This window comes from Acidovorax sp. SUPP1855 (assembly GCF_030158955.1).
Classification (GTDB): Bacteria; Pseudomonadota; Gammaproteobacteria; order Burkholderiales; family Burkholderiaceae_C; genus Paracidovorax.
The window spans coordinates 55,747-150,951 of sequence record NZ_BQXI01000012.1 but is presented as its reverse complement, the minus strand read 5'-3'; the positions used below and the strand labels follow the sequence as shown (position 1 = coordinate 150,951).

80 protein-coding genes and 1 pseudogene (1 of these 81 only partly in view) are annotated in these 95,205 nt (G+C 65.1%); 23 read left to right on the top strand and 58 right to left on the bottom strand.

Going from position 1 to position 95,205, the window contains the following annotated elements:
* Positions 1-140: 140 nt before the first annotated feature.
* Positions 141-920, top strand: a pseudogene (locus AVMA1855_RS12980) (zinc dependent phospholipase C family protein); the annotation flags it as partial.
* A 2-nt stretch (positions 921-922) separates the two neighbouring features.
* Positions 923-1,324, top strand: coding sequence for a hypothetical protein (locus AVMA1855_RS12975; protein ID WP_284410990.1), 402 nt, complete (start codon positions 923-925; stop codon positions 1,322-1,324).
* Positions 1,325-1,506: 182 nt separating this feature from the next.
* Here the strand turns inward: AVMA1855_RS12975 and hisD are convergent, their stop codons facing one another.
* The 16 genes from hisD to AVMA1855_RS12895 form a co-directional block, all read right to left on the bottom strand.
* Positions 1,507-2,820, bottom strand: a complete 1,314-nt coding sequence (gene hisD / locus AVMA1855_RS12970; protein ID WP_284426011.1) for a histidinol dehydrogenase — start codon at positions 2,818-2,820, stop codon at positions 1,507-1,509.
* A gap of 45 nt (positions 2,821-2,865) precedes the next feature.
* Entirely contained in the window at positions 2,866-3,219 is a 354-nt protein-coding gene (locus AVMA1855_RS12965) for a hypothetical protein (protein WP_284426010.1), read from the bottom strand.
* Between the two features lie 116 nt (positions 3,220-3,335).
* Positions 3,336-3,980, bottom strand: a complete 645-nt coding sequence (gene hisG / locus AVMA1855_RS12960; protein WP_442867359.1) for an ATP phosphoribosyltransferase — start codon at positions 3,978-3,980, stop codon at positions 3,336-3,338.
* A 70-nt stretch (positions 3,981-4,050) separates the two neighbouring features.
* Positions 4,051-5,334 carry a UDP-N-acetylglucosamine 1-carboxyvinyltransferase gene (gene murA / locus AVMA1855_RS12955; RefSeq protein ID WP_284426009.1) on the bottom strand — a complete coding sequence of 428 codons (1,284 nt, stop codon included), beginning with the start codon at positions 5,332-5,334 and terminating at the stop codon, positions 4,051-4,053.
* A 94-nt stretch (positions 5,335-5,428) separates the two neighbouring features.
* Positions 5,429-5,671 (bottom strand): BolA family protein, encoded by a 243-nt coding sequence (locus AVMA1855_RS12950; protein WP_272567594.1) that lies wholly within the window; start codon positions 5,669-5,671, stop codon positions 5,429-5,431.
* Positions 5,672-5,708: 37 nt separating this feature from the next.
* The gene (locus AVMA1855_RS12945; protein WP_272567593.1) at positions 5,709-6,464 is read right to left on the bottom strand and encodes an ABC transporter permease; all 756 of its coding nucleotides are present in this window, start codon (positions 6,462-6,464) and stop codon (positions 5,709-5,711) included.
* On the bottom strand, positions 6,461-7,438 hold the full coding sequence (locus tag AVMA1855_RS12940; protein ID WP_284426008.1) for an ABC transporter ATP-binding protein: 978 nt from the start codon (positions 7,436-7,438) through the stop codon (positions 6,461-6,463). The genes AVMA1855_RS12945 and AVMA1855_RS12940 overlap by 4 nt, the downstream gene beginning before the upstream one ends.
* A gap of 174 nt (positions 7,439-7,612) precedes the next feature.
* Positions 7,613-7,882, bottom strand: coding sequence for an STAS domain-containing protein (locus AVMA1855_RS12935; RefSeq protein WP_284426007.1), 270 nt, complete (start codon positions 7,880-7,882; stop codon positions 7,613-7,615).
* Positions 7,883-7,904: 22 nt separating this feature from the next.
* Positions 7,905-8,549, bottom strand: a complete 645-nt coding sequence (locus AVMA1855_RS12930; RefSeq protein ID WP_284396725.1) for an MlaC/ttg2D family ABC transporter substrate-binding protein — start codon at positions 8,547-8,549, stop codon at positions 7,905-7,907.
* A gap of 140 nt (positions 8,550-8,689) precedes the next feature.
* A complete protein-coding gene (locus AVMA1855_RS12925; RefSeq protein ID WP_272567588.1) occupies positions 8,690-9,454 on the bottom strand; it encodes an MlaA family lipoprotein in 765 nt (254 codons plus the stop codon).
* Positions 9,451-9,954 (bottom strand): outer membrane lipid asymmetry maintenance protein MlaD, encoded by a 504-nt coding sequence (mlaD, locus tag AVMA1855_RS12920; protein WP_284396724.1) that lies wholly within the window; start codon positions 9,952-9,954, stop codon positions 9,451-9,453. Before mlaD ends, AVMA1855_RS12925 begins: the two co-directional genes overlap by 4 nt.
* Before the next feature lie 37 nt (positions 9,955-9,991).
* On the bottom strand, positions 9,992-10,774 hold the full coding sequence (gene mlaE, locus AVMA1855_RS12915) for a lipid asymmetry maintenance ABC transporter permease subunit MlaE (RefSeq protein WP_284426006.1): 783 nt from the start codon (positions 10,772-10,774) through the stop codon (positions 9,992-9,994).
* Positions 10,771-11,589: an ABC transporter ATP-binding protein gene (locus AVMA1855_RS12910; RefSeq protein WP_284426005.1), complete on the bottom strand. Its 819-nt coding sequence runs from the start codon at positions 11,587-11,589 to the stop codon at positions 10,771-10,773. Before AVMA1855_RS12910 ends, mlaE begins: the two co-directional genes overlap by 4 nt.
* A 207-nt stretch (positions 11,590-11,796) precedes the next feature.
* Positions 11,797-12,588: an amino acid ABC transporter ATP-binding protein gene (locus AVMA1855_RS12905; protein WP_284426004.1), complete on the bottom strand. Its 792-nt coding sequence runs from the start codon at positions 12,586-12,588 to the stop codon at positions 11,797-11,799.
* On the bottom strand, positions 12,569-13,222 hold the full coding sequence (locus tag AVMA1855_RS12900) for an amino acid ABC transporter permease (protein ID WP_284426003.1): 654 nt from the start codon (positions 13,220-13,222) through the stop codon (positions 12,569-12,571). The genes AVMA1855_RS12905 and AVMA1855_RS12900 overlap by 20 nt, the downstream gene beginning before the upstream one ends.
* 191 nt (positions 13,223-13,413) lie before the next feature.
* Positions 13,414-14,214 carry an amino acid ABC transporter substrate-binding protein gene (locus tag AVMA1855_RS12895; protein ID WP_284426002.1) on the bottom strand — a complete coding sequence of 267 codons (801 nt, stop codon included), beginning with the start codon at positions 14,212-14,214 and terminating at the stop codon, positions 13,414-13,416.
* A 361-nt stretch (positions 14,215-14,575) separates the two neighbouring features.
* On the opposite strand from AVMA1855_RS12895, the gene AVMA1855_RS12890 reads away from it, so the two are divergent.
* From AVMA1855_RS12890 to AVMA1855_RS12880, 3 genes are read left to right on the top strand one after another with little or no spacing between them, the layout of a single operon-like run.
* Positions 14,576-15,133, top strand: a complete 558-nt coding sequence (locus tag AVMA1855_RS12890) for a sigma-70 family RNA polymerase sigma factor (protein ID WP_284405120.1) — start codon at positions 14,576-14,578, stop codon at positions 15,131-15,133.
* On the top strand, positions 15,130-16,116 hold the full coding sequence (locus tag AVMA1855_RS12885) for a FecR domain-containing protein (RefSeq protein WP_284426001.1): 987 nt from the start codon (positions 15,130-15,132) through the stop codon (positions 16,114-16,116). Before AVMA1855_RS12890 ends, AVMA1855_RS12885 begins: the two co-directional genes overlap by 4 nt.
* Positions 16,116-18,569 carry a TonB-dependent siderophore receptor gene (locus AVMA1855_RS12880; RefSeq protein WP_284426000.1) on the top strand — a complete coding sequence of 818 codons (2,454 nt, stop codon included), beginning with the start codon at positions 16,116-16,118 and terminating at the stop codon, positions 18,567-18,569. Before AVMA1855_RS12885 ends, AVMA1855_RS12880 begins: the two co-directional genes overlap by 1 nt.
* A 7-nt stretch (positions 18,570-18,576) precedes the next feature.
* Here the strand turns inward: AVMA1855_RS12880 and AVMA1855_RS12875 are convergent, their stop codons facing one another.
* Entirely contained in the window at positions 18,577-20,505 is a 1,929-nt protein-coding gene (locus AVMA1855_RS12875; protein ID WP_284425999.1) for a DUF3592 domain-containing protein, read from the bottom strand.
* 206 nt (positions 20,506-20,711) lie between these two features.
* Between AVMA1855_RS12875 and AVMA1855_RS12870 the strand changes: the two genes are divergently transcribed.
* Both AVMA1855_RS12870 and AVMA1855_RS12865 read left to right on the top strand, forming a co-directional pair.
* Complete coding sequence (locus tag AVMA1855_RS12870; protein WP_284425998.1) at positions 20,712-22,904, top strand: TonB-dependent siderophore receptor; 2,193 nt, start codon at positions 20,712-20,714, stop codon at positions 22,902-22,904.
* 356 nt (positions 22,905-23,260) lie between these two features.
* Positions 23,261-23,539, top strand: coding sequence for a hypothetical protein (locus AVMA1855_RS12865; protein WP_284425997.1), 279 nt, complete (start codon positions 23,261-23,263; stop codon positions 23,537-23,539).
* 203 nt (positions 23,540-23,742) lie between these two features.
* Here the strand turns inward: AVMA1855_RS12865 and AVMA1855_RS12860 are convergent, their stop codons facing one another.
* The 14 genes from AVMA1855_RS12860 to AVMA1855_RS12795 form a co-directional block, all read right to left on the bottom strand.
* On the bottom strand, positions 23,743-25,221 hold the full coding sequence (locus AVMA1855_RS12860) for a glutamate synthase subunit beta (RefSeq protein ID WP_284425996.1): 1,479 nt from the start codon (positions 25,219-25,221) through the stop codon (positions 23,743-23,745).
* Positions 25,222-25,271: 50 nt separating this feature from the next.
* Complete coding sequence (locus AVMA1855_RS12855; protein ID WP_284425995.1) at positions 25,272-30,026, bottom strand: glutamate synthase-related protein; 4,755 nt, start codon at positions 30,024-30,026, stop codon at positions 25,272-25,274.
* Positions 30,027-30,206: 180 nt separating this feature from the next.
* Positions 30,207-30,911, bottom strand: a complete 705-nt coding sequence (locus AVMA1855_RS12850) for a transposase (RefSeq protein ID WP_284425994.1) — start codon at positions 30,909-30,911, stop codon at positions 30,207-30,209.
* A 138-nt stretch (positions 30,912-31,049) separates the two neighbouring features.
* On the bottom strand, positions 31,050-32,003 hold the full coding sequence (locus AVMA1855_RS12845) for a class I SAM-dependent methyltransferase (protein WP_284425993.1): 954 nt from the start codon (positions 32,001-32,003) through the stop codon (positions 31,050-31,052).
* Complete coding sequence (locus AVMA1855_RS12840) at positions 32,000-32,635, bottom strand: DUF1415 domain-containing protein (RefSeq protein ID WP_284425992.1); 636 nt, start codon at positions 32,633-32,635, stop codon at positions 32,000-32,002. Before AVMA1855_RS12840 ends, AVMA1855_RS12845 begins: the two co-directional genes overlap by 4 nt.
* Positions 32,636-32,744: 109 nt before the next feature.
* Positions 32,745-33,914 (bottom strand): deoxyguanosinetriphosphate triphosphohydrolase, encoded by a 1,170-nt coding sequence (locus AVMA1855_RS12835; RefSeq protein ID WP_284425991.1) that lies wholly within the window; start codon positions 33,912-33,914, stop codon positions 32,745-32,747.
* A gap of 57 nt (positions 33,915-33,971) precedes the next feature.
* The gene (aroB, locus tag AVMA1855_RS12830) at positions 33,972-35,135 is read right to left on the bottom strand and encodes a 3-dehydroquinate synthase (protein ID WP_284425990.1); all 1,164 of its coding nucleotides are present in this window, start codon (positions 35,133-35,135) and stop codon (positions 33,972-33,974) included.
* A 242-nt stretch (positions 35,136-35,377) separates the two neighbouring features.
* Positions 35,378-35,923 (bottom strand): shikimate kinase, encoded by a 546-nt coding sequence (locus AVMA1855_RS12825; protein ID WP_284405108.1) that lies wholly within the window; start codon positions 35,921-35,923, stop codon positions 35,378-35,380.
* Entirely contained in the window at positions 35,905-37,743 is a 1,839-nt protein-coding gene (locus tag AVMA1855_RS12820) for an Ig-like domain-containing protein (protein ID WP_284425989.1), read from the bottom strand. Before AVMA1855_RS12820 ends, AVMA1855_RS12825 begins: the two co-directional genes overlap by 19 nt.
* Before the next feature lie 13 nt (positions 37,744-37,756).
* Complete coding sequence (locus AVMA1855_RS12815) at positions 37,757-39,898, bottom strand: type IV pilus secretin PilQ (protein ID WP_284425988.1); 2,142 nt, start codon at positions 39,896-39,898, stop codon at positions 37,757-37,759.
* Positions 39,895-40,434 carry a pilus assembly protein PilP gene (locus AVMA1855_RS12810; RefSeq protein ID WP_284425987.1) on the bottom strand — a complete coding sequence of 180 codons (540 nt, stop codon included), beginning with the start codon at positions 40,432-40,434 and terminating at the stop codon, positions 39,895-39,897. The genes AVMA1855_RS12815 and AVMA1855_RS12810 overlap by 4 nt, the downstream gene beginning before the upstream one ends.
* Positions 40,431-41,105, bottom strand: a complete 675-nt coding sequence (locus AVMA1855_RS12805; protein WP_272567555.1) for a type IV pilus inner membrane component PilO — start codon at positions 41,103-41,105, stop codon at positions 40,431-40,433. The genes AVMA1855_RS12810 and AVMA1855_RS12805 overlap by 4 nt, the downstream gene beginning before the upstream one ends.
* 2 nt (positions 41,106-41,107) lie before the next feature.
* Entirely contained in the window at positions 41,108-41,734 is a 627-nt protein-coding gene (locus AVMA1855_RS12800) for a PilN domain-containing protein (RefSeq protein ID WP_284425986.1), read from the bottom strand.
* A complete protein-coding gene (locus AVMA1855_RS12795) occupies positions 41,731-42,810 on the bottom strand; it encodes a pilus assembly protein PilM (RefSeq protein ID WP_284425985.1) in 1,080 nt (359 codons plus the stop codon). The genes AVMA1855_RS12800 and AVMA1855_RS12795 overlap by 4 nt, the downstream gene beginning before the upstream one ends.
* Positions 42,811-43,071: 261 nt before the next feature.
* Between AVMA1855_RS12795 and AVMA1855_RS12790 the strand changes: the two genes are divergently transcribed.
* Positions 43,072-45,459, top strand: a complete 2,388-nt coding sequence (locus AVMA1855_RS12790) for a penicillin-binding protein 1A (RefSeq protein WP_272567552.1) — start codon at positions 43,072-43,074, stop codon at positions 45,457-45,459.
* 89 nt (positions 45,460-45,548) lie between these two features.
* Here the strand turns inward: AVMA1855_RS12790 and cyaY are convergent, their stop codons facing one another.
* Positions 45,549-45,878: an iron donor protein CyaY gene (gene cyaY / locus AVMA1855_RS12785; protein ID WP_284425984.1), complete on the bottom strand. Its 330-nt coding sequence runs from the start codon at positions 45,876-45,878 to the stop codon at positions 45,549-45,551.
* A gap of 12 nt (positions 45,879-45,890) precedes the next feature.
* Between cyaY and lptM the strand changes: the two genes are divergently transcribed.
* From lptM to AVMA1855_RS12770, 3 genes are all read left to right on the top strand, one after another.
* Positions 45,891-46,115 (top strand): LPS translocon maturation chaperone LptM, encoded by a 225-nt coding sequence (gene lptM / locus AVMA1855_RS12780; protein WP_284425983.1) that lies wholly within the window; start codon positions 45,891-45,893, stop codon positions 46,113-46,115.
* Positions 46,112-47,395, top strand: coding sequence for a diaminopimelate decarboxylase (lysA, locus tag AVMA1855_RS12775; RefSeq protein WP_284425982.1), 1,284 nt, complete (start codon positions 46,112-46,114; stop codon positions 47,393-47,395). The genes lptM and lysA overlap by 4 nt, the downstream gene beginning before the upstream one ends.
* A 79-nt stretch (positions 47,396-47,474) precedes the next feature.
* Positions 47,475-48,317, top strand: coding sequence for an oxygen-binding di-iron domain-containing protein (locus AVMA1855_RS12770; RefSeq protein ID WP_284396651.1), 843 nt, complete (start codon positions 47,475-47,477; stop codon positions 48,315-48,317).
* Between the two features lie 57 nt (positions 48,318-48,374).
* On the opposite strand, the gene msrQ is transcribed toward AVMA1855_RS12770, so the two are convergent.
* The 5 genes from msrQ to AVMA1855_RS12745 form a co-directional block, all read right to left on the bottom strand.
* Positions 48,375-48,995, bottom strand: a complete 621-nt coding sequence (gene msrQ / locus AVMA1855_RS12765) for a protein-methionine-sulfoxide reductase heme-binding subunit MsrQ (protein ID WP_284425981.1) — start codon at positions 48,993-48,995, stop codon at positions 48,375-48,377.
* Between the two features lie 50 nt (positions 48,996-49,045).
* A complete protein-coding gene (msrP, locus tag AVMA1855_RS12760; protein WP_272567544.1) occupies positions 49,046-50,041 on the bottom strand; it encodes a protein-methionine-sulfoxide reductase catalytic subunit MsrP in 996 nt (331 codons plus the stop codon).
* 71 nt (positions 50,042-50,112) lie between these two features.
* Positions 50,113-51,483: a c-type cytochrome biogenesis protein CcsB gene (gene ccsB, locus AVMA1855_RS12755; RefSeq protein WP_284425980.1), complete on the bottom strand. Its 1,371-nt coding sequence runs from the start codon at positions 51,481-51,483 to the stop codon at positions 50,113-50,115.
* On the bottom strand, positions 51,480-53,654 hold the full coding sequence (locus tag AVMA1855_RS12750; RefSeq protein ID WP_284425979.1) for a cytochrome c biogenesis protein ResB: 2,175 nt from the start codon (positions 53,652-53,654) through the stop codon (positions 51,480-51,482). Before AVMA1855_RS12750 ends, ccsB begins: the two co-directional genes overlap by 4 nt.
* 117 nt (positions 53,655-53,771) lie before the next feature.
* Positions 53,772-54,419: a c-type cytochrome gene (locus AVMA1855_RS12745; protein ID WP_284425978.1), complete on the bottom strand. Its 648-nt coding sequence runs from the start codon at positions 54,417-54,419 to the stop codon at positions 53,772-53,774.
* Positions 54,420-54,503: 84 nt separating this feature from the next.
* Here AVMA1855_RS12745 and yihA point away from each other — a divergent pair, with 84 nt between their 5' ends.
* Both yihA and AVMA1855_RS12735 read left to right on the top strand, forming a co-directional pair.
* Complete coding sequence (yihA, locus tag AVMA1855_RS12740) at positions 54,504-55,244, top strand: ribosome biogenesis GTP-binding protein YihA/YsxC (RefSeq protein ID WP_284425977.1); 741 nt, start codon at positions 54,504-54,506, stop codon at positions 55,242-55,244.
* Positions 55,245-55,294: 50 nt separating this feature from the next.
* Positions 55,295-56,218 carry an alpha/beta fold hydrolase gene (locus AVMA1855_RS12735; RefSeq protein ID WP_284425976.1) on the top strand — a complete coding sequence of 308 codons (924 nt, stop codon included), beginning with the start codon at positions 55,295-55,297 and terminating at the stop codon, positions 56,216-56,218.
* Between the two features lie 53 nt (positions 56,219-56,271).
* On the opposite strand, the gene AVMA1855_RS12730 is transcribed toward AVMA1855_RS12735, so the two are convergent.
* Entirely contained in the window at positions 56,272-57,144 is an 873-nt protein-coding gene (locus AVMA1855_RS12730) for a lysophospholipid acyltransferase family protein (RefSeq protein WP_284405100.1), read from the bottom strand.
* Complete coding sequence (locus AVMA1855_RS12725) at positions 57,141-57,992, bottom strand: lysophospholipid acyltransferase family protein (RefSeq protein WP_284425975.1); 852 nt, start codon at positions 57,990-57,992, stop codon at positions 57,141-57,143. Before AVMA1855_RS12725 ends, AVMA1855_RS12730 begins: the two co-directional genes overlap by 4 nt.
* Positions 57,993-58,123: 131 nt before the next feature.
* On the opposite strand from AVMA1855_RS12725, the gene metK reads away from it, so the two are divergent.
* The 3 genes from metK (at position 58,124) to AVMA1855_RS12710 (ending at position 60,277) form a co-directional block, all read left to right on the top strand.
* Positions 58,124-59,305, top strand: coding sequence for a methionine adenosyltransferase (gene metK, locus AVMA1855_RS12720; RefSeq protein WP_272567533.1), 1,182 nt, complete (start codon positions 58,124-58,126; stop codon positions 59,303-59,305).
* A 327-nt stretch (positions 59,306-59,632) separates the two neighbouring features.
* Positions 59,633-59,818: a DUF1328 family protein gene (locus AVMA1855_RS12715; RefSeq protein ID WP_272567532.1), complete on the top strand. Its 186-nt coding sequence runs from the start codon at positions 59,633-59,635 to the stop codon at positions 59,816-59,818.
* 12 nt (positions 59,819-59,830) lie between these two features.
* Positions 59,831-60,277, top strand: coding sequence for a hemerythrin domain-containing protein (locus tag AVMA1855_RS12710; RefSeq protein ID WP_272567531.1), 447 nt, complete (start codon positions 59,831-59,833; stop codon positions 60,275-60,277).
* A 50-nt stretch (positions 60,278-60,327) separates the two neighbouring features.
* On the opposite strand, the gene AVMA1855_RS12705 is transcribed toward AVMA1855_RS12710, so the two are convergent.
* Positions 60,328-61,008, bottom strand: coding sequence for an NUDIX hydrolase (locus tag AVMA1855_RS12705; protein ID WP_284425974.1), 681 nt, complete (start codon positions 61,006-61,008; stop codon positions 60,328-60,330).
* Positions 61,009-61,187: 179 nt separating this feature from the next.
* Here AVMA1855_RS12705 and AVMA1855_RS12700 point away from each other — a divergent pair, with 179 nt between their 5' ends.
* The 4 genes from AVMA1855_RS12700 to AVMA1855_RS12685 all read left to right on the top strand — a co-directional run bounded on the left by AVMA1855_RS12700 (position 61,188) and on the right by AVMA1855_RS12685 (position 66,357).
* Entirely contained in the window at positions 61,188-62,063 is an 876-nt protein-coding gene (locus AVMA1855_RS12700) for a cysteine hydrolase family protein (protein ID WP_284425973.1), read from the top strand.
* Positions 62,064-62,109: 46 nt separating this feature from the next.
* Complete coding sequence (pncB, locus tag AVMA1855_RS12695) at positions 62,110-63,300, top strand: nicotinate phosphoribosyltransferase (protein WP_284425972.1); 1,191 nt, start codon at positions 62,110-62,112, stop codon at positions 63,298-63,300.
* Between the two features lie 74 nt (positions 63,301-63,374).
* A complete protein-coding gene (locus AVMA1855_RS12690) occupies positions 63,375-65,078 on the top strand; it encodes an NAD+ synthase (protein WP_284425971.1) in 1,704 nt (567 codons plus the stop codon).
* Positions 65,079-65,310: 232 nt separating this feature from the next.
* Entirely contained in the window at positions 65,311-66,357 is a 1,047-nt protein-coding gene (locus AVMA1855_RS12685; RefSeq protein ID WP_284425970.1) for a bifunctional nicotinamide-nucleotide adenylyltransferase/Nudix hydroxylase, read from the top strand.
* A gap of 66 nt (positions 66,358-66,423) precedes the next feature.
* On the opposite strand, the gene AVMA1855_RS12680 is transcribed toward AVMA1855_RS12685, so the two are convergent.
* The 6 genes from AVMA1855_RS12680 to AVMA1855_RS12655 all read right to left on the bottom strand — a co-directional run bounded on the left by AVMA1855_RS12680 (position 66,424) and on the right by AVMA1855_RS12655 (position 74,752).
* A complete protein-coding gene (locus tag AVMA1855_RS12680) occupies positions 66,424-67,545 on the bottom strand; it encodes a peptidoglycan-binding domain-containing protein (protein ID WP_284425969.1) in 1,122 nt (373 codons plus the stop codon).
* Positions 67,546-67,663: 118 nt separating this feature from the next.
* Positions 67,664-68,920: a Zn-dependent hydrolase gene (locus tag AVMA1855_RS12675; RefSeq protein ID WP_284410928.1), complete on the bottom strand. Its 1,257-nt coding sequence runs from the start codon at positions 68,918-68,920 to the stop codon at positions 67,664-67,666.
* A gap of 27 nt (positions 68,921-68,947) precedes the next feature.
* Positions 68,948-70,411: a dihydropyrimidinase gene (gene hydA, locus AVMA1855_RS12670; RefSeq protein WP_284425968.1), complete on the bottom strand. Its 1,464-nt coding sequence runs from the start codon at positions 70,409-70,411 to the stop codon at positions 68,948-68,950.
* 38 nt (positions 70,412-70,449) lie between these two features.
* Positions 70,450-71,940, bottom strand: coding sequence for an NCS1 family nucleobase:cation symporter-1 (locus tag AVMA1855_RS12665; protein WP_284425967.1), 1,491 nt, complete (start codon positions 71,938-71,940; stop codon positions 70,450-70,452).
* Between the two features lie 94 nt (positions 71,941-72,034).
* Positions 72,035-73,342: an NAD-dependent dihydropyrimidine dehydrogenase subunit PreA gene (gene preA / locus AVMA1855_RS12660; protein WP_284425966.1), complete on the bottom strand. Its 1,308-nt coding sequence runs from the start codon at positions 73,340-73,342 to the stop codon at positions 72,035-72,037.
* Between the two features lie 60 nt (positions 73,343-73,402).
* Complete coding sequence (locus tag AVMA1855_RS12655) at positions 73,403-74,752, bottom strand: NAD(P)-dependent oxidoreductase (protein ID WP_284425965.1); 1,350 nt, start codon at positions 74,750-74,752, stop codon at positions 73,403-73,405.
* A gap of 316 nt (positions 74,753-75,068) precedes the next feature.
* Between AVMA1855_RS12655 and AVMA1855_RS12650 the strand changes: the two genes are divergently transcribed.
* The 3 genes from AVMA1855_RS12650 (at position 75,069) to AVMA1855_RS12640 (ending at position 79,813) form a co-directional block, all read left to right on the top strand.
* On the top strand, positions 75,069-75,797 hold the full coding sequence (locus AVMA1855_RS12650; RefSeq protein WP_487088013.1) for a TetR/AcrR family transcriptional regulator: 729 nt from the start codon (positions 75,069-75,071) through the stop codon (positions 75,795-75,797).
* Between the two features lie 156 nt (positions 75,798-75,953).
* Positions 75,954-77,951: a tetratricopeptide repeat protein gene (locus AVMA1855_RS12645; protein WP_284425963.1), complete on the top strand. Its 1,998-nt coding sequence runs from the start codon at positions 75,954-75,956 to the stop codon at positions 77,949-77,951.
* Positions 77,952-78,025: 74 nt separating this feature from the next.
* Positions 78,026-79,813, top strand: coding sequence for a glycosyltransferase (locus AVMA1855_RS12640; protein WP_284426013.1), 1,788 nt, complete (start codon positions 78,026-78,028; stop codon positions 79,811-79,813).
* Positions 79,814-79,825: 12 nt separating this feature from the next.
* Here AVMA1855_RS12640 and AVMA1855_RS12635 read toward each other — a convergent pair whose 3' ends face one another.
* The 12 genes in view from AVMA1855_RS12635 to wecB are tightly spaced (at most 39 nt apart) and all read right to left on the bottom strand, a layout consistent with a single transcriptional unit that may run on beyond the window.
* Entirely contained in the window at positions 79,826-80,905 is a 1,080-nt protein-coding gene (locus tag AVMA1855_RS12635) for a glycosyltransferase (protein ID WP_284425962.1), read from the bottom strand.
* Entirely contained in the window at positions 80,902-82,044 is a 1,143-nt protein-coding gene (locus AVMA1855_RS12630; protein WP_284425961.1) for a glycosyltransferase, read from the bottom strand. Before AVMA1855_RS12630 ends, AVMA1855_RS12635 begins: the two co-directional genes overlap by 4 nt.
* A gap of 4 nt (positions 82,045-82,048) precedes the next feature.
* A complete protein-coding gene (locus AVMA1855_RS12625; RefSeq protein WP_284425960.1) occupies positions 82,049-83,203 on the bottom strand; it encodes a glycosyltransferase in 1,155 nt (384 codons plus the stop codon).
* A gap of 6 nt (positions 83,204-83,209) precedes the next feature.
* Positions 83,210-85,096, bottom strand: a complete 1,887-nt coding sequence (asnB, locus tag AVMA1855_RS12620; RefSeq protein WP_284425959.1) for an asparagine synthase (glutamine-hydrolyzing) — start codon at positions 85,094-85,096, stop codon at positions 83,210-83,212.
* Between the two features lie 5 nt (positions 85,097-85,101).
* Positions 85,102-86,358, bottom strand: a complete 1,257-nt coding sequence (locus tag AVMA1855_RS12615; RefSeq protein ID WP_284425958.1) for a hypothetical protein — start codon at positions 86,356-86,358, stop codon at positions 85,102-85,104.
* Positions 86,355-88,247 (bottom strand): asparagine synthase (glutamine-hydrolyzing), encoded by a 1,893-nt coding sequence (gene asnB / locus AVMA1855_RS12610; protein ID WP_284425957.1) that lies wholly within the window; start codon positions 88,245-88,247, stop codon positions 86,355-86,357. The genes AVMA1855_RS12615 and asnB (AVMA1855_RS12610) overlap by 4 nt, the downstream gene beginning before the upstream one ends.
* Before the next feature lie 2 nt (positions 88,248-88,249).
* Positions 88,250-90,964 carry a glycosyltransferase gene (locus AVMA1855_RS12605; protein WP_284425956.1) on the bottom strand — a complete coding sequence of 905 codons (2,715 nt, stop codon included), beginning with the start codon at positions 90,962-90,964 and terminating at the stop codon, positions 88,250-88,252.
* Between the two features lie 39 nt (positions 90,965-91,003).
* The gene (locus AVMA1855_RS12600) at positions 91,004-91,966 is read right to left on the bottom strand and encodes an NAD-dependent epimerase/dehydratase family protein (RefSeq protein ID WP_284396561.1); all 963 of its coding nucleotides are present in this window, start codon (positions 91,964-91,966) and stop codon (positions 91,004-91,006) included.
* A 1-nt stretch (position 91,967) separates the two neighbouring features.
* On the bottom strand, positions 91,968-93,026 hold the full coding sequence (locus AVMA1855_RS12595) for an NAD-dependent epimerase/dehydratase family protein (RefSeq protein ID WP_284425955.1): 1,059 nt from the start codon (positions 93,024-93,026) through the stop codon (positions 91,968-91,970).
* Between the two features lie 3 nt (positions 93,027-93,029).
* Complete coding sequence (locus AVMA1855_RS12590) at positions 93,030-93,962, bottom strand: NAD-dependent epimerase/dehydratase family protein (RefSeq protein WP_284425954.1); 933 nt, start codon at positions 93,960-93,962, stop codon at positions 93,030-93,032.
* A gap of 11 nt (positions 93,963-93,973) precedes the next feature.
* Positions 93,974-94,912, bottom strand: a complete 939-nt coding sequence (locus tag AVMA1855_RS12585) for an NAD-dependent epimerase/dehydratase family protein (protein ID WP_284425953.1) — start codon at positions 94,910-94,912, stop codon at positions 93,974-93,976.
* Between the two features lie 18 nt (positions 94,913-94,930).
* On the bottom strand, positions 94,931-95,205 hold the end of the coding sequence (wecB, locus tag AVMA1855_RS12580) for a non-hydrolyzing UDP-N-acetylglucosamine 2-epimerase (RefSeq protein WP_284425952.1). The gene runs 820 nt beyond the window's last position; only the last 275 of its 1,095 coding nucleotides appear in the window; its start codon lies off the right edge, out of view; its stop codon occupies positions 94,931-94,933.

Genomic DNA, 95,205 nt, shown 5'->3' with positions numbered 1-95,205 from the left:
TATCGAGCGGTTCTACAACCCGTTCAGAAAACACTCCAAATTGGACTACCTCAGCCCGGTTCAATTCGAAGAGCGGCAGCGCTTAATGGGCTAGGCAAACCGTCCGGGAAACCGGGGGAAGCCCACTCAGCCCAGATTACCCATATCTCGGGCTTGGCCAAGAGTTCTGGGCTGACCAGATGCATTACAAAAATACTGCGGCGTTTCTCCGCTCAGGTGTCGCTGGAGTGCAAAAGCTGGCAGGAGCAGAGCGAGAGAAGGCGCTTGCTTGGTTTCTCGGCGTCGCTTGCCACATGACGGCCGACATGACGATTCATCCAATCGTTGAGAAGATTGTTGGACCGTATGAGCAGAATAAGGCAGCCCACCGCAAGTGTGAGATGCATCAGGACGCCTTCATCTTCCCTAAATTGAATGTGGGCGATGTCGGCCTTACGCAGCATCTAAACACCGGGATTGCGAGTTGCGGAGAAAAGGGAAGTGCACTGGAGCTTGACAAGACCATCAAGGCTCTTTGGCTACAGATGTTGAGCGAGAGCTATCCCTCAACGGGTAACAAGGGTGCTCCAGAGCCCAAACCTGACCACTGGCATGCAGGTTTTTGCACGGTACTAAAAGCGGTCAAAGGTGCAACAGAGCTATTCCCGTTTGCTCGGCACGTCGCGGCCAATAGTGGTCTTGTTTATCCGAAGCTCGACCAAGTGTCGACCATGTACGTCAAGGACATCATGACTCCCGAAGGAGCGATGGATTACTACGTCCTGTTTGATAAAGCCATCTCCAACATCCTTAAGGTCTGGCTGGGGCTAGAGAGCGCTTTGAGCAGGAACGACACCGCGTCTCTTGCGGCGCTTGAAGACTGGAATCTGGACACCGGCCGGTCGGTAACGACTGGCAAGTACGTCTTCTGGAGTAACTGAGCATGGTGCCCGAAAAACTGGGGATTGTTCTTCTGTGCTGCGCTCTAATGGCGTGCTCGAACAACCAAGAGCCGAAGATGAACAGTGCGGCCTCTGCACTGACTAAGCTCACAGCCAATGTAGAAGCGGAGATTTTGTACGGTACTGGGGCAAAGGATGTCAGTGACCGCGCGGTCATTGACAAGGCTTTTGAGGAAAATCCAATGCTCAAGCCTGAGTTGGGAGCCAACGACATCCTTTTGCGGCGAGGTGACAAAGGCGTTGTGGTGCTGATGTGCACCCACGACCGAGGCACGAGTCTGCTTGAAGACCTGTCATGCACGCCTCAGATGGACCAACATCACTGGCGTGATGCACCGGGCAGGGCGTGCATGTTCTCTATGAGTCCTGATGCCTGTCCATGAGCCACTGTCCATTCCAGACGTCCTTCAAAAAGCTCTGGGCTTCTTCCAGTTTCCCGGACACATCATCTGTTCTCGCTTTGTGGACCAGTCGTGTTCACCAGTCTAAGAGCCCTGGACCTGCCCGGTCCCGCCACGCTGCGGGTGAGCGACGAAGGCGCGCAGGCCGCGCGGGATGAGCATCGTCAGGGCTTGATGCGCATTTCGGCCGCCCGCGCGTGGGCCTGCAGGCCCTCACCATAGGCCAGCTCGGCGGCGATCTTGCCCAGCGTCTGCGCACCGGCCTCGCTCACCTCGATGAGGCTGCTGCGCTTTTGGAAGTCGTACACGCCCAGCGGCGACGAGAAGCGGGCCGTGCCGCTGGTGGGCAGCACGTGGTTGGGGCCGGCGCAGTAGTCGCCCAGCGATTCGCTGGTGTAGGCCCCGAGAAAGATCGCCCCGGCGTGCCGCAGCAGCGGCTCCCAGCGGTGGGGCTCGCGGCTCGAGACCTCCAGGTGCTCGGGCGCGATGCGGTTGCTGATGGCGCAGGCCTCTTCCATGTCGCGGGTGAGGATCAGCGCGCCGCGGCCGGTGAGGCTCTTGGCGATGATTTCGGCGCGGGGCATGGTGGGCAGCAGCCGGTCGATGGCGGCCTGCACCGCGTCGATGTAGGCGGCGTCGGGGCTCAGCAGGATGGACTGCGCGAGTTCATCGTGCTCGGCCTGGCTGAACAGGTCCATGGCCACCCAGTCGGGCGGCGTGGAGCCGTCGGCCAGCACCAGGATTTCGCTCGGGCCGGCGATCATGTCGATGCCCACGGTGCCGAACACGCGCTTCTTGGCGCTCGCCACATAGGCATTGCCGGGGCCGGTGATCTTGTCCACCTTCGGAACCGTGGCCGTGCCGTAGGCCAGTGCGGCCACGGCCTGCGCGCCCCCCAAGGTGAAGGCACGCGTCACGCCGGCCACGTGGGCGGCGGCCAGCACCAGCGGATTGCGCGCGCCCTGCGGGGTGGGCACCACCATGATGATCTCGCCCACGCCCGCCACGTGCGCGGGAATGGCGTTCATCAGCACGCTCGAGGGGTATGCGGCCTTGCCACCGGGCACGTAGATGCCCACGCGGTCGAGCGGCGTGACCTTCTGGCCCAGCAGCGTGCCGTCCTCGTCGCGGTAGCTCCAGCTTTCGCCGCTGGCCTTGCGCTGCGCCTCGTGGTAGCGGCGAACGCGGGCAGCGGCGGCCTCCAGGGCCTCGCGCTGCGCGGTGGGAATGGCCTCGAAGGCGGCCTTCAGCTCGTCCTGCGACAGCTCCAGCCCGGCCATGGAATCGGCCTGCAGGCCGTCGAAGCGGCGCGTGTATTCCAGCACGGCCGCGTCGCCGCGGGCCTGCACGTCTGCCAGGATGTCGGCCACGCGCTGCTCGATGGCGGCATCGGTCTCGGCGGACCAATGCAGGCGGTCCCGGAACGCGGCCTCGAAATCGGCGCTATCGGTACGCAAACGAACAGGCGTGGCTTTCATGGCTTTTCTATCTCTATCGCAAAGGGGAAGAAGGGGCCGCCGGGCTCATTCGGTCTCTGCCGACACGTCGCCCGTCTTGCGGTTGTACTTGAGCGTGATCTTGTCGAGTTCGCAGAGGTTGAGCCCCTCCCACTCGACTTCCGAGGCGTCGTCGGTGAACACGACCTTGATGTCCTGGATGCAGTGCTTGGTGTCGCCGAACTTGAACTTGCGCGAGGCGCCGTTCACCAGCTGGTTGCGGCCCAGACGGTCACTGCCCCATTTGTCCATCTTGGTGGGCGAAATATAGACCTCGTTGAGCGCATAGCCGGTGCGATTGACCAGCGTGAAGTCGGCATCGGCGGCGAAGGAGGTGCCGCTCAGCGCCAGACAGCCCAGCACCAGGATTTTCTTGAACATGGAACACCTCAGATTTTTGCAACACAAGATGCATCGAGAAACAATTTTCCCGACACAGCCCGGATTCTGCCGTGTCCTGGCCGGCGTGGGCTGCGATCTGAGGCGCCCGCGCAACGTCAGCCGCCAGCGGGGATGACCGACGCGAACGCGTCGATGATGCGGCGCAGTGGCGCCTGCTTGAGCTTGAGCGCCGCCTGGTTCACCACCAGGTGCGAGCTGATGTCCATGATCCGCTCCACCTCCACCAGGTGATTGGCCCGCAGCGTGTTGCCCGTGGACACCAGATCGACGATGGCATCGGCCAGCCCCGTGAGCGGCGCCAGTTCCATGCTGCCGTAGAGCTTGATCATGTCCACGTGCACGCCCTTGGTCGCGAAGAAATCGCGCGCGATGGCGGTGTACTTGGTCGCCACCCGCAGGCGCGAGCCCTGCTGCACCGCGCGGACGTAGTCGAAGTCGTCCCGCACCGCCACGCTCACCCGGCACTTGGCGATCTGCAGATCCAGCGGCTGGTACAGCCCCTGGCCGCCGTGCTCGATGAGCGTGTCCTTGCCCGTTACGCCCAGGTCGGCGCCGCCGTACTGCACGTAGGTCGGCACATCGGAGGCGCGCACCAGCACCACGCGCACGTCGGGCTGGTTGGTGGTCAGGATGAGCTTGCGCGACTTCTCGGGGTCGTCCAGCACCGCGATGCCGGCGGCGGCCAGCATGGGCAGGGCTTCGTCGAAGATGCGGCCCTTGGACAGGGCAAGAGTGATCATGGTCATAGGGGTGAAGAAAAAAGGAACCCGGCCGCCGCGCGCCAGGGAACCGGGGGGCGGCGAAGGCGGCTCACACCGCCCTTTCGATGTCGGCCCCGAGGCCGCGCAGCTTGGCTTCCATGCAGTCGTAGCCGCGGTCCAGGTGGTAGATGCGGTCCACCACGGTCGCGCCGTCCGCCACCAGGCCGGCGATGACGAGGCTGGCCGAGGCGCGCAGGTCGGTGGCCATCACCGTGGCGCCGGACAGGCGCGCGGCCGTGCTGCCCAGGCCCTCGATCACCGCGACCTTGCCGTCGGTCTGGATCCTGGCACCCAGGCGCGCGAGTTCGTCCACGTGCATGAAGCGGTTTTCGAAGATGGTCTCGGTGACCGTGGACGTGCCCTGCGCCACCACGTTCAGCGCCATGAACTGCGCCTGCATGTCGGTGGGAAAGCCGGGGTACTCGGTGGTGCGAAAGCCCTGCGCGCGCAATTGCGCGGCGCCCGGGCTCTTGACGCGGATGCCGTCCGGCTCGGCCTGCACCTGCACGCCGGCTTCGCGCAGCTTCTCGATCACGGCGTCCAGGTGGTCGGCGCGGCCGTGGCGCAGCAAGGCCTCGCCGCCCGTGGCCGCCACGGCGCACAGGAAGGTGCCGGCCTCGATGCGGTCGGCCACCACGCGGTGCGTGGCGCCGTGCAGGCGCTCCACGCCCTGGATGCGGATGCGGCTGGTGCCGTGGCCTTCGATCCGGGCGCCCATGGCGATCAGCATCTCGGCCAGGTCGGAAATCTCGGGCTCCTGCGCGGCGTTCTCCAGCACCGTCTCGCCCTCGGCCAGCGTGGCGGCCATGAGGAAGTTCTCGGTGCCGGTGACGGTGACCATGTCGGTGGTGATGCGCGCGCCCTTCAGGCGCGTGGCGCCCGCCGGCAGCCTGGCGATCATGTAGCCGTGCTCCACCAGGATCTCCGCGCCCATGGCGGTCAGGCCCTTGATGTGCTGGTCCACCGGGCGCGAGCCGATGGCGCAGCCGCCCGGCAGCGACACGGTCGCCTCGCCGAAGCGCGCCAGCAGCGGCCCCAGGGCCAGCACCGAGGCGCGCATGGTCTTGACCAGCTCGTAGGGCGCCTCGGGCGTGGAGAGCGCGCCCGCATCGATGCGCACCGTGCCGTCCGGCGAGCGCTCGGCCGCCACGCCCATGTTGCGGATGAGCTTGAGCATGGTCGCCACGTCCTGCAGCTGGGGCACGTTCAGCAGCGTGACGGGCTCGGCCGTGAGCAGCGCCGCGCACAGCTCGGGCAGGGCGGCGTTCTTGGCGCCGGAAACCAGCACCTCGCCATGCAGCGCGCGGCCGCCGCGAATCAGGAGTTTGTCCATGGCATCGAGCCCGGTGTATCAGTCAAAAGTGCCGCCAGCGCAATCAAAACTAGGGCATATAGCTATCAAAAAGTGAGCATCCGCCCGCAGGCCGTCAGGCGCCCTGCGCGGCCCACTCGGCGGGCGTGAAGGTCTTCATGGACAGCGCATGCACCTCGTCGGTCTGCATGCGGGTGCCCAGCGTGGCATAGACGCGCTGGTGGCGCTGGATGGCACGCTTGCCCTCGAACTCGGCCGAGACGATGGTGGCGTACCAGTGCCGTCCGTCGCCTTCCAGCGCGAGGTGCTCGCAAGGCAGGCCGGCGGCGATGAGGTCTTTGAGTTGGTCGGCGGTCATGGATGGGCTCGGGGGTCGTGGGTGCGTCGTCGCGTCGTCAATTGCGAATCTTGTAGCCGGTGCGCAGCAGGTGCACCGCCAGCGCGCTGACCAGCAGCCAGGCGATGCCCACGATGCCCAGGCTCAGCCACGGCGACGTGTCGCTCTGGCCGAAGAAGCCGTAGCGAAAGCCGTCGATCATGTAGAAGAACGGGTTCAGGTGGCTCACCGTCTGCCAGAACGGCGGCAGCGACTGGATGGAATAGAACACGCCCGACAGGAACGTCATGGGCACGATCACGAAGTTCTGGAACGCCGCCATCTGGTCGAACTTGTCGGCCCACAGCCCGGCGATCAGCCCCAGCGTGGACAGCAGCGCCGCGCCCAGCAGGGCGAACGCCAGGATCCACAGCGGCGCGGCGAAATCGGGCCGTGCGAACGCGAGCGTTACCACGAACACGCCCAGCCCCACGACCAGCCCACGCACGATGGACGAGCCCACGTAGGCCACGAACCAGGCCCAGTGCGACAGCGGCGTGAGCAGCACGAACACCAGGCTGCCCATGATCTTGCTCTGCACCAGGCTGGAGGAGCTGTTGGCGAAGGCGTTCTGCAGGATGCTCATCATCACCAGGCCGGGAATCAGGAAGGCGGTGTAGCTGATGCGGTCGTACACCTTCACGTGGTCTTCCAGCACGTGGCCGAAGATCAGCAGGTACAGCACGGCCGTGAGCACGGGCGCGGCCACGGTCTGGAAGCTCACCTTCCAGAAACGCAGCACCTCTTTGTAGAACAGGGTCTGCCAGCCGGTCATAGGCGCACCCCGCCTTCGGCCGTGGCCTCGGGTCCTTCGGGCGGCGCGGGCTCGCGCGCCGGGTCGGGGTAGCTGCTTTGCGCCATCACGTTGAGGAACACGTCCTCCAGATCGGCCTTGCGGATCTCCACGTCGTGCACCGCCACGCCCGCGGCGCGCAGCACGGCCAGGTGGCGCTCGATGTCCTGCGCGTCCTGCGCGGGCAGCTGCACCACGCGGCCGGTCACCCGGGCGACGGCCGCCAGGGCGGGCGGCAGCGCGTCATCGGTCTTGAAGCGCATCACGTTGGTCGAGGCCCCGTGCAGCAGGTCGGAGGTGGTGGACAGTGCCACCATGCGGCCGCGCTTGAGCATGGCGATGCGGTTGCACAGCGCCTCGGCCTCTTCCAGGTAATGGGTGGTGAGCAGCACCGTGTGGCCTTCCTTGTTCAGGCGGGCGACGAAGTGCCACAGCGTCTGGCGCAGCTCGACGTCCACGCCCGCCGTGGGCTCGTCGAGCACGATGATCGGCGGCTTGTGCACCAGGGCCTGGGCCACCAGCACGCGGCGCTTCATGCCGCCCGAGAGCTGGCGCATGTTGGAGCCGGCCTTGTCGGCCAGGCCCAGGTTTTCCAGCAGCTCGTCGATCCAGGCCTCGTTGTTCTTCACGCCGAAGTAGCCGGACTGGATGCGCAGCGCCTCGCGCACGTTGAAGAACGGGTCGAACACCAGCTCCTGCGGCACCACGCCCAGCTTGCGGCGGGCGGCGGCGAAATCGGCCTGCACATCGCTGCCCTGCACGCGCACGTGGCCGCTGGTGGCACGGGCGAGGCCGGCAAGGATGCTGATGAGGGTGGTCTTGCCCGCGCCGTTCGGCCCGAGCAGGCCGAAGAACTCGCCCTCCTCGATGTCCAGGCTGACGTTGTCGAGCGCCTGGAAAGGGCCTTTGGGCGTGGAATAGGTTTTGGAGACGGACTGGAAGGAGACTGCGGGCATGGGAGCCGGTGATTTTACGGCGTGCCGGCAACCGGTGCCCGCGCAAGGCGATGGGAAAGAAAAACAGCGATGGATGGCGACTCGCGCCCGCACGGGGCAGCGCGAGAACCAGGCAGTGCGGCAGCCAAGCAACGGACGGGCCGGCGCCCCGTGCAGGCGCCGCACCCGAAGGGCTCAGGCGGCCGGCAGCAGCTCGCCCACGCCGTACAGGCCGGCGAGCTTTTGCAGCCCGTCCGGCAGCGACTTCACCTCGAACCGCTTGCCGTCCAGCAGCGCGGCGCGGCGGCAGCCCAGCAGCACCGCCAGCGCCGACGAGTCGAACGTGGTCAGCGCGCTGGCATCCACCACCAGCAGCTCGTCGCGGTGGGCCTTGAGCCCCTGCAGCAGCATGCGCAAGCTCGCATTGGCCTGCGCATGGGTCAGTTCCGAAGGAAGCACCAGCATCGCGATCGGCTCCGGCGAACGGTCAGCCGCCCTTGGCCGCGTTGGCCTTGTTGCGGGCCACCAGCGACTCGATCAGGCCGTCCACGCCCTTGGCGTTGATCTCCTGCGCGAACTGGCCGCGGTAGGTTTCCACCAGCCACACGCCGAGCACGTTCAGGTTGTAGATCTTCCAGCCGGCACCGTCGCCGGGCGTCTTCTCCAGGCGGTAGTCGAGCTGGATCGGGTCGCCGCGGCCCTGGATCTCGGTGCGCACCAGCACGTCCTTGTCGTCGGCGGCCATGCGCAGGGGCTTGACGGTGATGGTCTGGTCGTTCACCTGGCTCAATGCGCCGGAATAGGTGCGCACCAGCAGCGTCTTGAACTCGTCCTGCAGCCGCTTTTGCTGCTCGGGCGTGGCCTGGCGCCAGCCCGGGCCCACGGCCGCGGCGGTCATGCGGCGGAAATTGACGTGCGGCAGGATGGTCTTGTCGACCAGCGCCATGATCTTGTTCACGTCGCCGGCCTTGATGCTCTTGTCGTTGCGGACGGTTTCCAGCACATCGGCCGACAGGCGCTTGACCAGCGCATCGGGGGCTTCTTCGGCGGCCAGCGCGGCCAGCGGAGCGCCGAGCCAAAGCACGGCGGCGGTGCAAAGGGCGGCGTGGCCCAGGGTGCGTCGATTCATCATCAGTGTCGTTCCTTCCTCGGGCACGCCCGGACGGCGTCCCTTCGATTCGTTCATTCTCGGGTCGGGCGGGCGCCCAGATGCGTCGGCCCGGTGCACGGATGCAAGCAACTGCAACCGCGCCGCGCAAAGGCCGAGGCCCCTCAGCGCGCCGGCTCTTCGGGCAGCTTGCCGCCGCCGTCGTCGTATTCTTGCTCGCCGCTGGTGGCCGGCGCGCCGCCTTCCTGGCTGCGAACCTGTAGGAACACATCGCGCGTGAAGCTGTACTTGTCGAGCGCCGCGGTGTCCAGCACCGAGCTGGCGCGCAGCAGGTTGGAGCGGATGTTCACCACGCGCAGGGCATACAGCGAATTGCGCGCCGACACCGGGTCCACGTACGAGACGAGGTCACCCTTGGCATCGACCGGCAGCGCCAGCGTGTCGCGCACGGTGGACGGGCCCAGCAGCGGCAGCACGAGGTACGGGCCGGTGGGGATGCCCCAGTGGCCGAGCGTGAGACCGAAGTCCTGCTTGGCGCGGTCCACGCCCATTTCGCTGGCCACGTCGAACACGCCGCCTAAGCCGAACACCGTGTTCACGTTGAAGCGCACCAGGCTGTTGAGCGCGCCCTCGCCACGCAGTTGCAGCAGGTTATTCACGAACGACCAGGCATCGCCCAGGTTGGAGAAGAAGTTGCTCACGCCGGTGCGCACGGGCGCGGGCGTGATGTCGCGGTAGGCCGTGGCGACCGGCCGCAGGATGATCGAATCGACGTTGTCGTTGAAGTTCGTCATGCTGCGGTTGTAGGGCTCCAGCGGGTCACGCGGGTTGGCCCCGGGGCCGCTGGCGCAGCCCGTCAGGAAGAGCGCGCCCAATGCCAGTGCGCTGCCGTGGGCCAGGGCCCGTTTCATGGTCGTTGTTGTCGTCATTTTTTGCCACCTGTGCTGGAGGAAGGCGCGCTGCTGCTGTTGCCGCCGCCCTCTGCCTTGCCATAGAGAAATTGTCCGATCAGGTTTTCCAGCACCACGGCCGACTGGGTGGAGGAGATCTTGTCGCCTTCCGCCAGGTTGGCTTCGTCGGCACCGGCCTGGATGCCGATGTACTGGTCGCCCAGCAGGCCGCTCGTGAGGATCTTGAGCGAGCTGTCCTTGGGGAACGCATAGCGCTTTTGCAGCTCCAGCGTCACCTTGGCCTGGAAGCTCTTGTCGTCGAAGGTGATGGACTGCACGCGGCCGACCACCACGCCGGCGCTGCGCACCGCCGCCTGGGGCTTCAAGCCGCCGATGTTGTCGAACAGCGCGGTGACCTGGTAGCCGGTCTGGAAGTTCAACTTGAGCAGGTTGGCGGACTGCAAGGCCAGAAAGACCAGCGCCGCGCCGCCCAGCAGGACGAACAGGCCGACCCAGATATCGTTCTTGGAATGCTGCATGTGTGTGTTTCCTAGGGGTTGCGGGCGTGCGGCCCCGTCAAATACTGAACATCAGGGCGGTGAGGACGAAGTCCAGCCCCAGCACGGCGAGCGACGCCATCACCACCGTGCGCGTGGTGGCCCGCGACACGCCTTCGGGCGTGGGCTTGGCCAGGTAGCCCTGCAGCAGCGCGATGAACGTGACGGTGACGCCGAACACGAGGCTCTTGAGCACCCCGTTGCCCACGTCCTTCCACACGTCCACGCCGCCCTGCATCTGGCCCCAGAAGGCGCCGCCGTCCACGCCGATCATGAGCACGCCCACGATCCAGCCGCCGATCACGCCCACCGCGCTGAACACCGCGGCCAGCAGCGGCATGGTGAACACGCCGGCCCAGAAACGCGGCGCGAGGATGCGGCGCACCGGATCGACGGCCATCATCTCCATGGCCGAGAGCTGCTCGCCCGCGCGCATGAGGCCGATCTCGGCCGTGAGCGAGGTGCCCGCGCGGCCGGCGAACAGCAGCGCCGTGACCACCGGGCCCAGCTCGCGCACCAGCGACAGCGCCACCAGAAGGCCCAGCGATTCGGCCGAGCCGTAGCGCTGCAACGTGTAGTAGCCCTGCAGGCCGAGCACGAAGCCCACGAACAGGCCCGACACGGCGATGATGGACAGCGAATAGTTGCCCAGGAAATGGATCTGGTCGCGCACCAGCCCCGGGCGCTGCAGCGTGGGGCCGATCAGGGCCACCAGCCGGCCGAACAGGCGCGCCGCGCGGCCCATGCCGGCCAGGTGGCTGCGCACCGCGAAGCCCACATCGGAAGGACGCCACCAGCTCATCGCGCACCTCCGGGGGTCGGGCCGAAATCCTGCGCCACGTCGGGGCCGGGGTAATGGAACGGCACGGGGCCGGTGGGCAGCGCGTGCACGAACTGGTGCACCAGCGGGTCGCGGCTGGCGCGCACCTCGTCGGGCGTGCCCTGCGCGGCCACGGTGCCGGGGCCGAGCACGATCACGTGGTCGGCCACGCGGAAGGTCTCTTCCACGTCGTGCGAGACGATGAGGGTCGTCAGGCCCATGGCGTCGTTCAGCTGCCGGATGAGCTGGGCCGCCGTGCCGAGGGAAATGGGATCGAGCCCGGCGAAGGGCTCGTCGTACATGATGAGTTCGGGGTCCAGGGCGATCGCCCGGGCCAGCGCCACGCGCCGGGCCATGCCGCCCGAGACCTGGCTGGGCATGAGGTCGCGCGCGCCGCGCAGGCCCACGGCATTGAGCTTCATCAGCACGATGTCGCGGATCAGTTCCTCGGGCAGGTCGGTGTGCTCGCGCAGCGGAAAGGCCACGTTCTCGAACACGCTCATGTCGGTGAACAGCGCCCCGAACTGGAACAGCATGCCCATGCGGCGCCGCGCGGCGTAGAGCGTGGCGGCATCCATGCGGCCCACGTCCTGGCCGCCGACCAGCACCTCGCCCTGCTGCGCCCGCTGCTGGCCGCCGATGAGGCGCAGCACCGTGGTCTTGCCGCCGCCGGAGGCGCCCATGAGCGCCGTGACCTTGCCGCGCGGCACGGACAGCGAAACGTCGCGCAGGATGTCACGCTCGCCGTACGAGAACGTCACGTTGCGCAGTTCGACCAGAAATGGGTGCTCAGGCATTCAGAGGGGATGAAGAAGGGGACCAACCGGTGATTGTCGCGGGTCAGGGCAAACCCCGGGCATGCGATGGTAACGCAAACATACATGCATGGATGTTTGCAAAAATCCAGGGGGCGCGAATGCTCATTTTTCGATAGCGCCATGCCCTAGTGATAACTGCCTTGGAAGCCGATTTGGCTTGGATTTTTACCGACCACCGAATGCCGGTCAAAGCATGCTGCGAAGAAATGCCTGGGTGCGCGCATGTTGCGGATTTGCGAAAAACGCCGCCGCCGGGGCCGATTCGATCAGCTCGCCCCGGTCCATGAACACCACGCGGTGGGCCACCTCGCGCGCAAAGCCCATCTCGTGGGTGACGACCAGCATGGTCATGCGGTCGCTGGCCAGCTCGCGCATGGTGCGCAGCACCTCGCCGGTCAGCTCGGGGTCAAGGGCGGAAGTGGGCTCGTCGAACAGCAGGATGTCGGGCTCCATGGCCAGTGCGCGGGCGATGGCCACGCGCTGCTTTTGCCCGCCCGACAGCCGGCCGGGAAAGTGGTCGCGCTTGTCCGACAGGCCCACCTTGGCCAGCAGCGCCTCGGCGCGGGCCACCGCGGCCTCGCGCGGCATGCCGCGCACCACCATGGGCGCCTCGATCAGGTTCTGCAGCACGGTCAGGTGCGGGAACAGGTTGAACGACTGGAACACCATGCCCATCTTGCGGCAGATGCCGCGCACGCGGGCCTCGGGCACGTAGGTGCAGCGGCCCGCCGCGTCGGTGGTCGCCAGCGCCTCGCCTTCGATGGCGATGTGGCCGCTGTCGATGGTCTCCAGGTGGTTCAGGCAGCGCAGGAAGGTGCTCTTGCCCGAGCCCGAGGGCCCGATCACCGCCACCACCTCGCCCCGCCCGAGGGTGAGCGACACGTCGCGCAGCACCGGCGTGGCGCCGAAGGCCTTGTGCAGGCCGCGCGCCTCGATCATGGGCACCGCGCCCGCCGCGTCAAGCGTCGTGTCTGGCATAGCGTTTCTCCAGGCGCTGGAAGCCCCAGGTGAGCACCAGGGTCATGGTCAGATAAAAAGCCGCCGCCACGATGAACGGCGTGGTGGTGAAGTCGCGCTGCACGATGCCGCGCGCGGCGCGCAGCAGGTCGTTCAGGGCCAGCACGTAGATGAGGGAGGTGTCCTTGACCAGGGTGATGGTCTCGTTGCTCATGGGCGGCAGGATGCGGCGCACCATCTGCGGCAGCACGATGCGGCGCATGGTCTGGCCGTAGGTCATGCCCAGCACGCGGACGGCCTCGTACTGGCCCCGGTCCACCGACTGGATGCCGGAGCGGAAGATCTCCGCGAAATACGCCGCGTAGTTGAGCGCGAAGGCCACCACGGCGGCGGGAAAGTCCGGCAGCCGCACGCCGATGACCGGCACGAACGGCAGCGCGAAATAGATGAACAGCATCTGCAGCATGAGCGGCGTGCCGCGCATGAGCCAGATGTAGCCGTTGACCAGCGCCGACAGCGGCGCCAGGCGCGACACGCGCGCCAGCGCCAGTGCGAGCCCGAGCGGCACGGCCAGCACCAGCGTGATGGCGAAGAGCTTCAGCGTGACCGCAGCGCCCTGCGCCATCGGCCCCAGAAGGGAGAGAACGTAATCCATCTATGAGCTACGAGAGTCCATGGCTAAACGACTGCGGCCGGCAAGGCCTGCAGCCTGGGCAACTGGCGCGGCCCAAAGCCAGCGGCAGCCGCGCAAGGGCCGCCCCGCCGCGCCGGCTGCGTCCCCCTTCCCGCATCACGCAGTGATGCGAGAGAAGGGGGAAGGCGCGCAGCGCCTCAGGGGGTTGTTCTTTATTTAAGGATGTTCTTGCCGAACCACTGCGTGGCGATCTTTCCGGCCGTGCCGTCCTGCTTCATGTCGGCCAGGGCCTTGTCCAGGCGGCCCTGCAGCGCGGTGTCGTCCTTGCGCACGCCCACGCCGTAGTCTTCGGTGCCGAAGTGCTCGTCCAGCACGGCGTAGGCGCCGGGCTTCTTGGCCACGTAGTAGCGGCCCACCACTTCATCGACCACCACGGCCTCCAGGCGGCCGGTGGACAGGTCCATCAGCGCCGTCACGTTGTCGCCGAAGGTCTTGAACTCCTTGAACGACTTGAACACGGCGTCTTCCTTCTTGACCGCATCGACCGCGCTGCTGCCCTCCTGCGCGCCCACCACCTTGCCGGCCAGATCGGCCTTGGCCTTGATGGGGGACTGGGCCGACACCACGACGATCTGGTGGTTCTCCATGTACGGCGCGGTGAAGGCGATGTTCTGCTTGCGCTCGGGCGTGATGGTCAGCCCGTTCCACAGCGCATCCACGCGCTGGCCGGACAGTTCGGCCTCCTTGGCGCTCCAGTCGATCGGCTTGAACTCCACCGCCACGCCCATGCGCTTGGCGGCTTCGCGCGCCATGTCGATGTCGAAGCCCACCAGTTCGTTCTTTTCGTCGCGAAAGCCCATGGGCGGGAAGTTGTCGTCCAGGCCCACCACGATCTTGGTGGCGGCGGCCGGTGCGGGGGTTGCGGCCGCAGCGGGCTGCGCGCTGTCGTTCTTGCCGCAACCGGCCAGCAGGGCGCCCAGGGACATCAATAAAACGGCTGCAATCTTTTTCATGGCGTATCGGGTGTTCCAGAGAGACGAAAAGCAATGCGCGCGGCGGCCCGGGACAGCGGGCGGCCACGCGCGAAGGGGGTGGGACCAGGCCGGTATTGTCTCCGACCGCGCGAAACGCGCCCCAATGCGGTGCAGCGCGCGCCGGCAGATGAGAACCAAAATGGCCTGCAGCGCAATCATCACTAGGGCATACCGCTATCAATTAAATAGCAAACCAAAAGCCCGAAGGGTGCACCAGAAAGCATCCCGGCCCGGGCAACGGGCCCGTGGACGGACCACCGCCCACGGATGAGATAATGCGATGCATTCTCATTGACCGCCCACCGGGCGTTTACCCATCGGATTCCCGCCCGTGGCTCCCGTGTCCGCCGCCCACCACGCCGCCGCGCCCGCCCCCGGGCCGGCTGAAGAGATCGGCCGCCTGTACGGCGCGCACCACCGCTGGCTGCTGGGCTGGCTGCGCGCGCGGCTGGGCTGCCCCGACCAGGCGGCGGACCTGGCGCAGGACACCTTCGTGCGGCTGCTCGCCCACCGGCTGGGCGCCGAAGCCGGCACCGAGGCCGACGCACACGCCGCCACGCCGCGCGAGCCCCGGGCCTACCTGGTCACCGTGGCGGGCCGGCTCGTGGCCAACCACTTTCGCCGGCTGTCGCTGGAGCGCGCCTGGCTCGACGCGCTGGCCACGCTGCCCGAAGCGCAGTGGCCCTCGGCCGAGCAGCACGCCATGGCCCGCCAGGCGCTGCACCGGCTGGATGCGGCCCTGGCCGGCCTGCCCGAGCGCGCGCGGCGCGCCTTCCTGCTGTCGCAGATCGAGGGGCAGGACTACGCCCGCATCGCCGCCACGCTGGGCGTGACCGAGCGCAGCGTCAAGCGCTACATGGCCCAAGCCTTCGAAGCCTGCATCCTGGCGGTGGATTGAACCCCGCCGCCGCACCCCTGCCCCCGGACCGCGCCGCCGTGCGCGCAGCGGCGCAATGGCTGGCCCGGCTGCATGCCGGCGACGCCACGGCGCAGGACCACGCGGCCTGCGAGCGCTGGCGCACCGAACACCCCGAGCACGAACGCGCCTGGCAGCGCGCGCAGCGCATGCAGGCGCAGCTGGGCCTCATCAGCCCGCCGCTCGCGCAGGCCGTGCTGGGCCGGGCACGCGGCAACGGGCGGCGCCGTGCGCTGCGCGCGCTCGGCGGCCTGGCCGTGGCGCTGCCCGCCGCGCACCTGGCCTGGCGCCAATGGGGCGAGGCCTTCACGGCCGACCACCACACGGCGCGGGGCGAGCGCCGCGACCTCGTGTTGCCCGACGGCACGCGCCTGTGGCTCAACACCGCCACGGCCATCGACGTGGCCTATTCGCCCGCGCAGCGCACTGTGCGGCTGCTGCACGGCGAGGTGCTGGTGCAGACCGGCGCGGACGCCGGTGCGCCCGGCCACCGCCCGTTCGTGCTCGTCACGCGCGAAGGCGAGCTGCGCCCGCTGGGCACGCGCTTCGTGGCGTGCGACGCGCCGGACGGCTGCCGGCTCACGGTGCACGAAGGCGCCGTGGCCGTGCGCACCGCACAGGGGCTGGTGCAGACCGTGCCGGCCGGGCAGGCGCTGCGCTTCACCGCCGGCCAGATGGCGCCCATCGCGCCCATCGCGCCCGCCGACCCGTTCGCCGGGCGCTGGGCCGAAGGCCTTCTGGTGGCGCGCAACCAGCCGCTGGGCGAGTTCCTCGAAGACCTCGCCCGCTACCGTGCCGGCGTGGTGCAGTGCGACCCGGCCGTGGCCGCGCTGCGCATCACCGGCGCCTTCCAGATCGACCGCAGCGACGCCGTGCTCGACGCCCTGCCCCGCACCCTGCCGGTGCGCGTGGCCTGGCGCACGCGCTACTGGGCGCGGGTGCTGCCGGCCACCGTGCAGGACTGATGGCAGGGCGGAGGGCCAGGCTGCGCACGCGGGCGGGCTGCCTGGCGCTGTGCCTGCTGGCGGGCGCGGCCGCGGCGCAATCACCCGCCCCCGCGCCGCGGGCGGTCGAACTGCCCCCGGGCCCGCTGGCCGACCGGCTGCCGGCCCTGGCGGCGCAGACCGGGGCCTCGGTGCAGGCCGATGGGGCGCTGCTGCGCGGACTGCAGGCGCCCGGCGTGGCGGGCCGGTTCACATCCGCCGAGGCACTGGCGCGGCTGCTGGCGGGCACGGGGCTCGCGGCAGCCGAGGAGGCGCCCGGCGTCTTCGTGCTGCGGCCGGCAGGCGCCATGGCCACCGCGCCCGCCGCACCCGCGTCGGCCCTGCCCGGGCCGGACGCCGCCGTGCTGCCCGTGGTGCGCGTGACCGCCCTGCGCGAGGCCGGGGGCACCACCGACGCCGCCCTCGGGAGCGGCAACGGCCGCGGGGCCGGCGCCGCCACGCGCACGGCCACGCCCGCGCTCGCGGTGCCGCAGGCCCTGTCCACCCTGCCGCGCCCGACCTTGGACGCCCTGGGCGCCACGCGCCTGGACGACGCGCTCGACTACGTGCCCGGCGTATCGCGCCAGAACGACTTCGGCGGCACCTGGGACAACATCGCCCTGCGCGGCTTCGCCGGCCACGAGGACACCGGCATGAGCCTGCTGCGCAACGGCATGGCCGGCAACCGGGGCTACAACGCGCCGCGCGACACGGCCAACGTGGAGCGCTTCGAGTTCCTGCGCGGGCCCGTGGCGGCGCTGTACGGCGTGTCCGAGCCCGGCGGCACGCTCAACGTGGTGACGCAGCCCGCGCCGTGGGAGCCGCTGCGCACGATCGAGGCGAGCCTGGGCCGCTGGAACACAAGGCGCGCCGTGCTCACGCTGGGCGGCCCGCTGGATGCGTCGGCAGGCACCGCGCCGGAGTCGGGCGAACCCGCGCGCATCGCCTACCGCCTCACCGCCGTGGCCGAGGACAAGGGCAGCTTTCGCGAGCACGTGCGCACGCGCCGCGACATGCTGGCGCCGGCGTTCACCTGGCGCCTCGCCGAGGCCACCACGCTGCGCTACGACGGCGAATGGCTGCGCCAGCGCGCGCCGCTGGACCGGGGCGTGGTGGCGCTCGGCGGGCAGGTGGGCACCGTGCCGGTCACGCACTTCTATGGCGATCCCGGCGACGGCGACCTGGCCATGGTCAACCAGACGCACCAGTGGCTGCTGGACCACGCCCTGGCCCCCGGCTGGCGCGTGCATGCGGGGCTGATGGCGCGGCGCGGCACCATGGTGGGCTTCACCACCTACGGCCACGGCTACGGCGAGGCGCTGGCCGACCTGGAGGCACGCGGCTGGCTGTGGCGCCAGCGGCGCTGGCGCGATTTCGCCTCCAGCGACCGCTCGGGCCAGCTCGATCTGCAGGGGCAGTGGGAGGCGGGCGGACTGCGGCACACGCTGCTGGCGGGGATGGAGGTGTTTCGCTTCCGGCTCTCACAGGTCATGCAGCAGTCGCCGGCCGGCACCTGGCAGGCCGATGGCATCGACGTGCGCCAGCCCGTGTATGGCGACGAGCGGCCGGCGACGCAGGATTTCCTGTCCACCGACGAGCACCAGCGCGGCCTGGGCCTGTACCTGCAGGACCAGATCGAACTGGCGCCGCGGTGGCAGGCGCTGCTGGGCCTGCGCCACGACCGCTTCCGGCAGGCCGTGGACGACCGGCTGGCCGGCGGCACGCGGCGCCAGTCGCAGGGCGCCCTGTCGCCGCGCGCGGGCCTGACCTGGCTGCCCGTGCCGGGCTGGGCGGTGTATGCCAGCGTCGGCGCCTCGTTCCGCCCGAACGTGGGCGTGGACGTGCAGGGCGGCGCCTTCGCGCCCGAGAAAGGGCTGGCGCGCGAGATCGGCGTGAAGTGGCAGCCGCCCGAGGGCCCGCTGTCGGCGTCGCTCGCGCTCTACGACATCGCCAAGCGCAATGTGCTCGTCACCGACCCGCAGCACCCGGACCACAGCGTGGCCGCCGCCCGCGTGCGCAGCCGGGGCGCGGAGTTCGAGCTGGCGGGCCGGTCCGCGGCCGGCTGGAGCGTGGTGGCCGGCGGCGCCTGGCTGCAGCGGTCGCTGCCGCAGTTTCCGCGCGCGAGCGGCAGCCTGCTGGTGGTGCGCGAATGGGCGCTGGACGGCAGCATCGGCGGAGCGGGCGGGCACACCGTCGGCCTCGGGGGCGGGCTCACGCACGTGGGCGAGCGCACGGGCGATGCCGGATCGCCCCGGCTGCCCGCCTACACCACCATGCGGCTGCTGGCGCACTGGCAGGCAGGGCCCGCGCTGCGCCTGTCGCTGCAGGTGGACAACGCGTTCGACAAGCGCTATTACGCCAGCGCCTACAACCGCGTGTGGGTGGTGCCCGGCGCGCCGCGCCACGTCACGCTCACGGCCAGGCACACGTTCTGACCGCGGACTAACCGCCCCACAGGCACCACGCCAGCACAGCCAGCGCGGCCAGGGCGCCCCAGGTCGGGCGCGAGTGGCCCGTCAACGCGGGCCGCTGCGATCCGGGGGTGAAATGGCCCTGCCGGACCCGCCAGGCCTGGGCGATCGCCTGGCCCACGGCCGTGGCGGCCTCGGTGCCGGCGATGCCGGGCGTGAGGCGCACGCGGCCCCCTTCGGGCACCGGCGCATACAGCGCGAAGTAGGCCTCTTCGCTGGGGCCGCTGCCCGTGACCCGTTGCAGCGCGCGGACCAGCGCCTGGGTGGCCTCGCCCGGCACCGCCCGCGCGTGCGACCACAGCCAGGAGCGGCGCTGCACGACCAGGCCGGCGTCCTGCACCGCCAGCGTCCAGCGCCGGGATGCGGCATGCAGCAACGCCACCGCCAGGGCCCACCCGGCGCCCGCGGCCGCCGGGGTGCGCCACCCGGCGGCCAGGGACACGCCCAGCCCGTCCAGGGCCACCGCGACGAGCGCCAGGTTCACCAGCACGATGCCGGCCGCCCAGGTCCAGCCGCCCGGGCGAAAGACGAAGTGCCAGGCGTGCTGGGTTTCCTGCAGCGTGACAGCGGGCGGCAGGAACATGGGGGCCTCGTCATCCTGCTCCGCGCCCGGCCCCGCCGGGCGGGCACTGACGGGAACGGGCGTGCCCTTCCAGGCCACCCGGCGGTCGAAGCGGTCCGGCGGCTCCCCTGACAGGGGCTGCGCTGCCGCCTGGACGGGCACGTCGCACGTCCACTCCGGCTCGCCTTGCGGCGTGCGCAGCAGGTCCAGCCGCCATTCCACGCGCTCGCCCGAGCGGCGGGCGCCGCTGGTCGGCGCATCGGGCGGCACCAGGAAACGCGCCACCAGCCGCAGCCGGCCGCCGCTGGCCGGCTGCATCGCCACGGGCTCGGCGAAAGACTCCACGCGCCGTTCGGGTGAGCCCGAACTCGCTTCGTCCACCCGGTACTGGGCCAGTCGCAATTGCAGGCTGTGCCCCTGCATGCGGGGCGCGGCACGGGCCGGCACCACCAGCGCCACCTCGACCGGATGCCCTGCGAGTGGCCGCGCGGGCTGCAAGGCGAGCCCGGTGCCCGCGTATCGCCAGGCCAGGTAGGTGACATGCCCCGAGTACCACAGCAGCCCGATGCCCACCAGAGCGCACAGGCCCATGACCCCCTTGGCGAGCCACGGAATATGGGGATCGGGCCACAGCAAGGCGGCCATCGGGACACTGAAGCCGCACCAAAACAACGCGATGAGCCACAGGATGCCGAGGGATCGGCGTGCCGGGTTCCCAGGCGGGGGCAACGGCCCGTCCGACAGGGACGCGGCATCGGCCTCTTCGCGAGCCATCTTGCGCCAGCGCAGCAGGACGACGACGAACACCCAGGCCGCCACCAGGCCCACGCCGGTGAACACCAGGGCAAAGGGCAGACGAAACAGCTGCAGGCGCCAGCGGATGGCGGGGTCGATCAGCGATTGCGACGGGTTGGCCGGGTGCACCCACGCGGTGACGGTGTGCCCGCTGGCCCGGGCGCCTTGCAGTTGCGCGAGCCACCGGCGCTGCCAACCGTCGAAGTCCATCGATTCGCCATGGCCTGCCGGGTCCAGGCCCACGCGGGTGCCTTCATGGGGCTTGCCGTCCACGGCGTAGCGGTAGCGGGCCTGCACTTCGAACGCGGGCCCCGTACCGCTGCCCGAACGGCGCGCCTCCCTCCGAAGCTCCGCGGAGAGGACCTCGGCCTGCACCGGCTGCCAGCGGTGGTGCACCTCCCACGCCAGGCGCAGGGTGCTGGCCAGGGGCCGCAGTCCGTAGGTGTAGCCGAAGACGCCAAATACCACGGCGAAGACGGCGCTGAACGCCAGCAGTGCCAGCCGGGTGCCGATGCTGCCTGCCCTCGTCCGCTCTCTGGCCACGGGTTCTCCTCGTCGATGTCGTTTCTTGTGGCTCGAAGAATATCAAGCCCCGCGCCACCAGGGGCCGCGTGGCGGGGCGCGAAACGCCCCGGCGCGGCGCGCGCGCAACACTTCGCACACATCGATCGAAACAAAGCAAAAGGGCTGTCCCCTTTCCGGGGGGCTGCGTGTCTTCTTCTCGACAACCACCAACGAGAGAAGCACCGATGCACCGCCACCCGACCCCTGACCGACGATTTCCGCCTCCCCCCTGCGCCGCCGCGGCCCGCGGCCCGCGCCGCTCTCTGCTGGCCGCGGCCAGCCTCGCGGCCCTGGTGCAGGGCACCGCCCTGCCCGCCTGGGCCCAGGCGCCCGCGGCCGCCGAGCCGCAATTGCCCGCCACCGAGGTCGTCGGCCGCCAGCAGTCCGGCCAGTACCACGCCCAGGAATCCGAGGGCGCGACCAGGACCGACACGCCGCTGCGCGAAGTGCCCCAGGCTGTGCGCGTGGTCACGCGCCAGCTGGTCGACGACCTGGGCGCCCAGCGCCTCGATGACGTGCTGGACTACGTGGCCGGCGTTTCGCGGCAGAACAACTTCGGCGGCATCTGGGACAACGTAGCCATGCGCGGCTTCGTGGGCCACGAGGACATGGGCATGGGCCTGCTGCGCAACGGCATGCCGGCCAACCGCGGCTTCAACGCGCCGCGCGACACCGCCAACGTGGAGCGCTTCGAATTCCTCAAGGGCACCATGGGCGCGCTGTACGGCAACAGCGAGCCGGGCGGCACGGTGAACGTCGTGACCAAGCCGCCCCTGTTCAAGGCCGCGCATTCGGTCGAGGCCTACTACGGCACGCACGACGCCAAGCGCATGGCGCTGGACAGCACCGGCCCGCTGAACGGCAGCGCCACCGAGCCCGCCACGCTGGCCTACCGCCTCAACGTGTCGGTGGAGGACAAGGACAGCTTCCGCGACTTCGTGCACAGCCGCCGCGAGCTGATCGCCCCGGCCATCACCTGGAAGCTCGGCCCCAACACCGTGCTGCGCTACGACGGCGAGTGGCTGCGCCAGCGCGCGCCGCTCGACCGGGGCGTGGTCTCGGTCAACGGCCAATTGGGCGCGGTGCCCACCTCGCGCTTTTACGGCGAACCCGGCGACGGCGACATCACCGTGGACAACCAGACGCACCAGTTCTTCCTGGAGCAGGCACTGTCGGCCGACTGGAGCCTGCGCGCCGGCCTGCAGTACAAGCGCAACACGCTGGCCGGCCTGGCCAGCGAATCCCACCAGTACGGCCCGTCGCCCTGCCAGACCTCGGTCGAGGCCAGCGGCTGGCTGTGCCGCCGGCTCATCCGCCGCGACTTCCGGTCCGAGGACACCACGGTGCAGCTCGACCTGAACGGGCGCCTCACGACCGGTGCCTTCCAGCACGAGCTGCTGGTCGGCGCCGAGGTGTCGCGCTTCGACATGGACCAGACCATGCTCACCCAGGCGGGCGGCGGTCGCTTCGGCTACGGCATCAGCGTGGCCAACCCGGTGTACGGCGCCGCCGCGCGGCCCGCGCTCACGGCCCGGGCCATCGACCGCACGGTGGACGACCGCACCACCGCCTTCTACGTGCAGGACCAGATCAGCCTCACGCCCCAGTGGAAGCTCCTGGCCGGCGTGCGCCACGACCGCTACCGCGGCGAGATCGACGAGCGCAGCACGGGCCGCGTCACCACCCAGGACCCGAGCGCCACCTCGCCGCGCCTGGGCCTGACCTGGCTGGCCACGCCCGAAGTGTCGGTGTACGCCAGCGCCGGGCGATCGTTCCGCGCGCAGGCCCAGACCACCGCGTCCGGCCAGCAGATCCAGCCCGAGATCGGCACCGCGCGCGAGTTGGGCATGAAGTGGCAGAGCGCCGATGCACGCCTGGGCGGCAGCGTGGCGCTGTTCGACATCAGCAAGCACAACACGGCCACCTGGGACGACGACGGCGTGTACCTGGTGCCGGTGCCCGGCAAGGTCCGCAACCGGGGCCTGGAGGCCGAACTGGCCGGCTGGGTCGCGCCCGGCTGGCGCGTGGCGCTGAGCTACACCTACCTGGACGCCGACCCGCTCATCACCCAGTTCGCACGCCAGAGCGCCAGCGCCTTCGTGACGCACGAAAGGGCGCTGGCCGGCGGCGGCCTGTTGGGCGTGGGCGGCGGCTTCACCCACGTGGGCGAGCGCCGCGGCGACACGGGCGAGCCGCGCCTGCCCGCCTACACCGTGGCCAAGCTGACCACTTACTGGAACCTGGACAAGCGCCTGCGCGTATCGCTGGACGTGGACAACCTGTTCGACAAGACCTACTACCACAGCGCCTACAACCGCGTCTGGGTCATGCCGGGCAGCCCGCGGCAGGTGACGGTGGGCGTGCAGTACAAGTTCTGAGGAATCGGAGCCAAAACAGCTTCCAGCGCAATGAATGCGCCGGCATATTGCTCATATTTTCATAGCAATCCAAAACGGTGCCGCAAGGTGCCGTTTTGCTTCCAAGGCGAAAAAACGCACCGCGCACCGATCGCAGGGCTTCGAGAAATTTCAGAACGTTTCAGGACCTCTCAGCCCTGGTTAAGGGCAGAAAGAAGGCCTGTCGCCAGAATCCGTGGCTGGAAACGAAGCGATCGAAGAATCACCAAGAATTCAAAAAAAGCGCTCTCCGGTGACGAATGGACAGCCAGAAACGGAGGCTCGCACGTTTTTGGCTTCACTCAAGCAGCGACCAAACTCTAGAGAGGATGAGCGACATGTCGAACAATCTTGCAGGCGGCTGGACCGGCTTCAATTTCGAACTCACTGCAGAGGCCAATAAGGTCTTCGCAGAAGCCGTGACCCTGGTGGGCACCAAGTACATCCCGTTCGCCTTTGCAACCCAAGTGGTCGCCGGCACCAATTATTCGTTCTTGGCCAAGGCCCAGAACGTCGTGCCCAACGCCCCTGTGCGCGTGGTGAAGCTCCACATCTACCAACCGCTGCCAGGCCAAGGCCAGCCCCACATCACCCAGATCATCGAAATCACCCCCTGATTTCGGTAGGAGAGGGAGGTCAGAGAAAAAAAGAGAAAGGAAAGGGCGACCGGCGCTGCGCCGCAAACGCTGGCCTTTCCACGAAAGCCCCTGCCGTTCGGCAGGGGCTTTTTTTTGGGTCGTTCGGGCCATCGCATCGGCGCAAAGAAAACGGCGCTCCGAAGAGCGCCGTTGTGCTTCAAAGCCTGCGCTTTTGACGGGACTCAGCGCGGCAAGTCGGAGTACCCCATCAGGAACTCGTCCACCGCGCGCGCGGCCTGGCGGCCTTCGCGGATGGCCCACACCACCAGGGACTGGCCCCGGCGCATGTCGCCCGCGGCGAACACCTTGGGCACGTTGGTGGCGTAGCCGCCGTCAAAGTCGGTGGTGGCCTTCGCGTTGCCGCGGGCGTCCTTGTCCACGCCGAAGGCGTCCAACACCTGCGCGACGGGGCTCACGAAGCCCATGGCCAGCAGCACGAGGTCGGCCTTGAGGACCTGCTCGCTGCCAGCCACCTCGACCATCTTGCCTTCCTTCCATTCGACGCGGACGGTCTTGAGGCCGGTGACCTTGCCCTTCTCGCCCAGCAGTTCCTTGGTGGAGATGGCGAACTCGCGCTCGCAGCCCTCCTCGTGGCTGGAGCTGGTGCGCAGCTTGATCGGCCAGTAGGGCCAGGTCATGGGGCGGTTCTCGACCTCGGGCGGCTGGGGCATCAGCTCGAACTGCGTGACGCTCACGGCGCCGTGGCGGTTGCTGGTGCCCACGCAGTCGCTGCCGGTGTCGCCACCGCCGATCACGATGACGTGCTTGCCATCGGCGCGCAACTGGCCCTTGAGCTTGTCGCCCGCGTTGACCTTGTTCTGCTGGGGAAGGAACTCCATTGCGAAGTGCACGCCGTCCAGGTCGCGACCCGGCACGGGCAGGTCGCGCGACTGCTCGGCGCCGCCGGTCAGCAGCACGGCGTCGAAGTCGTTTTGCAGTTGCTCGGGCGTGATGGTTTCCTTGGCCCAGTTGGTGACCTTGGAGCCCTTGCCCAGGCCGTCCTTGGCGGCGCCGATGAAGACGCCGGTGCGGATGGTGACGCCCTCGGCGGCCATCTGCTCGGCACGGCGGTCGATGTGCGACTTCTCCATCTTGAAGTCGGGAATGCCGTAGCGCAGCAGGCCGCCGATGCGGTCGTTCTTCTCGAACAGGGTCACGTCGTGGCCCGCGCGCGCCAGTTGCTGGGCCGCCGCCATGCCGGCCGGGCCGGAGCCGACCACGGCGACCTTTTTGCCGGTCTTGTGCTTCGGGGGCAGGGGTTTGACCCAGCCCTCGGCCCAGGCGCGGTCGATGATGGCGTGCTCGATGGACTTGATGCCCACCGGGTCGTCGTTCACGTTGAGCACGCAGGCGGCTTCGCAGGGCGCGGGGCAGATGCGGCCGGTGAACTCGGGGAAGTTGTTGGTGCTGTGCAGCACCGCGATGGCGCTCTTCCAGTCCTGCTGGTACACCAGGTCGTTGAAGTCCGGAATGATGTTGTTGACCGGGCAGCCGTTGTTGCAGAACGGCGTGCCGCAGTCCATGCAGCGCGCGCCCTGGATCTTGGCCTGCGCGTCATCCAGGCCGATGACGAATTCCTTGTAGTGCTTCAGGCGCTCGCCGACGGGCTTGTAGCCCTCTTCGATGCGCTCGTATTCCATGAAGCCGGTGGTCTTTCCCATGATGTCTGTCCTTGAATCGTTGAATGCGGTGCGGGTGGATCGGGCGGGCCTTACTTGGCGGGCACCGCTTCCTTCGCAGGATGGGCGACCGCGGGGGTCGCGGGCTCCTCCAGCACCTTGCGTTCATGGATTTCGGACAGCGCGCGCTTGTATTCGGTCGGGAACACCTTCACGAACTTGGCGCGCGAGGCCGCCCAGTTGTCCAGCAGTTCGCGCGCACGCTTGCTGCCGGTCCAGCGGTTGTGGTCTTCCAGCATCTTCTTGAGCTGGGCTTCGTCGGTCTGGTCTCGGTGCCAGATGCCGCGCGAGATGCTGGCGGTCTGCTCGTCGCCGGGCAGGATGCGCTCCAGCGTCACCATGGACAGGTTGCAGCGGGTGTCGAACAGGCCGTCCTCGTCGTACACGTAGGCCACACCGCCGCTCATACCGGCCGCGAAGTTGCGGCCCGTCTTGCCGAGCACCACCACGGTGCCGCCCGTCATGTATTCGCAGCCATGGTCGCCGGTGCCTTCCACCACGGTGGAGGCCCCGGACAGGCGCACCGCGAAGCGTTCGCCCGCCACGCCGCCGAAGAACGATTCGCCGCTGGTGGCGCCGTACATCACCGTGTTGCCCACGATGGTGTTGCGCGTGGTGTCGCCGCGGAAGTCGATGCTGGGGCGCACGATGACGCGGCCGCCCGACAGGCCCTTGCCGGTGTAGTCGTTGGCATCGCCGATCAGGTACAGCGTGATGCCGCGCGTGAGGAACGCGCCGAACGACTGCCCGCCCGTGCCTTCCAGCTGGATGCGGATGGTGTCGTCCGGCAGGCCTTCAGGGTGGGCGCGCGTGACGGCGCCCGAGAGCATGGCGCCCACCGAGCGGTTCACGTTGCGCGCCACTTCGATGAACTGCACGCGCTCGCCCTTTTCGATGGCGGGCTGGCTGCGCTCGATGAGCTTGCGGTCCAGGGTCTTCTCGATGTTGTGGTCCTGCACGTCGACATGAAAGCGCGGCACGTCGGCCGGCACGTTCGGCTGGGCGAACAGGCGGCCGAAATCCAGGCCGCGCGCCTTCCAGTGGGCGATGCCGGCCCGCATGTCGAGCAGGTCGGTGCGGCCGATGAGGTCGTCGAACTTGCGGATGCCCAACTGGGCCATGATCTGGCGCACTTCTTCTGCGATGAAGAAGAAGTAGTTCACCACGTGCTCGGGCTTGCCCGAGAACTTCTTGCGCAGCTCGGGGTCCTGCGTGGCCACGCCCACGGGGCAGGTGTTCAGGTGGCACTTGCGCATCATGATGCAGCCCTCGACCACCAGCGGCGCGGTGGCGAAGCCGAACTCGTCGGCACCCAGCAGCGCGCCGATGGCGACGTCGCGGCCGGTCTTCATCTGGCCGTCGGCCTGCACGCGAACGCGGCCGCGCAGGCGGTTGAGCACCAGGGTCTGCTGGGTTTCGGCCAGGCCGATCTCCCACGGGCCGCCCGCGTGCTTGATGGACGACCAGGGCGATGCGCCCGTGCCGCCGTCGTGGCCGGCGATCACCAGGTGGTCGCTCTTGCACTTGGTCACGCCCGCGGCGATGGTGCCCACGCCCACTTCGGACACCAGCTTGGTGCTGATGCTGGCGTGCGGCGCCACGTTCTTCAGGTCGTGGATGAGCTGGGCCAGGTCCTCGATCGAATAGATGTCATGGTGCGGCGGGGGCGAGATCAGGCCCACGCCGGGCACGCTGTGGCGCAGCTTGCCGATGTAATTGGTGACCTTGCCGCCGGGCAGCTGGCCGCCCTCGCCGGGCTTGGCGCCCTGGGCCATCTTGATCTGGATCTGGTCGGCCGACGACAGGTATTCGGCCGTGACGCCGAAGCGGCCCGACGCCACCTGCTTGATGCGGCTGCGCAGCGAGTCGCCGTCCTGCAGCGTCAGGTCGACCTCGACGTTCTCGGCGCCGATCACGCTCTTGAGCGTGTCGCCCTGCTTGATCGGAATGCCCTTCAGTTCCTGGCGGTAGCGCGCGGCATCCTCGCCGCCCTCGCCCGTGTTGCTCTTGCCGCCGATGCGGTTCATGGCCACGGCCAGCGTGGCGTGCGCCTCGGTGGAGATCGATCCGAGCGACATGGCGCCGGTGGCGAAGCGCTTGACGATCTCCTTGGCCGATTCGACCTCGTCCACGGCAATGGCCTTGGTCGGGTCGAACTTGAACTCGAACAGGCCGCGCAGGGTCATGTGGCGGCGGCTCTGGTCGTTGATGAGCTGGGCGTATTCCTTGTAGGTGTTCCAGTTGTTGGCGCGCGTGGAATGCTGCAGCTTGGCAATGGCGTCGGGGCTCCACATGTGCTCTTCGCCGCGCGCGCGCCAGGCGTATTCGCCGCCGGCGTCCAGCATGGTTTCCAGCACCGGGTCGTCGCCGAACGCGGCCTTGTGCATGCGGATGGCTTCTTCGGCGATCTCGAACACGCCGATGCCTTCCACGCGGCTGGCGGTGCCGGTGAAGTACTTGACGATGGTGTCGGTGTTCAGGCCGATGGCCTCGAACAGCTGCGCGCCGCAGTAGCTCATGTACGTGGACACGCCCATCTTGGACATGATCTTCGACAGGCCCTTGCCAATGGCCTTCACGTAGTTGTAGATGGCTTTATCGGGCGACAGGTCACCCGGCATGCCCGCGTGCATCTCGGCCAGGGTTTCCATGGCGAGGTAGGGATGCACGGCCTCGGCGCCGTAGCCGGCCAGCACGGCGAAGTGGTGCACCTCGCGCGCCGTGCCGGTCTCCACCACCAGGCCGGCCGTGGTGCGCAGCCCTTCGCGCACCAGATGCTGGTGGATGGCCGACAGCGCCAGCAGCGCGGGGATGGCCACCTGCGTGGCGTTCACGGCGCGGTCGCTGATGATGAGGATGTTGGCGCCGCCCTTGATGGCATCGACCGCCTGCGCGCACAGCGAGGCCAGCTTGGCCTCCACGCCTTCGCGGCCCCAGTCCAGCGGGTAGGTGATGTCGATGGTCGCGCTCTTGAACTTGCCCTGCGTGTGCTTTTCGATGGCATGCAGCTTGGCCATGCCGGCGAAGTCCAGGATGGGCTGGCTCACTTCGAGCCGCATCGGCGGGTTGACCTGGTTGATGTCCAGCAGGTTGGGCTTGGGGCCGATGAAGCTGTTGAGCGACATCACGATGGCCTCGCGGATCGGGTCGATCGGCGGGTTCGTCACCTGGGCGAAGAGCTGCTTGAAGTAGTTGTACAGCGGCTTGTTCTTGCCCGACAGCACGGCCAGCGGGCTGTCGTTGCCCATGGAGCCGATGCCCTCTTCGCCGTTCTTGGCCATGGGCGCCATCAGGAACTTGATGTCTTCCTGCGTGTAGCCGAAGGCCTGCTGGCGGTCGAGCAGCGGCAGTTCGGCCGGCAGCGGACCGGCCGGCGCCTCGCCGCCCACGCTGTCGAGCTTGATGCGCAGGTTCTCGATCCACTGCTTGTAGGGCTTGGTGTTGACGACGTTGGCCTTGAGCTCCTCGTCGTCGATCATGCGGCCCTGCTCCAGATCGATCAGGAACATCTTGCCGGGCTGCAGGCGCCACTTGCGCACGATCTTGTTCTCGGGGATCGGCAGCACGCCGGACTCGGAGGCCATCACGACCAGGTCGTCGTCGGTGATGCAGTAGCGCGAGGGGCGCAGGCCGTTGCGGTCCAGCGTGGCGCCGATCTGGCGGCCGTCCGTGAACACGATGGAGGCCGGGCCGTCCCAGGGCTCCATCATCGCGGCGTGGTATTCGTAGAACGCGCGGCGGCGCTCGTCCATGGTGGTGTGCTGCTCCCACGGCTCGGGAATCATCATCATCACGGCCTGGCTGATGGGGTAGCCGGCCATGGTCAGCAGTTCGAGGCAGTTGTCGAACGTGGCGGTGTCGGACTGGTCGGCGAAGCTGATGGGGTAGAGCTTCTTGAGGTCGGCCGCGAGCACGGGCGAGGCCATCACGCCCTCGCGCGCCTTCATCCAGTTGTAGTTGCCCTTGACGGTGTTGATCTCGCCGTTGTGCGCCACATAGCGGTACGGGTGGGCCAGCGGCCATTCGGGGAAGGTGTTGGTGGAAAAGCGCTGGTGCACCAGGCCCACGGCCGAGACGCAGCGCTCGTCCTGCAGGTCCAGGTAATAGGTGCCCACCTGGTCGGCCAGCAGCAGGCCCTTGTAGACCACCGTGCGGCTGGACATGCTGGGCACGTAATACTCTTTGCTGTGCTTGAGCTTGAGGTTCTGGATGGCGGCGCTGGCCGTCTTGCGGATCACGTACAGCTTGCGCTCCAGCGCGTCCTGCACGATCACGTCGTTGCCACGGCCGATGAAGACCTGGCGCAGGATGGGCTCCTTCTTGCGCACGGTGGGCGACATCGGCATGTCGCGGTTGACCGGCACGTCGCGCCAGCCCAGCAGCACCTGGCCCTCGGCCTTGATGGCGCGCTCCATCTCCTGCTCGCAGGCCAGGCGCGAGGCGTGCTCCTTGGGCAGGAAGATCATGCCGACGCCGTATTCGCCGGAGGGCGGCAGCACCACGCCGGTGGAGCCGTCGGGGGCCGTGCCGGCCCGGGCCATCTCTTCGCGGTAGAGCGCGTCGGGGATCTGGATCAGGATGCCCGCGCCATCGCCCATGAGCTTGTCGGCGCCCACGGCGCCGCGGTGGTCGATGTTTTCGAGGATCTTGAGCGCCTGCGTCACGATGTCGTGGCGCTTCACCCCCTTGATGTGGGCCACGAAGCCCAGGCCGCACGCGTCGTGCTCTTGGGTGGATGAATAGAGACCGTGCTCTTGCAGGTATTGGATCTCGGCAGCCGTCGTCATGGCGCTCTCCTCGGAAATGGGTCGCAGGGAGCGCAAGATTAGTGCATCGCAGCAAGGTCGGGCAAGCACTTTAAATGGGGTCAGATTCACATTATTGATGAGAATAGATCGCATTTATTTTTATTGGGGACACATCAAAATCAGGAGCAATAAAGCTTTCTGCCACGAGGCCTGAAGGAGTTATTCGGGAATAGGCCTCGGCATTGCGGGCGGGCGGCCGGCCTTGCCTTTGACCACCCGCCGCTCCGTCTGCTGTTGCAACGCCTGCACGAACGCGGCGTCTCCCAGGGCCCAGCCGGCGAGCGCGGAATCGGTCAGCGCCTGCTGCTGCAGCCGGCCGACGCCCGCCTGCACCAGCGCGGCGTAGGCCGCCTCGCGGGCGAAGGGCGTGTTGCCCAGCGCCCAGAACAACGCATGCGGCGTGATGAGCCGGTCGTTGCGCAGGCCCAGGCAATGGGCGTGGCTGGACCAGGGGTAGTCCACCGCCTGCGCGGTGGCGCCGGAGCGCACCGGATTCAGGTCCATGTAAGCCATGCAGGCAAGCAAATAACGCTCGGGCTGCAGCACGGTGGAGCGGTAACGCCCCTCCCACAGCGTGCCGGTGCGCGCGTGGCGGTTGTTGAAGTAGCGCACGTAGCTGCGCCCCACGGCCTGCATCATCAGCGGCAGTCCGTCGGCCGTCTGGGGGGTGGCCAGCAGGTGAAAGTGGTTGCCCATGAGCACGTAGGCATGGACGGCCACGCCGCAGCGGCGGGCCTGCTCGGTCAGCAGGGCCAGCATGGTTTCGTGGTCCTGCCGGTCGGCGAAGATGGCCTGGCGGTTGTTGCCGCGCTGGATCACGTGGTGCGGGTAGCCGGCAAGGGTCAGGCGGGGCAGTCGGGCCATGGGGTCGCACAAAGTGGAACAGGCGCCATGGTAGGGGGAATCCGTCCCCGATTCCGCATGTGCCGCCCGATCGGCGCGATTGCTACTATTTTTATAGCACCAAAGGCAAACAAAACCCCGGCATGCGGCCAAAAACCCTCAAACCGTTGCCGGAACCGCCTCGGGCGCCGTGTCCGCCTCTGGCGGCAGGCCGAACCGCGCCGCCAGAGTCTGCTCCAGCCCGAACTCCGCCAAAATCGCCCGCAGCCGCTCGGCCGCGCTGCGCTTTTTCTGGCCGGTGTAGCGGGCCACGATCAGTTCGTTCTTCATGCTGTGCTCCCAGCCCACCAGCTCGGTCACCGTCACCTGGTAGCCGCTAGCTTCCAGGTGCAGGCACCGCAGCACATTGGTGATCTGGCTGCCCATCTCGCGCGTGTGCAGCGGGTGGCGCCACAGTTCGGCCAGCGGCGTGCGCGACAGCTGCAGCGCCTTGCCCTGGCGCAGGCACGCGGCCACCTCGGCCTGGCAGCAGGGCACCAGCACCATCGCGCGCGCCTGCTTGGCCAGCCCGAAGGCGATGGCGTCGTCGGTGGCCGTGTCGCAGGCGTGCAGGGCCGTCACCACGTCGATGCGCTGCGGCAGCGCCGCAGCATCGGTGGATTCGGCCACCGACAGGTTCAGGAACGACATGCGCTCGAATGCCAGCCGCTGGGCCAGGGCGCGCGAGTGCTCCACCAGCTCGGCCCGCGTCTCGATGCCGTAGATGTGCCCGCGCCCCAGGGCCTTGAAGAACAGGTCGTACAGGATGAAGCCGAGATACGACTTACCCGCCCCGTGGTCCGCCAGCGTGGCCGCGTGGCCTTCCTGCGACAGCTCCTGCAGCAGCGGTTCGATGAACTGGAACAGGTGGTACACCTGCTTGAGCTTGCGCCGCGAATCCTGGTTGAGCCGCCCTTCGCGGGTGAGGATGTGCAGCGCCTTGAGCAGTTCGATGGACTGGCCCGGCCGCAGCTCCTGCAGCACCTGGTCTTCGGGCGAGGGCTTCGGCGCGGTCCGCCCCGCCGATGACGAAGAAGCCCCCCCCTGCCCGGCCGCAGCTTTGGCGCGCTTCATGCGCCCTCCCCTGCGCCGGCAGCGCCCACCGGCGTGGCCCGCCCGGCCACCGGGCAGCGCGGGCCGACGTCCAGTGCCTTCCAGCCTTCGGCGCCCAGTTCCTCCAGCACTTCGATGTTGCGCTCGAAGATCGCCTCGGCCTCGGGAAAGGCCTCCACGGCACGGTCGATGCTCTCCTCGCGCAGCAGGTGCAGCGTGGGATACGGCGCGCGGTTGGTGCTGTTGGTGACGTCGTCCACGTCGGTGCCGTCGAACTGGAACTGCGGGTGGAACGAGGCCACCTGCAGGATGCCGCCCAGGTCCATGGCCTCGACCAGATCGTCGGCCAGCGCGAGGAAGTCGTTGAAGTCCAGAAAATCCTCCATGCAGCCCGGCGCCATGAGCAAGGTGGTGTCGCGGCGCTCGGCGGAGATTTCGGCCAGCGCTTCCAGCTCGCGCTGCAGGTCTTCCAGCAGGCCCCGGCCATCGGTCGCCTCGCTCACCACGTAGTGGATCTGCGCCTTCACGTGCACCGCCTTGGCAAAGGGGCAAAGGTTCAGGCCGATCACCGCGCGCTCCAGCCAGCGCACCATGTCCTCTTTCACGGTGTCGTGCGGAAAGGCGTGCAGGGCGGCGGTGGGCAATTCGGTCATGGGGGCTTTCTTCGGGGGGCGCCCATTTTATCGGCCGGGCGCGGGTGGGCCTTGCGGCGGGGCCGTGCCGCCAGACCGTGGCAGCGTTCGGCCCGCGTGCCCGGAGCGATCAGGACAACAGCCGTTGGCCCGTGAGCCGCTCGTGCTCGCGCACCGCGAAGCGGTCCGTCATGCCGGCGATGAAGTCCGCCACCGTACGCATCCGCTGCACCTCGTCGCCGGCCGCGGCCCGCGCCGCGAAGCGCGGCTTCATCGCCTCGGGCGAGTCCGTGTAGGCCGCGAACAGATCGCGCACCACCTGCTGGGCGCGTCCGGTGGTTTCCATGACCTGAGGATGGCGGTACAGGTTCTGGAACAAAAAGCGCTTCAGCCCCTGCGACTGCGCGCGCATCTCGGCGCTGAACGCCACCAGGGGCGGCGCGCGGCGCACGTCCTCCACCCGCGCCGGCGCGGACTGGGCGATGGCCGCGTTCGTCGCATCGATCACGTCGTACACCTGCGCGCTGAGCATGCGCCGGATCGCTTCGTTCAGAAGCCGCCGCTGGCCCGCCGGCGCCGCCAGGTGGGGATGGTCGCGCTCGGCCTCGGCGCGGTAGCGCTCGAACAGCGGCACCTCGCTCAGTTGCGCCAGCGTGATGAGGCCGGAGCGCACGCCGTCGTCGATGTCGTGGGCGTTGTAGGCGATCTCGTCGGCCAGGTTGCACAGTTGCGCCTCCAGGCTGGGCTGCCCGCGCTGCAGGAAGCGCTGGCCGATGCCGCCGGGCTCCAGCGCCTCCATGCGTTCGGCGTTGGCGCGCGAGCAGTGCTTGAGAATGCCTTCCCGCGCCTCGAACGTGAGGTTCAGGCCGTTGTAGTCGGGATAGCACTCTTCCAGCTCGTCCACCACGCGCAGGCTCTGCAGGTTGTGCTCAAAGCCGCCGTGCGCGGCCATGCATTCATGCAGGGCGTCCTGCCCGGCGTGGCCGAACGGGGTGTGGCCCAGGTCGTGCGCCAGGGAGACGGCCTCCACCAGATCCTCGTTGATGCGCAGCGAACGGGCGATCGAGCGGCCCAGTTGCGCCACTTCGAGCGAGTGCGTCAAGCGCGTGCGGAACAGGTCGCCCTCGTGGTTGAGGAACACCTGCGTCTTGTAGACCAGCCGGCGGAAGGCGGTGGAATGCACGATGCGGTCGCGGTCGCGCTGGTACTCCGAGCGCGTGGGCGCCGCCGACTGGGGATGGCGGCGTCCCCGGGTATCGGCCGGGTCACAGGCGTATGGCGCCAATCCAGGGGGCTGCATCAAAAGGGCTTTCACCGCTCGACTGTCTTCAATTTCATGCTATCCAAACAATAGCATTCAGGCACAGCAGGCGTCGATGACCTCGCGCACCAGCGCATCCGGCGCGGCACGCACCGCCGCACGCCCGGGGCCGTCGATCACCACGAAGCGGATCTCGCCCCCTTCGGATTTCTTGTCCACCCGCATCAGCTCGAGATAGCGGCCCGCGTTGTCCGCCGCATCGATCACCGGGCCGCGCACGGGCAAACCCGCGCGCTCGATCAACTGGCGCAGTCGCTGCACGAAGGCCGCGTCCACCAGCCCCAGCCGGCAAGACAGCTCGGCCGCCATCACCATGCCCGCTGCAACGCCTTCGCCATGCAGCCAGACGCCGTAGCCCATGCCCGCCTCGATGGCGTGGCCGAACGTGTGGCCGAAGTTGAGAATGGCGCGCAGACCAGCCTCGCGCTCGTCCTGGCCCACCACGAAGGCCTTGATCTCGCAACTGCGTCGCACGGCGTGGGCCAGCGCGACATGGTCGCCGGCGCGCAGGGCATCCATCGCGGTCTCGAGCCAGTCGAGGAACGCCATGTCGGCGATCGGTCCGTATTTGAGGACTTCCGCCAGCCCCGCGCTCAATTCGCGGGGCGGCAGGGTGTCGAGCGTGGCCAGATCGCACACCACCAACTGCGGCTGGTAGAAGGCGCCGATCATGTTCTTGCCCAGCGGGTGGTTGATGGCGGTCTTGCCCCCCACCGACGAATCGACCTGCGCCAACAGCGTGGTGGGCACCTGCACGAACGGCACCCCGCGCATGTAGCTGGCCGCGGCGAACCCGGTCATGTCGCCCACCACGCCACCGCCCAGGGCGAACAGCACGGTCTTGCGGTCGCAGCCGTTGGCCAGCAGTGCGTCGAAGACGAGGTTGAGCGTCTGCCAGGTCTTGTGTTCTTCGCCATCGGGCAGGACGACCTGCAGCACCCGTGGGTAGCGCGCCGTCAGCGCAGCCTCAAGCCGCTGCGCATAGAGCGGCGCCACGGTCGAATTGGTGACGATCAGGGCCGACGCGGCGGCCGGCAGGGCCTGGTAGGTGGTCGGGTCGTCCAGCAACGATTCGCCGATGAGGATGGGGTAGCTGCGGTCGCCCAGGGCGATGTCCACCTGGGCGGGGCGATCGCCCGGCAACGCGTCGGCGGATGGGTGGGCGGTGCGGTAAAGGGGGGCCTGGGATGCCAGGGGCATGTCGTGATCCATGGTCGAGAGTCTAGCGGGCCGCCGGGCTCCCATGCGGACGGATCTCTGCACGCACAGGTCCGATCCGTACCGTGCTGCCAGGCATGCGGACATTCGAGGAGAGATGGGTGAGCGGCTCGCTGTACCAGCGCTGCCAGGGGCCAGCGGACGGATCGCAGCGTTGCCGAAAAGAAGCACCGCACCGGTGATGACCGGCGCGACAGTGAGCAAGCGTGGAAGCAGCGCCGCCGTCAGCCGACGGAGGCCAGTTCCAGTTGCATCGCGATGTGATTCACCAACGCCGCGACGGTCTTGCCCCGCCCCGTGGACACCACGTAGTGGGCCGTGGCCCGGTACAGCGCATCCCGCTGATGGTGCAGGTCCTTCAACCGGCCCAGCGGGTCCGCTCCCTGCAGCAGGGGGCGGGACGTGTCGTGCCGCACATGGCGAACGATGTCCTCGGGCGACGCGTCGAGATAGACCACCTTGCCGTGCGCCCTGAGGCGGTCGCGGTTGGGCGCACGCAGCACGGCGCCGCCGCCCGTAGCCAGCACATGTGCCGGGCCCGCGCCTCGGCCCGCGGTCAACTCATCGATCACCTGCTCTTCGATGTCGCGAAAGGCGGATTCCCCTTCACGATCGAAAAAACCACGGATCGAGCAGCCGATGCGCTGCTCGATCACGTGGTCCGAATCGATGAAGGGGATCCCCAGCCGCCGGGCGAGTTGACGCCCGACGGTGGATTTCCCGGAGCCTGGTAGGCCGATGAGGTGGAGACTCAGTTGGGATTGCTGCAACTGGTTGCCGTCCCGAACGGGCTCAGACGAGAAGCTGGAGGAACCGTCTTGTCCGTCAGGTCAGACGCTGCAGCCGATGCCAGGAAAGCAAAGAACGAACTGGATTCCGTACCGGACACAATGGCTTTGGCGGCCAACTCGAAATTCACCCAGAACGCGTATTGCTGTCCATAGGTCAAAGTGAATTCGGCAGAACCAGCGGCATCCGTCGTGACCGACGCCGGTGCGATCACCCCTGGAAGACCTGGAGTGAGTTGACCATTGCCGTTGACATCTTCACCGGCGTCCAGAATGCCGTTGCGGTTGTTGGCATCTTCATTCAGGCAGGAAATGATGCTACCGGCATTTTCTATCCACTGGTTATCCGCATCGCTGTAGACCAAACGACCCTTGCGATAGTAAGGCGGCCAGTAGGAAAGCGTCAGGTTCTGATTTGCGACCGGTGCGCCATTGGCATCGTTCACTTGCACCGAGAACGTCTTGCGATACGTCGTGTTCAGCTTCTCGATCGTGTTGTTGGCAGCGATGGAGATGAAGAGCGCCTGGCTGCTGATCGTGAGCGAAGACGTGGCCGTCACATTGGTGTTGGCAACGGTCGCACGAATCTGCACGCCGTTGGCGGCCGTGGACGTGGCACCGGAGATGAAGACATCCGTCGCCAAGCCGTTGGCATCCGTGACGGCGGAGCCCGTCTTGATGCTGCCACCGCTCAGATCCTGCACTGCCGTGAAGAAAACGGTCTTGCCCTTGACGGCGTTGCCGGCGGCATCACGCACCGTGGCGCGCAACTGGACCTGGTTGGCGGAGCTGCCTGCCACGTTCGGGGGCAAAGCGGCCGAAGACGTCTGCAGGACCAGCGAGGCTGGCGTCGAAGCGATGAAATTCAGCGGCAGCGTGGTCACGGCACCGTTGTCCACCACCGCGCTGATCGTCGCCACGCCCACGGATGCGGCCGAAGCCTGGGTAGAGGCAATGCCATTGGCATCGGTCGTCGCCTGGCTGGGAGACACCGAGCCGCGGGTGGTACTGAACGAGATGACCTTGCCCGCCACACCGGCGCCGCCGGATGCGTAACGCACAGAGACCGTCCGCGCCGTGTTGACCTCGACTTCGGTGTTGGCCGTGGGCGCCGAGAACGCGAAATCCACGCTGGTGACGTTGATGGAAATCTGCGTCTGTGCACCGGCGCTCTGGATGGTCACGGTGTCCGTACCGCTGCGCGTTGCCGCGTAAGCGAACGTCACGGCGCCATTGGCGTCCGTCGAAGTGCTGGCCATGGTGATGGCATTGCCCAGGGACGACGTGACGGCCACCGTGCTGGCGGCAATGGCCGCACCGCCGCTGTCCTTCACGCTCACTGCGAAATTGGTCGTGGCACCGGTCAGTAGAGACGACGAACCCGATGCGGTCAACGTGGTACCCGTCACCGGAATGGTGATGGATTTCGTGATCGATCCCGACTTCACCGTGACGGCGATGTCGCGGTTGGAACGGTCTGTGCCGGCGGTCAACACCGCCGTCGCCTTGCCGTCTGCAGCCGTGGTGCCCACGATGCTTGCCAGCGTGCCGCTGGATGCCGTGAACGACACCGCCTGTGCGGACAGCGCATTGTTGGCGGCGTCCTTCACCACGGCGGTCAACGTCAGGCCGGTCTTGTCGGCCGACGCGAGGCCCGTGGCAGACGTCAAGATTTCCACAGAGGCTGCCGTGCTGACCGGAGTCGTTCCTCCGGGCGTGGTGCCAGCGCTCCCCCCGCCGCCACCGCAAGCGACCAGAGTGGCAGCCAGCGATAGGGCAATGATTTTGATGAATGACTTCATTATTTACCTATAGTTAACGAACTGGTCCGCGATCGGAAATGACCTTGGGCGTGATGAACACCAGCATTTCCCGCTTCTGGGATTCTCTGGTCCGGCTCTTGAAGAGGTTGCCCACCACCGGCACATCGCCCAACACGGGAATTTTATTTTCCTGGTTGGTTTCTTCCATCTCGAAGATACCCCCGATCACCACGGTCCCGCCATTTTCGATCAACACCTGGGTCTTGATGTGCTTGGTGTCGATGGCCACGCCCTGCGTCGTGCTCTCGCCACGGCTGTCCTTGTTGACATCCAAATCAAGAATGATGTTGCCCTCCGGGGTGATCTGCGGCGTCACTTCCAGCTTCAACACCGCCTTCTTGAAGGCGATGGTGGTGGCGCCGTTGGGAGCCGTGACGGAGTAAGGGTACTCCGTGCCCTGCTCGATCAAGGCCTTCGTCTGGTCTGCCGTGATCAAACGCGGGCTGGACACGATCTTGCCCTGGCCGTCGGCCTCCATCGCCGACAGCTCGAGGGTCAGGAAACGGTTGGCCGCCGAATTGAAGATGGAAAGCGCAAACGAGCCCACCGCACTCGTCGTGGAGAGCTGCGCCGGCAGATTGACGAACGTGCCTCCAGGATCGGTGGCTGTGGAACTGGCGCCGCTCGTGGACACGGCGTTGCTGTAGCTCGTGCCGAAGGCGACACGGTTGTTGCCACCGATGCCGTAGCCACCGTCGCCGCCGCGGCTGGCCCTCAGGTCAGACGCACCCAGCTTGACGCCGAGCGATCGGCCGAAGGTGTCGCGCGCTTCGACAATCCGCGCTTCGATCATGACCTGCCGCACCGCCACATCCAGCGTCGACAGCAGTTGCCGCACCTCTTCCAGCTTGCTCGGCGTGTCCGTCACGAAAAGCTGATTGGTCCGAGGCTCGGAAATTGCACTGCCCCGCTCGGAAAGAAAGCGCGTGGACGTGCCGCTGGTACCGCCGCTGTTCGTGCTGGTCGCCAGTTGGGTCACCATGTCGGCCGCCTTGGCATAGTTCAGCTGGAAGGCTTGCGTGCGCAGCGGCTCGAGCTTCTGGATCGCGAGCGCAGCCTCATAGTCCTTCTTGGTGCGGGCATCGATTTCGTCCTTGGGCGCGATCCAGAGCACCGTGCCGGACTTGCGCATGCCGAGCCCCTTGGCGTCCATGATGATCTGCAGGGCCTGATCCCATGGCACGTCCTTCAGACGCAGCGTGAGCGCGCCGGTCACGGTGTCGGAGGTGACGATGTTGAAGTTCGTGAAGTCCGCAATCACCTGCAGCAATGAGCGCACTTCGATGTTCTGGAAATTGAGCGAAAGCTTTTCGCCGCTGAACCCGGGGCCCTGCGTCAGCTTGCTCAGGTCCACCTTCTTCTGGCGGATTTCCACCACGAACTGGTTGTCGCTCTGGTAGGCGCTGTGCTCCCACTCGCCGATGGGATCGATGGTCATCCGAACGCGCTCACCTTGCTGCGATGTCGTGACGATCTGCACCGGGGTGCCGAAATCCGTCACATCCAGGCGGCGGCGCAGACCTTCCGGCAACGACGATTTCAGGAATTCGACCACCAGGCCCTTGCCTTGCTGACGCAGGTCCACGCCGACCTGGTTGTTGGCCAGGCCCACGATCACGCGGCCCGCGCCATCGCTGCCGCGGCGGAAGTCGAGGTCACGCAGCGGCAGGACATCGCTGTTGCGGTCTTCCGCAAAAACCGCCACCGGCGCCGGTTGTGCCGCCGCCGTGTTCGACACGGGCTCCAGCGCCACCATCAAGGACTTGCCCTGGATTTCAGCACGGTACGACGTGGGTTGCTTGAGGTTCAGGACGACGCGGGACCGGTCGCCTGCCTGCACGATGTTCACGGACTTCAGATTGCCCTGGTTGACTTCCACCAGCGACTTGCCCGTCGCATTGGTCGTCGCCGGAAAATCAAGCGCGATCCTGGCCGGCGCCTGGATGGCAAAACCGGTCGGCAGGGTGGAAAGGGGTTGCGACAAATCGATGCGCACCAATTCGGTACCGCCCTGCATGACCCCCTGGACGGCCTCGATGGCGGTCTGGGCATAGGCCCAGGTGCTGCCCAGCGATGCCACAGCAGCCAACAACAACGCCCGATAGCGTGCACCAAAACTGTTTTTCTGAATCATTTCTTCCCCTCTTGGAGATCGAGCGTGGTCTGACGCTCTATCCAGTCACCCGTTGCATCCTGAACGATTTCCCGCAACTGAATGGCTGTTTCAGTGATTTGGGTAATCTTTCCGTAATTCTGTCCAAGGTAATTACCAACTCGAACCTGGTACAACAAGTTATCCACCTTGAGCAAGGCCGTCGGCGTGCCGGTTTTATTCAAACTGCCGACCATGGACATGGTATCCAGGGGATAAGCTTCCAAAGGCTCCTTGCGTCGCGCCATTTCCGGGGCAATCAAGGTGGCATTGGCCGCCAATTGGGTCGAGTCACGCCTCAGGGCCTGCGTCAATTTGATGGAATTGAAAGGGTCCGTTGCTCCATCCGCCTGATAGTTCTGCGGCTGGAATTGCTTGGGTTCGGTGAGGGGGGTAATGCGCGGCTTGGTGTTGGCACGCAAATCCGTCATCCACTGGCGAAGCTCGTCCTGTCCCGAAGATTCGCAACCCATCAACGCCGCGCAGACTGCCAGCAAAGCGATGTGCCACATTCTCATTTCTTCGCTCCACCCGCTGCCTGGCGCTGCGCCTGAATTTCTTCAGGGTCCAGATAGCGGAACGTTCTCGCCGTGGCTTCCATCGTGAGGCTGCCGCCATCCTTGCCCGAGGGAAGGATGGAAATATTATTCAGCGTCACGATCCGGGAAAGATTGGCAATATCAGCGGCAAATGCGCCGATATCGTGATATCGGCCGGTCACCTTGATGGAAATCGGCAGCTCCGCATAATAATCCCGCACCACGATCTGGCCCGGCTTGAACGACTCGAACTGCAAACTGCGGCCCAGGCCTGCCTGATTGATATCGGACAAAAGGGCCGCCATTTCCGCCTTGCTCGGCAACTGCTTTTCCAACTGGATCACATACTGCTGAACCTGCTCGCGCTGCTTCTTGAGCGCGTCGAGGCTCACGGCCTTCACGAGCTTCTTTTCATAATCGGCGCGCAAGGTGAGCTCCTTGGCCTGCTCCGCTTCCAGTTCCGCCTCGTACTCATTCAGCTTGAAGAACCACAGGAAGGTGGCGATGCCTGCCGCGATGGCCATGCAAAGCAGGATCCTTGGCAGCACAGGCCACAGAGAAGGATCCTTGGGATCGAGGTTGCGAAACTGCCGCTGCAAGCTGGATTGCAGCGCCACAAAATCCACGGAAGACGCTTTTTTCGTTGCCATGTTCACTTTCCAACCGCTTTAGGTGCAGTGGCAGGGACGCTCGCAGCATCCATGGCTTTTTGCGCCTCGCTGGTGCGCATCAGCCGGAACCTCAGGTTGAAGGCGGCCACGCGGCGCTGCTCCCTCGGATTCAACGCGATGTTGGCCGCCACGATCTCCACGAGTTCGGGCTTGGAGAACCACGGTGTGTTGTCCGCCAGATTGCGCAGCATCTCCGACACACGCTCGTTCGATTGCGCCATCCCCTGCATCGTGATCACCTGGTCGACTTGCTTGAGATTGGTAACGTAAACCCCATCTGGCAACTGTTGAACCAGTTCATTGAGCAAGTGCACCGGCAGATTGCGATCCGACTGCAGGTCCTCCACGGCCTTCTGGCGCGCGCGAAGGGCCGCGATTTCTTCTTCGATGGTCGCGATTTCCTTGATCTGGCCTTCCAGAACCTTGATCTCGCTTTGCAGGAACGTGTTCTTGTCCTGCTGGGCGGTGATGACCATCTGGTACCACCAATAGATACCGCCGGCAATGGCGAGCCCCACCAGAAAGGACGCGAACATCGTTGCCTGGAACGATTCCTTGCGGCGTTTTCGGGCCGCCTCGCGATGGGGAAGCAGGTTGATGAGAATCACTGCAGAAACCTCCGCATGGCCAGACCACATGACGTGAGGTAGGAAGGCGCCTCGCGGACCATCTTCTTCAATCGCACGGCGCTTCCGATCTCCATGCCGTCGAACGGATTGATGGCGGTGCAGGCGCAGCCTGAATGCTGGGTCACGGCCTCGGTCAAGCCTGGCAGGGGCGCTGAGCCGCCCGCGAGCATGATGTGATCGACCCGGTTGTAGGGCGTGCTGGTGAAGAAGAACTGCAAGGCACGGCCGATTTCCTGTGCCATGCTTTCCACGAAGGGACGCAGCACGGCCGACTGGTAGTCTTCCGGCAGATCGCCGCTGCGCTTCTTGCCTTCGGCCTCTTCCAGCGAGAACCCGTATTGCCGCACGATCAGTTGCGTCAACTGCGCGCCGCCGAAAGCCTGGTCACGGTCGTACAGCACTTCGTCGTTGCGAAGCATCTGCATGCTGGTGGTCAAGGCGCCGACCTCGAACAGCGCGACCAAGGCATCGTTGCCGTGGTTGGGCAGCGCTTCGATCAGGCGCCCCGCAGCCAGCCGGGAGGCATGCGATTCGATGTCGACGATCACGGGCTTGAGGCCCGCCGCTTCGGCCAGGCCCTGGCGGTCCTGCACCTTTTCGCGGCGCGACGCCGCGATCAGCACATCGACATCGCCGGGCGAGCTCTTGCTCGGGCCGACCACGCAGAAGTCCAGGCTCACTTCATCGAGCGAGAACGGGATGTACTGGTTGGCTTCGGATTCCACCTGCACTTCCAGCTCCTGCTCGGACATGCCGCCGGGCAAGGTGATGCGCTTGGTGATGACGGCCGATGGCGGCAAGGCCAATGCCACGTTTTTCGTGCGGGTGCCGCTCTTTTTGACCAGCCGGCGCAGGGCCTCGGCGACCTCATCGAATTTTTCGATGTTGCCGTCGGTGATCCAACCGCGCTCCAACTGCTCGATCGCACATCGCTCCAGTACCAGCCCTCCCGCCTTGTCGCGCCCCAACTCCACCAGCTTGACGCTCGAGGAACTGATGTCGATACCCAGCAGTGGCGCGGACTGGCGACTGAACAAAGACCCCAAAGAGATCAAGATTAGCCCCCGTAACTTGCCAATTTGACGCAACAAAACTTAACACTTCACATGAATGCTATCAGTAAGGTTGCAGGCCAGCCAAGAGTTTTACGGCGCTGTTACGGGGCGAACGTTGTCAAAAGCACACGCTCATTTGCCGCCTCTTCCGATACCGATATTCATGCGCCTGTGGTATAGGTGCGCCACTCTCGCGAGCGATTTGGCAGACGGCCGAGGCCCATATTTTTATAATGGCCGGTTGCTCTCTCCTGGAACGCTATGCCGTCATCACCTACCGACAAGACCCCCAACCCGAATCCGCCGAAACGGCCGGCATGGTGGCGCTGGATCGTCCGCAGTGCAGCGTGGTTGCTGGGACTGGCGGCAGCCGGCGCCGTGGGCGTGGCGCTCACGATCGCCGTCGCGTTGGCGGTGGCCTATCCCAATCTGCCGGACATTTCGGACTTGGCGGACTATCGGCCCAAGCTGCCGATGCGGGTGTACTCGGTCGAAGGCGCATTGCTGGGGGAGTTCGGCGAGGAACGGCGCAACCTCACCCCCATCCAGGACATCCCCAAGGTCATGACCAATGCGGTGCTGGCGATCGAAGACGCGCGCTTCTTCCAGCACGGCGGCGTGGACTACAAGGGCGTGGTGCGCGCAGCGCTGGCCAACCTGGGCCGCGTGAAGAGCCAGGGCGCCTCGACGATCACGATGCAGGTGGCCCGGAACGTTTATTTGTCGTCCGAAAAAACATTTACCCGGAAAATTTACGAAATATTACTAACCTTCAAATTGGAGCACCTGCTGACCAAGAACCAGATTCTCGAGATCTACATGAATCAGATTTATCTCGGAAACAGGGCATACGGTTTTGCAGCGGCTTCGGAGGCTTATTTCGGCAAGCCGCTGCAGAGCATTTCCATCGCGGAGGCCGCCATGTTGGCCGGGCTACCCAAGGCCCCTTCGGCCTACAACCCCATCAGCAACCCCAAGCGCGCCCGCATCCGCCAGCTGTACATCATCGACCGCATGCAGGAGAACGGCTTCATCACCGCGCAGGAGGCCGCCGCCGCCAAGGAAGAGGACCTGAAGATCCGCTCCGGCCCGGATTCCACCCGCATCCACGCCGAGTACGTGGCCGAAATGGCCCGCCAGCTCATCTTCGCCCAGTACGGCAACGAGGCCTATACCCGCGGCCTGAACGTCTACACCACCCTCAATGCCGGCGACCAGGAGGCCGCGTATGTCGCCCTGCGCAAGGGCATCATGGATTACGAACGCCGCCAGCACTACCGCGGGCCCGAGAAGTTCGTGGCCTTGCCCACCAACGCCCAGGAAGCCGAGGACGTGATCGACGATACCCTCGCCCTGCATCCCGACAACGGCGACGTGATGTCGGCGGTGGTGCTGGAGGCCACGCCCAAGAAGATCGTGGCAGCGCGCGCCAGCGGGGAGCCGATCGAGATCACCGGCGACGGCCTGAAGCCCGCCCAGTCGGGCCTGAGCGACAAGGCGCCGCCGAATGTCAAGATTCGCCGCGGCGCCGTGATCCGCGTGATCCAGACCCCCAAGAAGACCTGGGACATCACCCAGCTGCCGGAAGTCGAGGGCGCCCTGGTGGCGGTCGATCCGCGCACCGGCGCCATCAAGGCCCTGGTGGGCGGCTTCGATTTCGACAAGAACAAGTTCAACCATGTGACGCAGGCATGGCGCCAGCCAGGGTCGAGCTTCAAGCCGTTCATCTACTCGGCCGCGCTGGAAAAAGGCTTCACGCCGGCCACCGTGGTGAACGATGCCCCGCTGTTCTTCAGCGCCGGCGTCACGGGAGGCCAGCCCTGGGAACCCAAGAACTACGACGGCAAGTACGACGGCCCGATGACCTTGCGCACCGCGCTGGCGCGCTCCAAGAACGTGGTGTCCATCCGCGTCCTGCAGGCGGTCGGCCCCAAGAACGGGCAGGAGTGGGTGTCCAAGTTCGGCTTCGACGCCGAAAAGCACCCGCCCTACCTGACCATGGCGCTGGGCGCGGGGTCGGTCACGCCCATGCAGATGGTGTCGGCCTATTCGGTGTTCGCCAACGGCGGCTACCGCGTGAACCCCTACCTGATCAGCCGCGTCACCGACCACAAGGGCCGCATCCTGTCGGACTTCCAGCCGCCGGCCACCTCCGACAACCCCCGTGCGATCGATGCGCGCAACGCCTTCGTGATGGACAGCCTGCTGCAGGAAGTCACCCGCTCCGGCACGGCGGCGCGCGCGCAGGCCACGCTCAAGCGCCCCGACCTGTACGGCAAGACCGGTACAACCAACGATGCCGTCGATGCCTGGTTCGCCGGTTTCCAGCCCACGGTGGCCGCGGTGACCTGGATCGGCTACGACACGCCCCGCAACCTGGGCAGCCGCGAAACCGGCGGCGGGCTGAGCCTGCCGATCTGGATCAGCTTCATGGAGCGCGCGCTCAAGGGCGTCCCGGTGGCCGAGCCCACCGTGCCCCCCGGCGTGGTGAACGTGGGTGGAGAATGGTTCTATGAGGAGTTCGCCCGCAACGCCGGGGTCGCCAGCGTGGGCATGGAAGACGCCTCCGCCGCCGTGCCCGGATCGCCGCCGCAGACGCCCCCGCCGACCGAGGAGCGCAACCGGATCCTGGATCTGTTCCGCAATTGACCCCATGGACCGCAGGCACGCGGTCCCCTCAAAGAAAAGCCCTTGCGCGGCCATCGCGCAAGGGCTTTTTTGTTACAGACCGAAGGCGCTCAGCGCGCGAAAGACAGCGCCAGTCCCGACTGCTCGCTGGCGCTGCGGTCCAGGGCTTCGAAGAACTCGCCCGCCCCCTTGGTGTCCATCCAGCGCTGGCCGTCGAACCGGTAGTGGTAGCCGCCGGACTGCGCGGCCAGCCAGATTTCGTGCAGCGGCTTTTGCAGGTTGATGACGATCTGGCTGCCGTTCTGGAACGCGATGGTCACCATGCCGCCGGAGCGTTGTGCGTCCAGGTCGGCGTCCGAGGTGTCGTTGATGCGATCGCAGCCTTGCTCGACAGCGAGCAGGAGCTTTTCCGCGTGGTCCAGGAATTCGAGGTCAGTCATTAGAATCGGCGGATGTTGAGATCATCGCAAATTCTAGTCAGGACGCTTGCCCTTGCTGCGAGTGCGGCGGCCCTGTCGGGCTGCGGCCAGCGCGGCCCGCTGTACCTGCCCACCGACCCCGCTGCCAGCCAGCGGGCCACCCTGCCCCAGACGCTGGACCCGATGCGCGACACGCCCACGCCGGCGCCGATCGTCCCCTCCGCCCCCTCCCGTTCCGCTTCCTCCCCGACCCCATGACCTTGCCTGCCCTGCCCGGCCATCCCCACATCGCCTACCGTGGCGACGCGCTGTTCATCGAACAACTCCCCCTGGCCGACTTGGCGCGGCAGCACGGCACGCCGCTGTACGTCTATTCGCAAGCGTCCATGCTGGACGCGCTGGCCGCCTACCAGCGCGGCTTTGCCGGCCGCCAGGTGCAGATCTGCTACGCCATGAAGGCGAACTCGTCGCTGGCCGTGCTGCAGCTGTTCGCGCGCCAGGGCTGCGGTTTCGACATCGTGTCCGGCGGCGAGCTGGAACGCGTGCTGGCCGCCGGCGGCGATCCGCGCAAGATCATTTTCTCGGGCGTCGGCAAGACGCGGGCCGAGATGCGGCAGGCCCTGCAGGCCGGCATCGGCTGCTTCAACGTCGAGAGCGAGTCCGAACTGGACGTGCTGAGCGAAGTGGCCGTGGCCTTCGGCACGAAGGCGCCGATCAGCATCCGCGTCAATCCCAACGTGGACCCGAAGACGCACCCCTACATTTCCACCGGACTCAAGGGCAACAAGTTCGGCGTGGCGCACGAGCGCATCGTCGCGGCCTACCGGCACGCCGCGTCGCTGCCAGGGCTGCAGGTGGCCGGCATCGACTTCCACATCGGCTCGCAGATCACGGACGAGACACCCTACCTCGACGCCACCGACCGACTGCTCGACCTGATCCAGGAGATCGAGGCCGCAGGCATTCCGATCCACCACATCGACTTCGGCGGCGGCCTGGGCATCGACTACAACGGCGACACGCCACCGGCCGCCGATGCGCTGTGGGCCAAGCTGCTGGCCAAGCTGGATGCGCGCGGTTTCGGCGACCGCCATTTCATGATCGAGCCCGGCCGCTCGCTGGTGGGCAATGCCGGGGTGTGCGTGACCGAGGTGCTGTACGTGAAGCCCGGCGAGCAGAAGAACTTCTGCATCGTCGATGCGGCCATGAACGACCTGCCGCGCCCCGCGATGTACCAGGCGTTCCACGCCATCGTGCCGGTGCAGGCAGCCGCGGCCGGCGCAGCGGCCGGGGTGTACGACGTGGTGGGCCCGGTGTGCGAGAGCGGCGACTGGATCGGCCGCGACCGCACGCTGGCGGTGCAGCCGGGCGACCACCTGGCCGTGCTGTCGGCCGGCGCGTACTGCAGCTCGATGGGCAGCAACTACAACACCCGCGCCCGCCCGGCCGAAGTGCTGGTGGATGGTACGCAGGCCCACCTGATCCGCGCGCGCGAATCGGCGGCCGACACCTTCCGCCACGAGAAACTGGTGGGCTGACTGGCCAACGCTTGATTCGCATCAAGCCCTGGGCACGGGGGGCGGCCTACATTGGCATTTTTCAAGAATGCTGCATGCCATGGCCCTGGAACCGCTGGAACTGTACCGAGACAAGCACCACGCCTGCCTGATGTTCTCCGACCTCATCGAGGAGGACGGGCAGGCCGTTCAGGCCAATCAATTCCTGATCGTGGACGGCGACACGGGCGCCATCATCGACCCGGGCGGCAACCTCGCCTTCAACGAGCTGTTCATGGGAATGTCCAAGCATTTCCCGCCGCACAAGCTGTCGTACCTGATCGCCTCGCATGCCGACCCGGACATCATCGCCTCGCTCGACCGCTGGATGACCAGCACCAAGGCCACGCTGGTGATCTCGCGCGTGTGGGAGCGCTTCGCGCCGCATTTCACCAAGGTCGGCAAGACGGAGAACCGGGTGATCGGCGTGCCGGACGGCGGCGGCCACCTGCCGCTGGGGCGGCACGAGCTGGTGCTTCTGCCCGCGCATTTCCTGCATTCCGAGGGCAACTTCCACTTCTACGACCCGGTCAGCCGCATCCTCTTCACGGGGGACCTGGGCGTGTCGATGACCTCGGGCACCGAGGCGCGCGAGCCCGTGACCGATCTGGCGCCGCACATTCCGCGCATGGAAGGGTTCCACCGCCGCTACATGGTGTCCAACAAGATCTTGCGGCTGTGGGTGCGCATGGTGCGGCAGATGGACATCGCCATGCTGGTGCCCCAGCACGGCGCGCCGATCATGGGACCGAAGGCCATCGGCGATTTCTTCGACTGGATCGAGAACCTGATGTGCGGCATCGACCTGTTCGACGACCGGGCCTACCAGTTCCCCACGGCCTTCATCGACCCGGCCACCCGGCAGGTGCGGCCAGCCCTGCACGCCGTGCAGGGGCGATCCTAGCCAAAAAGGCCTCCAGCGCAATCAGCACTAGGGCATATTGCTATTCTTTTAATAGCATCATGCCGTGCGGGCGGCCACCGGGCGCCGGGCGTAGCGCTTCCACACGCGCCAGCCCAGCAGCGCGCCCAGGATGGCCGCGTACACCGCCACCTCGGCGAAGTTGTTCTTGCCCGCGCGCATCCAGAAAAAGTGCAGCAGCGCCAACCCTGCGACCGCGTAGACGATCCGGTGCAGCGCCTGCCAGCGCTTGGCGCCCAGCCAGCGGATGGCGCGATTGAACGACGTGGCCGCCAGCAGCGTGAGCAGCACGATGGCCAGCGTGCCCACCAGGATGAAAGGCCGCTTGCCGATGTCGTACACGATCTCCGGCCAGTCGAAGCCCATGTCCAGCCAGGCGTAGGCCATGAGGTGCAACACCGCATAGAAATACACGAAGAGCCCCAGCATGCGCCGAAAGCGCGCCAGGGCCGGCGTGCCCGTGATGACGCGCAGCGGCGTCACCGCCAGCGCCAGGCACAGGGCCCGCAGCGCCCAGTCGCCACTCTCGCGGATCAGCGCCTCGGCCGGGTTGGGGCCGAGCCGGTCGGTGGCGGCGCCGAACACCAGCCACGCCAGCGGCAGCAGGCACAGGGCGAACACCACCGGCTTGGCGGCGGGATGCATCAGCAGTTTTTTCATGGCGGCGGCCCTCGAAGGCGCTGGCGGCGGGATGTCGGACGCGGGGCGGGTCAGTAGAACTTCTTCAGGTCCATGCCGGCGTACAGCGAGGCCACCTGGGCCTCGTAGCCGTTGAACATCAGCGTCTTGCGCTTCTTGGCGAACAGGCCGTCCTCGCCGATGCGCCGCTCGGTGGCCTGGCTCCAGCGCGGGTGGTCCACGTTCGGGTTCACGTTGGAATAAAAGCCGTATTCCTGCTTGGCGGCCTTGTTCCAGGCCGTGCCCGGCTCCTTGTCGGTCAGGCGGATCTTGACGATGCTCTTGGCACTCTTGAAGCCGTACTTCCAGGGCACCACCAGCCGCACCGGCGCGCCGTTCTGGTTGGGCAGCACCTCGCCGTACATGCCGAAGGTGAGCAGCGTGAGCGGGTGCATGGCCTCGTCCATGCGCAGCCCCTCGGTGTAGGGCCAGTCGAGCACGGCGGAGCCGACGAAGGGCATGGTCTTCTTGTCGGCCAGCGTGACGAACTCCACATACTTGGCGCTGCCCTGCGGCTCCACGCGCTTGAGCAACTCGGCCAGCGAGTAGCCCACCCACGGAATCACCATGGACCAGCCCTCGACGCAGCGCAGGCGGTAGATGCGCTCTTCCTGAGCGCTGAGCTTGATGAGGTCCTCGATGCCGAACTTGCCCGGCTTGTTGACCAGCCCCTCGACCTCGACCGTCCAGGGCGTGGTCTTCAGGGTGTGGGCGTTGCGGGCCGGGTCGGCCTTGTCCACGCCGAACTCGTAGTAGTTGTTGTAGGTGCTGGCGTCCTTGTAGTCGGTCACCTTTTCCATGGTGTTGGCGCCCGCCACCGCCGATTTGCCGCCGGCCAGGGCCGCCAGCTTGCCCGGACGCGCGGCCTGGGCGCCGGCATCGCGCGCGGCCCAGGTGGCCAGGGCCGCCCCGGCAGCGCCGCCGGCCATGAGCTTGATGAGGTCGCGCCGGCCTTCGTAGACGGCGCGGGGGGTGATTTCGCTGCTGGCGGCGTGGATGAAGCCGTTGTCTCTGCGGGGAATCGGCATGGGGAATCCTTGTGGTTCGGGGGGACGATGCCGGTTATACGCGCACCGGCCCCGAAAGGATTCATTGTGGGCTACAACGTTCCGTAGCTGTGCAGCCCCGACAGCCACATGTTCACGCCCAGGAAGGCGAATGTGGTCACGCCCAGCCCCACCAGCGCCCACCAGGCGGACACGGTGCCGCGCAGGCCCTTCATCAGGCGCATGTGCAGCCAGGCCGCGTAGTTGAGCCACACGATCAGCGCCCAGGTCTCCTTGGGGTCCCAGCTCCAGTAGCCGCCCCAGGCCTCGGCCGCCCAGAGCGCGCCCAGCACCGTGGCGATGGTGAAAAAGGCGAAGCCCACGGCGATGGCCTTGTACATGACATCGTCCAGCACCTCGAACGACGGCAGACGGGCCGCGATGCGCCGGCGCCCGAGCAGGATGCCCGCCACGATGAACGCCGACACGCCGAAATACACCATCCAGTAGGCGCCGCCGTTCTCGGTGGCGCCCTGGCGGAACACGATGGGCTCGAAGCACAGCACCACGCCCAGCAGCCACAGGGGCGCGAGCTTGTACCAGCGCGTCTCGCCGGCCTGCTGCTTGATGAGGTAGGCGAACGCCACCATGGCCGACAGCGCGAAGGTGCCGTAGCCGATGAAGTTGGCGGGCACGTGCAGCTTCATCCACCAGCTCTTCAGGGCCGGTACCAGGGGCTGGATCTCGTGCGCCTCGCGCACCACGGTGTACCAGAGCAGAAAGCCCACGGCGGCGCTGACCACCAGCATGACGAAGCCGCCCAGCGCGCGGGTCTCGTACTGCGCCTCGTAATAGAGGTAGAAGGCCGCGGTCATCCAGCAAAACAGCACGAACACCTCGTACAGGTTGCTCACCGGGATGTGGCCCACGTCGGCGCCGATGAGGTAGCTCTCGTACCAGCGCACCAGCGTGCCGATGAGCGCCATGCCGATGCCCACCCACGCCAGGCGCGAGCCCAGCAGCGACAGGGTGCGGCCCTCGCCGCGGGAGAACATGCCGATCCAGTAGAACGCCGTGCTCATGAAGAACAGCATGCTCATCCACAGGATGGCCGACTGGCTGGACAGGAAATACTTGAGGCCGAACACCGTGTCGGCGCGCGCCAGGCTGCCGGCGCCGTCCTGCTGGTACAGGCCGATGGCCGCCAGGGCGAAGGCCGCCACCACCACCATCAGCACCCGCAGCGGCCGCCAGAACCAGCCCAGCCACACGGTGCAGGGAATGGCGCCGAGCAGGATGCCTTTTTCGTAAACATCCATGAACGCGCCGTAGCGCTGCAGCGCGAACAGCCCGCCCGCCGCGACCAACGCTGCGAAGACCCAGTCGAAGGCATTGCGCCGGGCCAGAAACCCCTCGTTCAGGGTGATGGTGCGGTCGGCGCGATTCGCGCGATCGCGGGCAGTGTCCGTGGCGGCGGTGTTCATGCGGTGTCTCCGTGGGGCCGCGCCCCGATGAGTTTGTCGGTGAGCCGGGCGAACTCGCGGTCGCCGTCCAGGGTCTTGCGGTTGCTCGACAGCGCCATGGTGGCCTGGGCGCCCCCGTCCTGGGGCACCAGCCACACCCACAGGCGCCGTTCGCGCACGTAGAGCATCGAAAACACGCCGATGATCAGCAGCGCGCAGCCAAGGTACACGATGTTCTTGCCCGGCGCGCGGGCCACCTGGAAGACACTCGCCTGCACCTGGGTGAAGTCCTTGAGCTCGAACGCCAGGGGCACGGGGTAGGCCTGCGCGTCGCTGAGCGACAGCACCGCCTGCGTCATGAACGCCTGGGTGGCATCGCTCTGCGCCAGGGGTTTCAGGCCCGCACGCTCGCGCGTCAGCTGGGCCAGCTCGAACAGCGCGCCGTTCAGGATGCGGATCAGCACCTCGCCCGCCCGCTCGCGTTCGGCCGGCGGCACGTTGGCCTCCATGAAGTCCGAGATCGCCTGCAGGCCGCCGCGGCCCGGCGCACCGCCCTTGCCCGTGGTGGCGCCTGCCGCGCCGGCGTCCGCCCCGGCAAAGAGCGACAGGGCGCGCACGGTCGACTGCGCCAGCTGCTCGGCCAGCTCGGGGCGCGCGGGGTCCACCGCCTTGGCCACATACCGGCGCACCGCCTGCTCGCGCAGCGCCGGATCGGCCAGCGCCACGCGCATGCGCACGAAGCCCTGCATGCTGCCCTGGTCGTCCACCGGAATGCGCAGGAAGCGGAACGGCTCGGACGGCGTGTCGCGCACGCCGAGCAGGAAGGCGGGCTGCCCGTCGCCCGCGTCCAGCGGCAGCATGTAGTTGTGGAATTCGCGAGCCTGGCCCGCCGCGTCGCGCAGCTTGTAGCTCACGCTGGGGCCGATGTTGCGCAGCTCCTTGCGGGTCACGGTCTTGTTGCCCGCGCCCAGGCGCGCTTCGACCGCCTGGCGCAGGTCCACCTTGCGCACGTCCGCGCCGGAGGTGACGGCGCCGGTGTCGGTGAAGTTCTCGACGTTGATGGTGCGCAGCGCGGTGAACTCCAGCGTGAACGGCTGGCCCGCGGCGCTGGCGGTGAGCGGCGTGGAGCTGCCCACCACGCCCTCCACGTCGAAGGGCGCTATGCCGGGCGCGAGCGGCACCGCGCGCAGCTGCAGGCGCGAGCCGCCGTCGTCGAAGCTCGACTGGTAGATCTCGATGCCGCGGTAGCTCGCCGGGTGGTTGACCTCCACGCGCGCGGGCGTGGCCTCGCCCGTGGCCTTGTCGTGGATGACGATCTCGCTCGCGAAGAGCTTGGGCATGCCGGTGGAGTAGTGCTCGACGATGAACTTCTTGAGCTCGATGGCGAAGGGCAGCTCCTGCAGCAGCACGCCGTCGGACTGGTTCAGGATGGCGGTGCTCGACTGCGTGCCCTCGGCCACCAGCAGGTTGCCGCGGAAGGTCGGGTTGCGCTCGGACAGGCGGTGCTCGGGCCGGACCTCGGAGATCAATCCGCCGCCGTTGTACGGCGTCTTGCCGCCCAGCCACATCTGCGCGCGCACGACCAGGTCGCCGTCCAGCAGGCCGCCCACGCACACCAGCACGATGGCGCTGTGCGCCGCGATGTAGCCGATCTTGTTGGCCGCACCCGCCTTGGCCGCCACCATCCAGCCCGTTCCGGGCCCGGCCGGCGTGGTGCGCTGCTGCAGCCGCACCTTCCAGCCGCCGCCGGCCAGCATGTCGCCGATGCGGCGCGCGGCGGCCTCGGGGGGTTCGCCGGGCAGCAACCCTTTGGCCCGCAGCCCGAAGGCCTCCAGGCTTTGCTCCCGCACGTTTTCCTTGTAGTTGCGCACGTCGGCCAGGTAGCGCGGGCCGTTGCGCGCGATGCACAGCGAGGTGCTCGCCACCAGGAACGCCAGGATCAGCAGGAACCACCACGCGCTGTACACCGCATTGAGCTTGAGCGCCATGAACAGCTCGGCCCAGAACGGCCCGAACTGGTTCACGTAGTTGGCGGCGGGCTCGTGCTGCTTGAGCACCGTGCCGATCACCGAGGCGATGCAGATCACCGTCAGCAGCGAGATCGCGAAGCGCATGGACGACAGCAGTTCCACCGCCGCGCGCATGGCCTGCGAACGGGTGTGGATGCGGATGCCGTGGGTGGTTTCAGACATGGACGAAAGACAAAAGGGCGGGCCATCCGTTCAGATGGACCCGCCCGTCTTGGGTGTGATTATCGGCGGTTGGTTCAGGGGCGCGGCACGGTGGCCGGCCCGGGGGATTGACCCAGGTCAACGCAGGCCAGCGATGTAGTCGGCGACGGCCTTGATCTCGCGGTCGTTGAGCTTGGCGGCGACCTGCGTCATCTGCAGGCTGTTGCTACGCACGCCGTCGCGGAAGGCGACGAGCTGCGCGGCGGTGTAGTCGGCGTGCTGGCCCGACAGGCGGGGGTACTGCACCGGAATGCCCGCGCCGTTGGGGCTGTGGCAGCCGGCGCAGGCAGCGATGTTGCGGTCGGCGATGCCGCCGCGGTAGATGCGCTCGCCCAGGGCGACGAGTTCCTTGTCCTTGGCGAAGCCGGGCTTGGCCTGCTTGGACGCCACCCACCAGGCGATGTTGCGCATGTCGTCATCGGACAGGGCCGAGGCGAAGCCCTTCATGACGGGGTTGTTGCGCTTGCCGGACTTGAACTCCTGCAACTGCTTGACGAGGTATTCGGGGTGCTGCTGGGCCAGCTTGGGGTTGATGGCGATGGCGGAGTTGCCATCGGCCGCGTGGCAGGCCACGCACACGGCCGTGAAGGTGGCCTCACCCTTGGCCAGATCCGGCTTGGCGGGTTTTTGCGCCGCGGCAGCGGGGGCGGCCCCCTGAGAAAAAGCCGGGAAAGCAGCAACTGCCAGCACGGCAGCCATCAGCATGGGAGCAAGCAATTTCTTCATATCGAGGGTTCTTGTGTTATGGGCGCAAAACGGCGCGATTCTACAATGCGACCCCCTGGCCCTCTATCCTTGGTAACCCCCGTTATGACGACTACATCACATGCGCCAGTTGCTGGCTCCCTCCCGCCCGCACCGGACGCCAAAGTCGCCATGGGGTGGATGCACACCACGCGGTTCCTGACGACGGCGGCGCAACTGCACCACCTGCCCCCCATCGATGTGCCCGAGATCGCCTTTGTCGGCCGCTCCAATGCCGGCAAGTCCACCTGCATCAACACGCTCACGCAGCAAAAGCAGCTGGCCTTCGCCTCCAAGAAGCCCGGTCGCACGCAACACATCAACCTGTTCTCGCTGGGCAAGCAGGGCGTGACCGACGCCGTGCTGGCCGACCTGCCCGGCTACGGCTACGCCGCCGTGTCGCGCTCGGACAAGATCCGCTGGCAGCAGGTGATGCTGAGCTACCTGGTCACCCGCCAGAGCCTGACCGGCATCGTGCTGCTGTGCGACCCGCGCCTGGGACTGACCGAGCTGGACGAAGCGCTGCTGGAGGCCGTGCGCCCGCGCGTCGAGTCGGGCCTGAAATTCCTGGTGCTGCTCACCAAGGCCGACAAGCTCACCCGCGCCGAACAGGCCAAGGTGCTGTCCATCACGCGACTGCAGGCCGGCGGCGGCGAGGTCAAGATGTTCTCGGCCCTCAAGAAGCAAGGGGTGGACGAGGTGGCGCAACTGCTGTGGCAGTGGTCCCACCCGGTGGCCGGCCCGTCGCCCGAGGCGCAGGACGGCACCGAAGAGGCGCCCCTGGACGAGGATTCGGAAGACAACTAGGCGCCCGCGCAGACAGGTCATGCGCGGGCTGCGATCCAAAGCAGAGCACCATGATCGACACCATTGCGCACGCCCTGCCCCACGGCACCACGCTGCACTGCCGCACCCGCGGCGAGCGCGGCCGCCCGGTGCTGCTGTTCCTGCACGGGTTTCCCGAAGGCGCCTTCATCTGGGATGCGCTGCTGGAGCACTTCGCCGACCCGGCCCACGGCGGCTACCGCTGCGTGGCGCCCTGGCTGCGCGGCTTCGCGCCGTCGAGCGCCCCGCCGGACGTGGCCGCCTACCGCGCCAAGCACCTGGTGCAGGACATCACGGCCCTGATCGCGGCCGAATGCGGCGACTCGCAGCCCCTGGCCGCGCTGATCGCGCACGACTGGGGCGGCGCAGTGGCCTGGAACCTGGCCAACCAGCGGCCTGAGTTGATGCAGCGGCTGGTGATCGTCAATTCGCCGCATCCGGGCACGTTCCTGCGCGAGCTGCAGAGCAACCCGGCCCAGCAGGCGGCCAGCCAGTACATGCACTTTCTCTGCCGGCCGGACGCCGAGGCGCTGCTCGCGGCCGACGACTTCCGGCGCCTGTTCGGCTTTTTCGACCGGGCCGACGGCACGGCGCCCGCATGGCTCACCCCCGAGGTGCGCGACCAGTACCGCGCCACCTGGGGCGCCGGCCTGACGGGCCCGTGCAACTACTACCGCGCCAGCCCGCTGCGCCCGCCGCGCGAGGGCGATCCCGCCGCCGGCGCGCTCACCCTGCCGGATTCGATGCTCACCGTGAACGTGCCCACCCGCGTGGTCTGGGGCCTGGAGGACCCGGCCCTGCTGCCGGGGCTGCTGCAGGGGCTCGCGCAATGGGTGCCTTCGCTCACCCGCACCGAGGTGCCGGGCGCATCGCACTGGATCGTGCACGAGCAGCCGGCGGCGGTGATCCAGGCCATCACCGAAAGCCTGACGCCTGGAACGCTACAAAATCAATAGCAATACAGGCAATCAAAACGCCGGCATGGCGCCGATTCGGCTACAAATTGCTTTTATTTTTGGTACACCGAAGGTTCGCCGTCCGGGCGCGACTTGAAGCGCTTGTGCACCCAGTAGTACTGGCCCGGCATGGTGTCGATCCACTGCTGCAGTTCGCGGTTCATGCGGGCCGTGTCGGCTTCGGCATCCTCGGTCGGGAAGTTCTCCCAGGCCGGCATCATCTCGGCGCTGTAGCCGGTGGGGGTCAAGCGGCCCACCAGCGGCACGACCTTGGCGCGGCCCAGGCGGGCGAAGCGCGACAGCGAGGGGATCGTCGCCGCGCGCACGCCGTAGAACGGCACGAAGACCGACTCGCTCGGGCCGAAGTCCATGTCGGGCAGCAAATAGAGCAGCCCACCTTTGCGCAGCCCGCTCAGGATGGGCTTGACGCCGTCGCCCCGGTTGAGCATGCGCACGTTGCCGAAGCGCTGGCGGCCCGCGAACAGCCAGGCGTCCACGGCCGGGTCCGGGTGCGGCGTGAAGATCGAGGTGAAGGCCCGGTCGGTCTGCAGGGTGAGCGCCGTGCCCGCCGCATCCATGCCGAGGAAATGCGGCGCGAAGATGATGGTGGGCGCATCGCCGTCCAGCTCGTGCAGCGCACCGTGGATGGTGAGCCGCTTTTCGACCACCGCGCGCGGCGCCATCCAGAGCCAGCTGCGGTCCAGCCAGGTCTGGCAAAAGCGCACGAAGGTCTCGCGGGCCCAGGCACGCCGCTGGGCGGGGGACGCATCGGGAAAGCACAGCTCCAGATTGCGCAGCGCCACCTTGCGGCGCGGCGCGGCCAGCCGATACAGCACCTGGCCGATCGCCCAGCCCAGGCCGCGCAGCACCGGCAGCGGCAGGCGGGCCAGCACGCCCATCAGCCACACGTTCATGCGGCCCGTCATGCCGCGGCCCCTGCGGCGTGCGCTTCGGCCCGCGGCTGCTTGTAGCGGGCATAGCCCCACAGGTACTGGTCGGGGCTCTGGCGGATGGTGCGCTCCATCGCCTGGTTGATCTGCAGCACGGCCGCGTCAAGGTCTTCGGACAGGGGCACGGACAACTCCTCGAAATGCAAGACATAGCCGCGGCCGGCGCCCAGCCGCTCGCAGCGTGCCAGCACCACGGCGGCGCCTGTCTGCTGCGCCAGCCGCGCGGCCAGGGTCATGGTGTAGGCCTCGCGGCCGAAGAACGGCGACCACACGCCCTGGCCCTGCGGCGGGACCTGGTCGGGCAGCAGGCCCACGGCCTCGCCGCGGCGCAGCGCCTTGATCATCTGGCGTACGCCCGTCAGCGCCGTGGGCACCGCGCGGATGCCGGGTCGGTTGCGCGCGGTGGCCATCACGCCGGCCAGCCAGGGCTGGCGCGCGGGGCGGTACAGGATGGTGATGGGTCCGCGCTCGGCGGCCCAGCGCTGGGCCGCGGCCTGCACCGACAGTTCGAAGCAGCCCAGGTGCGGCGTGAGAAAGACGATGCCTTTGCCCGCTTCCCAGGCCCGCTCCACCGCGGCGGCGTTCTCGATGCGGCACGGGGTCTGCTCGCGCAGCCACAGGCGGGGCAGTTCGGCCGCCATGCGGCCGGCGTGGCCCACGGCCGCACGCACCTGGCCGAACGAATAGCCGGCCCGCGCCGCGTTCTCGCGAAAGCGCCGCCGGTAGGTGGGCGAGAGGCAGAAAACCAGCCAGCCCGCGGCCGCGCCGAGGGCATGGGCGAGCCAGAGCGGAAGCCGGGAAAGGAAACGGAAAAGGGTTGGCATTAAAATGGCGCGGTCGCTGAGTTAAATGAGCAACTTGCAGGGCGACGTAAAACAAATCTGCTAAAGCGTTCGCCAAAGCTCCCAAGGCTGAGGGCAACGCCCAAAATGCCGGAACACAGGAGTTTATTCAAATGGCGAACGATTTCCTTTTCACCTCCGAATCCGTCTCGGAAGGCCACCCCGACAAGGTCGCCGACCAGATTTCCGACGCGATTCTCGACGCGATCTTCAAGCAGGACCCCCGCAGCCGCGTGGCGGCCGAGACCCTCACCAACACCGGGCTCGTGGTGCTGGCGGGCGAGATCACCACCAACGCGCACGTGGATTACATCCAGATCGCGCGCGACACCATCAAGCGCATCGGCTACGACAACACCGACTACGGCATCGATTACAAGGGCTGCGCGGTGCTGGTGGCCTACGACAAGCAGAGCAACGACATCGCCCAGGGCGTGGACCAGGCCAGCGACGACCACCTGAACACCGGCGCCGGCGACCAAGGCCTGATGTTTGGCTATGCCTGCGACGAGACGCCCGAGCTGATGCCCGCGCCCATCTACTACGCCCACCGCCTGGTCGAGCGCCAGGCCCAGCTGCGCAAGGACGGGCGCCTGCCCTTCCTGCGGCCCGACGCCAAGAGCCAGGTCACGATGCGCTACGTGGACGGCAAGCCCCACAGCATCGACACCGTGGTGCTCTCCACCCAGCACCACCCCGACCAGAGCGAGACCTCCACCAAGATGAAGGCCAGCTTCACCGAGGCCATCATCGAGGAGATCATCAAGCCCGTGCTGCCCAGCGAGTGGCTCCAGGACACCAAGTACCTGATCAACCCCACCGGCCGATTCGTCATCGGCGGCCCGCAAGGCGATTGCGGCCTGACCGGCCGCAAGATCATCGTGGACACCTACGGCGGTGCCTGCCCCCACGGCGGCGGCGCGTTCAGCGGCAAGGACCCGACGAAGGTGGACCGCTCGGCCGCCTACGCCGCGCGCTACGTGGCCAAGAACATCGTCGCCGCGGGCCTGGCGCGCCAATGCCAGATCCAGGTGGCCTATGCCATCGGCGTGGCCCGCCCCATGAACGTGACGGTGTACACCGAAGGCACGGGCGTGATCCCGGACGACCAGATCGCCAAGCTGGTGCAGGAGCACTTCGACCTGCGCCCCAAGGGCATCATCCAGATGCTGGACCTGCTGCGCCCCATCTACGAAAAGACCGCGGCCTACGGCCACTTCGGCCGCGAAGAACCCGAGTTCACCTGGGAGAAGACGGACAAAGCAGCGGCACTGCGTGCCGCTGCCGGGCTGTAAGCCCGCCACGCGACCAGCGTGGTTGGGCCGGGCTTCGGCAAAGACTCGTATCGCACAGCGATGCGAAGGCCCACCGGGCCGGCCGAAGCCAAAAGACCGACAAGGCCGCGGCACTGCGGGCGGCCGCCGGGCGCTGAGCCCCTGAGGGCGCCAGGGCGGCGCCCTGCCGGCGGGGCAATGCCGCCGTGCGAACGGCAGGCGCCCACCGCATAGGCCCCCTCCTACGCCCATGCCCCGCCCCGGCCGACGGGTGGGGCGCTTCCATGGCACTTATCGTCCTTGCATCCACCATCCAGTGCATGCACTGACTTTTCTAGGAGCTCTGCCATGCTGAAGTACGCCATCGTTTTCGCCATCATTTCCCTCATCGCCGGCGCGCTGGGGTTCACCGGGGTCGCCGCAGGCGCTGCCGGTATCGCGAAGATCCTGTTCTTCATCTTCCTGGTGATCGCCGTGGTGTTCGTCGTGCTGGCCGTGCTGGGCATCGGCGCGGCACGCAAGGCCCTCAAGTAAGGGGCACCGCGCATGAACATCTTCGAAGCCCTGCGCGAAAGCCACGAGCGGCAGCGCGACATGGTCCGCCAGGTGGAGGCCACCAGCGGAGACACCCCGGAGCGGCACGAGCGGTTCATCGAGCTCAAGCGCGAACTGGCGGCCCATGAACTGGCCGAAGACCGCCACTTCTACCGGCCGCTCATGGAGCACGATGCCGGCATCGACCTGTCGCGCCACGCCATCGCGGAGCACCATGCGCTGGACGAACTGGTCGAAGACCTGGAGGCGGCCGACCCCGGCAGCTCCGCCTGGCTGGCAGTGGCCAAAAAGCTGGGCGAGAAGGTGCGGCACCATCTGGAGGAAGAGGAACACCGGTTCTTCCAGATGGCCGGCAAGCTGCTGACCGAAAAGCAGAAGACCGAGTTGGCGCAGCAGTACCTGCAAACCTACGACGAAGCCAAGGCGGTCGCCGCCTGAGATGCGTCTTGCCCTGTTCCCCCCAAGCCCCGCAAGGGGCTTTTTTCTGTTCAGAGCGCGCGCGACGACAGCGCCAGGGCCTTGCGGAACGCGGGGCGCAGGCGGTACATCTGCGCGGGCCGGTGGGCGCCGCCCTGCACCAGGCCGGGCACGGGTTCGAGCATGTCCAGCTCGTCCATCTTGCGGCGAAAGCTGACCTTGTTGAGCGGCTCGCCCAGCACCGCCTCGTACACCGCCTGCAGTTGCGGCAGGGTGAATGCGTCGCCGCACAGGTGCACGGGCAGCGAGGAATACAGGCTCTTGCTGCGCACGCGCGCCAGCGCCGTGTCCACCATGGCGCGGTGGTCGAACGGCAGGGGCGGCAAGGCATCGACCGGCACCAGCTTCACGCCCTGCCGGGGTGGGATGCCCTGGAGCGCCTCGCCAGGCACCAGCGCGCAATACGCCACCGCCAGCGACCAGCCCCGCGGGTCGCGCGCCAGGCCCGAGAACGTGGCGAGCTGCTCCAGGTAAGGGCTTTGCAATCCGGCCTTCTCGCGCAGCACGCGTGCGGCGCTGGCCTGGGCATCGGCATCGTCCTGCGCGTGGATGTAGCCCCCCGGCAAAGCCCACGCGCCGGCATAGGGGGCCTTGTCGCGGCGCACGAGCAGCGCTTGGAGGGCGCCGCCCTGCAGCGTGAGCAGCACGGTATCCACGGTGCAGATGACGGCGGGCGAAGCGGCGGAGGACATCAAGGGGGTGGTTATGTGCAGGATTGGACGAACGAGCCTACCACTCCCGGAATGCCGATGCCACCCATCAAGCCACTTCGGCCGGCTTTTCATTTCGTGACAATGCCTTGCGATCTACTTAGTTGCAAATTCAAACTAACAGGAATAGACTGCACCCATCGCACCGAGGACCTTGCACCATGACCCGCTCCATGAACCGCCCCTTGACGACCCAACTGCTGGTGATCGACCCCCAGAACGATTTCTGCGACCTGCCCACCGATTGGCAGCCGGCGCACCCGCTCACCGGCCAGTCCATCGCCCCCGCCTTGCCTGTGCCCGGCGCTCATGCCGACATGCAGCGCCTGGCCGCCTTCATCCGGCGCCATGGCCCGGCGCTGGAGGCGATCACCGTCACGCTCGACTCGCACCAGCGCTACGACGTGGCGCACCCTCCGTTTTGGCGCCAGGGCGACGGCGGCGAGGTCGCCCCGTTCACGACCATCACCGCGGCGCAGGTGCGCGCCGGCGCGTTCGCCCCGCGCGATGCCGCAGCCCTGCCCCGCGTGCTGGCCTACCTGGACGCGCTGGAGGCGCAAGGGCGCTACACGCTGATGGTGTGGCCGGTGCACTGCGAGATCGGCAGCTGGGGCCACGGCGTGCATGCCGACGTGCTGGCCGCCTGCGGCGCGTGGCAGGCACAGCGCCAGCGCGCGGTGCACCCCGTGTTCAAGGGCACCAACCCCTGGACCGAGCACTACAGCGCCATCGAGGCCGAGGTGCCCGATGCCGACGACCCCGCCACCTTGCTCAACACCCGGCTGCTCCACGCCCTGGGGACGGCGGACCGCCTCGTCATTGCGGGCGAGGCCGGCAGCCACTGCGTGCGCGCCACCACCGAGCACATCGTGCAGCACCTGCCCCGGCTGCAGCCGGGCTGGCGGGCGGACCGCCTCGTGCTGCTGACCGACTGCATGGCGCCCGTGGCCGGTTTCGGGGCGCAGCAGCAGGACTTTCTGGACGCCCTGCAGGCCCAGGGAGCGCAACTGGCGCGCAGCGATGAAATCCGCCTCTAGCGCAGGTTCGCTCCCGGCATCCCTTCCTAAAAACATAGCAAACGCCATGCAACCCGTCATTACCAGCCTGCTCGATACCGACCTCTACAAATTCACGATGTGGCAGGCGCTGCTGCACAGCCACCCGCAGACGCAGGCCGAGTACCGCTTCGTCTGCCGCAACCGGCCGGCCTATCCGCTGGCCGAGCTGCTCGGCGAAGTGAACGCGGCGCTGGACGCGCTGTGCACGCTGCGGTTTTCCCCCGGTGAGCTGGACTACCTGGCCGGCCTGCGCTTCATCAAAAGCGACTTCGTGGACTTTCTGCGCCTGTTCCAGTTCCAGCGCGCGTTCATCGAGGCACGGGCCGAGGGCGGCGACCTGCACATCGTGGCGCGCGGCCCGCAGGTGCATGTGATGGGGTTCGAGATCTTCGTGCTGGCGATCGTGAACGAGCTGTATTTCCGCCGCTTCGACCCGGCCGCGGCGCTGGCCGAAGGACGCCGCCGGCTGGCGGACAAGATCGCGCACGTGCAGGCGCTCTCGGGCGAGCCCGAGCGCACGCACCCGTTCGAGATGTTCGACTTCGGGCTGCGCCGGCGCTACAGCGGCGCGTGGCAGCGCGAGGTGGTGCAAGCCTTCGCACAGCAGGCGCCGCAGTGGTTCAAGGGCACCTCCAACGTGATGCTGGCGCGCGACCTGAACCTGGTGCCCATCGGCACCATGGCGCACGAGTATTTGCAGACCTACCAGGCCCTGGGCGTACGGCTGCGCGACTTTCAAAAAGCGGCGCTGGAGGACTGGGTGCAAGAGTACCGGGGCGACCTCGGGATCGCGCTGACTGATACGGTGGGCATGGACGCCTTCCTGGCCGACTTCGACCTGTACTTCGCCAAGCTGTTCGACGGCCTGCGCCACGATTCGGGCGACCCGGTGGCCTGGGGCGAGAAGGCGCTGGCGCACTACGCCCGCCTGCGCATCGACGCGCACACCAAGCGACTCGTGTTCTCCGACGGACTGAACGTGGACAAGGCGCTGTCGCTGCACCGCCATTTCAGCGACCGGGTGCAACTGGGCTTCGGCATCGGCACGCAGCTCACCAACGACATGGGCGTGGCGCCGCTCAACATCGTGATGAAGATCACCCACGCCAACGGCCAGCCGGTGGCCAAGCTCTCGGACAGCCCGGGCAAGACGCTGTGCGACGACGAAACCTACCTGGCCTACCTTCGGCAGGTGTTCAACGTGCCACCGCCATGAGGCGCCGCGGCACGCCGCCGCCCCGCCACCGAACCATCGCCGCTTGAAGAAGAAAGACAGAAAGGAAACCACCCATGCTCCGCATCACCCTGGCCCAACTCAACCTCACCGTGGGCGACATCGAAGGCAACGTCGATCGCATGATCGCCGCCGCGCAGGAGGCAGCGGCCGCGCAGTCCGACCTCGTGGTGTTCTCCGAGCTGTCGCTGTGCGGCTACTACCCGGGCGACCTGCTGGAGGAGCCCGCCTTTCTCGAACGCCTGGACGCGGGCCTGGCCCGGCTGTGCGAGGCATCGGCCGGCCTGCCCGCGCTGCACTGGGTGGTCGGCATGCCGGTGCGAACGCCGGGGCCGGGCAAGCGGCTGCTGAACGCGCTGCGGGTGCTGCGGGCGGGCGAGGTGCGGCTGTCGTATGCCAAGCAGCTGCTGCCCACCTACAACGTCTTCGACGAGCGTCGCCATTTCGAGCACGGCCCGGACGTGGCCAAGGTGCTGCGCATCGGCACCTCGCAGGTGGGGTTCATCGTGTGCGAGGACGGCTGGAACGACAGCGGCGCCGACTACCAGACCAACCCCTTCCAGCGCATGGCCGATGCCGCGCCCGATCTGGTGGTGAGCATCAACGCCAGCCCCAGCCACATCGGCAAGCGCGAACTGCGCCACCAGGTGTTCGGCGATGCGGCGCGGCGGCACGGCCTGCCCATCGTCTACGTGAACCAGGTCGGCGGGCACGACCAGCTGGTCTATGACGGCGCCTCCTTCGCGGTCGAGCCCGAGGACGGCGTGGTCTTCGAATCGCGCCGCTTCGAGGAGGACGTGTCCACCGTGCAGCTGCTGGACAACGGCCACTTCGCCCGGCTGGACGGCACCGACCTGCCGCCCGTGCCGCGCGAGGGCCTGCCCACCATGGCGTTCTACCGCCAGCAGATCGTGCTGGGCCTGCGGGACTATGCGCGCCGCTGCGGGTTCACCCAGGCGGTGGTGGGCAGCTCGGGCGGCATCGACAGCGCACTCACGCTGGCGCTGGCGGTCGAGGCGCTGGGGCCGGAGAACGTGGTGGGCATCACCATGCCCTCGCGGTTTTCGTCCAGCGGCTCGGTGGACGATTCGGTGCAGCTGTGCCGCAACCTGGGCGTGGTGCTGCACACCCACCCCATCGCGGACCTGGTGGCGGGCTTTTCCGCGCAGTTCGAGGCCAGCTTCGGGCAGCCGCTGCGCGGCCTGCCGCTGGAGAACGTGCAGGCGCGCATCCGCGGCACGACGCTGATGGAGTTTTCCAACGCCTTCGGCCACCTGCTGCTCACCACCGGCAACAAATCGGAAATCTCGGTGGGCTACTGCACGCTGTACGGCGACACCAACGGCGGCCTGGGCCTGCTGGGCGACCTGTACAAGACCGAGGTGTTCGAGCTGTCGCGCCACGTGAACGAGAACGCGGGGCGCGAGATCATTCCCCAGGCCATCATCGACAAGCCGCCCTCGGCCGAGCTCGCGCCCGGCCAGAAGGACGACGACAGCCTGCCGCCCTACCCCGTGCTGGACGAGATCCTCAAGCTGCTCATCGAAGGCGAGGGCCTGTCGCGCGCCGAGTACGCCAACGCCCAGGCCTTCGCGCGCCAGCTTCAGGCCAGCGCGGACGGCCGGGCCCTGGCGCACCGCGTGCGCATGCTGGTGGCGCGCAGCGAATACAAGCGGCGCCAGGCCCCGCCCATCGTGCGCGTGAGGGCCAAGGCCTTCGGCACCGGGCGGCAGATGCCGATTGCGGCGCGGTATGTGTGAGGCGGTGGCCTGCGCCACAGAGAGGTTTGCATCAAAAATGCCCCCAGCGCAATCATTACTAGGGCATATAGCTATTATTTTTATAGCAATCCCATGAATCCGGCCGCGCGGTGACCCATGCGGAGCGGTCGGTGCATTCGCAGCGCCCGCCGCCCGGCCCGGCCCGCCCGGCTACATTCCCAGCAGCCCCGACGGCGCCGCTCACGGCGCGGGGCGCCCAACCGGAACACACATGTACGACACCGCCATCTACATCGGCCGCTTCGAGCCCGTCCACAACGGCCATCTGGCCCTTTTGCAGCGCGCGCTGGACAGCGCCAACAACGTGATCGTGGTCATGGGCTCGGCCTGGCAGGCCCGATCGCCCAAGAACCCGTTCACCTGGGCCGAGCGCGAAGCCATGCTGCGCAATGCCCTGCCCGAGGCCGACCGGGCCCGGCTGACCGTGCTGCCCGTGCGCGATCACTACAACGAGGCCCTGTGGGTGGCGGCGGTGTTGCGCGCCGTGTCCACGCACGTGCTGCCCGATGCGCGCATCGGCCTGGTCGGCCATTTCAAGGACGCGACCAGCAGCTACCTGGACGCCTTCCCCGGCTGGTCGCTGATCCCCATGGACCGGCAGGGCACCATCGATGCCACCGCCATCCGCGACGCGTACTTCGGCGCGGCGCCGCAGGGCGTGCTGACGTCGCTCGGCCCCCTGGCCGACCAGATGCCGGCCAGCACGCTCGAATTCTTGGACGTGTTCGCCCGGCAGCCGCACTACGCGGCGCTGCAGGAAGAGTGGCGCGTGCTGCGCAGCTACCGCGAATCGTGGGCGCAGGCGCCGTACCCGCCGGTGTTCGTGACGGTGGACGCGGTGCTGCGCTGCCAGGACCACGTGCTCGTCATCCGCCGCGCGCACGCCCCGGGCAAGGGCCAGCTGGCCATGCCGGGCGGCTTCATCGAGCAGCGCGAGACGCTGTGGCAGTCGTGCCTGCGCGAGCTGGCCGAAGAGACGCACTGCGACGTGCCCGACGCCACCCTGCGCCGCGCGCTGCGCGCCACCGCCGTCTTCGACCACCCCGACCGCAGCCAGCGCGGGCGCACCATCACGCATGCCCACTACTTCGACCTGGGCGATGCGCCCTTCCCTGCCGTGCAGGCCGACGACGACGCCATGCAGGTGCAGTGGATACCGGTCGCGGAACTGGCGGCCATGGAAGAGGCCTTCTTCGAGGACCACTTCCACATGCTGGACCACTTCCTGAACCTGACCGGCGCGCACGGCGCCGGTTAGGGGCTGGCCGCCCGCCCCCAGCGGGCGCGGACGACCACCTCGAAGCCGGCAGCCGTCCGGCAGCCGTTACTGGCTCAACTGGGCCGCAGTAGCGGCGTCGAGCCGGCCGGTGATGGGCAGGCCGCGCTCCTTCTGGAAGGCACGCAGGGCGGCCGCCGTCTTGGCGCCCATGGCACCGTCGGGCGTGCCGGTGTCGTGCCCCAGGGCGTTCAGCTTGGCCTGCGCATCGCGCAGCGACAGGCCGCCGGTGGCCGCCGACACGGGCTGCGCGCGCGGCGCCGAGGTCTGCGACGGGGCGGCGCCGCCATCCACCCCCAGGCGACCGCCGCCGCCCAGGCCCTGGCCCTTGACCGACTGGGCCTTGTAGCTGCGCAGCGAACGCACCATCTGGTTGAAGGCGTCCATGAAGGCCGCGGCGATCACCTTGCCTTCGGCCGTGTTGCTGTAGCCGCCCAGGCGCGCGCCGCCCGAGCCGCCGAACAGCTGGCCCACGGCGCCGAAATCGGTCTTGGAGGCGCTGCCTTCCGAGGCAGCGACCTGCACGCCGGAACGGTGGTCGATGAGGGTGAGCAATGCGCTCGCTTCCTTGGTGTTCAGGCTGCCGCCCAGCGCGGCCAGCAAGCCGCCCGCGCGTCCGCCCACCAGGCCGCCCAGCGATGCGGAGGCCCCGCCGGCGTTGTCGTTGTTGAACACGATTTCCGGGGACAGGCCGTAGTCGGAGGCGACCATCTGGCCCTTGCCGAAGTTGCTGCCGCCGCGCATTTCGCCCGACTGCATGATGGCGCGCTCGCGGTCCATGGCCGTCATGCCGGCCGCGCCGCGCTCGATCACGACGAAGCAGTTGGACTGCTGCACCAGCAGGCGCAGCAGGTTGGCCGTGGGCGGCAGGCGGTATTCGTTTCGCAGGATGGTGTACCAGCCGGCCTGCTGGTTCTCGATCAGCGAGACGGTGCCCAGCGGCGATTCGCAGCGCTCCAGCTCGCTGCTGGCGCCTTCGGTGGCGCCACCGGCCGCGCTGCCTGTGGCCACGGTCTTGGCATCGGGGCTGCCCATGCGCATGTTGGTGGTCTCGCAGCCGGCCAGGGCCAGCGCGGCCACCACGGTGGCGGCCACGAGGGTCGCGCGGGCGGGGGTGGAAGGGAAGAAGGCGGAGGCAGCGCGCCCATCGGGCCGGTTCGGTGTCGTCATGGAAGGCATGGCTTCAAGCAAAGCGTTGAACGTTATGCGCTGCAGGGGCCGGCCACAACCCCACCGGGGGAGGGTTGCTGTAACACGGCGGCAGGCCGCCGCCCCGGCCACGCACCATTCAGGTGCCGGCGCGTTCCAGCATGGCATGCAGCAGCACGTTGCAGCCAGCGGTGATGTGCTCGGGTTGGGCGTCTTCGATCTCGTTGTGGCTGATGCCGTCCTTGCACGGAATGAAGACCATGCCCGCAGGCGCCAGGCGTGCCATGTAGACCGCATCGTGCCCCGCACCCGACACGGCCGGCATGTGGCTGTAGCCCAGGCTGGCGGCGGCCCGGCCGACCGCGTCCACGCAGTCGGGGTGGAACACCTGCGCGGGGTAGCTGGACACCAGGTCGATCTGGATCGGCAGGCCGGTTTCGGCGCTGAGGCGGGCGGCCACGTCGCGGATGTCGCGGTCCATGCTTTCGCAATCGGCGTCGGTGGCGTTGCGCAGGTCGATGCTGAACTTGACCTGGCCGGGGATCACGTTGCGGCTGTTGGGGTGCACCTGCACCATGCCCACCGTGCCGCGACCATGCGGCGGGTGGCGGTGCGCGCAGGCCACCACCTCCTGCATGAGGCGCGTGGCGACCTGCAGCGCATCCTTGCGCAACGCCATGGGCGTGGGGCCGGCATGGGCCTCCATGCCGGTCACGGTGCAGTCGTACCAGCGGATGCCGAGCACGCCCGTCACCACGCCGATGGTCTTGTCGTGGTCCTCCAGCACCGGTCCCTGCTCGATGTGGGTCTCGAAGTACGCGCCGATGGGGTGGTCGCCGGGCACCTGATCGCCCACGTAGCCGATGCGCTCGAGCTCGCCCTTCACCGTCTTGCCTTCGGTATCGGTGGCGGCGTAGGCATGCTCCAGGGTGAAGGCCTTGGCGAACACGCCCGAGCCCATCATCACGGGTACGAAGCGGCTGCCTTCCTCGTTGGTCCAGAAGGCCACCTCGATCGGCGCCTCGGTCTCGATGCCGTGGTCGTTCAGCGTGCGCACCACCTCGATGCCGGCCAGCACGCCGTAGTTGCCGTCGAACTTGCCGCCCGTAGGCTGGGTGTCGATGTGGCTGCCGGTCATGATGGGCGGAAGGTTGTTATTGCGCCCCGGGCGGCGCATGAAGCCGTTGCCGATCTGGTCGATGGTGACGGTCATGCCGGCCTCGCGCGCCCAGCGGGTGACGAGGTCGCGGCCCTGCTTGTCCAGGTCGGTGAGGGTGAGGCGGCAGACGCCGCCCTTGGGCGTGGCGCCGATCTGCGCCAGCTCCATGAGCGAATCCCACAGGCGCTCGCCGTTGACGCGCAGGTGGCTGATGTCGGTGCGGGTGGTCGTGTCCATGGCGTTCTCCGGATGCGTGGGCGGCCGTCAGCGGGCGACCGCAGTGGGGGCGAGTTCCTGCGCGCGCTTTTGCACGGCCTGGAACTGGGGGCCGAACGCGGGGCGCTTGACGTAGCGGCCCCGGCCCGGCTCGGCGCGCAGGTCGCCGTTGGCGAACACCACCCGCCCCTGGCTGACGGTGTGGCTGGGAATGCCGCGCACGGTGCGGCCCTCGAAGATGTTGAAGTCGCCCTTGCTGTGCTGCGTCTTCGCGGAAAACGTCTTTGTGCCTTGCGGATCCCAGAGCACCAGGTCGGCATCGGCCCCGGTACCGACGAAGCCTTTGCGCGGGTATATGTTGAAGAGTTTGGCCGCATTGGTGGAGGTGATGGCGACGAACTCCGAGGGCGTGAGCCGCCCGGTGTTCACGCCGCCGTCCCAGATGGCGGCCATGCGCTCTTCCACGCCGCCGGTGCCGTTGGGGATCTTGGCGAAGTTGTCGCGGCCCATGGATTTCTGCGCAGCGCAGAAGGTGCAGTGGTCGGTGGCCGTGGTGTGCAACTGGCCCGATTGCAGGCCGCGCCACAGCGCCTCCTGGTGGCCGCCCGAGCGGGGGCGGAACGGCGGGCTCATCACGTGGGCGGCGGCGGTGGCGAAGTCCGGGTCGCGGTACACGCTGTCGTCGATCAGCAGGTGGCCGGCCAGCACTTCGCCGAACACGCGCTGGCCCCGGGCGCGGGCGATGGCCTCGGCCGCCTCGGCGCAGCTCACATGCACCACGTAGATGGGCACGCCCAGCACGTCGGCGATGGCGATGGCGCGGTTGGCTGCCTCGGCCTCCACCATGGGCGGGCGGGCCAGCGGATGGCCCTCGGGACCGGTGATGCCCATCTTGGCCACCTCCTGCTGCAGCAGGTAGACGAGTTCGCCGTTCTCGGCGTGCACGGTGGGCATGGCGCCCAGCTCCAGCGCGCGCCGGAAGCTGTTCACCAGGGTTTCGTCGTCGCACATGATGGCGTTCTTGTAGGCCATGAAGTGCTTGAAGCTGTTGACGCCCTCTTCCTGCACCAGCGTGCCCATGTCGGCCCGCACCTGCTCGCTCCACCAGGTGACGGCCACGTGAAAGCCGTAGTCGGACGCCGACTTTTCGGCCCAGCCGCGCCACTTGCGGTAGGCCTCCATCATCGGCTCCTGCGGATCGGGGATCACGAAGTCGATGATGCTGGTGGTCCCACCCGCCAGGCCCGCCGCCGTGCCGGTGAAGAAATCGTCCATGGTGACGGTGCCCATGAAGGGCAGCTGCATGTGCGTGTGCGGATCGATGCCGCCCGGCAGCACGTACTGGCCGCTCGCATCCAGCGTCTCGGCACCGGCAGGCGCCTCGCCCGCCACATCGGGGCCCACGGCGGCGATGCGGCCGTCCACGCACAGCACGTCGGCGCGCTCTTCGCGGTCGGCATGCACCACGGTGCCGCCGCGGATCAGCACGGCGTTGGAAGGGGTCGGGCTCATGGCAGGTCTCCTGAAGGATGAAGGGGTGGCCGCCGTGCTCAGGCGCGGCGCAGCGGAGTGGGTGCCGGGTGCGTCTGGCCGGCCATGCCGAGGCGGTACACCACGGCGGCAATGGCCAGGCCGAGGAACCAGGCATAGGCATAGATCTGCTTGAACACCTCGCCCACACCGGGGAAGGTGGCCGGGAACGCCGCGTTCAGAAAGCCGGGAATGTTGGGCGCCACGCCCAGCACGAAGGCCACCACGGCCACCGCATTCCAGCCGCCGCGGTAGCGGTAGGCGCCGCGCTCCTCGTACAGCGCGGCCACGTCCAGCTCGGTGCGGCGCACCAGGTAGTAGTCCACCATCAGGATGCCGGCCACCGGCCCCAGCAGCGCCGAGTAGCCGATGAGCCAGGTGAAGATGTAGCCCTGTGTCGATTCGAGGATCTTCCACGGCATCATCGCGATGGCGATGCCCACGGTGATGTAGCCGCCCACCCGATAGCTGATGCGCGACGGGCTCAGCGCGGAGAAGTCGTACGCCGGTCCCACGAGGTTGGCAGCGAGGTTCACGCTGACGGTGTCGATCAGCAGGATGATGAGCGCGATCAGCACGGCCGCGCCCGTCATGCGGCTGGCCAGGTCCACCGGGTCCCACAGCGCCTTGCCATAGATGACCACCGTGGCCGAGGTGACGAACACCGCCAGCGCGGCCAGCAGGCCCATGGGCACGGGCAGCCCGATGGCCTGGCCTACCACCTGATCGCGCTGCGACCGGGCAAACCGCGTGAAGTCGGGAATGTTGAGCGCCAGCGTGGCCCAGAAGCCCACCATGGCGGTCAGCGACGGCCAGAACACGGCGCTGAACTGCCCCGCCTTCTTGCCGCCGGGCGCGAACTGCGAGGGCTGGTCCAGGATGGGCCCGAAACCGCCCGCCTTGTCATACGCCCACCACAGCAGCAGAAAGCAGATGACGATCTTGATCGGCGCTGTCCACGTTTCGAGCTTGCGGATGGACTCGATGCCGTACACCACGAAATAGAACTGGATGGCCCAGAACACCAGGAAGCACACCAGCTGGCCCAGGTTGATGCCCAGCCCCGCGATCTTGTCGCCCTCCAGGGGATGCCCGAGGAGCACGCCGGCCAGCGTGTAGATCATCATGCCGCCGAACCAGGTCTGGATGCCGTACCAGCCGCAGGCCACCAGTGCGCGCAGCAGCGCCGGCAGCTTGGCGCCGCGCGTGCCTAACGACGCGCGCGCCAGCACCGCATAGGGAATGCCGTACTTGGCCCCTGCGTGGCCGATGAGCAGCATGGGCACCAGCACGATCAGGTTGCCCAGGAACACCGTGCCCACCGCCTGTCCCCACGACATGCCGCTGTCGATCAGGCTGGCGGCCAGCGTGTAGGCGGGGATGCACATCACCATGCCCACCCACAGGGCCGCGAAGTGGTACCAGCGCCAGGTGCGCTGGTGCGGCTGGGTGGGCGCCAGGTCGTCGTTCCACAGTTCGTTGCTGGCACCGGGGGCATGCAGGGTCTTCATGGGGCGGTCTCCGAGACGTTGCAGACAGGCTGGCAGGCGGAAGGCGGGCGCGAAGGTGCGCACCAACGCGGGCAATGGGCCGCGGCAGCGCGGCTCAGGCGGCCACGCGCTGCGGGTTGTTGGGGTGCATGGTCCAGTTGGCGTACTCGCCTGTCACCACCTTGCCGGTGCGCGCATCGACCTCGCCGGGCGCGAGGCTGCGCAGCGTGATGCATTCGGGCACGGGACAGATCGACACGCACAGGTTGCAGCCCACGCATTCGGCCTCGTTCACCTCGAACAAGCGCACGCCGCCTTCCTTGGTGAAGGTGATGGCCTGGTGCGACGTGTCTTCGCACACCACATGGCAACGGCCGCACTGGATGCACGAATCCTGATCGATCACGGCCTTGTCGATGTGGTTCAGGTCCAGCTGCTTCCAGTCCTTGACCGTCGGCACGGCCTGGCCGCGGAAGTCGTCGAGGGTGTGGTAGCCGTGCGCGTCCATGAAATTGGACAGCCCGTCGCACATGTCCTGCACGATCTTGAAGCCGTACACCATGGCCGCCGTGCATACCTGCACGGTGCCGCAGCCCAGGGCGATGTACTCGGCCGCATCGCGCCAGGTGGAGATGCCGCCGATGCCGCTGATGGGCAGGCCGGCGGTCTGCGCGTCGCGCGCGATCTCGGCCACCATGTTGAGCGCGATGGGCTTGACCGCCGGGCCGCAATAGCCGCCGTGCGAGCCCAGGCCGCCGGTGCTGGGACTCATGGCCATGCGCTCCAGGTCCACGCCCATGATGGAGTTGATGGTGTTGATGAGCGACACCGCATCGGCCCCGCCGGCTTGGGCAGCGCGGGCGGGCTGGCGCACGTCGGTGATGTTGGGCGTGAGCTTCACGATCACCGGCAGCCGGCTGTAGTGCTTGCACCAGGCCGTCACCATCTGGATGTATTCGGGCACCTGGCCCACGGCGGCGCCCATGCCGCGCTCGCTCATGCCGTGCGGGCAGCCGAAGTTCAACTCGATGCCGTCGGCCCCAACGTCCTCCACCATGGGCAGGATGCGCTTCCAGCTTTCTTCCACGCAGGGCACCATGAGCGAGACGATCATTGCGCGGTCGGGCCAGTTGCGCTTGACGCGGCGGATCTCGTCCAGGTTGGTCTGCAGCGGGCGGTCGGTGATGAGCTCGATGTTGTTGAGCCCGATCACGCGGCGGTCCTGCGACATCAGCGTGGCATAGCGCGGGCCGTTGACGTTGACCACGTGCGGGTCTTCGCCCAGCGTCTTCCAGACCACGCCGCCCCAGCCCGCCTCGAAGGCGCGGGTGACGTTGATTTCCTTGTCGGTGGGCGGTGCGGAGGCCAGCCAGAACGGGTTGGGGCTCTCGATGCCGAGAAAGCGGCTGCGGATGTCTGCCATGGGAAATGCTCCGTGGGTGCAGGATGTTCGACCGGGGTTCGAAGAGGGCGGTGCCGGCACTCAGCCGCGCAGCGCCTCGCTGATGGAGAGGGCGGCCACCTTGCCGTGTTCGACCGCCTCGACCGTGAGGTCGCGCCCGCCGGCACGGCAGTCCCCACCGGCCCACAGCCGCGCCACGCTGGTGCGGCCCATGTCGTCGGTGGCGATGCGCCCGCCCTGCAGGGCCACCGTGGGACCTGCATGCTCTGGCAGGTAGCTCTGGCCGATGGCCTTGAGCACCATGTCGGCCTCCAGCGTGAAGGATTCGCCCGTGTCCACGAGGCGTCCACCCGCCAGGGCCGTGGCCGCGAACCGCATGCCACGCACCACCCCGCCTTCGCTGAGCAGTTCCTTCGGCGCCGCCCAATGGCGGATGGCCACGCCGTTCGTCTGCGCCCAGCGCTGCTCCACGGCGGAGGCGGACATGCCGTCGGCACCGCGGCGATAGACGATCGTCACCTCTTCGGCGCCCAGCTTGCGCGCCTGCACGGCAGCGTCCACAGCCGTCATGCCGCCGCCGATCACGACCACGCGGCGGCCCACGGGGACGGTCGAAAGGTCCTGCGCCTGGCGCACGTCGGCAATGAAGTCGACCGCGTTGCACAGCCCCTCGACCTGCGGCTCGGCGATGCCCAGCGCATTGACGCCCGCCAGTCCCAAACCCAGGAACACGGCGTCGTAGGCCTGAAGCAGGCTGTCCACGGTGGCATCGCGGCCCAGAACCTGGTTGCAGCGCACCTCGATGCCGCCGATGGACAGCAGCCATTCGATCTCCTTTTGCGCGAAGCCGCCCGTGGTCTTGTAGCTGGCCAGGCCGTATTCGTTCAAACCGCCCAGCTTGGGGCGCGCCTCGAACAGCACCACGTCGTGCCCGCGCACCGCCAGGCCATGGGCGCAGGCCAGCCCTGCGGGCCCCGCGCCCACCACAGCCACCCGGCGGCCCGTGGGCGCGGCACGGGTGAACAGGGGCGCGCCCGGGTCGGCAAAGTACGCATCGGTGGCGTGGCGCTGCAGCGCGCCGATCTCCACCGGCTTGTCGTCATGCGAGTTGCGCACGCAGGCCTGCTCGCACAGCACCTCGGTCGGGCAGACGCGGGCGCACATGCCGCCGAGCGGGTTGGCCTCGAGAATCGCTCGGGCCGCGCCGCGGTCGTTGCCCTGGGCGACGCGGTGGATGAATGCGGGAATGTCGATGCCGGTCGGGCACGCCGTGGCGCACGGCGCATCGAAGCAGTAGTAGCAGCGCTCGGCCTCCACCAGAGCCTGCGCCTTGGTGAGCGGCGGATGCGCGTCGCCGAAGTTCACGGCGTAGTCGGCCAGGTTCAGGCGTGCGGCATGAATGCCGCACGCGCGGCTTGCGGTCGTTTCCATCGGGAGTCCTCGGGGCGAAGGGTCAGGGACGGGAGATCAGGGACGGGAAAGGGGCGCGCGAACGCGGCGTGGCGCGTGGGCGTGGCGCTTGCGGCGTTGGCGGGGCCAGGCGCAGGCGGCCGGGCGGCCGCACATCGGAACAGTCTGCAGAGGTTTCATCGGGGGGCCTCGCTGTCGTGGTGCAGGTGTCTTCGGCGGTGCCGTGCCCTGCTGGTTTTCAATTTACCAATCAGTAAAAATTTACCAATCGGTAAAATCCCCTAGTGCAAACACCGTGCCAGCGAAAACACCCCGCAGTCGTTCCACAATGGTGCAAATGAGCCCTTCGCCCAAGCCCTCCCGCCCCGCACCTGTGCGAACGCGCACCGCCCTGCAGCCCCCCGCGCCCGATGGAGCGCCCGCCGACCCGGGGCGCCCGCCCACCGCCTCGCGGCTCAAAAAGGAACAGGCCATCCTCACCGAGGCGGAGACACAGTTTGCGCAGTTCGGTTTCGAGGGCGCGTCGCTGGAGAGCATCGCCGCGGCCATCGGGCTGAGCCGCCACAACCTGCTGTACTACTTTCCGAACAAGGAGGCGCTGTACCTGCGCGTGCTGGACGACGTGCTCAACCAGTGGCTGGCCGGCATGGAAGAGATGTCCCATGGCGATGATCCGCACGAGGCGCTGCGCCGCTACATCCGCGCCAAGCTGCGCTCGTCGCTGGAGCGGCCGAACGCCGCCAAGGTGTTCGCCAAGGAGGTCATCGCCGGTGCGCCGCGCTACGCGGGCGTGATCGCCGAACGCGTGGGCCCCGTGCTCAAGAACGATGTGCGCACCTTCGAGCGCTGGGCGCGCGAGGGCCGCATCGCCAAGGTGAATTTCACCCATCTCATGTTCATCATCTGGTCCGTGACCCAGGCCTACGCGGACCAGCAGGCCCAGTTCGCGCTGCTGCTGGGCAAGCCCGCGCTGACCGAGCGCGACTACGACAAGGCGGAGGAATTGCTCTGCCACCTGGTGCTGCGGGGCCTGGAACCCGGGCCGGCGGCGCCCGCCCAGGACTGAAATCGGGCCGCCGGGCCGCTGGCAATGGCCCGGCCTGGAGGCACCCCGCATCCGGCGGTGCCAAGCGGATGCGAAAATTCCATCGCTTAGACTTGCCGGCTGCCTGCGCGCACTGTCACGCACCGCTGCGCCCGTCCACCTGCTTTCTATCCGCCCATGGCCAAACCGTCCATTTCCCTTGCTGTATTCGGCATCGCCGTTCTGGCGGCCGTGCTGGCCATCTACCTGCCCGGCTGGAACCATGCGTTGCTGTTCGACGATCTGCGGCTTTCCGACGGCGCGATCTTCGGTAGCTACGGCAGCCTGCTCACCTTCAAGCAGCGGATGCTGTCATATGGCAGCTTCATCTGGGTGGACTCCTTGGCTGGCCCCGGCTGGGGCAAGCAGCGGCTCGTGAACATTGCACTGCACCTGGCCACGGTGGCCGCGCTGTATGCGCTGGTGCGCGACCTGCTGGCCCGCACGCGCTTCCCGGAGGAATTCGAATCGCAGCCGCATTTCGGCCTGTCGCAACAGGCGGCGGTGCGGGTGGGCGTGGCACTGTTCGCGGTCAATCCCATGGCGGTGTATGCCGTGGCGTACCTGGTGCAGCGCTCGATCGTCATGGCCACGCTGTTCTCGGTGCTGGCGTGCTGGTGTTTCGTGCGGGGCCTGTCCGGCCGGGGCGTGCTCTGGTATGGCCTGGCCCTGCTGAGCTACGTGGCGGCGGTGCTGTCCAAGGAACATGCGGTCATGGTCGCTGCGATGAGCGTGCCGCTGTATATCCATGTCCGCCGCCCGAGCTGGAAGACGGTCGCCACGCTGGCTGGCGCATCCGCCGCGCTGATCGCGGTGGCAGCGGTGGTCTTTTTCGGCATCTACGGCGAATTCATCGGCAAGCTCTTCGACCAGCGCTCGCTGGACTTCGCCCAGCAGCTGGAGCGCCTGAGCCCGGGGATCACGCAGCGCATGTACCCGCTCAGCATCCTGAACGAGGCGGCGCTCTTCTTTGCCTACGGGTTCCTGTGGTTCTTCCCCAACGTGATGTGGATGTCGGTGGACCTGCGGCCCGCGTTCCCGCTGTCGTATGCCGCATTCCCGCAGATCCTGGGCATCTTCGGCTATTTGGCGCTGTGGGCCGCCGCGCTCTGGGCCGTGCTGCGCCGCCGCGGGGCGTTGAGCCTCGTGGGTGTGGCGCTGATGTTCCCGCTGCTGCTGTACGTGACCGAGTTCGCGACCGTGTGGGTGCAGGACCCGTTCGTGCTCTACCGCAGCTATCTCTGGGCCATCGCCGTGCCGGTGCTGGTCGCCATCGTGCTGACCGGCTTCAAGCCGAAAACCATTTACGTGCTGGGCTGCATGGTGGGCCTGGTGTTCAGCCTGCTGGCGTTCGAGCGGGTGGAATCCCTGCGGGACGACTACGCGGCCTGGGGCGATGCGGCCGAAAAGATCGACCTGCAGGCATCACCGAGCGCCGTGGGCCGCTGGCGTCCGTTCCTGAACCTCGGGGCCTACCACCTCGATCGCGGTTCGGTGGCCGAGGCCCAGAAGAGCTTTGCCACCGCCGAGGCGCTGGGATCGCTGCAGGGCTCCGCCCGCTTCAATATCGGCGTCGCGCTGCAGCAGCAAAAGAAGCACGCCGAAGCCTTGGCGGCCTTCGCAGAAGCGGAAAAGCAGGGATTCAACGACCTGCCGCTGTACTACCACCGGGGCGAGTCCGCCTTCGCGCTGGGGCAGTTCGCCGCGGCGTATGACGCCTTCACCCAGGGCATGACCCGCGCAGCCGAAGGCATCACCGACAAGGAGGTCGAGCGCATGCGCGAATCCATGCGCATGCGCCGTGCCGAAGCCGCCATCGGCGCGCAACGGTACGACGATGCCATCAGCGATTTCACCGCGTTGATGAAGGCCAGCCCCAACAACCAGCGCCTGATGCTGGGCCTGGGCATGGCGCAGGTGGGCAAGGGCGATGCGAAGGCGGCGATCGCGCTGTTCGACCAGATCATCGCGCGCACCCCCAACGCAGCGCCGGCGTACTACGGGCGGGCCATGGCCCACCGCGCGGCCGGCCGCCTGGACGACAGCCTCAAGGACCTGGACCGCGCCATCGCGATCAATCCGCGCAATCCGCAGTACCCGCAGGTGCGTGCCCAGGTGGCGGCCCTGAAGAAATAGCCTGAGGCAGCGAGACCCCTGTGGCACTGCGCGTCCTGCACATCGGCAAGTTCTTTCCGCCCTATCTGGGCGGCATGGAAGTGTTTCTGGCCGACCTCATCGAGGCCCAGCGGGCCCAGGGCATCGAGGCGTTCGCGCTGGTGCACGGAACGCCCTTGCCGGACGACCCGCCCTGGCTGGTGCGGGTGCCGGTGCAGTTCAACCTGGTCTATGCCCCCATCGCCCTGGGCTTTCGCTCGGCGCTGGGAAAGGCCATCCGGCACTTTCAGCCCGATGTGCTGCACCTGCACCTGCCCAACAACTCTGCGCTGTGGGCCCTGACACTGCCTGCGGCCCGCAAGGTGCCGTGCGTGGTGCACTGGCATTCCGACATCGTCGTCTCGGACATCAAGTTGTCCGTGGCGATGGCGTATTTTCTGTACCGCCCGTTCGAGCACGCGGTGCTGGACCGGGCGCAGTTGATTTTCGCCACGTCGCCCCCCTACCTGGAGGCCAGCCGGGCGCTGCAGCCGTGGCGCAGCAAGTGCGAGGTCATTCCGCTGGGCATCAACCTGCACCGCCCTCCCCCGCCCACCGCCTTGCGCAGTGGACTGCAATGGAGACCCGAAACCCAGCTGCGGCTTCTGTCCATCGGTCGGCTCACCTACTACAAGGGGTTCGAGACCCTGATCCAGGCCGTGCAGACCATGCCGGGGGTTGAACTTTTGATCGCCGGCGAAGGCGAGTTGCGGGTGTCGCTGGAGGCCCTGATCCGGGATACCACTCCCGCCGGCCGTGAACCTGCAGTGCGCCTGGTCGGCTCGGTGCTCGATGCGGAAAAACACGCCTTGCTGGAAGGCTGCGACGTCTTTTGCCTGGCGTCGCGCGAGCGCACCGAGGCGTTCGGCATCGTGTTGCTGGAGGCCATGATGCACAAGCGCCCCTGCGTGGTGACGGACCTGCCCGGCTCCGGCATGCCCTGGGTGGTGGCCTACGCCCGTGCCGGGCTGCATGTGCCCATTGAAGACGTGGAGAGCTGGCGCAGTACCCTGGCGCGCCTGCAGCACGACACGCGGCTGCGCATCCAGTTCGGCGAGGCGGGCTACCAGGCGCTGCTCCAGCATTTCGACATTGCCCAGTGCGAACGCGCACTGGCGCACCAATACCAATACCTGGCCCTGGGCAGCACGCCGGCCGCGCCCAATCCACGCGTGCTCGTGGTGATCTCCACCCGCAACCATGCGGCAAGCATCCAGCATCTCATCCAGCGCGTTCGCGCGCTGGTGGGGGCCGACGTGCTCGTGGTGGACAACCGCAGCACGGATGGCACCTGCCATCTGGCGGAGAGCGCGGGCGCGTGGGTGCTGCGCCCACTGCTGGCCATGACCACCTGGGGCAGCCTGCAGACGGGGCTTCGCTACGGGCTGTCGCGGGGCTATGACGCGGTGATCACCATCGATGCGGAAGGCCGCTATGAGGTGGAAGAGATCTCCAGCCTGCTGTCCCGCCGCCAGGACGGCGATGTGGTGGTGAGCCATTTCGCGACCCGGACCAGTTGGGCGCGCCGTTTGGCGTGGGGCTGGTTCCGGTTCCTGACGGGGTTTGCGCTGCACGACTTCGTGTCCGGCTTTCGCCTGTACAACCGCAAGGCCCTCGAAGTGGCGGTGTCCACCGAGGCCACGCTGCTCGACTATCAGGACATCGGCACCTTGCTGCTGATGCGGCGTCAGGGCCTGCGCATCAAGGAAGTCGCCTTACCGATGCACACCGCCAAGGTGGACCGCTCGAAGATTTTTCAGTCGTGGGCCAATGCCCTGCGCTACGTGGCGGTGTCATCGCTGCTGTGCATCGCGCACTGGCGCGGCCACCGCTGGACGGATTGAATAACCAAGCCTCTACCGCAGGATGGTGACCATCCGGGCGACAAAGGCGTCTTTCGTGAATTGCTGAGCACGTTGCCGGCATTGCGCAGACAACGGTGCTCCGTGGATCTGCTCGATCTGCGCCACTGCTTGCACCACGGCTTCCGGCGTGGGGCTCGGAGCGATGAGCACGCCGGTGTGCCCCGGCACGACCGTCTCCAACAATCCTCCCTCGGCCACACCGATCACCGGCTTGCCCGCCGCCATGGCCTCCACGGGCGACATGCCGAAGTCCTCATCCACCGGCAGATAGATCACGCAGCGGGCATTGCCAACCCAGCGTCGCAGGGCCTCGTCGGTCTGCCAGCCAGTGAACCGGATATTGGGCGCATCTCCCGCGATGGCTTTCAATCGCTCCAGTTCCGGGCCGCCGGAAAGTACCACCAGCGAACGGTTCGGCATTTGCAGGAAGGCCCGCACGATCACATCGACCCGCTTGTTGGTTACGAGCCGCGCGGTAGAGAGGTAATAGCCCTCGTCGCCCAGACATTGAAAGTGCTGCGTAGCCACTGGGGGATAGACCACTTCGGCGTCCAACCCCGTATAGCGACGAAGCCGCGCCCGCACGTTCTCCGAGTTCACGAAAATTCGGTCCATCCGGTCGATGGCCGCTTCATACCGCTTGCGAAACCACCGCACGAATATTGCGTAGAACGGCTGGAGCCAGAACGGGAAACCCGCCAGCGTGCTGTCGTACAGGTCGTAGGCGAAACGGGGAATCGTGTGGCAGTAGTAAAAGCGCCGGCCAGATCGCTGCTGGTGAACCGCCAGGGGGGCATAGAAGCCGCTGTAGAGAACGGTGTCAACCTCTCGCAACCGCTCGGCCCTGAAGCGGAAACACCACATGCTCTCCAGGATGCGGGGGAGGCAAGTGGACCAGCCGCCCCGCAACTCCTGCACATTGGCGGAGGAACCTTCCAGCAGCGGTTGGGCGGCTGGGTAGCAACGGCTGACCAGGGTCTGAAAGTCCGGAAAGGCCTCGGCCAGCGTGAGGGTGACACGCTCCGCGCCTCCAGCCACTTGCATGAAGTCGTACAAAAGATAGTTTTTCATGCCAGCAACATCTCCAGGCGGGCCAACATGATCTGTGCACGCGCACTCCAGTCATGGGCTTGCACGAAGTCATTTGCAAAGCTTGCAGGGCGTGCCTGTGCCTGCGCCCCGGCCTGTACGACGGCATCGGCGAATGTCCGGGCATCGTTGCCATAGCAGGCCAGGTCGCCCATTCCATCGCGCAGTGCGCCCAGATCGGTGCTGGCCACACCCAATCCCGCGGCGATGTACTCATAGAACTTCAATGGGCGCTCGACATAGCGCATGCGTCCATCAGCCTCGCAAAAAGGGATCAGGCCCACTTCATGGCTTTGCAAAACCGCTGGCAACTCTGCACGGCCCACACTGCCGCGCCATTGGAGGTTCGAAGGCCATCCATGCTGCGCTGGCGCGCCGGGGGCATACACCGCGAAGGTCCAATCGGGCAGCAAGCGCGCGGCCTGGGACAGCAAATCGATGTCCAGCCACGCCGTGAGTCCGCCGACATAGACCGCGCTGCGCGGCTGCCGGACCACCGGGCCTTGGACCGCAGACATCAAAAGCCGCGCCTCCACCCCATTGGGAATGTGCACCACCCTGCTCTGCGGATTCAACGCCCGGGCATATTCCGCCAGGGGGCCAGAGACGGCCCACACTTCGTCGAAATCGGGGCCGCTCACCATGGATTCGAGCCCGTTGATGAGCACCAGATGCAGATCGCGTGCAAACCCCTGCGGCCAGTCGTTCAGGCGGCAGACCTTGGCACGGGCCGTGATCTGGTGCATCAGCAACATGTTGGGGGCCACATCGGCAATGCAGGCGTCGAAAGTCACATCGCGCAGGGGCGCCGGACACCGTTGCCCGTACGTCGTCAACTGCCAGGGCAAGCGCAGAAAAAGCCGATGCGCAGGAAACAACGACTGAAGGCTCCATTCGGTGAGCCCCTGCGAAATGCTCACCGAACGCTGCCTCAGCCCATGCCTCCATGCCCTGCCCAGCCGGGCATGGCGCTGGCGGCCCACCACGTCGACGGGCGACGACAGCGTGGGCACATAGTCCACCGACCAACCCGCCGCCGCCAGCGCTTGCGCCAGATGCTGCGAACCCACCTTGGTGCCGCCGTCGATGAACGACTGGGTGCCTAAAACCAGCGCACGCATGGCGTCAGCGGACCGTGTGGACACGGCTGGCCAGCAAGCTGCCCACCTCGTTACGAAGCCATTGACGGCTGACCGCCGCATTGAAGCGCTGGCTGGCAGCGTCTGAAGCGCGCTTCATAGCATCGATGTCCTGAGCGGTGAGGCGCGAGAGATGGGCGGCCAGATCTGCCGCATCGAAACTGCTGCTGACCACGCCGCAGCCAAGCTCCGTCACCAGGGCCTGCATCTCACGCGAAGGGCCTATGGCAATGGCCAGGCGCGCCTGCATGAATTCGAAGAATTTGTTGGGCAGCGCGTGCAGGTAATTGAAATTGGTGGGTGGCAGCAGGAACAGGCCGACGTCATAGCCGTTGGTGTGCGCCGCAATATCTCGCATGGGCACGGGTGGAATGAACCGGATGCGCGCATGCCTTGCGGCCCGTTGCTTCAAGGTGTCGAGGTACGCCGGGTCTTGCTCCATCAGCATCAGATCAAGGCTGAAGCGATCGTCCAGATGGTCCATCAAGTCGATCATCACCTCGATCTTGCGCGAGGCGATGGCTGCGCCATGGTGGATCAGCCGAATGCGGTCGGCACGCGTCGGCTGCACGGGCAAGGCTTGGGGCTCAGGGCAATTGGGCATGACGGACACGGGCACGCCGTAACACCGCTCATACTCGCGCGCGATGCCTGCGCACACAGTGCTCATGCGCGCCACGCGTGGCAGCGCGTCACGGCAAGTAGCATCGAAGAAAGGCCCCAGCAACATGCGCCATGCCCACAGGTCCTCGAATTCGCGGGGTGCATATTCATGCGCGTCGAGCCACACAGGCGCATTGCCCGCAAGCCGCAGCGCCATCGGCAAGGCCATCACATCGTTGGCCAGTACCAGATCGAATCCGGCCGGAACTTGCGCCGCAGCCTTCTCCAGTGCTTGGATCTGAGGATGCTTCCAGTAATAGGCGCTGTAGCGGCGAAAAGCCAGCCGCAGGGCGTTGCGCAATAGAACGGTGCGGCCCGCATGCGGTTGGTCCACAGGCGTGAAATGGCGCACCCCGGGTGGGCACTTGCCGAAGCCCATCACATGGACCTCATGCGCGTCGCTCAGCGCCTCGTACTGGCGCATCACGCGGGGATCGGACGCGATAGGCGAAAGCGATAACAACAGCAGACGGGCCACAGCAACTCAACCCGTGAAATGCTGCGCGTGCCAACGCGTGAAGTTGATCCAGCGCCAAACCTGCCAACTGAAGGGGCGCTGTCCCGCAACGACCTGATCGAAAGCCTTCAGCACCTCTTCCTGGCGGAAGAAGGGCAAATTCACCGGATACCGCAGCCACTCACGCACCTGCGGCGCCATCTGCAAAAGCCATGCTTGCTCGGGCGTGGCAAAGCCGATCTTGTCGCGACGATCCAGAATCTCGTCCGGCACAAGGCCACGCATGGCTCGGCGCAGCAGGTGTTTGGTTTCGCCCTGGGGCGACACCAAATATTCTTCAGGCAGCTTCAGTAAAAAGTCGGCCAACTCCGTCGTCAGAAAAGGCACGCGGCTTTCTACCGAGAAACGCATGGAGTTGCGGTCGCCGTGGCGAAGCAGTCCAGGCAGGCCGACGCCATGCAGCGAGCGGGCCAACTCTGCCACCAGCCGACGACCTGGGGCTGTCTGAGCGGGTACTTCGCGTGGAAAACGCAGCGCCACGCCCGCGTCGGCCAACGCGCGCCCGTCCAGCCACGGCGGACAAGCATCGGCACCATTCATGCGGCGCAGCGCTTGATAGGCGAACTCGCTGGTGTATTCAGCCACTGCCGCTTTGAAACCTTCGAGCCCTGCCCTGCCCGGCCAGCGCCCCCACTCGCGCAAGAACGCGACGGCACCTGCCCACTGGCCTTCGTCCAGCAGGCTACGCACACGCGGCCCCGGATAGCCGACATAGCCGCCGCACAGTTCATCGGCACCTTGACCATCAAGTGTCACGGTCATGCCATGCTCTCGCGCCAGTTGAAACACCCGGTACTGGGCGTAGATGCTGGTGCTGCCGAAGGGCTCGCCTTGGGTGGCAATCATGTCATCCAGGTCGGCGGCCAACTCGCTGGGCTGAATGAACACCTTGTGGGCCGTGGCACCGGTTTCAGTGTTCACCCGATCCACCCATCGCTCTTCAGAGACCGCGCTGTTCGCGGCGATGAAACTGAACGTGTGAATCGGTGCATCAGACTCCAGATGCCGCATGCAACCGACGATGGCGGACGAATCCACGCCACCAGATAGAGCAGCCCCCAGCGGTACATCGCTGCGCAGATGCAGCCGCACGCTATCGAGAAGCCGGCTTCTTAGAGCTTCCGCCGCGTCATCGAATGACAAGCGCGGCGCGACCGCTATGGCCGGTCGCCACCATGAGCGAAGAGTCATTTGTCGCGACTCAAACGAATAGCGAAAACATTGACCAGGAGGCAATGCTAAAACGTCCCGGAAAAAAGTCCGCTCACCGGTTTCGTAACGGCCATGGACTAGATAGTCGTATGAAGTCTGCCAGTCGAGCTCAGCTGGATGGGGCAGCATGGCTCGCAAAGAGGGCACTTCCGAGGCAAACGCCAATCCTTCACTGTCTGCGCGGTAATACAGCGGCTTAATTCCAAAAGCATCGCGCGCACCATGCAGATCGCCCGTCCGTTGATCCAGAAGTACGAAGGCAAACATGCCCACAAAGCGTGGCAACGCTGCCTCGCCCCATTCAATCCATGCCTGAAGCAACACCTCAGTGTCCGACGCTGAGCGGAACCGGCAACCCCGAGCTTCCAACGCTTGGCGCAGTTCTCGGTAGTTGTAGATTTCTCCGTTGAAGACCAACACAAATCGACCGTCTGCGCTGGTCATGGGCTGGTGGGCCGCCTCCGTTAGATCAATAACACTCAGGCGCGTGTGGCCCAACGCCACGCTGTGACAAGGGCCCTGCCAGATTTCAATGCCCTGATCGTCGGGACCACGCCTGCGAAGGCAAGCCAAGGCTGACGCTAAATGGCTCTCAAGCGCTGCCGCAGGCCTATGGGAAATCAGTCCAGCAATACCGCACATACAGATTACTTTGAATGCAGCTTTGCCCAAAGCCGATTGACACCGTCATTGAAAGGGCGGCGCAAGGCCCATGGGATGGAATGCCATAAGGCCAGCAACGGTCCCGGCGCCGGAGGCAGCCTGGATTTCCTTACGGGATGTTCGGTGATTTCTGCGGGTAACCCTGAAGGCAAGCCGCTGCCCTGAGCAGGCTTGCACGACTGGATCAATCCATCGTACTCAGTGATGAACTTTTGATAGGTATAACGGCCGGACTGAACAACATCAAAGTAGGCTTTGTCGGTTAATCGGTCTAGCAAAGCGTCGTCGGACACAGCAGCTATTACTTCGTCAACATTGGAAAAATCTTTGCGCAAAGGGATGTAGTGGATCCATGGTTGCAAGATCCCGGAATACCTTCCCTCAAAGAGAATCAACGCCGTGCGGAAAGCGATTGCTTCAAAAAAACGAGGAGAAATTTGATTCATGATGGGTTGTTCGTCCTCCCAACCCATTCGCTGCTTGAATTCCGCGTAACTCAATTCCGGATTTTTGGCGAGTGCCTGGTTGACTGCTTTACGCAGGCTGCCGTCAAAATCAAATCGATTGGCGCCGCTCTCGGTCCCCAGAGTTGCTTTGCAATCCATCAGGAAACGAGGCCAGTCGCTGCCATAAATACGCTTTTCTTCGTCCCATTCGATGTCGCAAGAAATACCGCGATGTTTGCAGGCGAGTTGCATACCCTTTGCAATTTCCAGTTTCTCTTGACCAAGATCCCCGTAAAAATACGGCAATGCCCGTCCTCGATAACCAATAGTAATAGGCCGATTTATTGCCAAGGGAGGCGAAGAGGTCTCACGAATCTGCTCAGGACAATAACCGGTCAACGTAGTTATAAAGCGAACATTAGGAAAACGTGCGGCGGGGTAAATCTCTTCCCTGTATAGCGGAGGGACGCAAGTAAAAACTATTGAAACATTTAATTCATTAATAGCATCCCAAACATTAGATGTTAGATCATATTCATCTTGAACAAATAATATTTTTTTCCCTGAATGCTCCGAAATTTTCAACCTCAGCGCAGCTGAGATATGACCAAAAGCCACCCGCGCGCTGTAATGAATCAAAATTACACCGAAAACAGCAAAATCAAATCGCACATCGGGCAACCCCGCATGTATATAAAAATGATTGTTTTTAGAGTATTTTTTAAAGGCGCAAAGGTGGTCAAAAACCGTGTTCGTATAGGTTTCGAAGTGGTCGTAAAGAATCAGAACATTCATGCGTCAATGAATTGATTTTGCCAAAGCTCCAAGCTTAGCAACGCCCACAAATTCCGCCCATAAACAGATTGAGAGTTTAGAACTTGGTCAACAGTGAATCCGTCGTTCAAATACGGGCGCTGACGCGCACGAGCGCTCCCCAGAACATCACCGATGTACTCGCGTGCTGGTCCATCTTTAGAAAGCCATAGATTCAATGGAACAGGAAATCCCATTTTATCTTTACGATTTTTTATCTCTGACGGAAGTAAGTCAGAGAAAACGGATTTCAGCAGGCGCTTCAGTTCCCCATCGCGAAATTTAACATCTGCAGGGATGGTCGCAGCAAACTCAACCAATGGATGGTCCAAGAATGGAACGCGTGCTTCAACACCATGCGCCATACTCATGCGGTCCTCGACTTGCAGTAGCGCTGGCAATAAAGTTTTAAAGTCGAAGTGTGTCATCGCATCGAAATATGAACCACTTCCGACATTTTCCCCCTTAAATATCTGCTGAAATTCAGAGTAAGTAGCAGTGTGATCAATCACCCCTGGACATAATATCGAACCAAAGGTATTTGAGCGATTGACCAGCCGCCAGTATCGAGCATCCCGTTCGCCGAAAAGACCTTCAGCCAAAAATTCCTGCATCATTGGCTGATACTGCCGCAATGTTTGCAGACTAGGAATTATCGATTCATAGGTAACGACAAAATTCCCATCGTGCAAAGTACCTTCGATAGCGCCCTTAATGCATTGCTCAAAATAAGCAATAAGATATCGAGCATAGCCACCAAAAATCTCATCCCCTCCTTGACCGCCCAGCACCACCTTTACATGTTCCGACACCTTTTTGGAAACCATGTATTGAGGAAATGCCCCGGGGCCGGCGACAGGTTGATCCAAATGCCATATCACGCTGGAAATATTTTTGACAAAATCCATTTCCCCTATATCCACAATATACAATTGCATATTTTGCTCAGCAGCTAGTGCATTAGCATACTCTGACTCATCAAATCGACTGCCTTCAAGGAAACGACCATTAAATGCTGAAAAATTCTTTTGGGAACTGAATTTCCTGGCCATCGCCGCCAGTAAACTTGAGTCAACTCCACCACTAACATAACTCCCAATTTCAACATCAGCTCTTAGATGAATTTTAACGGAGTCCTCGAGTAAATCTCGCAGCTTGGCTTCAAACCATTTAGCCGTATGGTCATAATCGATATCGTAGTGTACTTCCCAGTACCTTTCGAATACAGGAGGAAGACCGGGAGCCAATATAGCCGCATGAGCAGCCGGCACTTGATATACGTCAGATATTAAGGTCTTTTCACCCAAACAAAATTGAAATGTGAAATAGTCAGATATCGCAGAAGAAGATAATTCTCGACGTGAAATAAAAGGCAATAAAGCTTTTGCCTCAGAAGCAAAAAAGAACTTCTCGCCTTGTTGAGTCCAATATAACGGCTTTATACCAAAACGATCCCGAGCTATAAATAATTGTTTATCCTTCGCATCCCAGATTGCGAAAGCAAACATGCCGCGCAGACGAGTGGTACATGCTATGCCCCATTTTCTATATGCCTCCAGAATAACTTCAGTATCAGAATGCGTTGAAAAGCAATCTTTTCCAAGTTCTTCGCGGAGTTCTATATAGTTGTATATCTCGCCGTTGAATACTATGGTAAAGCGCCCATCTCTACTATGCATCGGTTGAGCACCCGCTTCAACATCAATGATAGAGAGACGGACATGTCCTAAACCTGCCTGTCCAGACGTTGAAGCCCAGACTCCACTTCCGTCAGGTCCGCGATGTCTAATTCTCTCTAGCCCTATTTCCACGTCGGAAATCAGTTGACTAGTAGAGGCCTGCTTTTGCAAGACGCCAAAAATTCCACACATAGCTAAATACCTAAAATTCTTTTTAATATGGGAGCAACTGGATCACGAACACGTAATGGCAACGCCAACCAGAAAGGCATTAAGCTGCGTAAAAATTTTCTTTCCAATATCTCAACAGCTTGAACACATTTCACACTATTCGACTCTTCAATTGAATCGCTTAGGGAAGCTGTGAAAATTTCAACTCGCTTTGTCGGCTGCAGAATTAAATTGTCAAGCGCCTCGTACAAATTAGCAGAAGCGTTCTGCCAATTGTATTTTTTTTCGTGAAACAATTTTCCAGCGTTCCCCATTTCCCGTCGAGCAACACCGTTCGATCCAAATTCAGCAATTGCTTTCAACAGAGACTTTTTATTAGCAAAATCGACAACCAGTCCCGATTTAGCCTCTCGGATAACACTCGCAACAAAAGATGTATTATTTGCCAAAATAGGAATTTCTGCCGCCATATATTGAGAAAGTTTATTTGGGCAGCAATGGGCATAGTTATATCCGTGTGCTTTATACGGAATAATTCCTACATCAGCGGCACTTGCCATCTCCACCAATTGGTCTTCTGAAACCGCATCCGGGAAAAAAATTCGACTTTCAAAAAGCCCAGTATTTTTTGCTAGATTAATCATCTCAGTTTTGAAACTGTTAGCTGGCCCACGAAGAATCAAATGAGCGCTGGGGTCAGTTTCCACCCAAATACTAATTAACTCTTCTAAGCCTCTGTGTGGGGCAAAAGATCCTTGGAACAAGAAGTTGCAAATCTCATTACTGACTCTCTTTTCCCGAAATTTCTGATCAGAAGAATTCTTCAACGGTTCGCAATTAGGGACCACACGAAAATTCAACCCGTAACTTTTTTCAAATACTTTTTTTAAACCTGGGGAAACTGTAGAACGATCCGCGGTGTACTTGATTAAGTTCTTTTCCAAGTCCAGCCAAAACTCTTGTTCACTTTGAAATTGTCTGGTATCAGAAGCAGGCCAATATTCATGAGCATCATAGTGAACAGGAATATTTTCAATGGCGCCATAAAGCACTGCAGCGGGCAATGTTACCAAGTCTGTAGCAATTAGACATTGCACGTTGCTGGTAGCCAAACACGACTCTAACAAACCAGTATTGATTTCTAATACAAATCTCAAATACCATCTGAAATCGTTAAGTCTTTGTGCACCATCAGGCATACCCATAAACTTAGCAAGCTCAGAATCAGAAGAGCTAGCCAATTTTTCAATTCGCGACATTTGAAACAGCGCGTCAGCACCTGCACTGCTTCCTGACAGAAGCCGTTGCCATTTTAAAAACAACTGAGATGTGAACTTGATCCTTGGAGTTGATATTTTCTTGGATCCATCTTCGTGAGTAACGACTGAGAAGTCTAATTCCCCATCCCTCAATATGTCGACAACATGAATTAACATGTTATCAGGCGCATATTTCTCTACCCAGTCGATACGAGGGTCAATTTGAGCTGGATGGCTACAAAGCAGCATCACCTGCTTTTTCTCATTTTCAGATATTGATAGCTGAGAGCTATCAGAGTCGACTGAAAGCATTTCCTCTATACATTCATCTAGCATTGCAACGAATCCTTCTATCCAGAAGGACGGATTCATCACAATATCTTTATGCGCTCGCTCCGTAATTTCCACAACTGCAGCATCGTTCTGCAGAAATGAAACAACTTCTAATATATTAGAATGATCTCGTGCCAATTCTAAATAATGGATTCCGGGCAAGAATATTCCGGAATATTCACCTGGGTATAGTAATTGAAGTGTTCTGGTGGCAGCAGCCTCAAAATGTCTAGGTGAAATTTGATTGTAGTTTACCTTCCCCTCAAGGTCGACAATATATTTCAGATAACTTTCCGCGTAATGAGCGTCTTCTCGAAAATCGCCTAGTGCCTCTTCTGCTAAAGCACATTTACTTTTCAGAGATCCATCTATATCAAAAACACTTGCCCCGGATTCAGCACCTAAAGTAGCCTTACAATTTCCTAAAAAATCAAACCAAGCATCAGTTCCTAATCGATCTTCCCATTTGCTCGAAATATCCAATCGAATATCTGCAACCTCATTCAAATCACATATAACTTTTTCACCGATCGATCGCTTTTCATATGCCAATCTTCCGAATGAGAGTGGTTGAATTGAGCCCCGATACCCTATAGTTATTTCCCGCCGGTTGAGAGGTTTCGCATCGATAGCCCGCAAAGTTGGCGTCACATAACCAGTGAACATTCGTTGAAATTTAACTTCTCCAACAACGTCCTTAGGATAAATCTTTTCAATTTCTGAGGATGGTAGACATGTCAGAATCAGGTCAAACCTTGTCTGCCCCACATATTCTGCAAGTTCACGAAATTTATGATTTTCGTCCTGCTTTAATAATATTTTTAAGCCGTTAAAGTCTTTGAGCTTTATTGACAATCTGGCGTCCAATACGCGCAAATTTCCCACATCATAAGAAATGGAATTATGAATAATAATTCCAGCAAACTCGGACAAATTAATATTTGGAGGAAGAGAATTAATGCCCGCTGGATCCCTGCACTCAAATATATTGGCTACAACAACCGGAAAGATAGATAGCTTTTGAACGTATGCAATTATTTCAGGCACCGTAGAAATGCCTGCTGGATCATAATAACAAACCAACAGAAACTTTTTCTTATTTTTCTTTCGCTGGTCAAATATAAAACTAGGCTGTTCAATCATCATTCCCCCTCATTTTCTTGGGACGAATCCCATTCATTCTAATCAAAGCTGGCAAAGATTGACTAATCCCCGATGCAAGGGAATCAATGCTTGGAAATTTAGGTCTTGCTTAGCTTTATCAGTGGATCCAATTCGATTTTTAACGAATGGGCGGTTTACATTTTGAAAAATCGCAGGTGGGGCATCGGGGAAGATACCATGCAGCATAACATTCAACTCTTTAATGCTGGTCTTGATGCCGGTCCCGACGTTATAACAGCGCATCCCAGCCTCAGCTTGCATAGCGAGAATATTAGCGCGCGCGCAATCACGCACATCCACAAAGTCGTAAGCTTGAGAGCCGTCACCATGAATAACAGGCGCCTCACCCTTTTTTAAAGAATTGATCATCCGTGTGACTACTCCAATGTAGGCACCCTTATCATCTTGGCGCGGCCCATATACGTTCATGTACCTGAGTCCAACATAACTCAAGTTTTTATCGCGGCTGGCAGGACGGCGATATAAAGCCTTCAGAAGATACTCACCACACACTTTAGTTGCGCCGTAGAATTCTTCGCAATTAAACGGATGACTTTCATCCATCGGTTCAAAAACCGCATCCCCATAAACCGACGCTGAAGAAGAATAAACCAGCCGGCGAATTCCATTCGAAATGCAGGCTTCGGCGACATTCATGGTGCCACCGACATTGACTTCAAACGCAGAACGTGGATATTCATTGCAGTGCAACAGCCATAATGCCGCCAAATGAAATACCCCATCAATGCCACGCATTGCAGCATTTAAAGTATCCCGGTGCAAAATATCCCCTCCACTGGGGAATATTTCACAACGAGGATCCTTCAAAGCTTCACCAAGATTCGAAAGGCGTCCCCTGGACAGGTTGTCATAAATTCTGACGTGCGCAGCCCCGGCGCTAAGCAACTGCTCTACCAGATGAGAACCTATAAAGCCCGCGCCACCAATTACCAGGAAAGAGTGGCCTTGTATTGGCAATGACATGTCAGTGTTGGCTCAACATCTTTTGGTGCTTCGCCATGCACCGCTCGATCATTTCGGCATTGTTTTGCGTCCATTCGACCGTGCGGCGAAGACCTTCTCGTATGTCCACTTGGGCTTCGAAACCCAATTGTTCGCGAGCTTTGTCTGTTGAGGCAAAACGTTTACCGGATCGATCCCAATCTCTGGCAGGGCGCAGATCAAGAGGTGTCTTGTTGCCTGTGAATTCATTGATCCAGGTAGCTAGTTCGAGAATCGTGGTTTCACGACCGGTAGCCAAGTTATAAATTTCACCCTTTTGTCCGTTCAGCGCGCATGCCATCAATCCGCGCGCCATGTCTTCCACGAAGATAAAGTCACGACTAGCGTTGCCGCCATTGTCCAAAGGCAATGCCTCTTGCTGCAACGACCGCCACGCAAACGTGGGGGTTACATTGCGCCATACGGTATGGGCAGTGCCGCGCCATTGACCAGCGCCCAGGATTTCTCTTGGCCCATACACATTGGAAAACCGAGCTTTCACGAAAGGCAAATCTGCTCGTTGGAAAAAATAGTTCCCATACAACTCACCAATGATCTTGGAGATCGAATAGGGGCTGTCATGGTAGAGCGTGACAGGCTGATCTTCCGTCGTGGCAGAAGCGACGTCATAAGTCTTTTCTGCGACCGCACAAGCCGCGGCTGCGTAAACCACTTTTTTCAGCGCTTTGATGGCAGACAACCGCTGAAACAGCTTTAAACTGGTCAGCGTATTGTTTTCGTGGTCTGCCAACGGATTGGCGATGGAAGATTGGTTGCCGTGATAGCAAGCCAAGTGGAATGCGTAATCAAGGTTCTCGGGCAACGATGACAGGATCTGATCGTCGGTAATCGACCCAAACACAAAGCGCACGCGAGGGTCGGCTGGGATATTGCTTGCCTCTGATGAAAGCAGGTTGTCCACGATAATGATTTCTCGTGGATCTTGTTGCAGGATTGCGTGGGTCAGATTACTGCCCACGAAGCCTGCGCCCCCAACGATCAGCACGCGTTGGCCAGAAAACGTAGCGGAATTCACATTCATGATTTAAGCAGCGGTAGGCGATTTGAGGTGGCTGAAGACGTCGTTGACTCCATGCTGGTCATACCACTGCAGTTGCCGCTGAATGGTTTGCTCAAAGTCGAGCTGACACTTCCAACCAAAGTCCGCCTCTGTTTTGCTCGCGTCAAGGCAAACCACAGGAACATCGTCTGCCAACGGTGGCACCACAGGCACTTCTGTCGGATCAAGTCGTAAATAACGCTCTACCGCGCGAAAGATCTCCAAGATCGTGTGCGCCTCGCCGCTCGACACGTTGTAGACACCGATCGGGGCATTTTGCTGAATGGCCAGATCCATGAATCGCAGGAAATCCTGCATGTCCAGAAAATCCCTGGCGGTATCTGAGCAAAAACACTTCTGCCCAGCCTTAAGCCTTTTGTAAAAGGTAGGGATGGGACCAATCGCGAGGCGAGGGCCAGTCACATTCGCGATGCGAAGAGACAGCGAAGGCACCTTGCTCATCAGCATGAACTGCTCGCCGGCCGTTTTGCTGATGCCATAGCTGGTGAAAGGCGCGCAACGCTCCTGCGTCGAGATGGGCAACGAGGTAGGGCGGCCATAGCAAAGCGCAGTCTGAAAATTCACAAGCCGTTTGACTTGATGACGTTCACTGGCGCGGGCCACGGCAATGCTGCCAGTGACGTTGGTGTTCGCGTCCTCTCGCCAGTCCTCAGGATCTTTGTACGCAGCAGCGGCGTGAATGACGATCTCTGGTAAAAACGCGTCGAATGTCTTGTCCACCCAAGCCGTATCAGCGATATGGCCTTCATGCACTTGAAGACCTTCGACCGTTGGCACAACTTCCCGCTTGCCTGTGGCGAAATTGTCCAGCACGGCGATTTGGTGCCCCTTTGGCAACCAATATTCAATAAGGTTGGAGCCTAAACAGCCGGCTCCTCCTGTGATCAGAATCCGCATTGGTGCCTACCTTATTGCTTGTTTTCAAGGCGCAGGTGGGTGTACTCACCGAGAGTGCCATGCTGTTTGTAATAAGCGATAGCCGTATCCACTGTGTGCTGGAGCGGTGTGAAAGTTAGTTGACCAAAATCTTCGAACGTTCTGGAAGGGTCCAGCAGGATTGAGGCGACGTCGTCCGGGCCCAGTTCTTTGACCTCGGCTTCTGGCTTGTCAGTGAAGCCCATTGCGGTAACCACAGCGTTGTACAACTCTTCAATCGCGATATCCGTGCCGGATGAAAAATGGTATGTCCCATGTCCGATCCCATCGCATGCCTTGAGGACAACCCGAGCCAGATCTTCGACAAAGACGAAGTCGCGCCGTGCCTTGGTGACGAAGCAACGTTTCCCATCCTTGAGACGCTGATAAAAAATGGGCAGCGGACCAGCCACGTTGCGGGGGCCAACCACGTTCGCCAAGCGGAAAGTTACGAAGTCCAGCCCGGACAACTCAAGGTACAACTCGTTGGCCGTTTTGCTAATGGCATAACTGCTGCCACCCGGCAAGCGCGGATGGTCCAGGCGGATGGGATGCTGTTGCGGGCGCAGGCCGTAGCAAAGAGCGGTTTGAAAATATACAAACCGCTTCACTCCGTTGCGCTTCGCTGCGTCGATGACGTTGGAACCCCCAACGCAGTTCGTCAGCGTATCGTTGTACCAGTCATCGGGGTCCTTGTATGAGGCTGCGGTGTGGACCACCGCGTCCGGGCGAAACTCACCCAGCAGTTGGTCCACCAGTGGCTTGTCTGCGATAGAACCGATCACGACCTTCAGTTGGGGATGCTCATCCAAATGCTCGCGCCTGCCAGTGGCAAGGTTATCGATCGTGAGCACTTCGTCGCCGCGAGCAAGCAGCATTTCAACGACGTGGGAGCCAATTTGGCCGAGGCCACCAGTGACAAAAACTTTCATGTGATTTTCCAGTGAGAGTTATAAAGCAAGGAATTGCAGCAGGCGCGCGGCTGCATCGCCATTTCCGTAAGGATTGTCCTTACCGGCCGCAGGAAGGGGCGAAGCGACGACGTCCCGAAAAGCCAAGAGAATGCGATCTTTCGTCGCCCCTGTCAGGCGGTTCCAACCCAGCGTGACAGTTTCAACCCACTCCGTCTCATCGCGGAGGGTGATGCAGGGAACCCCATAGAAATAGGCTTCTTTTTGAACACCGCCAGAGTCCGTCATGATGACTGCTGCAGCTTGCTCCAGCG

Coding starts and splice junctions, on each gene's coding strand:
- AVMA1855_RS12975 (WP_284410990.1), top strand. CDS start 923: ATGGTGCCCGAAAAACTGGGGATTGTTCTTCTGTGCTGCGCTCTAATG.
- hisD (WP_284426011.1), bottom strand. CDS start 2,820: ATGAAAGCCACGCCTGTTCGTTTGCGTACCGATAGCGCCGATTTCGAG.
- AVMA1855_RS12965 (WP_284426010.1), bottom strand. CDS start 3,219: ATGTTCAAGAAAATCCTGGTGCTGGGCTGTCTGGCGCTGAGCGGCACC.
- hisG (WP_442867359.1), bottom strand. CDS start 3,980: ATGATCACTCTTGCCCTGTCCAAGGGCCGCATCTTCGACGAAGCCCTG.
- murA (WP_284426009.1), bottom strand. CDS start 5,334: ATGGACAAACTCCTGATTCGCGGCGGCCGCGCGCTGCATGGCGAGGTG.
- AVMA1855_RS12950 (WP_272567594.1), bottom strand. CDS start 5,671: ATGACCGCCGACCAACTCAAAGACCTCATCGCCGCCGGCCTGCCTTGC.
- AVMA1855_RS12945 (WP_272567593.1), bottom strand. CDS start 6,464: ATGACCGGCTGGCAGACCCTGTTCTACAAAGAGGTGCTGCGTTTCTGG.
- AVMA1855_RS12940 (WP_284426008.1), bottom strand. CDS start 7,438: ATGCCCGCAGTCTCCTTCCAGTCCGTCTCCAAAACCTATTCCACGCCC.
- AVMA1855_RS12935 (WP_284426007.1), bottom strand. CDS start 7,882: ATGCTGGTGCTTCCTTCGGAACTGACCCATGCGCAGGCCAATGCGAGC.
- AVMA1855_RS12930 (WP_284396725.1), bottom strand. CDS start 8,549: ATGATGAATCGACGCACCCTGGGCCACGCCGCCCTTTGCACCGCCGCC.
- AVMA1855_RS12925 (WP_272567588.1), bottom strand. CDS start 9,454: ATGACGACAACAACGACCATGAAACGGGCCCTGGCCCACGGCAGCGCA.
- mlaD (WP_284396724.1), bottom strand. CDS start 9,954: ATGCAGCATTCCAAGAACGATATCTGGGTCGGCCTGTTCGTCCTGCTG.
- mlaE (WP_284426006.1), bottom strand. CDS start 10,774: ATGAGCTGGTGGCGTCCTTCCGATGTGGGCTTCGCGGTGCGCAGCCAC.
- AVMA1855_RS12910 (WP_284426005.1), bottom strand. CDS start 11,589: ATGCCTGAGCACCCATTTCTGGTCGAACTGCGCAACGTGACGTTCTCG.
- AVMA1855_RS12905 (WP_284426004.1), bottom strand. CDS start 12,588: ATGCCAGACACGACGCTTGACGCGGCGGGCGCGGTGCCCATGATCGAG.
- AVMA1855_RS12900 (WP_284426003.1), bottom strand. CDS start 13,222: ATGGATTACGTTCTCTCCCTTCTGGGGCCGATGGCGCAGGGCGCTGCG.
- AVMA1855_RS12895 (WP_284426002.1), bottom strand. CDS start 14,214: ATGAAAAAGATTGCAGCCGTTTTATTGATGTCCCTGGGCGCCCTGCTG.
- AVMA1855_RS12880 (WP_284426000.1), top strand. CDS start 16,116: ATGGCAGGGCGGAGGGCCAGGCTGCGCACGCGGGCGGGCTGCCTGGCG.
- AVMA1855_RS12870 (WP_284425998.1), top strand. CDS start 20,712: ATGCACCGCCACCCGACCCCTGACCGACGATTTCCGCCTCCCCCCTGC.
- AVMA1855_RS12865 (WP_284425997.1), top strand. CDS start 23,261: ATGTCGAACAATCTTGCAGGCGGCTGGACCGGCTTCAATTTCGAACTC.
- AVMA1855_RS12860 (WP_284425996.1), bottom strand. CDS start 25,221: ATGGGAAAGACCACCGGCTTCATGGAATACGAGCGCATCGAAGAGGGC.
- AVMA1855_RS12855 (WP_284425995.1), bottom strand. CDS start 30,026: ATGACGACGGCTGCCGAGATCCAATACCTGCAAGAGCACGGTCTCTAT.
- AVMA1855_RS12850 (WP_284425994.1), bottom strand. CDS start 30,911: ATGGCCCGACTGCCCCGCCTGACCCTTGCCGGCTACCCGCACCACGTG.
- AVMA1855_RS12845 (WP_284425993.1), bottom strand. CDS start 32,003: ATGAAGCGCGCCAAAGCTGCGGCCGGGCAGGGGGGGGCTTCTTCGTCA.
- AVMA1855_RS12840 (WP_284425992.1), bottom strand. CDS start 32,635: ATGACCGAATTGCCCACCGCCGCCCTGCACGCCTTTCCGCACGACACC.
- AVMA1855_RS12835 (WP_284425991.1), bottom strand. CDS start 33,914: ATGCAGCCCCCTGGATTGGCGCCATACGCCTGTGACCCGGCCGATACC.
- aroB (WP_284425990.1), bottom strand. CDS start 35,135: ATGCCCCTGGCATCCCAGGCCCCCCTTTACCGCACCGCCCACCCATCC.
- AVMA1855_RS12820 (WP_284425989.1), bottom strand. CDS start 37,743: ATGAAGTCATTCATCAAAATCATTGCCCTATCGCTGGCTGCCACTCTG.
- AVMA1855_RS12815 (WP_284425988.1), bottom strand. CDS start 39,898: ATGATTCAGAAAAACAGTTTTGGTGCACGCTATCGGGCGTTGTTGTTG.
- AVMA1855_RS12810 (WP_284425987.1), bottom strand. CDS start 40,434: ATGAGAATGTGGCACATCGCTTTGCTGGCAGTCTGCGCGGCGTTGATG.
- AVMA1855_RS12805 (WP_272567555.1), bottom strand. CDS start 41,105: ATGGCAACGAAAAAAGCGTCTTCCGTGGATTTTGTGGCGCTGCAATCC.
- AVMA1855_RS12790 (WP_272567552.1), top strand. CDS start 43,072: ATGCCGTCATCACCTACCGACAAGACCCCCAACCCGAATCCGCCGAAA.
- cyaY (WP_284425984.1), bottom strand. CDS start 45,878: ATGACTGACCTCGAATTCCTGGACCACGCGGAAAAGCTCCTGCTCGCT.
- lptM (WP_284425983.1), top strand. CDS start 45,891: ATGTTGAGATCATCGCAAATTCTAGTCAGGACGCTTGCCCTTGCTGCG.
- lysA (WP_284425982.1), top strand. CDS start 46,112: ATGACCTTGCCTGCCCTGCCCGGCCATCCCCACATCGCCTACCGTGGC.
- AVMA1855_RS12770 (WP_284396651.1), top strand. CDS start 47,475: ATGGCCCTGGAACCGCTGGAACTGTACCGAGACAAGCACCACGCCTGC.
- msrQ (WP_284425981.1), bottom strand. CDS start 48,995: ATGAAAAAACTGCTGATGCATCCCGCCGCCAAGCCGGTGGTGTTCGCC.
- msrP (WP_272567544.1), bottom strand. CDS start 50,041: ATGCCGATTCCCCGCAGAGACAACGGCTTCATCCACGCCGCCAGCAGC.
- ccsB (WP_284425980.1), bottom strand. CDS start 51,483: ATGAACACCGCCGCCACGGACACTGCCCGCGATCGCGCGAATCGCGCC.
- AVMA1855_RS12750 (WP_284425979.1), bottom strand. CDS start 53,654: ATGTCTGAAACCACCCACGGCATCCGCATCCACACCCGTTCGCAGGCC.
- AVMA1855_RS12745 (WP_284425978.1), bottom strand. CDS start 54,419: ATGAAGAAATTGCTTGCTCCCATGCTGATGGCTGCCGTGCTGGCAGTT.
- yihA (WP_284425977.1), top strand. CDS start 54,504: ATGACGACTACATCACATGCGCCAGTTGCTGGCTCCCTCCCGCCCGCA.
- AVMA1855_RS12735 (WP_284425976.1), top strand. CDS start 55,295: ATGATCGACACCATTGCGCACGCCCTGCCCCACGGCACCACGCTGCAC.
- AVMA1855_RS12730 (WP_284405100.1), bottom strand. CDS start 57,144: ATGACGGGCCGCATGAACGTGTGGCTGATGGGCGTGCTGGCCCGCCTG.
- AVMA1855_RS12725 (WP_284425975.1), bottom strand. CDS start 57,992: ATGCCAACCCTTTTCCGTTTCCTTTCCCGGCTTCCGCTCTGGCTCGCC.
- metK (WP_272567533.1), top strand. CDS start 58,124: ATGGCGAACGATTTCCTTTTCACCTCCGAATCCGTCTCGGAAGGCCAC.
- AVMA1855_RS12715 (WP_272567532.1), top strand. CDS start 59,633: ATGCTGAAGTACGCCATCGTTTTCGCCATCATTTCCCTCATCGCCGGC.
- AVMA1855_RS12710 (WP_272567531.1), top strand. CDS start 59,831: ATGAACATCTTCGAAGCCCTGCGCGAAAGCCACGAGCGGCAGCGCGAC.
- AVMA1855_RS12705 (WP_284425974.1), bottom strand. CDS start 61,008: ATGTCCTCCGCCGCTTCGCCCGCCGTCATCTGCACCGTGGATACCGTG.
- AVMA1855_RS12700 (WP_284425973.1), top strand. CDS start 61,188: ATGACCCGCTCCATGAACCGCCCCTTGACGACCCAACTGCTGGTGATC.
- pncB (WP_284425972.1), top strand. CDS start 62,110: ATGCAACCCGTCATTACCAGCCTGCTCGATACCGACCTCTACAAATTC.
- AVMA1855_RS12690 (WP_284425971.1), top strand. CDS start 63,375: ATGCTCCGCATCACCCTGGCCCAACTCAACCTCACCGTGGGCGACATC.
- AVMA1855_RS12685 (WP_284425970.1), top strand. CDS start 65,311: ATGTACGACACCGCCATCTACATCGGCCGCTTCGAGCCCGTCCACAAC.
- AVMA1855_RS12680 (WP_284425969.1), bottom strand. CDS start 67,545: ATGACGACACCGAACCGGCCCGATGGGCGCGCTGCCTCCGCCTTCTTC.
- AVMA1855_RS12675 (WP_284410928.1), bottom strand. CDS start 68,920: ATGGACACGACCACCCGCACCGACATCAGCCACCTGCGCGTCAACGGC.
- hydA (WP_284425968.1), bottom strand. CDS start 70,411: ATGAGCCCGACCCCTTCCAACGCCGTGCTGATCCGCGGCGGCACCGTG.
- AVMA1855_RS12665 (WP_284425967.1), bottom strand. CDS start 71,940: ATGAAGACCCTGCATGCCCCCGGTGCCAGCAACGAACTGTGGAACGAC.
- preA (WP_284425966.1), bottom strand. CDS start 73,342: ATGGCAGACATCCGCAGCCGCTTTCTCGGCATCGAGAGCCCCAACCCG.
- AVMA1855_RS12655 (WP_284425965.1), bottom strand. CDS start 74,752: ATGGAAACGACCGCAAGCCGCGCGTGCGGCATTCATGCCGCACGCCTG.
- AVMA1855_RS12650 (WP_487088013.1), top strand. CDS start 75,069: ATGAGCCCTTCGCCCAAGCCCTCCCGCCCCGCACCTGTGCGAACGCGC.
- AVMA1855_RS12645 (WP_284425963.1), top strand. CDS start 75,954: ATGGCCAAACCGTCCATTTCCCTTGCTGTATTCGGCATCGCCGTTCTG.
- AVMA1855_RS12640 (WP_284426013.1), top strand. CDS start 78,026: ATGGAAGTGTTTCTGGCCGACCTCATCGAGGCCCAGCGGGCCCAGGGC.
- AVMA1855_RS12635 (WP_284425962.1), bottom strand. CDS start 80,905: ATGAAAAACTATCTTTTGTACGACTTCATGCAAGTGGCTGGAGGCGCG.
- AVMA1855_RS12630 (WP_284425961.1), bottom strand. CDS start 82,044: ATGCGTGCGCTGGTTTTAGGCACCCAGTCGTTCATCGACGGCGGCACC.
- asnB (WP_284425959.1), bottom strand. CDS start 85,096: ATGTGCGGTATTGCTGGACTGATTTCCCATAGGCCTGCGGCAGCGCTT.
- AVMA1855_RS12615 (WP_284425958.1), bottom strand. CDS start 86,358: ATGAATGTTCTGATTCTTTACGACCACTTCGAAACCTATACGAACACG.
- asnB (WP_284425957.1), bottom strand. CDS start 88,247: ATGTGTGGAATTTTTGGCGTCTTGCAAAAGCAGGCCTCTACTAGTCAA.
- AVMA1855_RS12605 (WP_284425956.1), bottom strand. CDS start 90,964: ATGATGATTGAACAGCCTAGTTTTATATTTGACCAGCGAAAGAAAAAT.
- AVMA1855_RS12600 (WP_284396561.1), bottom strand. CDS start 91,966: ATGTCATTGCCAATACAAGGCCACTCTTTCCTGGTAATTGGTGGCGCG.
- AVMA1855_RS12595 (WP_284425955.1), bottom strand. CDS start 93,026: ATGAATGTGAATTCCGCTACGTTTTCTGGCCAACGCGTGCTGATCGTT.
- AVMA1855_RS12590 (WP_284425954.1), bottom strand. CDS start 93,962: ATGCGGATTCTGATCACAGGAGGAGCCGGCTGTTTAGGCTCCAACCTT.
- AVMA1855_RS12585 (WP_284425953.1), bottom strand. CDS start 94,912: ATGAAAGTTTTTGTCACTGGTGGCCTCGGCCAAATTGGCTCCCACGTC.